The sequence below is a fragment of the Brevibacillus laterosporus genome (genome assembly GCA_007833815.1).
Classification (GTDB): domain Bacteria; phylum Bacillota; class Bacilli; order Brevibacillales; family Brevibacillaceae; genus Brevibacillus_B; species Brevibacillus_B laterosporus_D.
The window spans coordinates 4,620,830-4,736,172 of the sequence record CP033464.1 but is presented as its reverse complement, the minus strand read 5'-3'; the positions used below and the strand labels follow the sequence as shown (position 1 = coordinate 4,736,172).

Here is a 115,343-nt window from a genome sequence, read left to right as displayed (position 1 = left end):
TTATATTGAGTTGCAACCATTGGAACATTACAAACCATTATTGCGTAACGAGACGATTCCGCACACGGATGTCGTAAAGACGTATCATGAAACATTGATTCGAATTGGTAATCATTTGGAACGACCGGTTGTAGCTACTGGTGATGTCCATTTTCTGGACCCACAAGATCATACGTTCCGTGAAGTATTCTTGTTATCAAAGGGAGATCAAGATGCCAACGATCAACCTCCTCTTTACTTCATGACCACCGAGGAGATGTTAGAGGCATTCTCTTACTTGGGAGAACAAAAGGCTAAAGAAATTGTTATAGACAACACGAATGCTATTGCGGATATGATTGAGGAAGTTAGCCCGATCCCAGACCGTTTGTATACCCCTGTCATTGAAGGGGCAGATGAAGAGTTACGTGATATGTGTTATGACAAAGCAAAGCGTATCTATGGTGCCCCGTTACCAGAGATTGTTGAAAAACGTTTGGAAAAAGAACTGACAAGTATTATCAAGCACGGATTTGGCGTTATTTATCTCATCTCACAGCGCTTGGTAACAAAATCACTTAGTGATGGCTATCTAGTAGGTTCGAGGGGATCGGTAGGTTCTTCTTTTGTAGCAACCATGTCCGATATCACAGAGGTTAACCCGCTGCCACCGCATTATGTATGCCCAAACTGTCAGTATAGCGAGTTTATCATGGACGGTTCCATCGGTTCTGGATTTGACTTGAAAGATAAAAATTGCGATAGATGTGGCACCGGCTATATGAAGGATGGTCAGGATATTCCCTTCGAAACATTCCTTGGATTTAAAGGGGATAAGGTTCCCGATATCGATTTGAACTTCTCTGGTGACTATCAACCTCGGGCGCATAAATATACACAAGATCTATTTGGTGTCGATAACGTTTTTCGTGCCGGAACGATTGGTACGGTTGCGGAAAAGACAGCGTATGGTTATGTGCGTAAATGGGCGGAAGAACGTAAATTAATGCTGCGCGGAGCAGAAATTGCTCGATTGGTAAATGGATGTACAGGTGTCAAACGTACCACTGGACAGCATCCAGGGGGGATTATAGTTCTGCCTGACTATATGGATATGGAAGACTTTTGCCCTATTCAATTTCCGGCTGATGATGTTAAATCTGAATGGCGGACAACGCACTTTGATTTCCATTCCATTCATGACAATCTATTAAAACTAGATATTCTTGGACACGACGACCCGACCGTTATCCGTATGTTGCAGGATTTAACAGGACTAGATCCAAAACAGATTCCGTTGGACGATCCTAAAACGATGTCAATTTTTAGCTCAACAGAAGCTTTAGGTGTAACGGCTGATCAAATCCGCACGAAAATGGGGACGCTAGGAATTCCGGAGTTTGGTACCAAATTCGTTCGTCAGATGCTAGAAGATACCAAACCAACCACCTTTGCCGAATTGGTACAGATTTCTGGACTCTCTCACGGGACAGACGTTTGGCTGAACAACGCTCAGGAGCTGATTCGTAATGAGACATGTAAGCTTTCAGAAGTTATCGGTTGTCGGGACGATATCATGGTATATCTGATTTATAAAGGATTGGAACCATCTCAAGCCTTTAAAATAATGGAATCGGTACGTAAAGGTAAGGGTGTTAGCGAGGAAGATCAAGAAGAGATGCGTAAACATGACGTGCCTGAATGGTACTTAGGTTCCTGCCAACGGATTAAATATATGTTCCCAAAAGCACATGCGACTGCCTATGTTATGATGGCCGTTCGGATTGCTTATTGCAAGGTGCACCATCCATTGGAATTTTACGCAACGTATTTCACTGTACGTGCCGATGATTTTGAAATTCCGTTGATGGTACAAGGCTCTGTAGCTATTCGTCAAAGGATTGAGGAGATTGAAGAAAAAGGGCACGATGCCCAGCCAAAAGAAAAATCCTTACTGACTGTACTGGAAATGGCATTGGAAATGGTGGAGCGAGGCTTTGGCTTTACCAATGTGGATCTTTATCGTTCAGACGCTGAGAAATTCCTGATTGACGGTAATCAACTGATTGCACCGTTTAATGCGATTCCAGGCCTAGGAACCAATGCGGCAATCAGTATTGTAGAAGCACGTAAGAAAGGCGAATTTTTATCGAAAGAGGACTTACTTAGTCGTTCCAAGATTTCTAAAACGATTTTGGAGTATCTTGATGAACAAGGAGCCTTACAAGGTATGCCGGAATCAAACCAATTATCCTTGTTTTAACAACAATAAGGTAAATATCTTTTACCAACATATTCTTGAATCGGCAACTTTAAGGCTATATGCTTCTACCAATGAAAGGTATTTTTGGTAGAGTGTATTGTTGAGGTTGCCTTTCTAAGTAGAGTATTGCTAGGATATAATATTTTGGGAAGTTTGTTGATGGTCAGCAATACAGGTCAATAGCTAGAAGTAGGGGTGGAAGGAAATGCGACCGATTTGGATTGGAATTATAGCTTCTTTCTTTTTTGCGTTTACCTTTGTACTAAATCGTTCTATGGAATTAGCTGGAGGTAGTTGGATGTGGAGTGCAACACTTCGCTATTTTTTCATGCTACCGCCACTACTGTTACTTGTGTTCATGCGAGGAAATTTGGGAAAGCTATGGATAGAGCTCAGAAAGCACCCCAGAGAATGGATGTTGTGGAGCACGGTTGGCTTTGGGCTGTTCTACGCTCCGTTTTGTTTTGCTCAAGCGTATGGACCAGGGTGGCTAATTGCGGGTACATGGCAGATTACAATCATATCTGGTTCTTTGTTGGCTCCGTTCTTTTTTGAACAGAAGATGGGCTCGCAAGGCTTACAAGTAGTGAGAGGTACAATTTCTTTGCCTGGTTTATGGATGTCAGGCGTCATTCTATTAGGAATTGCTTTGATGCAGAGCGAACAAGCCAGTCTTTTGCAAACAAAAGAGGTATTACTAGGATTTTTGCCAGTTGTGCTTGCTTCCTTTGCTTACCCGTTAGGAAATCGAAAAATGATGCAAATTTGTGGAGATCGTGTAGATACTTATCAACGTGTACTTGGTATGACGATATGTAGTATGCCGTTTTGGATTGTTTTATCGGTGATTGCTCTGATAGTAGAAGGAGGTCCAAGCCAGAATCAAATTTTGCAAACATCCATGGTTGCGCTTTTCTCTGGGGTCTGTGCGACTGTTCTATTTTTCCGTGCCACTGAGATGGTGAAAGGGAGTATGCGTCAATTAGCTGCCGTGGAAGCAACACAGTCAATGGAAGTTTTATTCGCTACAGCAGGAGAGGTTATATGGTTATCAGCTAGCTTACCTACACCAATAGCTTCTGTGGGCCTCCTACTAATTATGGTGGGGATGGTTCTACATAGCTTAGTTTCGGGACGGAAAGAAAAGGAAACGCCCCCTGTCAATGTAGCAGGTTAACAAGGAAAGTCTTTGCTATGATTGGTTTGGTAGGGATTCAGCACGGTTCTGGTAAGTCTGATCAAAAGAGGCAGTGGTTGTCAAGACGAATGGTATTATGCTATAATTTTTTTGGAAATACTGGTTATACACGTACGAGAGTGGGGAAACCCACTCTTTCTTCTTGACCACGGAGGATTTCCTGATAGAAAGCTTCTTATGGCAAAGAATTTGACTTGTGACCACCCGGTGCCACCTTGGTAGCCGGTTACACATTTATAACAGTATGGATCTGCTTAAAGGAGGAACTTGCTTGAGCAAGGTAGTGCAAATTGTTGAGGAACTACTGACTCCTATCCTTGAAGAAACAGGATTGGAACTGGTGGATATCGAATACAAAAAGGAAGGTAGCAACTGGTTTTTGCGTATCTTTATCGACAATGATTCGTCTAACATCGATATTGAAGATTGTGGTACTGTAAGTGAAAAACTAGGGGCAAAGCTGGACGAACTGGACCCGATTCCAACCGCATATTTCTTGGAGGTTTCTTCGCCTGGAGCGGAACGTCCTTTACGTAAAGAAAAAGATTACCACAAGGCTGTAGGCAAACACGTACATATCACCACCAAAGAAGCGGTGGACGGTCACACGTTGTTTGAAGGAACACTAGAAGCGTTTGACGGTGAAACGTTAACGATTTCTGAACAAAAAAACAAATATACAATTAAAATGGAACAAATAAGCGAAGCCCGATTGGCTATCGTCTTTTAATTGAGGGGAGGACATAAGTACAATGAATGCAGAGTTTATTACAGCACTGCATGATCTGGAAAAGGAAAAAGGAATCGACAAAGAGGTTTTGATTGAAGCAATTGAGGCAGCGCTGATCTCAGGTTACAAGCGTAACTTTAATTCCGCACAAAACGTCCGTGTTGATGTAAACCGCCATTCAGGTCAAGTTCGCGTGTTTGCACGCAAAAATGTTGTAGAAGATGTGCTAGATGCACGTTTGGAGATTTCTTTGGAGGCAGCTAATGAAATCGATCCAAACTTCCGCATTGATGACATCGTAGAGATTGAGGTAACGCCACGTGATTTTGGACGCATTGCGGCTCAAACAGCGAAGCAAGTCGTTACTCAACGCATACGTGAAGCAGAACGTGGACTTATTTATAATGAATTTATTGATCGTGAAGAAGATATCGTAAATGGTATTGTTCAACGTCAAGATTCCCGGTCTTATTTTGTCGACTTGGGTAAAGTGGAAGCGGTAATGCCTCTTACTGAAAAAATGCCGACGGATGACTTTAAACCACAAGACCGCATCAAAGCATATATTATTAAAGTAGAAAAAACTACAAAAGGTCCACAAATCGTGATCTCTCGTACGCATCCAGGTCTGTTAAAACGTTTGTTTGAACTGGAAGTACCTGAAATTTATGACGGCGTAGTTGAAATTAAATCAGTAGCTCGTGAAGCAGGGGATCGCTCAAAAATTGCGGTTCACTCCACAAATGAGGAAGTCGATCCAGTTGGTGCCTGTGTAGGTCCAAAGGGTCTGCGCGTACAAACCATCGTAAATGAACTAAAGGGCGAAAAAATTGACATTGTTCGCTGGTCTGAGGACCCGGCTGAATATGTGGCGAATGCGCTAAGTCCTTCCAAAGTTGTTCATGTAGAAGTGAACGTAGAGGAGAAAATGACGCGTGTAATCGTACCTGACTATCAATTATCACTTGCTATCGGTAAACGTGGACAGAATGCACGTTTGGCAGCCAAACTTACTGGATGGAAAATCGATATTAAGAGTGAAAGTCAAGCAGAACAAGAGGGGATTTCCTATCCTAAGCCTTCCGATGAAGAAGCTAGCGATGTGGGGATGGAATGAAAGTAAAAAAAGTTCCGTTGCGTAAATGCATCGTTTGTCAGGAAATGTACCCGAAGAAGGAATTGCTACGCGTCGTTCGCACGCCGGATGAGCAAATTTTGATTGATCCAAGCGGAAGGGCGTCCGGACGCGGCACCTATGTTTGTCAAAAAGAAAGCTGCCGCACACCAGATACTTTCACTGCTGGGAAATGGAAAAAAGTTTTGGAACGTGCGCTAAACACCAGCATTTCACAGGAACAATACGATAACTTCCGCGAGAAATGGCTGGAGATGATGGGGAAATGAATCAAAAAGTAGCGCAATTGCTAGGGTTGGCCATGCGTGCAGGCAAAGTAATAACGGGTGAAGGTCTCGTGATCAATGGAGTTCGTAACGGACAGGCAAAGCTTGTCCTTCTGGCTACAGATGCATCAGCTAACACGACCAAGAAAGTGTCCGACAAATGCCTGTATTATAAGGTGCCTTGTTATTCGCTTTCGACCAGGTACGAACTTGGAAGTGCGATTGGTAAAGAAGCTCGAGTCTCGATCGCCATCACAGATAGTAGGATGGCAAAGAGCATGGAGAACCTTCTCACACCTAATCCATAACAAGGGGTGATTACATGAAGACACGCGTATACGAATACGCAAAGAAACATAACATGAGCAGTAAGGAAATTGTTACTCTCTTGAAGAGAATCAATATAGATGTCAGCAATCACATGAGTATTATGGACGAAGAAACGGTACAAAAATTGGAACAACATTTGGCAAATTTACGAGCAAATGCTTCCAGTGGTAACACCCAGGCAAAACAAGTGCAACAGCCAAAGCAAGAAAAGCCACAAACCAAATCAAGCAGCGAGGCGCGAGCCACATCCCAATCGGAAAACTCCCCCAAACAAGACGGCCAAAAACCGCAAATTGCAAATGCTGCTGGTAAAACCTCCGCTCAAGTACAAGGCAGAGGCACGCAAAACCAAAATCAGGGGAAGAATCAGGAGCGAAGAGCAAATACTATGACGCAAAACAAAAAACAAGATGCAAAACAAACAGAAGTAAAACCGCAAACTGCCAACGTTGACGCAGAACGCAAAGAAGAAACTTTAGCAGACAAAGCAAAAATTCCAGCTAAGGTTGGAATGGAAAAACGCGAAAAAATTAAGAAGGCTCCACAAGTTAAAAAAACCTTCGAAGATAACAGAAAAGGACCGCAGTTTAACAAAAACCAAAGACGCCAAAATAACGGACGTCAAGGTGGACACACTCCTGCACCGCGTCCTGTTTATGAATTGCCAAGCAAAATTACGTTTACAGAGTCACTTACTGCGAACGAATTGGGCAAAAAGCTAAGAAGAGAACCAGCAGAAATCATTAAAAAGCTGTTCGCTTTGGGTATTATGGCTACGATCAACCAAGATCTAGATAGAGATACCATTGAACTAATTTGTACTGACTACGGTGTAGAAGTAGAAGAAAAAATTATCATTGATGAAATTAACTTCGAAACACTCGCTGAGGTAGATACAGACGAAGAGCTAAGCGAACGCCCACCAGTTGTTACGATTATGGGTCACGTTGACCATGGTAAAACAACGTTACTAGATGCAATCCGCTCTACAAATGTAGTTGCTGGAGAAGCTGGTGGTATCACACAGCATATTGGTGCATACCAAGTTGAGATTAAAGGTAAGAAGATTACATTCTTGGATACGCCTGGTCACGCCGCTTTTACAACGATGCGTGCTCGTGGTGCTCAAGTTACGGATATCACGATCCTAGTTGTTGCTGCTGATGATGGTGTTAAACCACAAACGATTGAAGCAATTAGCCATGCGAAAGCGGCAAATGTTCCGATTATCGTTGCTGTCAACAAAATCGATAAAGTAGGCGCTGATCTAGATCGTGTTAAGCAAGAATTAATGAAATACGAATTAGTAGCTGAAGAGTGGGGCGGCGAAACAATTTTCTGCCCGCTATCTGCGAAACAACGTTCAGGTATTGAAGAGCTTCTAGAATACATTCTATTGGTATCTGAAGTACAAGAATTGAAAGCAAACCCTGACAAGCGTGCTCGTGGTACAGTTGTCGAGGCTGAATTGGATAAAGGACGCGGACCGGTTGCAACTGTATTGGTTCAACATGGTACGTTGCGTGTCGGAGATCCAATCGTTGTAGGTTCTGCTTTTGGTCGCATACGTGCGATGGTGAACGACAAAGGTCGTCGTATTAAAGAAGCACCACCGTCCATGCCAATTGAAATCACTGGTTTGAATGATGTACCTCAAGCTGGCGATCAGTTCATGGTATTTGAAGATGAAAAGAAAGCTCGTTCAATTGGTGAATCTCGTGCAGTTAAACAACGTGATTCTGAGCGTCGTGCAAGCGCTCGTGTCTCCTTGGATGATTTGTTCACTCAAATCCAGGAAGGCGATATTAAAGAATTGAACTTAATCATTAAAGCAGACGTTCAAGGTTCTGTAGAAGCCCTACGCGGTTCTCTTGAGAAAATTGAAGTCAATGGTACTCGTGTGAAGGTTATTCATACAGGTGCTGGTGCGATTACTGAGTCAGACGTTACTTTAGCGAATGCATCTAATGCGATCATTATTGGTTTCAATGTTCGTCCTGAGCCTAATGCACGTAGCATGGCTGAACAAGAGAAGATTGATATCCGTCTACACCGCGTTATTTACACAGTTATCGAAGAGATTGAATCCGCGTTGAAAGGGATGCTTGATCCTGTATACAAAGAGGAGATCATCGGCCAAGCGGAAGCTCGTCAAATCTTCAAAGTATCTAAAGTGGGTACAATCGCAGGTTGCTACGTAACGGAAGGTAAGTTAAGCCGTGATGCAGGTGCTCGTTTGATTCGTGAAGGCGTAGTTATTTATGAAGGTAAATTAGATACGCTAAAACGTTTCAAAGACGATGTGAAAGAAGTAGCAACGAACTATGAGTGCGGTGTTACTCTAGAGCGTTTCACTGACATTAAAGAGGGCGACATCATTGAAGCCTTCATTATGGTTGAAGTTAAAGCCTAGTGGTAGCTGTGACGCAGTTAGAACTGTTTATGCCCTATACAAGCTCTCTAAAGGAAAAACGTTCAATTATTAAAAGCGTCATGGGTCAAATTCGGCATAAGTACAATGTATCAATTGCCGAAATAGATTTTCACGAGCAATGGCAGCGTACCTTACTTGAGGTAGCTGCCGTTGCCAATGAATACTCCTTTTTGCAAAAGGAAATTACCACCATCGTGCGGTTTGTAGAAACATTTTCCGACGTAGAGTTAATTCGGGCGGATACGGAATACTACGACTAAGCTACGATTACGTTCGGAGGTGAACATAATGAGCATGAATAAAACCCGAATGAGTCGCGTAAGTGAAGAGATCAAAAAAGAATTGAGCGTTCTATTGCAACGTGAAATGAAAGATCCACGCATCGGTTTTGTAACAGTAACAGATGTGGAAGTAACTAGTGACCTTCAACAAGCAAAAGTGTTTATCAGTGTTTTTGGAGATGAAAGCAAACGTGAGGATACGCTGAGAGGTTTGCAAAAAGCAAAAGGCTTTCTTCGTACGGAAGTGGGACGTCGTATCAAGTTAAGACATGTACCTGAACTTCTATTTAAACTGGATGCTTCCATTGATTACGGAAATAAAATCGATAACCTTTTGCGTGAAATCTCCCCAAATGAAGGAGAGAAGTAGGATGAATATCGATCAAACTGTTTTCTTAGATGCCGCTCGTTTTGTTCGTGAAAACGAGCGTTTCTTAATTATTTCCCACGTAAACCCTGATGGTGACACGACGGGCTCTGCTCTTGCTATGGCTCTTTTATTAGAACAGCTGGGCAAGAGTTATGTGATTGTAAACCAAGGATCTACAACTGAGATGTTCTCCTTTTTGCCACGCTTTAACAACATCATCAATCTATCTGAACAAACTGTGGACGAGAAATTTTCTTGCGTTATCGCTGTAGACGCGGCAGATAGCAGTCGGATGGGAGAAGTTACTCATTTGTTTGCTCCAGACGCACAAATTCTAAATATTGACCATCATCCCACCAATGATGCATTTGGTACATTCAATATTATTATTCCTCATGCTGCTGCTACAGCAGAGATTATGTATGATTGGTGTGCTGCTGCCTCATTTTCATTAACAAAAGAGATTGCAACTTGCATCTATACTGGGTTACTTACGGACACAGGTGGATTTCGCTATTCCAATACGACACCGCATGTCATGGAGGTTGCTTCTCATCTTCTTACCTATGGTGTGGCTTCAGCTGAAATTGCAGAGCGTTGTCTAGAGAGCATTACGTTAAAGCACGTGCAGATTCTCAAGCGTGCCTTAGGATCTCTTGAGCTTACAAATAATGGACTCGTTGCTACTATACAGATATCGAAACAGGACTTTTTGGAAACAAATTCAACCAATGACGATACCGGTGGCATTGTCAATTATGGGCGTAATATTGAGGGTGTCGAGGTCGGTATCTTTTTAACCGAAGTAGAAGAAGGCATTATTAAAATTAGTTTCCGTTCTCGTGCGCAGGTAGATGTGGCTCAGCTAGCCAAGAGCATCGGTGGCGGTGGACATGCCCGCGCAGCAGGGTGCACCATGAAAGGTGTAACACTGGAACAGGCGAAGGAATCTGTTTGGCGATTGGTAGATCAAGTGCTTGGAGTGGAATGATATGAGTGAGCAACATGGTGTTCTCGTTTTACATAAACCGGCTGGAATGACTTCACATGATTGTGTTGCAAGAATTCGCCGGATTTTTCAAACGAAAAAAGTGGGGCATACTGGTACACTAGATCCAGATGTGACGGGTGTGTTACCTATATGTATAAACCACGCAACGCGAATTGTGGAGTATTTGCAGGAGCTGCCAAAAGCGTATGAAGTAATCATGCGTATCGGTTCAACTACAACTACCGAGGATGCCTCTGGCGACGTATTGGAGACAGCCAAGGTGGATGCTACGACCATTACTAGAGAACGCGTGGAAGCTGCATTGGAAGAAATGCTTGGAACAATAGAGCAAGTCCCTCCGATGTATTCTGCCATTAAGGTAAATGGACAACGATTATACGATTTAGCTCGTGAAGGTATTACCATTGAGCGAAAGGCTCGCGAGGTTACTCTTTATGAATTACAACTACATGAGATAGAATCTACCGAAGAGTACGTAGATGTCTCGTTTTATTGTCTTTGCTCCAAAGGGACGTATATGCGCACCTTATGTGTTGACCTCGGAGAGAAACTGGGGTATCCTGCGCATATGGCTAAGTTAATTCGTGTCAAAAGCGGACCATTTACGATGGAACAGGCTGTAACGTTTGAAGAATTGGAAGCAAGAATGAACAAGGAGCAGACTACGAAGAGCATTGAGCAACTTGTTATTCCGATTGGAGAAGCTTTATCTTATTTGCCTCGCTATGAAATTGCGGCAGATAGAGCTAAGGCTGTACTAAATGGTTTGGAAACAGGTTTGCCAGGTTGTCAAGTTGAGGAAGGAAAGCTCATTTGTTTGTATAGTAATGACCAGTTACTTGGTATTCACAAGGTATATAAGAGCCAACGCGGTCTATATGCCAAACCAGAAAAAGTTTTTCGCACATGAGGTGGGGACTTTGAACATAATACGACTATCCTATCCGCTTTCATCTGAGATCAAATTACAACCATGCGCGGTCGCCATGGGATACTTCGATGGTGTTCACATTGGGCATCGTCGCGTCATCCAGCGAGCGATTGATTATGCCCAAACTCACGGACTGAAAAGTGGTGTCTTGACCTTTGATCCACATCCGCGTGAAGTGCTAGGGAGAAGTGGTTATTCTCAATACATCACCCCGTTGGATGATAAGCTGGAGCAATTTGAAAAAATGGGAGTAGACATTGTCTTCGTCATGCAATTTGACATTGGCTTCTCCTCTATCTATCCTGAAGATTTCGTGGAAGAAGTAATTCTGCCTCTTCAGGTAAAGCATATTGTGGTAGGCTTTGACAATACGTTTGCTTATCGAGGCATGGGTACAACACAGACGTTATTAGAATTAAGCAAAGATCGATATTCGGTAGACGTCATTGGGCCTGTGAATCGTTTAGGTGAAAAGGTAAGTAGCACCATTATTCGGGAATATTTGCATCAAGGAGAAGTGGAGCAAGTGCGTCATCTTCTAGGGCGTCCTTATAAAGTAAAGGGAACGGTTATTCACGGAGATAAGCGTGGGCGAACCATTGGATTTCCTACTGCCAATGTCGGTGTGGACGAGCCTTATTTAATTGGGAAAAATGGTGTATATGGCGTTCGGATTACCGTAGACGGTCAAACGTATGATGGCGTAATGAATATCGGAATTAAACCGACTTTTGAGTTGGAAAAACGAGAAAAATCGCTGGAAGTTCATATTATGGGTTTTAAAGAGGAGATTTATGGGAAAAATGTAGAAGTAGAGCTACTCTTCATGATTCGAGATGAAATTAAATTCTCTGGCGTGGAAGCTCTTGTCGCACAAATCCAGCAAGATGTGAACTTTGCTAAAGAAAAATTTACTAAGTTGGTGTGATTCACTAGCTCAGTGAATGATTCCCTTTACTTTTTGAAAAAAAGTATGCTATAATCTGTACTGTTCTAAGCAGAACGACCCTCTAGCTTGGCTGTCCGATTCTCACCGACGGCATGCTCAGCTAATGGGAAATTTAATGGAGGTGAGTACGAATGGCACTTACTCAAGAGCGTAAAACTCAATTGATCAACGAATTCCGTACACATGATAACGATACTGGATCTCCTGAGGTTCAAATCGCGATTCTTACGGAAAACATCAACAATCTTAACGGACACCTACGCACACACAAGAAAGATCACCACAGCCGTCGTGGTCTATTGAAAATGGTAGGTCAACGCCGTAACCTTTTAGGCTACCTAAAAGACAACGACGTTGCTCGTTATCGTACATTGGTTGACAAACTTGGTCTTCGCCGTTAATCGGCACGTCTGAAAAAGCGGGTGAATTCCCGCTTTTTCTATTATCATATCTATTTTATTTCTGCCACAGCAGGAAATAATACATAGAGATAGAAAAGAATCATGTTAGACAATGGTCTATTTAAGGAGGACTGCTAAAAGAATGGAGCAACAATATCGTACTTTCGACTTTGATTTAGCAGGCCGAAAACTGACGCTTGAGTTTGGAAAAGTTGCAAAACAGGCGCATGGTTCGGTCTTAGTGCGTTACGGAGATACCACCATTCTATCTGCGGTTACCGTTTCTAAAGAACCAAAGGATTTGGATTTCTTTCCATTAACGGTAAACTACGAAGAACGCTTATATGCAGTAGGTAAAATTCCAGGTGGATTTATTAAGAGAGAGGGTCGCCCAAGTGAGAGAGCCATTTTGGCGAGCCGATTGATTGACCGTCCAATTCGTCCTTTATTCTTGGAAGGTTTCCGTAATGATGTACAAGTAGTAAATACTGTTCTTTCCGTTGATCAGGATTGCTCAACAGAAATCGCTGCGATGATTGGTACTTCTGCTGCATTAAGCACATCTGAAATTCCATTTAATGGGCCAATTGCAGGTGTTATTGTAGGTCGTGTAGATGGTAAATTGATTATCAACCCTACGATTGCTGAGCAAGAGAAGAGTGACATTCATCTAGTAGTAGCAGGTACGATGGACGCTATTAACATGGTGGAAGCTGGTGCGAAAGAAGTACCAGAAGAAATCATGTTAGAAGCGATCATGTTTGGTCACGATTGCATCAAAAAAATCGTTGCTTTCCAAAATGAAATCGTAGCTGAGATCGGCAAGCAAAAGATGGAAGTAAAATTGCACAATGTGGACGAAGAAATTGATCAAGCTGTTCGCGCTTTTGCTGATGCCAGCTTACGTGAAGCCGTTCGTGTAGAAGAGAAGCATGCTCGTGCAGAAGCGATTGATACTGTCAAGGCTCAAACACAAGCACATTTCGCTGAAGTGTATCCAGAAGGAGCAGGCGAGATTAGCGAAATTTTATACAACATGGTTAAAGAAGAAGTACGCCGTTTGATTACGCATGAAAAAGTACGTCCAGATGGTCGTGGACTAACTGAAATTCGTCCGTTGTCCAGCGAAGTTGGCATTTTGCCTAGAACGCATGGCTCTGGTTTATTTACACGGGGTCAAACACAAGCGCTTAGCGTTTGTACTTTAGGAGCACTTGGCGATGTACAAATCTTGGACGGACTTGGTCTTGAAGAAACAAAACGCTTCATGCACCATTACAATTTCCCTCCATACAGCGTAGGTGAAGCACGTCCACTTCGTCCTCCAGGTCGTCGTGAAATCGGTCACGGTGCATTAGGTGAAAGAGCGATTGAGCCAATCATTCCTAATGAAGTAGAATTCCCATACACGATTCGTCTAGTATCTGAAGTGATTGAATCCAATGGTTCTACCTCTCAAGCTTCCATCTGCGGTAGCGTACTTGCTTTGATGGATGCAGGGGTACCGATTAAAGCACCGGTTGCAGGTATTGCAATGGGCTTGATTATGGATACAAACGGGGAACAATTCTCCATCTTAACAGACATCCAAGGTATGGAAGATCATTTGGGTGATATGGACTTTAAAGTAGCAGGTACGGCTGAAGGTGTTACAGCTCTTCAAATGGATATCAAGATTGAGGGTATCAACCGTGAAATCCTAGAGCAAGCATTGACGCAAGCGAAGGAAGGCAGAATGCATATTCTTGAAAGCATGCTGGCTACGATCAATGGTCCTCGTGATCACTTGTCTCCTTACGCACCGAAAATCATGACAATGTCGATTAACCCAGATAAAATTCGTGATGTTATCGGGCCACAAGGTCGTATCATCAATAAGATCATTGAAGAAACAGGCGTTAAAATTGATATCGAGCAAGATGGCCGTATCTTTATCGCATCCACAAATGCGGAAGCGAACCTACGTGCAAAACAAATCATCGAAGACTTGGTGCGCGAAGTAGAAGTGGGTCAAACCTACTTGGGTACTGTTAAGCGTGTTGAAAAATACGGGGCTTTCATTGAGTTGTTTGCGGGTAAAGAAGGACTTTGCCACATTTCTCAATTGGCTGAAGAACGCGTAGCGAAAACAGAAGACGTAGTAGCTGTTGGCGATAAAATCTTAGTGAAAGTAACTGAGATTGACGACCAAGGCCGCGTTAATATTTCTCGTAAAGCCGTTTTGAAAGAACAAGCACAAGCTGCACCACCAGCAACTGAATAATAGATAAGCCAAAAAGCTTTGCCGATCATGGGAAACCATGTGGGTGCAAGCTTTTTTTGCTTCTATCGAGAACTTTCCCTACATAGATTGGACAAAGAGGATAGAGAATAAGGGATAGGAACTCGATAGATAAAAGCAAAGGTGATGAAAACGTGAAAAAACAACCCGAAAAAGCAAGAAAATACATGATGGTAGCTACTGCTTGTGGGGCGTTACTGTTCGCATTAGTAACCTCTTCCCCAGTTAGTACATATGTGACGCAATTAAAAGTGGGCGTAACTCCAGTACAAGGTAAGGTAGCGATTGAGGAACCATTTAGAGAAAAGATAGAGCAGTGGCAAAAAGAGCGAGAAGAAGCACCACAGGATGCATACCTTGATCCTGTTTGGAAAGCAATTCCCGGATATAACGGACGTGTGATCGATATTAACGCAACAATTGCCCAAATGAAGAAAACTGGCAAGCAGGATGAGAGCACGATTGTTTTTAAAGAACAGATGCCAAAAGTACAGGTAGAACAGCTTGGAGCCCACCCCATTTATCGGGGTAACCCCAAAAAAGAAGCGGTCAGCTTCATGGTTAACGTAGCGTGGGGTAACGAATATCTCGATAAAATTCTTGATACATTGGATAGGCATAAAGTAAAAACAACTTTTTTCCTAGATGGATCTTGGGTCAAACGAAATCCTGATCTAGCAAAGAAAATCTATGACAGAGGTCATGAAATAGGTAATCATGCGTATTCTCATCCAGATATGAGCAAGTTGGGTGAAGCGCGTATTCGCCAAGAGATTAGCAAAACTCAAGACATCATTACACAGACAATCGGCATTAAACCTAATTTATTTGCACCGCCGTCCGGTTCTTTTAACCAACGTGTCGTTGAGATTGCTCATCAGGATTATCAGATGAAGACGATTCTTTGGACAGCAGATACTGTAGATTGGAAAAACCCCCCGGTTGGAACAATGGTGGAACGCATTCGCAAGAAGCTGGATAGAGGTGTACTCATATTGATGCATCCAACTGCTTCTTCCGCTCAAGGATTGGAACAAATGTTGACACTGGCTGAGAAAAAAGGGCTAAGCCCAACGACAGTTTCAGAGGTAATTTCTAGCCGTCGCTTACCGTAGAATCCTGTGGAATATTGTACCGGACGCTATTTTTTGCTATAGTAAGACATGTTATTTTCTATTGAAAGCTGATAGCTTATTAGTAACATGTACAACAGGGAAGCGACTTTATGATCGCTTCCCTGTGTGGCATAAGCCAGAGATAGCAGATTGATAGAGGGGGATCAGATTTGATTCAAACATATACGTGTGCAAATGGTGTCCGGATTGTTACGGAAAAGATAGCGAGTGTTCGATCTGTTGCTTTAGGCATTTGGGTAGGAACTGGTTCCAAGTACGAAAATGAGCAAAATAACGGAATTTCTCATTTTTTGGAGCACATGTTTTTTAAAGGCACCACGAATCGCAGTGCAAAAGAGATTGCGGAAGCGTTTGATGAAATTGGTGGGAACGTAAATGCCTTCACATCCAAAGAATATACTTGCTATTATGCGCGTGTGCTTGATCAACACGCACCGCTTGCTCTCAATATTTTATCCGATATGTATTTTAACTCCGTGTTTGACGCAGAAGAACTGGAGAAAGAAAAGAACGTAGTGCTAGAAGAAATCAGCATGTATGAAGATACACCAGATGATTTGGTGCATGATCTGATAGCGCGTGCCTCCTATGCAGACCATTCGCTTGGTTATACCATTCTGGGAAAAGAAGACGTGCTAAAGGGCATGAAACGTGATGATTTATTGACATATATTGATCAGCGTTACCTACCTGAGAACACAGTTATTACCGTGGCAGGTAATTATGATGACGAGTTAATTACGTTAGTTAAATCATTATTTTCTACGTACCAGCGCACAGGCAGTAAGATGGATATCACTACGCCAACATTCACAGGTCAAAGCATCGTGCATCAAAAGCAGACCGAGCAGGCTCATCTTTGTCTGTCTATACCTGGTTATGCTGTTGGTCATGATGATGTTTATTCCTTGATTATTTTAAATAATATTTTGGGCGGTAGCATGAGTTCTCGTTTGTTCCAAGAGATTCGTGAAGAACGCGGTCTAGCTTATTCCGTTTATTCTTATCATTCCTCTTATAAGGAAGCTGGTACGTTTAATATTTATACGGGAACGGCCCCAGAACATGTAGGAAAAGTGTTTGACATCGTTTCTAACGTTTTACATGATGTTCGTACAAATGGAATTACACAAAAAGAATTAAACAAAGGAAAAGAACAGCTTAAAGGTAGCTTGATGCTAAGCTTAGAGAGCACCAGTAGCCGCATGAATCGTTTAGGTAAAAACGAATTGTTACATGGCAGACATCTTACACTAGACGAAATAATTGCTAAGGTAGAGCGTGTAAGTCAGGAATCTGTTTTAGCAGTGGCTAAAGAATTGTTCCACTCTAAAATGGCAATGGCGATTGTTAGTCCTTTGGAAGCATTCCCAGAAAACGTTGATGCAAATGTATTCTTAACTTAAAAATGAGGTGTCTTTTGTGTTTGTAAACATCAAGAAAATGTCTCCGATGATCGGGACAGATATCCCTTTACCGCACTACGCAACGGAAGGTTCTGCTGGACTCGATCTAGCAGCGTGCATTGAACAGGAAATTACGATTGCTCCGGGTGAACGTGCCAAGGTTCCTACAGGGATCGCTTTGCAAATGCCCGATGCGAGTATGGTAGGTTTGGTCTTCCCACGTAGCGGAAACGCTTTTAAATACGGGATATCGTTGACGAATGCCGTCGGTGTTATTGATAGTGATTATACTGGTGAAATTCAAGTGCTGTTGCAGAATTTGGATACAACTGAGCCCTTTGTTGTTAGAAAAGGCGACCGTGTTGCCCAATTACTCTTTATGCCTGTGACTCAAGCACGTTTAGCGATCGTGGACGAGTTGGAGAAGACAGAGCGTGGCGCAGGTGGATTTGGATCTACTGGTAAATAAGTGAAATAATGAGAGGCTTCTCCTAAGTCGTTGTACAAGGACTTAGGTAGAAGTCTCTTTTCGCTTTTATTTCCAAATAGTAGTTAGAAAGTTGTCTTTTTCTACTTTTTGGATGTATAAACCGGTCAACATTTTCGTATATCTGCTGTGAGTGGACAAACAAAGGGGGAAGCAAGATGCGATTAAGCGAGTTCAGTGGAAAAGAGATCATTGATGTTGATTTTGGTGAAAAACGTGGGGTAGTAGCCCAGTCCGATATGGAAATTAATCCAATAAATGGAGATATTACTGCTATTGTTGTTTCAAATAGCACCTTATTTGGAATAGGAAAGAAAAAGGCTGACGTCATCATTCCTTGGAAGTCTATAGTACAAATCGGTCCTGATATGATTATTGTACAGTTGCAACCTACATAAAACTAATTCTAGCAGTAAACTCCAGTAACGAAACGATGGGTATTCGAATAGGATGACGGTAGATTAACCAAGTGCACGAAACCTACCACGACGTGAGCGAAAACAACGATCCGTCAACTATTTTACATTTTCCAAAGGGCTTGGAAAAATTCTTTGCGTTTCCAGGTTTTCTTGCGTAAAATGTTTGGAAAGGGGAACACGGCATGCTAACGGGAAAACATGTTGCTTTTGTTGGCGGTGATGCTCGTCAACTGGAAGTCATCAAAAAGTGCATTCAGCTGGACGCCACAGTTACTCTTATCGGATTTGATAATCTGGAGAGTAGCTTTACAGGAGCAACGAAAAAACCATTAACATGCGATGTGTTAAAAGATGTAGATGCCCTGATCCTACCTATCGTCGGTACGGATGACAAAGGAATGATTGAAAGCATTTTTTCTACAAAAAGCATACAGCTCTCTGATGAGCATGTCGAAGCTTTACCAGAAAAATGCGTCGTCTATACCGGGATGGCGAAGCCTTATCTGAGAGAACTATTAAAAACGTACAGCGTTCCGCTAAAAGAGCTGTTGAATCGTGACGATGTGGCTATCTATAATTCCATTCCTACTGTGGAAGGTGCATTGATGGTAGCGATCCAAAACACTGATATTACGATTCACGGCTCTGAGGTGATTGTTCTCGGATTAGGTCGAGTAGGAATGTCATTAGCTAGAGCTTTGCATGCGTTGGGAGCACATGTTAAAGTGGGGGCAAAACGTCCGGAGCACATAGCACGTAGTAATGAGATGGGCATAGATGCCTTTGATCTCGATGATTTTAAGTTGTATGTATCAAAAGTGGACATTATTTTTAACACCATCCCGCATTTGATTATTACATCGGACATCATAGCACTGATGCCGCAGACTGCTTTTATCCTAGATATTGCTTCTAAGCCGGGTGGAACCGATTTTCGTTATGCAGAACGCCGCGGAATTAAAGCGATCCTTGCCCCAAGCCTTCCTGGAATTGTTGCACCGAAAACAGCCGGGCAAATTATAGCCAATACATTAGCACGACTACTATCGGAGCAAATTGACAACCAGGAGGGATCATCATGAGCGATCTGAAAGGGAAAACGGTCGGATTTGGGTTAACGGGTTCCCATTGCACATTGGAAGAAACCATGCCGCAAATTCAGAGTTTAGTAGATGCGGGAGCACGTGTTGTACCCGTAGCGAGCCATACCGTTATGACAACTGATACTCGGTTTGGAACGACTAACCATTGGCAGAACCAATTAAAACAGATCACAGGCGAAGAGATTATCACCACCGTTCCTGATGCAGAACCGCTTGGACCTTCCAAGCTGTTTGACGTTATGGTGATTGCTCCATGCACAGGTAACACCACGAGCCGATTGGCGAATGCACTCACAGACAGCCCTGTTTTAATGGCTGCAAAAGCAACATTACGTAACTTACACCCAGTCGTCTTGGCGATTTCAACCAACGATGGACTTGGTTTAAATGCAGCAAATATTGCTAAACTTCTAGCCACCAAAAATATTTATTTTGTTCCGTTTGGGCAGGATGCACCTGACAAAAAACCAAACTCGCTGGTAGCACGAATGGATCTCATTAAAGAAACGTGTGAGCTAGCTTTACAACATCGTCAGTTGCAGCCTTTGCTTATAGAAAGATTCCATTATTGATGCAGCTAACAGGCTCTTAGGAGGAGAAAAAGATGGGGAACCAACTGAAGGTAAATGTCGCAGTCGTGGGAGCGACAGGAGCAGTAGGACAGCAAATGATTCAACTTTTGGAGAAAAGAAATTTTCCAATCGATCAATTAAAGTTACTAGCTTCAAAAAGATCGGCTGGTCAAAAGGTGCTGTTTAAAGGTCAAGAAGTGACAATTGAAGAAGCAACACCTGAAAGCTTTGTCGGTGTACATTTTGCGCTTTTTAGTGCAGGCGGAGCAATAAGTAAGGAATTGGCTCCACACGCTGTACGTCACGGAGCAGTTGTCATTGATAATACCAGCGCTTATCGAATGGATCCAGAAGTCCCATTGGTTGTGCCTGAAGTGAACATGGATGCGGCACGTAAGCACAATGGAATCATTGCAAATCCTAATTGCTCTACCATTCAGATGGTTGCAGCATTGAAGCCTCTTTATGACCGTTATGGAATAGATCGAATTATTGTTTCTACTTATCAAGCCGTATCTGGTGCGGGTGCTCAAGCGATTAATGAGCTGTTGACTCAAACCAGGGACATTCTAGATGGAAAAGAGCCGGAAGCTAAAGTACTACCGGTATCCAAACTTCCTGTTCATCATCAGATTGCCTTTAATGCGATTCCGCAAATTGATGTTTTCACAGACAATGGATTTACGTATGAAGAGATGAAGATGATTAACGAAACAAAGAAAATATTGGGTGACGATCAAGTTTTAATTGCGGCTACTTGCGTGCGTATTCCGGTAGTAAAAGGTCACAGTGAGTCCGTTTATGTCGAGTTTAAAAATGACTATGAACTGGAAGAAGTGAAATCTTTACTAGCACATGCACCTGGTATTGTGCTTGTCGATTCCCCTGAAGAACAAAAATATCCATTGGCTACCGATTCTGCGGATAAGCTTGAAGTTTTTGTCGGTCGTGTTCGCCGAGATTTAACGCATCCACGAGGCATCCATATGTGGGTTGTATCTGACAATCTATTAAAGGGTGCTGCTTGGAACACCGTACAAATTGCCGAGGAGCTTATCAAGGCCAACAGCTAGGAGAGAGGTATCATGAAAATACTTGTCCAAAAGTTCGGCGGTTCATCCTTAACAACGGAGGATCATCGTAATCGGGCAATTGGCCACATTGAAAAAGCACTGGCGGAAGGCTTTTCCTTGGTAATAGTAGTGTCAGCGATGGGGCGTAAGGGTGATCCTTACGCCACTGACACGCTATTACAATTGATCCGTCAAAATGGGGACAGCCTACGGGCGCGCGAAAACGACCTGTTATTGCACACAGGAGAGATTATTTCCGCTTGCGTCATGTCCAGTATGCTAAATGAGCGAGGCATCGAGTCTACTATTTTAACGGGTGGGCAAGCTAATATCATTACGACTGACGATTTTAGTAATGCCCAAATTCTAACAATTGAACCTGATCGTATTCAACAAGAGCTTGAGCGTGGGCGTGTTGTTATTGTTCCGGGGTTCCAAGGCCGTACGGAAGATTGGCAGGTAACGACTTTGGGCCGTGGAGGTAGCGATACGACAGCAACAGCCCTTGGTGTTGCCCTACAAGCTGAAATGGTTGATATCTTTACAGATGTAAATGGCATTATGACGGCCGATCCACGGATTGTAGATGAGGCAAAATCACTTCATACCGTTACGTACACAGAGATTTGTAACATGGCGCACTTGGGGGCTAAGGTTATTCACCCACGCGCTGTGGAAATTGCTATGCAAACAAATATTCCAATTCGAGTACGTTCCACGTTCTCAGATGATCCAGGAACACTAGTTACCAGTCTGCATGAGTTAGGTCGTTTTAATGAATCATTTAGTGACCGACTCGTAGTGGGAATTGCCCATGTTCCCAATATTACACAGATCAAGGTGTTCTCTAAAGAAGGACAATATGATACACAGCTTCAGGTCTTTAAAGCGATGGCTCAAAATAATATTAGTGTCGATTTTATTAATGTAAATCCTCTAGGCGTAGCCTATACGGTACACGACCACATGGCTGAAAAAGCGGCTTCTATCTTAGCTGACATGGGATATGATCCTCAACTGATGGCTCACTGCGCAAAGGTATCAGTTATTGGTGCTGGTATTGCAGGAGTGCCTGGTGTCATGGCTCATATTGTAGAAGCACTTACTAATGAGGAAATACAGATTCTACAATCTGCAGACTCACATACCACTATTTGGGTGCTAGTAAATGACGAGGATATGGTTAGAGCTGTGCGCGCATTGCACCAGCAGTTTGACTTGTCTAATGCCCGCCTATAAATAGAAAAAAAGATATAGAGCCTAAAAGGAAAGTGGAAGATAGAGGAGAGATGAAACGTGGCCATTTTTGGACGTATTGTGACTGCGATGGTAACACCTTTTAATGATGAGGGGCAGATTGATTGGGATCGTACAGAAAAACTAATTGACTACCTAATTGCCACAGGCTCAGATGCACTAGTGGTAAGTGGTACAACTGGAGAATCACCAACACTCTCTAAACAGGAGAAGCTGGATTTATTTTCTTTTAGCGTAAAAAAAGCCAAAGGTAGGGTTAAAGTAATTGCTGGCACAGGTTGTAATGATACAGAAGCAAGCATTACCTTTACTAAAGAAGCGGCAAAAACGGGTGTAGATGCTATAATGCTGGTAGCGCCTTATTATAGTCGCACATCACAAGAGGGGTTATACCAACATTTCAAGGTGATTAGTGAAGCGGTAGAGTTGCCAATCATGTTGTACAATGTACCTGGACGAACAGGTGTTAACATGACGGCAGAGACAACATTGCGCCTTGCAGAGCTACCGAATGTTGTGTGCATCAAAGAAGCATCTGGTAACCTTACGCAGATGGCACAGATCATAGAGCATGCACCTCAAGGTTTTGAGCTATACAGTGGTGATGATGGATTGACTGTACCGGTGCTTTCTATCGGTGGCGTTGGTGTAGTAAGTGTAACAAGCCATGTGATTGGACTTGAGATGAAAGAGATGGTGGATGCATTCTATAATGGAGATGCTTCTAGAGCAGCGGCTCTTCATCGTAAGCTAGTTCCTATTTTTGAAGGAGCATTTAAATACCCAAATCCGACACCAATTAAAGCTGCATTGAACAGAAAAGGGATTGAGGTAGGCGGTGTTCGTTTACCGCTTGTGGATTTGACCGAAGAAGAAGCTGCCTATACAAATGAATGGTTATAGGTTGTTGATGCTACGTAATCACATCATCAAGTTGAATACTTCTGTTTATACGGTGTTATCTAAAATAAATCGTTGGGTACGTCACTTTCTGAGCGACTACCCAGCGATTTTCATTTTTATTAAAGAAAAAGTGATGTTGAGTTTATGGCCTTTTACTCGTTACATATCAGTTCTTTGAGGTAGCTCAGAACCCTTGTCGGATGTGCTTAGTTACGCCCTTTGTCCCATATCTTTACAAATATATGATGAGGGGAAATCTAAGAAAAACGTGCAAACCCTTGCCATTGCTGGGTCAATAACACTTAGATAAATTTCTATATATGCTTTTCTTACTTGTATTCCTGTTTTTAATTCGGATATAATAGGGATAAGCGATTTGGGGCGGTTTAATTTGAGGAGTAATTTGACAACTAAATATAGGAGGTACATTCATTGTCTAAGTTGAATCAAAATGTTCTTATTTTCGCCCTGGGCGGAGTTGGCGAAATCGGTAAGAACATGTACGTAGTAGAGACCGATGATGACATCGTCGTTATTGACGCTGGTCTTAAATTTCCAGAGGAGGAAATGTTGGGGATCGACATGGTAATTCCCGATATTACCTATCTGGAAGAAAATCGTGATAAAGTACGCGGAATTATCATTACACATGGACATGAAGATCATATTGGAGGACTAAGTTACGTATTGCGTCACCTTAATGTGCCGGTATATGCAACAAAGTTAACGTTAGGTCTGATTGATGTTAAATTGAAAGAAGCGGGCATTCTAAACACAACCACTCGTCATTTGATCCATAGTGATTCTGAAGTAAATCTCGGGAGCACATTAACAGCGACGTTTTTTCGAGTAAATCATAGTATTCCTGATTCAGTAGGTGTATGCTTAGCAACCCCTGAAGGTTATGTCGTCCATACCGGAGATTTTAAGTTTGATCAAACCCCCGTAAACAATCAAAGAGCTGATCTCGGAAAAATGGCGGAAATTGGGGAACGAGGAGTACTATGCCTGTTATCAGACAGTACGAACTCAGAACGTCCAGGCTTTACTGGATCTGAAAGTTCAGTAGGCAGAGCGTTAAAAGAAGTCTTCCATAAGGCAGAAGGTCGAATTATCGTTTCTACCTTTGCATCGAATGTTCATCGTATCCAGCAAGTTTTTGATGCTGCTGTTCAATACAACCGTAAAGTAACTCTAGTAGGACGCAGTATGATTAACGTAATTACCATAAGTATGGATCTAGGATATTTACACGTACCTGAAGGGGTTATTGTAGATATCGATGAAAGTAATAAACTACCATTGGAACAAGTAGTTATTTTGTCAACAGGAAGTCAGGGAGAGCCTATGTCAGCGCTTACCCGCATTGCCCGATCCGCCCATCGGAAAATTGACATGATGCCTGGTGACACAGTGATCATTGCAGCAACACCAATTCCAGGGAACGAAAAATACGTTTCCCGCACCATCGATCAATTATGTCGAGCAGGCGCAGAAGTCATTTACGGAGGACATGGGCCAAATGGTACCGTTCACGTATCTGGACATGGAAGTCAGGAAGAGCTACGTTTAATGCTTAACCTAATGAAACCTGAATACTTTATCCCAATTCACGGGGAGTATCGCATGCAGCGTATGCATGCAATACTTGCTGAACAGGTGGGCGTTCCATCTGAGAATATCTTCTTACTTGATAATGGAGATACCGTCGAGATTGCAAAGGGTAAGGCAAGATACGGTCCTAAAGTGCATGCAGGCAACGTTCTAATTGACGGACTTGGCGTAGGCGATGTAGGTAACATTGTTCTACGTGATCGCAAATTATTATCCCAAGATGGAATTCTGGTTGTTGTCGTTACCCTCAGTAAACAACACGGTACGATCGTGTCTGGACCCGATATCATCTCTCGAGGCTTCGTTTATGTACGTGAGTCAGAAGAATTGATGGAAGAGGCAAATCGTATTGTAGCCCAAACTCTGCAAAAATGTATGGATGAGAAAGTAAATGAATGGTCATCGCTTAAGAATAATGTAAAAGATACGCTCGGTCGTTATCTATACGAACAGACGCGCAGAAGACCAATGATTTTACCTATTATCATGGAAGTGTAATTCCAAACGTGGTTTTAGAGAGTCGGAAATCCTTGTATATCAAGGGTTTTCGGCTTTTCGTTTTTGGCTGAAAAGACGTTTTGACAGCTTTTTGACAGCCTTTATTATACTAAAGTGATGTTTTTTGGGATTTTCACCAATCTGTAGGAGTAGGGTAGCATGTGTGTGGCGGAGGTCATGAAAGCGAATAGCAGGAACTTCAGCAAACTGGCAGGCAACTTTAAAATGACATACCCTTGTTCCTGATACAAAAAGACGCGTTAATTCTAGGCGAAGAGTTAGCTCTTTTGAGACTCGACATCATCCAATTGAAAGAAGGCAGCCAATAGTGCGATTTTGGTCACTCGCGTATAGATGCAATTGGATTACTGCTGAAAAACTACGTGGAGCGGTAAAGACAGACGATTACCGATTTGGTGAGATAACGCCAGAGGAATACAAATAAATCACAGGAATAGATTTTTGGCGTCTTTTCCAATCGGAGAGGCGTTTTTTCATGGGGAGCTACGGCTCCCTATTTTATTTACCCCAAGGGGGTGAGGAGGAGAGGGGAAGCATGGAAGAAATGATTTACAAGGCAGTGGTATCCCAAGGACCGTTTGTGGCTTTGTTTGTATGGCTGCTGTTTTCTACGAAAAAAGAAGGAAGAGACCGCGAAACCCGATTGGTTAAACAAGCTCAGACACGCGAAGAAAAACTCATGGAACATAATGAACGGATGGTTATTCATTTGGAGCGTAATACAGCTACATTGCAACAGATTGAGCGCAGTTTAAATGGGCTAGAGAACGATATTCATGAACTAAAAGAAAAGGTGGGATAATGATGATAGAGATCGGTTTAGTGATTGCAGTAGTAATGGCGGCAGGAGCTTGGTTGAAAACGAGAAAATGGTATCCAAATGATTACATTCCACTGGCTATCGTCTTTATGGCGGTAGCTTTTAATTTGTGCAATGCGCTTCTATTCGGCGGAGATTATCTTGAGGCTGGCAAGTTAGCGTTCATTGAAGCAACGGCTGCTATTGGGATCCATTCAGGAATTAAAAATTCGTTTCAGAAGGGAGATGTGAAGTAATGAAACCACAGGATTTTAAAGATAAGATTGCACCTGGCGCTGTAGCTGACATGAAGAAAAAGGGATACCTGCATCTCTTACAATCGCTCAGGCTATTCTTGAATCAGCTTGGGGAGAATCTATTGCAGATCATTCTAAGCTAATTCTAAACGGCACGAGAGACAAGCCTACACGTTATCACGGCGTGCTAGGTGTTGATTATAAATACGGGATAATCTAGGTTTTTGGGGTAGAATTCATCCCAAGACAAAAAAGCATCGGTTTAACGTCATTGCCAATGATCGGCTCACTCCTAGAGACTATCAGCGGTTTACTTTCCAATGGCTCCGAGAAGCGTACAGGGTGCTCAAACCTGGTAGACACATTTATGTTTTCATAGATTGGAGCATGTATCCCCTCTTATATTTGTGGATGCAACGCGTAGGTTTTGTCATAAAAAACTGTGTGGTCTGGAACAAAGTACACATGGGAATGGGATATCAATATCGATATCAACACGAATTTATCGTATTTGCAGTTAAAGGGAAAAGCAAAGAACGTCGTATCCCTAATCGACGAATAACAGACATCTGGCCAATACCAAAAGTAGCAGGACAAAGAATGATTCATCCCACTGAGAAGCCAGCTAAGCTCATGGAGGATATTATTATAAACAGTAGCCAGGAAGGTGAAACGGTAGCGGATTTCTTCTTAGGTTCAGGTCCAGTGGTTGAAGCAGCATACAAGCTTGTCAGAAATGTAACTGGATTTGAAAGCGATGAAACCTACTTTAATTTAGCAAGACAAAGATAACGCGATATCCCTCTGACGGTTTTGATTCCGTTAGAAGGCTATTTTTGTTTCTGTGGAATTAATGGTAATCTGGCAATTCTATTCTTTTCTTTGTTCAACTATTAATTTAATAGTGAAAACCAAAATTAAAGTAATAACAAAAAAATTGTTTGCATTTTCCATCGATATTTGTTGCCAAACTAAAATTGAAACAAGAAGCAAAGAGAAAACAATGTATGCTATGTTTTTGGAAAACATAGATTTTAACAGGATTGAACCTCTCGTGGCTTTAGCCATGAGAGGTTCAATCAATTGCTCCCTTATTAACAAGTATTTCTATTAATTTCTGATCATTGTATCCTTTTGCAATTGTAAGGGGTGATCCTTCGTAATAGTCTTTTATATTTGGATCTGCATTGTTATCAAGTAATAAATTTCCTATTTCATAGTTCTTTTCAAGTGCAGCATAATAGAGAGCTGTTCTGCCATCAGTATTTGTAACATTCGGATTAATATTATGAACAATAAAAAATTCAACCTTAATTAGATCACCATCTCTTGCAGCTTTTAGAAACTCTTTTGGATTAAATACATCATCGTATTGGTCATTGTAAGTAATATGTTCTTTTGGAGAATTATCGATAATTAATGCACTCCCCGCGATTACAATGAGAAAAAGTATTAACCAAACTATCCTCTTCATTCTAAGACACCTCGGTTTAGTAGGACATATATAACTAAAGATATCATATCTGTTCACATTTTATCTAGTCGAGAAACTATTTTAAAAAACCTGTTACACCATTAAAAATGTAACAGGTTTTTCTTATGGGTTTGACCTAATAAATACGAATCAAAAAACAATTATTTCCACCAACCTCCATCATTACTTTTCTGTAATCTGAACTTGAAACTTTCTTCTCTGCTAAAATTAGGAAAGGTTTTGCTTGCTTAAATGCATCATCTTTATCCTTAATATATGAATAGTATCTACCAAACTCATTGTTATTCCAATCCATTACATTTGCATCATCAACATACCGTTTAAAGTCAGAAAACGAGCTTATTTTCTTTTTTTTCATTTTCGGAAGTTCGTTTAGAGTATCAGCAAAAGCCGCACTTATGGCAGCATTGCTACTCATGCCCATTTTTATTAACGTCGACAAACTTTCTCCGTAGTAATCTAGTGCATCATTTCGAAGGAGTAAACCCCATTCATGATTGGTTGTTGCTACCCGGGTTTTAACTTTTCCTAAACGGCTATCATTAACGGATAGATAATTCCACAGAAAATGTCTATATGCGTCCTCTAATTGAGAATCATTTTTGTAGTATTTTTTTGCAGTATCTTTTGCCTCGTCTCCATATTCTTTAATTCTTTTCATGTCTCTTAAGCCCAAACCTTCATCCTCATTTAGAAAAGCCTCAATTACATTACCTTGTCTTAATGCTATTTGATTATCATCATAACTTATCAAGGATAATATTTCTGGCTCTGCTTCATCTTCATTAAACACATCTTTATATTCTTCGTAGAATTCAAGGGCTTCCTTTTGCTCAGCTGTTAATTCAAAATTATTAACCACTTCTGATGATACGGCGTTTATGTTTTCCTCAGCATGAACTGGAATAGTTGTTGATCCAATTGCTAGGATTAGAGCTACGGCGCTTGATGTAAGTATTGTTTTGTTCATGATTCAAACTCTTTTTGGTATATATTTCTTATTTTAAAGAAATGTACCATAAATTACAAAATAATTATACTTTAATGATTCGACAAAATATCACAATCTCCACAAATATAATCTTTAGGAGGGCTTGCTCATGTTTGATAATGGCTATGTAATTTTACCCATTGCATAATCTCCTTATCATCAAACAAAATAAGAACGCGCATTCGTATTTAAGGAGATGTTTTGATGGCTAGTAAAATTCTTGATCCACTTGTAACGAAATTTATTTTGCCAGAGCATGCTGAGATGCTACGCCAGCTTCACGAGGATAAGAAACTGATCGAGAAGCCGATCATTGAAGAGGATGAGTTAGCCGAGTTTTGTTACCGGATATCTGACTCCCGACAGTATGATTATGCTCTTACAATCAATTGGTGGAAAGCAATCAAGGGAGATTGAGGAGTAATTGAAACGGCATGGGTATGGAATCCTAGCCCTAGCAGTACCTCTTAGATTACATACAGTGTATTGCCTGTGGGAACAGGGATACATAGACACCCCATCGATAAGATTTATGATGGGGTTGTTTATGTTATTGTTTAGTATCTTCAACTGAGTTTATTGCTATATTGAAAAACGTGACATTATTCTAACGAAAGAGCTTGTTATTGACTTAGAGTTAATTTATTTATTCCTTTGAATTTTAATATTGCTGAGACTAAATATAGAAAACAAAACAAAGCAAACCATATACCCGTACTAGAAAACATATAGTAGATGCTCAATGGTAGTGACCAAACGAAGGAAATAATTATTACTGGAGGAGAAACGAATGAGGTTACTAATCCAAAAATAGCAGGAAATAATATAAAAAACAGAAATACTAAGAATAGTCCTTTTATTGTTTGATCGCGAATTATTGCGGCATACCATAAATAAATGTTCATTATTGAAGAAATAAAGCCACATAAAAAGCCAAATAGTAAATAAGAATTTCTTTTCATGCTATTCACCTCTTGTAATTTTATAGACGATATATTGAAATGTTTGTTATAATACAAACAAATTAATTATATGTTTATAATTGTATGGTGATATCAGCTTTTTTTAATATGTCGTTGGCAAAATAATGTAAGGTTAAAAATAGCTGTTCTATTGTTGCACTGTTTATGATCATCATAGACAACTTTACTTTCTTTAATCAAAAAAACATATCGAACAATATTTATTGGAGGGAAAACAAATGGCACGAGCACTTTACATCAGTATGCTTGGGGAAGGTCATGTAAATCCAACGTTGGGGTTAGTTAGCGATTTAGTAAAACGTGGGGAACAGATTGTCTATTATTCATCAAATAAATTTCAGGAGAAAATTGAAAAAACAGGTGCTACGTTTCGCCCCATTAATCAAGAAGCACAGAGAAAGCTTCAAGAGAGCAGTCATCTTTTGAACTCACAGCCAGAAGAATATTTACTACAATTTCTGAGTGCATTGGAGATGATAACGGATTCTGTTTTGGATGAAATCTCCAAAGAAACGTATGATTATATTTTATATGATGCTCAATCGTTAACAGGACAATGGGTTGCTCATCAATGTAGGTTATTATCTATTGCCACTTGGACCACGTTTGCCTTCTCACAAGACCCACAAGTAAACATGGAACTTACAGGAACAAGTGATATGAAACGGAAACAAGAACGGTTGGCCATGATACAAGCGTTTTTACGATTGGAAGAAATAGAAAAACGCAAAAAACACTTAGAAAATAAGTATGAAGTTCCGTTACCCGGAAACTTTTTGCTCAGTCCAGGCTCAGGTGATCTAAATATTGTTTTCACTTCTTCTTATTTTCAGAGAAATAGCCAGAATTTCAAGGATAACTATATTTTTGTAGGTCCGTCAATTACTGAAAGTAGTAACCTAGGGGATTTTCCAATTGATTCACTAAAAGAAAAGTGTGTTATTTTCATCTCTATGGGAACAATCGTATCCAAACAATCTGATCTTTATCAAAAATGCTTCGAAGCTTTAAAAGACTTGGATGTTAAAGTGGTACTTAGTATAGGGCGGGAACTAACCGTGGAACAACTGGGAGATGTACCAGATAACTTTATTGTTCGCAATTATGTCCCTCAATTGGATGTACTCCGTCAAACGGATGTTTTTATAAGCCATTGTGGAATGAATAGTACAAGTGAATCACTTTATTTTGAAGTGCCTTTAGTTATGCTCCCAATGATAAATGATCAACCTATGGTGGCTCATCGAGTAAAAGAACTTGGTGCAGGGACTATGTTAAATATCAAGCAGCTATCTTGCGAGGATTTAAAACAAGCTGTTAACGAAGTTTTGCAAAATCCGGTTTATAAGGAAAAAGCAAAAATAATTAGTCAATCATTCCGTGATGCAGGAGGGTATGACAAAGCATCTGATGAAGTTTTGAAATTTACTCGTTTGATCCAAAACATTTGATCTATGTAAATATTTAAGGCATGAAGATAGTCCAGGCATTTCAACTTAGAGGGGCATAAAATATATTGCCTGTAGGAACAGGGATACAGCAAAAACGATCTGTCAATTAATCGTTGACGGGTCGTTTTGTATATCCATGGGATCTGAAGCAACAAAGGAGAAGAGAGAAAATGAAAATCCATATGATTTCTCTCTTGATTACAGCGTAACCTATAAATCAAAACGGTCTAATGAGCGTTGTCTTTGATCGTACACGTATACAGGTGGCACGCACGGTATGGTGGATCGGATTGCTTATACTATCGATATCAATAATTTCTCCTTTTCTTTATCTTCTTTTATAGATGAGCCATCGGCACTTAAACCATGATTTTTACCTGCTTATCTTACAAAAATGTAATATTGATGAAAGGCTATTCAATGTTACATTGGGTAAAACTCCCTTATACTGATAGTATGAGAATCAGAATAGAGGAGAATGAAAATGAAAAAGGTAATTATCGGGATTTTAGTCTTCTTATTAATTTTGGTTGGAATGTTCTTTCTTATGAAGGACAATCTTTTTAAAAAAATAGGGGCAGACATCTACTATGTGCAAATCATTGGAGAAGGTAAAAACTTGACAGGTACTCATCTGTACGAATATACACTAACCGGTTACGATAAAAATGGATTGGAAAAAAAGATTACATTTAATGGACTAAAACAATTACGACAAGAAGCGTATCTTGAAGTGTATGTTAAGAGTGGTGAGGCTGATGAAGTAGTTACCTATAACGAGGTACAAAAAGCAGATATCCCTGCAAAAGCAAATGAAAAGCTAAAATAATAACGTCTGGGAAATCCAATAAAAATCGATAAAACACTCCTTTCTTGTGGGAATTGGCAGATCTTCTTTACTTGCCAAAAGATCACGGATAGGAGTGTTTTTTTAAAATCATGGCTGGTATTTCCAACAATGCATGATTTCGGTATGGCTTACCCATACTAAAATTAGCATAAAGGAGGTCGTAAGCCAGATGAATTCTAAGGATTATTTACGTAAACCGCCATTTTCAATGAATAGTAATAAAAATGAGGAGAGTCCACAAACGCCCCAAATACAGCCAGAACGCTCCCGCGCGCAAGAACAACCAGAGATAACACCACCTCAGCAAGAACCTTCAGAGGAAGCTAAAAAACGCCTAATAGAAAATATTACACAACTGGGTCAGACTAACGTACCTCAATTGGAAAGCAATATATACTGCCTAACGATTATCGGGCAGGTAGAGGGTCATATTCAATTACCTCCTCAAAATAAAACAACCAAATATGAACATATCATTCCTCAATTGGTGGCCGCAGAACAAAACCAAAAGATTGAGGGAGTTATGGTTATCTTAAATACAGTGGGTGGGGATGTTGAAGCAGGTCTTGCTCTCGCAGAAATGATTTCTTCACTATCCAAGCCTGTAGTTACCCTTGTATTAGGTGGAGGGCATTCTATTGGTGTACCAATATCTGTTGCAGGTGATTACTCCTATATTGCTGAGACAGCGACGATGACTATCCATCCTATCCGATTAACGGGTCTTGTCATTGGTGTACCGCAAACCTTCGAGTATCTGGACAAAATGCAAGATCGTGTTGTCTCGTTTGTTGCTCGTAATTCTGACATTACAGAGGAACAATTCCGTGATCTTATGCTACGGACAGGTGAACTAACTCGTGATATCGGCACTAATGTAATTGGATCTGATGCAGTCAAATATGGTTTAATTAATGAAGTTGGTGGACTTGGTAAAGCGTTAAAGAAACTAAATGAGCTCATTGAGGAAAAACGTAACCAAGAAGGTGTTCTTCAATGATTATTTACTCTGCTATGCCAATGGAAATCATTTTTGCTAATCAGGATCAGGTGGAGAAACAGCAAATCCAAGAAATCCAAATGGGTGAGGCGGTCATGTTAGTAGAGCCCATTAGTGCATATGAGGGTAAAATTATACGACTAATCAGCCCTAATCCACATGACTATGTAAATCCTGCATATGCACCTGGTCAAACACTTAAATTTCGTCCTTTTTTTGAATAATAAAGGTTTTTTGTTAGTGGTTTTGTATTTGTAACAATTTCCTGTGGTATACTAATTTGAGATAGCAAAAACAGCCGGACGAATCAACTCCGGCTGTTTTTGTTCCCTTAATGCAGGGATTTTCGCTGATAAAAGGGAATGTAACAAGGGGACTGGAAAGATACAAGCATTTATATGTAAAGGAGGCAAGCGTGCCATGAGTCGAAGAAAGAGAAAAACATCCCCATCGGCATGGGCCTCGATCATTAAGCTGGAACTGATTGGTCTTATCATGATCTGTCTCAGTGTGATCGGTCTCTTGGAGAGTGGTTGGTTAGGTCAAAAGGTACTTTCCTTTTTATTCCGCATGTTTGCAGGATCATGGGATTTTCTGATTCCTGTTGCCCTTATTGTCATTTCTGTTTATATGATGTTTGTTCGCAAACTCCCAAGAATGAGTCCAAGAATGTTCGGGTTTTTCATCATTTTCATGGGAATCCTGTTGTGGGACCATTTACTATTATATGAGCTTTTGTCTGGGAATGGACGTTTTGACCAAAATATGGTCCAGCTAACATGGGAGCGTATTATGGAGGATCAGAAGCAGAAGGTATCGACAGTAAGCGTTGGTGGGGGAATGATAGGGGCTATTTTATTTACGGTAGCACATGCTCTCATTGGCAAAGTTGGGACAGGTCTTGTTGTTGGCCTTTTCTTTTTGATTGGTATCATGTTTATTTTCCAACTTTCCTATGTAGATTTATTCAATGTCATCCGGGGAAAGCTTTCTGCAGGCTATACAAGAACCAAAGAATCCGTCAAAGAATCCATTCAACTTTTACAGGAAGAAAAAGAAAAGAAGCGAATGGAAGTCAAGGATGGGAATGGATCAAACTTAGAGCATGCCAGTGCTATAGAGAGTCCATTACCATTAATTGTAGATAATAGTGTCCCTTGGAAAGAACAATTAGATAGTGAACAAGCAATCGTTTCTCCCGTGATAAGGGATTTTACAGAGCGAGTAGACGAATCTCTTCCAGAACAGGAAGCTGTAGCTCCCAATCAGAGAGCAGAAACATCCGCTAAGATAACGATTAAACCGAAGGCTAATTCGCAAACAGAAGAGATGCCGGACGTGACGGTGAACTTTCAGACAGAGAATAGCCAGCTTGAAAGTAATTATGTCATCCCAGACTTGTCTATGTTGTCGAGACCAAAAAACACGTCCCAACAGAAAGACGTAGATCATGCATCAAATGCAGCCAAGCTAGTGCAGACACTGAAAAGCTTTGGTGTAAACGCAATCGTCTCTGAAATCCATCGAGGTCCTGCAGTGACACGATATGAAGTACAACCAGCAACTGGGGTAAAAGTAAGCCGTATTGTAAGCTTGACGGATGATTTAGCACTAGCATTAGCAGCAAAAGATATTCGTATTGAAGCTCCGATACCTGGTAAATCTGCCATTGGTATTGAGGTACCTAATAATGAAATTTCACTGGTAACACTTAGAGAAGTTTTAGAAAGTCAGCAGTGCAAAGACTCAGAAGCTAAGTTAACTGTTGCTCTTGGACGTGATATTTCGGGTGAACCAATTTTAGCAGATTTATCAAAAATGCCCCATTTATTGGTAGCGGGGGCTACGGGCAGTGGTAAATCAGTATGTGTTAATGGGATTATCATGAGTATTTTATTGCGTGCAAAACCGAACGAAGTGAAATTAATGATGATAGATCCAAAAATGGTAGAGCTTAATGTATATAATGGTATACCACATTTACTAGCACCTGTTGTAACTGATCCAAAACGTGCTTCTGTGGCTTTGAAAAAAGTAGTGGTAGAAATGGAAAGACGCTACAATTTGTTTTCTAAATCTAATTGCCGCAACGTAGAGATGTACAACCAAATGGTTCAATCAGCAGAACAAGACCAAAAAACTGCTCCTTTGCCCTATATAGTTGTAATTGTAGATGAGTTAGCAGATTTGATGATGGTAGCACCAGGAGAAGTAGAAGATGCAATTTGTCGATTAGCTCAGATGGCTCGAGCAGCTGGAATTCATCTTTTAATTGCTACTCAGCGTCCATCTGTTGACGTTATTACGGGTGTGATAAAGGCGAACATTCCATCACGTATTGCCTTTGGAGTTTCGTCTATGGCTGATTCGCGAACTATTTTGGATATGGGAGGAGCGGAAAAACTACTTGGACGAGGAGACATGTTGTTTTTACCGATGGGAGCTTCCAAACCAACCCGTGTACAAGGCGCTTTTGTTGCAGATAAGGAAGTAGAAGAGGTTGTTTCGTTTGTGAAAGAACAACAGGAAGCAAAATACAGTGAAGAGATGATTCCCGAGGAAATAAGCGAGGAACCACAGATGGTCATGGACGACGAAATGTACGATCAAGCTGTGCAGGTTATTGCAGAAGCACAGACGGCATCAGCCTCTCTATTACAGAGAAGACTGCGTGTTGGCTATACGAGAGCAGCTCGCTTAATAGACATGATGGAGGCTCAGGGAATCGTTGGTCCGTACGAGGGTAGTAAGCCTCGTGAAGTACGAATTCCGCGCCCATCATCTGAAACACAAATCTCCTAAAAATGTTTTTTGTGTTAAATATTAAAAAAACTAACATATTCCGAATGATAGAATAAAAAATTCGCTTGCATATCGCTTCTTACATGGGGTAAAATTTCTACGGACTGGCGAAAATATTAGATTCATGTCGATAATGGGGGGTTTTTCCTTAAAAGGCAGTGGTAAGAGAACAGAATAAACAAGTTATCGTTTTTATTATTTACTTGTTCTCTCCTGTCAATTGGAGTAACACTCATGCTTGATAGTCTGATATTTTCTTGTCTACATAAAAACTGATCATTGGGGGTATCACAAGCATGAAAAAGATCCTATCTGTTCTTTCCGTGGCGACCCTAAGTCTTTCTCTGGTGCTAACTGGTTGCGGTAAAGCTCAACCTACTGAGCCTAGTAAAGAAAGCGCTTCTCCAGCGGCCGAAAAGAAACTTTCTGCAAAAGTTGGTATGGTTACTGATGTTGGTGGTGTAAACGACAACTCCTTTAACCAAAGCGCATGGGAAGGTCTGCAAAAGCTAAGCAAAGACACAGGCATTGAAACAAACTATGCCCAAAGTAATGGCGATGCTGACTATGTACCAAACTTGAACAACTTTGTTAAGGAAAAATGGGATCTGACATGGGGTATTGGTTTCTTGATGGCTGAACCAGTGAAAAAAATTGCTGACCAAAACCCAGATGCAAAATTGGCGATTATCGACGCTCAAGTTGATGCACCAAACGTAGCATCCGTATTATTTAAAGAGCAAGAAGGATCATTCTTGGCGGGGGTTGTTGCTGCTGAAATGTCGAAAACCAAAAAAGTTGGTTTCGTAGGCGGTATTAAAATCCCAGTTATTGAACGTTTTGAAGCTGGATTTATTGCTGGTGTAAAAGCAGTTAATCCGGAAATTAAAGTAGTATCTATCTACACAGGTGCGTTTGACAAACCTGACCAAGGTAAATCTACCGCTTCTGGTATGTATGCGCAAGGCGTAGACATCATTTTCCATGCTTCTGGTGCTACTGGAGACGGTGTATTCAACGAGGCTGCTGACCGTAAGAAAAAAGGCGAAAACGTTTGGGTTATCGGTGTAGACAAAGACCAATCTCTTAACTTTGGTAACGAAATTACGTTGACTTCTATGGTGAAAAAAGTAGACGAGGCTGTTTACAAAGTATCCAAAGACATGGCTGAAGGCAAATGGGACGGTGGAAAAGTTGTTAACCTAGGTATCGCTGAAGATGGCGTAGGTTTGGCTTCTACTTCTACTGCCAATGTACCGGCTGAAGTTCTGAAAAAAGTTGATGAATTTAAAGAGAAAATCGTTAGCGGTGAAATTAAAGTTCCAGAAAAAGCTGTTCAGTAATTTGATCTAGTTATTTATGTGTTGAAAAAAATATGCAACAGGGCTAGTTTCATAACTAGCCTTGTTGTTGCCTTGTGAAGAATTACTTTAGAATTATTACCCAGAAAAACGGGGTGAGTGAAATGAAAGATGTAAAAACTGTTGTAGAAATGCGTGGAATTACGAAGCGTTTTCCAGGAATTATTGCGAATGATAACATCCAGCTTAAAGTAAAGAAGGGCGAAATTCACGCGCTCTTAGGTGAAAATGGTGCGGGTAAATCAACTCTAATGAATATTCTATTCGGGTTGTATCAACCTGATGAAGGTGAAATTTTACTTGATGAAACACCGGTGAAAATTACCAGTCCAAACGTTGCCAACGAAATGGGTATAGGAATGGTTCACCAACACTTTATGCTTGTCGAACCGTTTACCGTTACGGAAAATATTATTCTAGGAAAAGAACCAAAGAATGGTTTGAAGATAGATATAGATTCAGCGGCAAAAAAGGTACAAGCACTTTCTGAACAGTATGGGCTGAAGGTTGATCCATATGCAAAAATCGAAGACATCTCTGTAGGAATGCAACAACGTGTTGAGATTCTTAAAACATTGTACCGTGGAGCAAATATCTTAATTTTTGACGAACCAACGGCTGTTCTTACACCGCAGGAAATTTCCGAGTTAATTGAGATTATGCGCAATCTAGTAAAAGAAGGCAAGACGATTATTTTGATTACACATAAATTAAAAGAGATTATGGCGATCTGCGATAGTGTAACCATTATCCGCCGTGGTAAGACCATCGACTCCCTAGCGATTAAAGATACTAATCCAGACGAATTGGCTTCCAAAATGGTGGGACGCGATGTAACGTTTGCGGTAGATAAAAAGCCTGCTAATCCTAAAGAGGCGATTTTCTCTGTGAAAAATGTAACAGCAATGGGGAATCGAGGAGTTAATGCCCTAAATAGCATCAGCTTTGATGTCAAAGCAGGGGAAATTCTTGGGATTGCTGGTGTAGATGGTAATGGTCAGTCAGAATTGATTGAAGTGTTAACTGGATTACGCAAGTGTCAAGAAGGTTCAGTTACTTTAAAAGGTAAGGATCTGACAAACAAAGCTCCTCGCCTTATATCCGAATCTGGACTGTCTAATATACCGGAAGATCGACATAAACACGGATTAATTCTTGATTTTAACATGGCTGAAAACATTGTTCTCGAGACGTATTTCCATCCTGAATTTAATAGGAATGGGTTCTTGAACTATGACGCTATCAACAAACATGCGGCAAAGCTAATTGAAGAGTTCGATGTACGTACACCAGGGATACATACCCTAGCACGCGCGCTGTCAGGTGGTAACCAACAGAAGGCGATTATTGCCCGTGAAGTGGACAAGGACCCTGATCTGTTAATTGCAGCTCAACCTACACGTGGTTTGGATGTAGGTGCGATTGAATTTATTCATAAACGTCTGATTGAGCAACGCGATAAAGGAAAAGCGGTTTTACTGATTTCGTTTGAGTTGGACGAAATCCGCAATGTTTCTGATCGTATCGCTGTTATTTATGAAGGTGAAATTGTTGGTATTGTTGATCCGAAAACAACGAATGAACAAGAGCTCGGTTTGATGATGTCTGGTGGAAAACGCATGCAAGGAGGCGAACAGGATGAATAATGTTTTTAAGGTTTTAACAAAGGATTCTTTCATCGTTCCTGTTGTTGCGATTCTGCTTGGACTCATCGTTGGGGCAATTGCGATGCTGGCAGGTGGATTTGATCCACTGTTAGCCTATGGCGCTTTGTTAAAGAAAGTATTTGGTGATGCTTATAATTTCGGTGAAACAATACGACAAATCACTCCTTTAATTTTTAGTGGTTTGGCAGTTGCCTTTGCTTTCCGTACAGGACTATTTAACATCGGGGTAGAGGGTCAATTCATGATGGGTATGGTTACAGCTGTTTACCTAGGTGTAAAGCTGGATTTACCTGCCTACATTCATGCTCCAATAACAATTATTGCTAGTACAATCGCAGGTGGACTATGGGCAGCTTTTGCAGGTTGGTTAAAAGCGGCACGTGGTGTCCATGAGGTTATCACAACGATCATGATGAACTGGATTGCTTTGTATCTGGTGAACTTTATCCTAGTTACTACATTGGTTCCGGAAGGTCAACAGCGTTCTCCAGAAATTAAGGATTCAGCTTCCATTGCAATTGGTTGGTTGTCTCAAATGTTTGAAAGTGCACGTATGCACTGGGGTACGTTACTTGCTCTTGTTTTAGCTGTTTTGTTCTTTGTTATTTTATGGAAAACCAAAACAGGATTTGAACTTCGTGCGACAGGGTTTAACCCGCATGCAGCACAGTATGCTGGTATGAACGTAAATAATAATGTAGTAAAAGCTATGTTTATTTCAGGATGTATGGCAGGTATGGGTGGAGCAGCCGAAATTCTTGGAGTGTTCCATTACCAAGCAATTATGGCCGCACAACCAGGGTATGGTTTTGATGGAATCGCGGTAGCTCTAATCGGTGGTAATACACCTATTGGGGTAGTATTAGGAGCCATTTTATTTGGAGTCTTGTCCTTTGGAGCGAATGGAATGAAGATGGGAGCAGGCGTACCAGTAGAATTAATTCGTGTGGTAATTGCTTCTGTTATCTTCTTCGTTGCAGCTCACGGAATTGTTAGATATATCTTAAAACCTGTTCTTTCTAAGAAGAATAAGAAGGAGGTGCTGTAAACATGCAATGGCTAACCATTGGTGGCGATCTTTTTCATGACACGATCGTATTCTCCACAGCCCTCATTTTCGCGGCACTAGGCGGCGTTATTTCTGAACGTTCCGGGGTAGTTAACATTGCGCTGGAAGGCCTCATGGTAATGGGAGCTTTCGTTGGGGCGGTTGTTACTTACTTTATGGAACCAGCACCTTATGCACCTTGGATTGGATTAATCGCAGCTGGTGTTGCCGGGATTATTTTTTCCCTGCCTCACGCAGCGGCTTCTATTACCTTTAAGTCTAATCAGGTAGTAAGCGGTGTTGCTCTTAACTTCTTGGCAACAGGTTTGGCTGTATATCTCACCAAAATCATCTTTGATGGTGCTGGGCAAACGAAAACGTTAAGTGTTGTATTTTCTAAATGGGATATACCGTATTTGAGTGATATTCCTTTCCTTGGTCGTGCTTTGTTCCAAGCATATCCAACAAGTTATTTGGCATTTATCACAGTAGCAATTGTATGGTTCATACTGTTTAAAACTCAGTTTGGTCTAAGACTTCGCTCTGTTGGGGAGCATCCACGTGCGGCTGATACAGCTGGTATTAATGTATTTCGTATTCGCTACATTGCTGTTATGTTGAGTGGGGCGTTAGCTGCGTTGGGTGGAGCAACTGTTGCTCTAACAACTACATCAAACTTCTCGCACAATACCATTTCTGGTCAAGGTTTTATCGCGCTTGCAGCGATGATCTTTGGTAAATGGCATCCAGTAGGCGCGATGGGAGCAGCTCTTTTCTTCGGGTTAGCCCAAGCTGTTAAGACGATTGTACAGGTGTTCGGGCTTACGAAGTACATTCCAGTTGAATTCATTTACATGTTGCCATATGTCTTGACGATTTTGGTACTTGCTGGTCTGGTAGGTAAATCACGTGCTCCAAAAGCTAGTGGTGAACCATACGAAACAGGTTCTCGTTAATAATCGTTACTCTTATATTTCTAACCAGAATATATTATTGTGAAGCTTACTTGTATCCTTATGTAACCACCTTTCCTATTGGAAGGGTGGTTTTTCATGTTAGGCTACTTTTTTCCAGTAATTTTGCATAGATAGCCGTTTGTAACCTATGGGATAATGGGCATGTTTGACTTTGATAAGGAGGCTACTTACATGACTAAATTACTGAGGAGTACGGGCAGTTGGATATTATGTAGCATGGTGGGTACTGCCTTGCTTTCAATGCTCTGGATTGCCCCTATGCAAGTACAGGCTACTTCTGTGCCCCGCATATTCTTAATGGTAGATGGAAAAGGAATAACAACAGACGTAACACCACAAATTGTGAATAACCGTATGTTGGTGCCAATTCGAGCTGTGTCAGAAGCTTCCAAAGCAGAGGTTACGTATGAGGCATCAACCAAGCAAGTACTTATTACGACGGAAACGGAACAAATTACTTATAAGGTAAATCAAAAAACAGCGTGGGGCAATGGAAAAAAGCATACGCTTGATGCTCATCCCATTGTAAAAGAAGGCCGTGTTTTAGTTCCTCTACGCTCGATAAGTGAGTTATTGGGCTATCAGGTAAAGTATGATGAAAAGACGAAGGTAGCGATGGTTTCAACGAATCCTACTACAGCAGCTTATACGGTACAAGCTGGGGACTCGCTTTGGTCCATCAGTCAAAAATTCGGTGTACCCATTTCATCGATAAAAAAAGAATCTAGTCTAACAAAGGATGAGGTATGGCAGGGAATGAAGCTAACCATTCCAGTTGTTAGCAAGTCTGAACAGACATGGAGCCCATTAGATAAAAAAGCGAAGCAACAGCATATAGAAAACATGGACCCATCGTTAGCTCCCAAACAAAGTGTTTTTCCATTAAAAAAAGGGACATGGTATGAACAAGTTTACGATACATATGGAGATGGACGAGTATGGGGAGCAGATGCACAAGGTAGAAATCATGAAGGCATTGATATTATGGCTTTTCATGGGATGCCTGTCTTCTCGTCGACTGATGGCACCATTAATCGCTTAGGATGGAATACTATGGGGGGATGGAGAGTAAATATTACGCACTCCTCTGGTAAGTATCGAATGTACTATGCTCATTTGAGTGCTTTTGCTCCTAATATAAAGGTGGGTAGTTCGGTTAAAGCGGGACAATTAATTGGTTTTGTAGGTGATACTGGCTACGGCCCAAGTGGAACGACGGGTATGTTTGCACCCCACTTGCATTTCGGACTTTATAGCAATCCGACAGGCGAAGCTGTTAATCCCTATTATTACCTTAAATATCTGGAAACGATCGAGATGGAATCGCTTAAGTAGCAATGAATATGTGTGAAAACTCATAATCTAACCATTTCCGGGCAAACTAATGTGAGAGATGGAGCATAAGGAGTGTATGAATATGTGGGAATGTCCATACTGTGGTTTTGATAACGGTCATGTTTTTTTGGACAGTCAATTACATGGCATTCTATGCTTAAATCCGGACTGTGGACGCTTCGATTCAAGCGATAACAGTTTAGAAATGCTAGGTGAATGGGATACAAGTGATTTTTAAACTAATGTCATAGACCGGAAAAAGACTGTTGAGATCAGCTCATCAGTCTTTTTTCGTTTCGTAGTTGTTATGTATAAGTGTACCCAGGAATGGCATACATTTGATGTAATCATTTTGCTGAAAGCTACCTGTTTTGGGTAAAATAGAAAATAGGTACGTTAACAAGGAGGGAGACAAATTAAATGGCAGAAAAAGCACAGGAAATTGCCTTTACCAAATCTCAGGTAAACGGAATGAATCTACATATCTTACAGACTGAAAAGTTTAAATCAATCACGATGATCGTAAATATTGAACAGGAACTAACAGAGGAGAATGCGTCGAAAACAGCTTTGCTTGCCATGGTGTTAAAGCGTGCAACGGCTCGTTTTCCGGAACCACAGAAGCTTCGTCAGCATCTTGATTATTTATATGGAGCTATTTTTGACGTAGATGTAGCAAAAAAGGGGGAACGCCAAGTCCTACAGGTATATATGGAGGTTCCTAATGAGAAGTATTTAAGTGGAAAACAGTCTCTTGTGGAAGACGCAATACAGTTCGTTGGCGATATCCTGACTCGTCCTTATCTGGTTCACGATCAGTTTGACAGTAATTATGTTGAAGCAGAAAAAAAATCTCTAACGAAGAAAATTGAAAGCATCGTTAATGATAAAATGAGATATGCAAATCAACGAATTACGGAAGAAATGTTTAAAGATGAAGCATATGCTATTTCTGCATTGGGTGATTTGCCTCATTTGGCAAAGGTAGATGTCGCTTCCCTTACCGATTATTATCATCAATTGATGGTTAATAACCCAATTGAAATATTCGTAGTGGGTGATGTGAAGGAAGATGAGATTCGTTCTTTATTTGAGAAGCACGTACAGCTATCCACACAACGTCAAAGTAGTCTAGATATTCAACGGTCTTCCAAAAAAGTTACGGAACAAAAAACGATTGTGGATCGAATGGATGTAAATCAGGCCAAATTAAACATAGGATGCCGTACAAATATTATTTACAAAGATGACGATTATCCTGCTTTATTAGTGTATAACGGGATTCTGGGTGGTTTTCCACACTCTAAACTGTTTTTGAATGTGCGCGAAAAGGCTAGCTTGGCTTATTATGCAGTATCCCGTTTAGAAAGTCATAAAGGCGTAGTTATGATGATGTCGGGTATTGATGCAAAGAACTATGAACAAGCTGTGACTATTATAAAGGAACAAATCGCTATGATGGAGCAGGGCGAGATCAGTCAAGAAGAGATGGATATGACTAAAGCCACGTTATATAACCAATTTAAAGAATTGCTTGATAGCGGAAAAATGATGGTAGAATATGCCTATAATGGAGTCATTAGTGGTAAAGCTCGTGATTTGCAAACCTTGCTTACTGAAATTGAGAAAGTTAGCGTGCAAGATGTCGTAAACGTTGCTAAAAAGGTTGAACTGGATACAATCTATCTATTGCGTGATAAGAAGGGAGGAGAATAGGGTGAAAACAGTAACATTTGATCAGCTTAATGAGACACTCTATCATGAAAAACTGCCAAACGGTTTGTCAGTCTATTTGTTGCCAAAAGAGGGCTTTAGTAAGACATATGCCGTTTTTACAACCCGTTATGGTTCAAATGATAGCCATTTTCGATTTAATAATCTGGAAACCATTAATGTACCTGATGGCATTGCTCATTTTTTGGAGCATAAGCTGTTTGAAAAAGAAGACCGTGATGTATTTCAGGATTTTTCAAGAAATGGTGCTTCTTATAATGCTTTTACCAGTTTTAACCGGACAGCCTATCTCTTTTCCTCTACGGATAAAGTAGAAGACAATTTGAAGATACTACTTGATTTTGTACAGGAACCTTATTTTGAGGAAGCAAGTGTTGAAAAAGAGAAAGGGATTATTGGTCAAGAAATTCAGATGTACGATGATAATCCGGATTGGAAAGTATACATCAATCTGTTAAAAGCGATGTATCAAAAATATCCGGTACGAATTGAGATTGCGGGAACAATTGAAACCATTACTCCCATAACAAAAGATATGTTATACCAGTGCTACGAGACATTCTATCATCCAAGTAATATGGTGTTATTTGTAGTGGGGGGATTTGATAAAGACCAGATTGGTGAATTGATTCGTAGTAATCAGCAAGCTAAAAATTTTCCACCAGCACCGATCATTGAACGTTTTTTTCCAGAGGAACCACCCGAAGTTGGTGAAAAGCTTGTAGAAGCCCATCTTTCCGTGGCAATTCCTAAAATCTACATCGGTTTTAAAGAGGCTACAAACAAGTTGTTTGGTGAAGAGCTGTTAAAACGTGAATTAACGACAAAACTGATGTTGGATTTACTGTTCGGCAACAGTTCTAGTTTTTACCAAAAATATTATGACAAAGGACTAATTACCGAAGCCTTTGATTTTGATTATAGCAACGAGATTGATTACGGCTATACCATTTTAGGCGGAGATACACCTGACCCAGAAAAGTTAGTTACTGTCATTACACAGGAAATTAAGGAAGCAAAATCGCGTGGAATTGATGAGGAATCATTCCAACGGCAAAAACGGAGAAGAATTGGTCTGTTCTTGCGCTCACTGAATTCCATTGAGTTTATTGCTAATCAGTTTACTAGCTATAAATTTAACGGGATTGATTTGTTTGAAATCGTACCTACTTTAGAAAAAATTACGTTAGAGGATGTACAACAACGCATGCATGACCATTTGCAAGAAAGTCAGATGGCTGTCTCTATCGTGCGTTCACAGTCTTAGGCATCGTTGGGAAGAGGAGAAATAGATGGAAGACAAGCAAGCATGGGCGTTAGTCACAGGAGCTTCCGGTGAGATTGGGCAAGCTATTGCCAAGAAGCTAGCAGACGAATCGATCCCGCTGTACCTTCATTACAACAAACAAGTAGAAAAAATAAATGTACTGCTATCTTATTGTCAAAAAAAAGATGTGCCTGCTATTGCTTTGCAAGCTGATTTATCTCAACCAGAGGCGGTTACATCGATGTTCACTCAGATGCCAATAAAGCCGCTTTATATAATTAATAATGCTTCGATTGATCATGTAGGCTTAGTAAACGATGTTACCCCGGCGTTGTTTGATGAATTGGTTCGAGTTAATATGGGCTCTTGTTTTTTTGTCTCACAGCAAGGACTTCCTGCGATGCTACAGGCGAGATTTGGGCGAATTGTTACCATCTCCTCTATCTGGGGAGAAACAGGAGCCGCGTGTGAAGTTCTGTATTCCATGACAAAAGGGGCCATCCTTAGCTTTACAAAAGCATTAGCCAAGGAGGTAGCTCTCAACCATATTACAGTCAATGCGGTATCACCAGGTGCTGTTTCAGGTGGGATGATGGATCGGTTTACTTCAGAAGAAAAAGAAGACTTATGCGAAGAAATTCCTATGGGACGATTGGGTCAGCCAGAGGAGGTAGCCGCAGCCGTTTCTTTCTTATTACAAAAAGAAGCAGGATATATCACGGGTCAAACCGTCTCCGTTAATGGAGGATGGCATATGTAAGCTGTAACAGTACATTCCTTTCCTTCTTGCATAAAAATCAAAACAAAAACGCATTCTAATTTTGAACGGACATGAGAAATGGTCCGAAGAGTGCTAAGGAGGGATTTGGATGTCAGTACTTGATAACTTTGGTGATTGGAAAGGTTTTTTGTCTGAACGCGTCCAACAAGCTACACAAGCTGGTATGAACTCCGATACCATCCAAAATGTAGCATATCAAATCGGTGGATACCTTGCAGATCAGGTTGATCCGAAAAACGAACAAGAACGTTTACTTAAACAATTGTGGGATGCTGGAGATGACGAGCAACGTCGTGCGATAGCTAGCGTAATGGTTAAAATTGTGAGCGATGGTCAAAAAGAATAAATGATGATTTTTTCGAAACAAGTAGCTCTTACGTATTAACAGCGTAAGGGCTGTTTTTTTGTACGATTAGAAGCAAATAAGATCCCAGTAAAGGTTTGATGGAAACAAGTTTTCTTATGATGGTATAAAAAGTGTAAGCTAGCATATAAATGATTATTGATAAATAAGGGGGATGTTATAAAGTGTAATAAAAGATTTTTTATTAGCATTGTTGGCATGTTTTCTGCATTTTTTCTTTGTCCTTCTACCTGCAAATGGTATACTATTGTTGAAAAGCCATCTATCACGGGGGAAGAACAATAGGATTGTTCTTACAGAAAAAGGGGATACATGATGCTCACGGAGGAGAAAGAATTTTTTGAGTGGTATCTAGAATATCGCTTGATTAAGGATCGTCCTGGTCTGCTTGGAGACTTAGCTTCTATTCTAGGGATGCTTAACATCAACATTCGTACAATCAATGGTGTTCAAACCAACACGCGAGGAATGTTATTATCCACAGATGACAATGATAAGATAGAAGCCTTACGTAGCTTGTTGTTAAAAGTAAGTAATATTGAAATTAACAAGCTGCGACCGCCTACTATGCTTGACCGTCTAGCTGTTCGTCATGGACGTTATATTGAACGTGATGCGGAAGACAAAAAAACATTTCGCTTTATTCGTGACGAATTGGGGATTCTGGTTGATTTTCTTGCAGAGTTATTTAAAAAAGAAGGCCATCAATTAATCGGGATTCGTGGAATGCCTCGAGTTGGTAAAACAGAGTCTATGATTGCAGCCAGTGTATCCTCCAATAAGCGTTGGACGTTTATTTCATCAACATTACTGCGACAAACAGTTCGCAGTTCCTTGACCGTTGATGAAATGACAGCCAATCATGTATATTTGATTGATGGGATTGTCTCAACCATGCGCTCTACGGAACGTCACCACAGCTTGTTGCGTGAAATTATGGCTTTCCCAGCTACTAAAGTCATTGAACACCCTGACATTTTTGCAAGAGAGACAGAGTACAAGCTGTCTGACTTCCACTACATTATTGAATTGAGACATCATCCTGATGAAGAGATTACATATGATTTAATCAACACGAGAAGTTTTAATGACTTCGAAATGACGTAAGGAGGCTACATTGTGTCTGAGCTCGGCCACGTATTGAAGAGAGCACGAGAAGAAAAAGGAATCTCGCTCAATGATATACAAAAAATGACCAAAATCCAAACCAGATATTTAGAAGCGATTGAGCGGGGAGATTTTCACATGTTGCCCGGCCACTTTTATGCCAAAGCTTTTATTAAAAGCTATGCGGAAGCGGTAGGATTGGATCCTAATCAGATCGTGGAGCATTACCAGGCCGACTTGCCATCCCAACCTTCGCAAGAACAGGTGGAACGACTACAACGACGCCATGTGGTTCAAAGGCGATCCCCTTTTCAAACTGGTAGGTGGGTAGCTCCTACTTTGTTAACTCTGTTTATCATCTTAGTTGTTGGTGTTGTTTACATGGCGTTAGTGAATCGGGATAATACACCACCTACTGTTCAAAGACCTCCTGAAGGTATTATTGATACCACCCAAGGTGGGGGAGGGGTTCCTACACCGAATCAAACACCAGGTCAGGGACAGGCTCCAACTACCCCTGGAACAGCTACACCGCCAGCAACTACCACGCCTCCGGATGGAACTATTCCCGAGACGAATCTTCCTGAGCCCGATGAGGGGACTAGTACACTTACCTTTGAATCACAACAAGGAAAGTATTACAATTATAAAGTTGGTAATACAGATAAAATCTCAGTAACGATTAAAGCAACCCATGGTGCTTGTTGGGTGCAGGTGCGGGATAAAGATTCTGGTAAAAAGCTGTTTGAAGCTACCCTGCAAAAAGGGGAAGAAAAAACCGTAGATGCTCAGGATACTGCCTTTTTACATCTTGGATATTCTCCTGCGGTTGAAGTGCTAGTTAATCAAGTGCCGATTACCATGAGTGACATTAAAGCGCAGACAGCTAAGTTTAATTTCACCTTGCAAAAGGAAGAAATTCCAGCGCCGTAAAGCTTGCTATAAGCTTCATCATCCCGTTTCACTTTCAAAAGTGGGACGGGATTTTTCTATGTAGGAGGAGCGTTTATTCCTTATCTTTATTGTGTGTACAACCAGGCTTGGATAGATGGGAAAATGTGCTTTGAACGCCTGAAAACAGTTGTTTTTAAGTGTTACCCTTTTTGACTACTCACCTTGCCTTATATTATACTGGTTAGGTGAATTTGGGCTGGAATATGCAATTGGAGGAAGAGAAATGACCGAAAAAACAACACCCCGTGAAAAGGTTGCCATTGTGACCTTGGGATGTGAGAAGAACTTGGTCGATTCAGATATGATGGCACATCTGATCGATGAAAAGGGTTACGAGTTAGTTGATAATCCGGATGATGCAACAGTCGTTATCGTGAATACCTGTGGATTCATCGATGCAGCAAAAGAAGAATCCGTTAACAAGATTTTGGACATGGCTGAGTTAAAAGAGAGCGGAAAGTTAAAGTCATTGGTAGTAGCTGGCTGTTTAACCCAACGCTATAAAGAAGACTTATTAAATGAGATCCCAGAAGTGGATGGTATTGTGGGAACCGGTGATTTCATGTCAATTATTAATGTGATTGAAGACACTCTCATTGGTAAGCGTACAAGTCTGATCGGAAATCCTGTATTTAACTACGAACAAGTTATTAAACGCAAGGTAAAAGAAGGAACCTACACGACATATACAAAGATTGCAGAGGGCTGCGATAACAACTGTACATTCTGTAGTATCCCACTCATGCGCGGTAAATTTCGAAGTCGTTCCATTGAATCTATCGTAGAGGAAGCGACATATCTGGCAACGAAAGGCATTGTGGAAATTTCGCTGATCGCCCAGGACTCAACCAACTACGGTATGGATTTATACGGCAAGCTAATGTTGCCTGAACTATTGAACAGACTTTCTGAAGTAGACGGTATTGAGTGGGTTCGACTACACTATGCATACCCAGGGTTCTTTACAGACGAGTTAATTGAAACGTTTGCTAAAAACCCAAAAGTTTGTAAATATATTGATATGCCTTTGCAACACTCAGAGGATGGTATCTTGAAACGGATGCGCCGTCCAGGACGTCAAACCGATATTCGTGAACTTGTTGCTAAAATCCGCGCTGAAGTACCGGATGTAGCTTTGAGAACCTCTTTAATTGTTGGTTTCCCAGGTGAAACGGAAGAAGATTTCCAGAAGTTGTGTGATTTCGTGAAAGACATTAAGTTTGATCGTCTAGGTGTGTTTACTTATTCAAATGAGGACGATACTCCTGCTACACGCCTGCCTGATCAGATTGATGAAGATGTCAAGGAAAAACGCGCTAACATATTGATGGAAATTCAACGCGAGATTGCCAACGAAAAGAATGGTCAACACGTGGGTAAAGTATTGGATGTCCTAGTAGAGAGATACGAAGGCAGAAACAATATTTACGTAGGCCGTACCCAATACGATGCTCCAGAGATCGATGGGGAAGTCTTTATTTCTAACTATCAAGGAGAATTAGGTAAGATCGTAAAGGTGAGTATTACCCACTCATACGATTATGATCTAGCTGGGGAGGTTATTTAGTTGAATCTTGCCAACCGCATCACGCTTGCCAGAATTTTTCTGGTTCCTGTCGTCATGTTTTTTCTACTAGTAGAATACAAATTTGGCACGTTTACCATCGGGACTCTAACTATGACGTACAATGAGCTGATAGCGGCTTTGGTATTCATCTTGGCAGCCAGCACAGATGGTCTAGATGGGTACATTGCCCGTAAGCGGAAGATTGTTACGAATCTGGGCAAGTTTTTAGATCCATTGGCGGACAAATTGTTGGTATCGGCTTCGCTTATTTCTCTTGTAGAGATGCAACGAATTGAAGCGTGGGTCGTTATTGTGATTATCAGTCGGGAATTTGCAGTGACGGGACTTCGAATGATTGCAGCGGCGGAAGGAAAAGTTATTGCCGCAAGCGCTTGGGGAAAAATTAAGACATGGGTGCAAATCATTGCGATTACTGTATTAATGATGAACAATTTCCCGTTTGGGTTTGTCGGTGTACCTTTTGACAAAATTGCGATCTGGGCAATGGTCTTGATCACCCTTTGGTCGGGTTATGACTATTTTGCCAAGAATCGTAATGTCATTCAATATTCGTAAAAGATTGGGATGAAGAGTGATGAAAGCGGAAATAATCGCGGTTGGGACTGAGTTGTTACTTGGACAAATTGCTAATACAAACGCACAATTTTTATCACAAAAGTTAGCAGAAGTAGGAATTAATGTTTATTATCACATTACAGTTGGCGATAATTATGAACGAATGCTTCAAGTGATAGAGCGTGCGAAATCGCGTTCCGATCTCATCATTTTTACCGGAGGGTTAGGCCCTACGCAGGACGATTTAACCAAAGACGTAGTGGCCGACCATCTGGGTCACAAGCTAGTCACGGATGAGAAAGCAATGGCGAACATTCGTGATTTTTTTGACCGACGCGGTATTGATATGACGGAAAACAATCGTAAGCAAGCCCTTGTGATTGAGGGATCGACGGTCTTTGACAATGATTATGGAATGGCACCAGGAATGGGGATTACCCAAGAGGGTGTAAACTATGTCTTGTTGCCAGGTCCTCCAAGCGAAATGTATCCGATGGTGGAAAATTATTTGATGCCATTTTTGGCTTCTCTAGGTAATGAGCATCAAATCTTTCATTCTCGTGTCTTTCGCTTTTTTGGTATAGGAGAATCTTTATTAGAAGCAAAGCTGATTGACCTAATTGAAGCGCAATCCAATCCGACAATTGCCCCGTATGCCAAGGAATTTGAGGTGACGTTGCGCGTTACAGCACGAGCTACTTCTGTGGAAGAAGCAGAGAGTTTAGTAAAACCTGTTGAAGAAGAGATTCGTAACCGTGTAGGCGAGTTTATATATGCAGTAGGAGAATCTCCCTTACATCAGGTGTTATATGAACAACTGCTTTTGAAGCAACAGACGATCTCCTTTGCCGAAAGCTGTACAGGAGGTGCTGTTTCTCAACTGCTTACCTCGATACCTGGTGCGTCGCAGGTATATCGGGGGGGATTGTTTGCTATAGTAATGAAATGAAACATCAGTGGCTGGATGTGCCTCTTAAAGTCCTTGAGACAGAAGGAGCTGTCAGCGAAACTACTGCTCGGCTTTTAGCTGAGAATATCCGTCAAAAGATGGGCACGACCTATGGCGTTTCTGTTACCGGTGTAGCAGGACCTGAATCTTCCGAGGGGAAACCTGTAGGACTGGTCTATATCGGAATCGCCAGTGAGAATCAGCCTACTTTGATAAAAAAGGTGCAAGTAGCGGGACAACGCAGAGCTATAATTGGACGTGTCGCCAAGTATGCTCTATATTACACGTTCCAGCAGCTTCACTGTAACGACTAAAAGAAAGGTGACTATCATGACGATTTTTTCAGATTTTGCTTTACATAAAAATGTGTTGCAAGCTATTCATGATATGGGCTTTGAAGAACCATCACCAATTCAAGCTGCTTGCATCCCGAAAATCTTAGAGGGTGGCGACCTAATCGGACAGGCTCAGACCGGAACAGGAAAGACAGCTGCGTTTGGGATTCCACTAGCTGAAGCGTTAAATCCAGCTAACAATCGCATACAGGCAATTGTTCTAACTCCAACACGCGAACTGGCTATACAGGTAGCAGGAGAATTGGTTCGAATTTGCAAACACAAAAAAATTCGCACCTTACCTATCTATGGAGGACAATTGATTAGCCATCAGATTCGTGCGCTTCGGCAAGGCGTGCATGTGATTATTGGTACGCCTGGACGTGTTTTGGATCATTTGCGTCGTAAAACCCTACAGCTTGAAAATGTAAAGATGCTTGTTCTTGATGAAGCGGATGAAATGCTGGATATGGGTTTTATTGAAGATATTGAGACGATTCTTAGTCACATGAAAGCAGAGCGTCAAACCTTGCTTTTCTCAGCGACGATGCCTCCTGAAATCAAGCGTTTAGCTCATCGATACATGAAAAACCCTGAAATTGTGGCTGTCAGTCGTGAAGAGGTTACAGCACCTTCTATTGAACAAGTGTATTATAAAGTATTTGAACGCAATAAACGGGAGAGTCTTTGCCGTATTCTGGATAGTCAGGATGTAGAGCTTGGAATCATCTTCTGTAGAACGAAGCGTGGTGTAGATGAATTGAGCGAAGCCTTGCAAGCACGTGGCTATTTGGCAGACGGCTTACATGGTGATTTATCTCAAGCACAACGCGACAAAGTGATGAAAGCTTTCCGTGAAGGCACCATCGAGTTCTTGATTGCTACAGATGTAGCGGCTCGTGGAATTGATGTAGGTAATGTGTCTCATGTTATCAATTATGATATTCCACAAGATCCTGAAAGCTACGTGCATCGAATTGGCCGCACGGGTCGGGCTGGGCGCAAGGGGATTGCCATGACGCTAGTCACTCCACGGGAGATGCGTCAACTGATGGTGATTCAGAAACAGACCAAGGCATCCATGGTTACCCGCACCGTGCCCACTTTGGAAGAGATTGCTGAGCGTAAACGTATACAGTTACGTGAACAGCTGCGCTCATTAATTGCAAGTGATTCTACGAATGCTATGTACCAAGAGATTGTTAGCGATTTAATGCAGGAGTACGATCCAGCTAAAGTTGCAGCCGCCGCTCTACACCTTGCGTTCCATAGTGATCCAAGTGGAAATGATGACGAAGAAGGGTATAACTTTGGTGAAACAGGTGCAGCAAAAGGAATGGTTAGGTTCTTCCTTAATGTCGGACGAAACGTTAACATGAAGCCTCAAGATCTTGTACGAGAGATTTCTGAATCAGTAGGCATACCAGGAAAATCAGTAGGACGGATTGATATTTTTGAAAACTTTACGTTTGTGGAAGTTCCAGAGGATGTTGCTCCGTTTGTGTATGAGGCGTTAAGACAGACGCGGATTAACGGCAAACGCATTAATCTGGAGCCTGCAAAACCACGAACACGTAAATCATAATTTACCTATATAGAAGGCATTTTCACCCAAAGGTTGAGTGAAAATGCCTTCTTTTTTCTACATAATTCCTATACGAATATTTGTTCGTAAAAAATACTTGGCAAACCCCTCTATCTCGATGTATGATACATACATAAGAAAAAGTTGAGTGGAACGAGAAAGGGAGTGTCACTATTGTCAGATCGTCGCGCTGCGTTAGAGAGTGCTTTAAGACAAATAGAAAAACAGTTCGGGAAAGGCTCTATCATGAAGATGGGGGAGATGGCAAATACACAAGTTTCTACAGTTTCAACAGGGGCTTTAGCTCTTGATATAGCACTTGGTGTTGGCGGTTTCCCACGTGGTCGTATTGTTGAAATTTATGGACCAGAATCCTCTGGTAAAACAACGGTTGCGCTTCATGCCATTGCAGAGGTACAAAAGCAAGGCGGACAAGCAGCTTTTATTGATGCCGAGCATGCCTTAGACCCTGTTTACGCTGCTAAATTAGGTGTTAACATAGAAGAATTACTTTTATCTCAACCAGATACGGGCGAACAAGCTTTAGAAATTGCGGAAGCTCTGGTACGCTCTGGTGCTGTAGATATTATCGTAGTAGACTCCGTAGCAGCTTTGGTTCCTAAAGCGGAGATCGAAGGGGAAATGGGAGACTCTCACGTTGGTCTACAAGCGCGTTTGATGTCTCAAGCGTTACGTAAGCTTTCTGGTGCTATCAATAAGTCGAAAACTATTACGATCTTTATTAACCAGTTGCGTGAAAAAGTCGGTGTTATGTTTGGTAACCCAGAAACTACTCCTGGTGGTCGTGCTTTGAAGTTCTACGCTAGTGTGCGTCTTGATGTACGTAAAGCAGAGGGCATTAAACAAGGTAACGATGTAGTAGGTACAAAAACGAAAATTAAAGTTGTGAAAAATAAAGTGGCTCCTCCGTTTAAAGTAGCCGAAGTAGATATTATGTATGGAGAAGGTATCTCTAAAGAAGGAAGTATTCTAGATATTGGAGCTGAGTTGGACATCGTTGCAAAAAGCGGTGCTTGGTATGCATTTAATGAAGAGCGGTTAGGTCAAGGTCGTGAAAATGCAAAACAGTTCTTGAAAGAGAACGCATCTATTGCAGCTCAGATTGACCAAAAAATTCGAGAATATTACAGCCTGAATCCTAATTCCATCCCAGAGGGTGAAGAGATTCACGATCCAGAGCAGGATGAAGAGCCAGCTTTTGATTTAGAGTAGAAGTGATGTAAGCCTGTCGTATTCTGTGCGACAGGCTTTTTATGTAAAGAAAAAGCAGTCTGGATTAGAGGAGGAGACATGAAAACCTCAGGGGTAATCACGGCGGTTCATAGGGATTCTAAACGAAAAAAAGTGTATTTGATTGATCTGGACAATGAATTTGCATTTGAAGTGCATGAGGAAGTCTTCATTAAGTATCACTTGATGAAGGGAACCGAGGTAGATAGTAACTTTTACGCAGAAGTGTTACGAGCGGACCAGGAGAACAGAGCCTATCTGGCTGCTATCAATTATCTAAGCTATCGTCCACGTAGTTCCATGGAAGTGGAAAGATACCTAGTGGGAAAAGAGTTTTCTTCAGAGCTAGCAGAAAGTATGGTGGAGAAGTGTACGCAAGAAGGATATCTAAATGATGAGCTCTTTGCTAAAAAGTGGGTAGAAGAGAGACTCCGTTTGAAACCTCGGGGTACTTATATGCTAAAGATGGAATTGAAGCAGAAGGGAATTGCCCCTAGCTTGATAGAGAAAGTATTGGGACGAATAGCGTATGAGCAGGAGCTGGATGTAGCTCGTTCCTTACTACGAGGAAAAGTAGCTAGAAAAACAGGTCCTATTGATCAAAAAACAGAGCACAAGCTTTTGCAATTTTTATTGAGGAAGGGGTTTTCTCATTCCCTCGTTCAGCAGGTAAGAAATGAATGGAGATTGGAAAACTGGACAGAGGAAGAAGAGGAACTTTGAGAGGGTGTACGGTATAATCCTTCCCTATTCGAAGCAATCCTACTCCCAGCAAGGTCTACTCCTTGACAAGGCTTGTTCGCAAATAATAAAATAGGTTTGTATTACTTGGTGTTTGATAACTTTTTGCTACTAGCAATCCATAACTGAACATCCATGAGACCTATGTCTATCATGATTGCAGTCGACCGAGTCGCATCGGTCTTGTTTTTTAGGCTATGGATGCCAAATGTTTCCTGTTTAGCTCTTCACTTGGTTTTCATTCGGTTTGCCAAGATACGAAGATGATGATAGGAATCACCAAGAAGAAAAATGATTTGTATGAGAAATGTAAAAGTCATAGACAAAGGAGGTGTAAGAGAACACGTATGGATCTATCTAACCCACTATTGTTAGTTTTGCTATTGTTGGTAGCACTAGCAATTGGTTTTGGGGTCGGATACTTCTTACGTAAATCCATTGCAGAAGCCAAAATTTCAAGCGCAGAAGAAGCGGCGAAGCAAATCGTCGAAGAAGCAAAACGCGATGCGGAGGCAGTGAAAAAGGAAAAAGTCTTAGAAGCCAAAGACGAAGTGTTTAAGCTGCGTACAGATGCTGATCATGAAATCAAAGAGCGTCGTAACGAAATTCAGCGTCAAGAAAGACGTATCCTTCAAAAAGAGGAGTCTCTTGACCGAAAGCTGGACCAATTGGAACGTAAAGAAGTAGAACAAAGCGACCGTGAAAAATCAATTACTGAGTTGCAAGCCAAGGTTGAGCAATTATATAAAGATCAAGTTGCTGAACTAGAACGCATTTCAGGACTAACTCAAGATGAAGCAAAAACGATTATTTTAACAAACGTAGAAAACGAAGTGCGCCATGACATGGCAATTATGATCAAGGATATTGAAACGCATGCTAAAGAGGACGCTGACAAGAAAGCTCGTGAGATCATCACAACAGCTATTCAACGCTGCGCGGCTGATCATGTGGCGGAGACGACCGTCTCAGTTGTTACTCTTCCCAATGATGAAATGAAAGGTCGAATTATCGGTCGTGAAGGTCGTAACATTCGTGCACTAGAGACGTTAACTGGTATTGATCTTATTATTGATGATACTCCTGAGGCAGTTATTCTTTCTGGCTTTGACCCGATTCGACGTGAAATTGCTAAAACAGCCCTCGATAAGCTGGTGGCAGACGGACGTATTCACCCGGCTCGCATTGAGGAAATGGTAGAGAAATCTCGACGTGAAGTAGATGAACGTATCCGTGAATATGGGGAACAAGCAACTTTTGAGACAGATGTACATGGTTTACACCCTGATTTGATAAAGATTTTGGGACGATTACGTTACCGTACAAGTTATGGACAAAACGTCTTGAAACACTCAATGGAAGTAGCTCATCTTGCTGGTCTCATGGCTGCGGAATTGAAGGAAGACGTGAAACTTGCAAAGAGAGCAGGTCTGTTGCACGATATTGGTAAAGCAATTGATCATGAAGTAGAAGGCTCTCACGTAGAGATTGGCGTGGAATTAGCCAAGAAGTACAATGAGCACCCTGTTGTTATCAACAGTATTGCTTCTCATCATGGTGATACAGAACCTACTTCTGTTATTGCGATGCTAGTAGCAGCAGCAGATGCCCTTTCTGCAGCTCGTCCAGGCGCTCGTCGTGAAACCTTGGAAACATATATTAAGCGCTTGGAGAAACTGGAGGAAATCTCCGAATCCTTCGATGGCGTAGAAAAATCATATGCAATCCAAGCAGGTCGAGAAGTACGCGTGATGGTACAACCAGAAAAAATTGATGATGCCGAAGCAATGAGATTAGCTCGGGAAATTACAAAACGTATTGAAAATGAGCTGGATTATCCAGGACATATACGCGTAACGGTGATTCGGGAAACCCGCGCTGTTGAATACGCGAAGTAAAAATAAAGTGGCGAGATGCCACTTTATTTTTTTGACGGATAGGAATTTATCAAAATTCTCATCTCTAATACGTGCAACTAAGGTTCCAGCCGGCGCCAGAGACTTGGCAACCACCAAGTTTTCTTGAGAAAGAATGAATAGTAGAGGTGACTTGAATGAAATTGTTGTTCATCGGGGATATTGTAGGATCTCCAGGAAGAGAAATTGTAAAAGAGTATGTACCACGGCTGAAACGTAAATATGCACCTGATCTGATTGTAGTCAACGGCGAAAATGCGGCACATGGTCGTGGTATTACTCGTAAAATTGCCAACGAATTTTTTCAAGTGGGTGTACAAGCGATTACAATGGGTAATCACACGTGGGATAATCGAGAAGTTTTTGATTTTATAGATGAAGAAGCTCGTATTGTTCGACCAGCGAATTTTCCTGAGGGAACACCAGGAAGAGGTCTCACCTATGTACAAACACATATGGGAGAGGTAGCTATCATTAATGTACAAGGCAGAACCTTTTTACCACCATTGTTGTGTCCGTTTGAAACAGCAGAGCAATTAGTAGAAGAAGCACGAAAACGTACCAAATTTATTTTTGTGGATGTGCATGCTGAGGCTACTTCAGAGAAACAGGCATTAGGCTGGTATCTCGATGGTAAAATCAGCGCAATGGTAGGAACACACACACATGTACAAACGGGAGACGAACGAATCTTACCTAATGGTACAGGCTATATTACCGATGCAGGGATGTGCGGACCAACAGATGGAATTCTGGGTATGGACCGTAGCGCAGTTATCATGAAATTTTTAACACAACTACCTGTTAGATTTGAAGTAGCAGAGGGCCCGACACAATTAAATGGTGTTCTGTTTACATTTGATAAAACAACTGGAAAAACTACAAAGATTGAACGAATTCGAATTGACGCGACTTGTCCTTTTATGGAATAATACAAAGTAGGTTCGAATTTTGCGAATATTAATCGTAAAAGGCAGGAATTTTTAGGGGTTATGCGAATATCATTCTAGAGATAAGAGTTATTTCTATCTGACGGGAGGTACAAAGGATGGACGTATTAAAAGTTTCAGCAAAGTCTAACCCCAACTCTGTTGCTGGTGCTCTTGCAGGCGTACTCCGTGAACGTGGGGCCGCCGAGATTCAAGCCATTGGAGCGGGGGCGCTCAATCAAGCTGTGAAGGCAGTAGCTATCGCACGTGGGTTCGTAGCGCCTAGTGGTGTTGATTTAATTTGTATCCCAGCCTTTACAGACATTATTATTGATGGAGAAGAACGTACAGCCATAAAATTAATTGTGGAACCCAGATGATAGAGATATAACCTACCTAATCACCTGTTTGTCCTCTTGGAATAAACAGGTTTTTTATTTGTCAGGATAAGAGACAAGCCTGCTGAACATAAAGAGTAGATGCCAAGCCTATCAGTCGATCGGCTTGGCTTTTTAATAGTTATACATGTAACCATCTTCTCAATTCAAACGTAAAAAAGATGTACAAGCGGTCAAATACAACTAAAAAAGTAAACATGGCTTGCTTTCATTGGCAAAATCAACGAAGATATAAAGAATAGCTAATAATTCAGCTTCAAAAGAAGGACAAAACCTTCTAAATTTTTTGTAAAAACAGTTGCGACTTTATGGGAACATGTTACAATTACTTCAGAAGATCATTAATATACCGAGTACATTTATTTACACAATGCAACCATCTTTAGTAAATGTACTTGCAATTTCAATAAGCTAGGTCTACAATTGGTCTTGCTTATACACAAATTCTTCACATTTTGTCTGGGAAATTATCTAGACAAATGCTGAATGAATAAAAGTGTGCAGTTCGGATTGAATGATGATTGTAGATTTTCTCACAGTCGCTGAAGGGGTGGAATTTCATGATTAGTCAACTTTCTTGGAAAGTTGGAGGACAACAAGGGGAAGGTATTGAAAGCACGGGTGAAATCTTTTCTATTGCCATGAACCGCATGGGTTATTATCTGTATGGTTACCGTCATTTCTCCTCGCGTATTAAAGGAGGACATACCAATAATAAGATTCGTGTAAGCACGAAGCCTGTTCAAGCCATTTCGGATGTGCTAGACATGTTGGTAGCGTTTGACCAGGAAACGATTGATGTAAACGCTCCAGAGTTACGTGAAGGCGGAGTCATCATAGCGGATGCTAAGTTTAACCCAGTGTTGCCAGAAGGATTGCAGCCTGTTCGCCTATTAGCTGTTCCACTAACTGAAATTGCAGAAGAATTGGGTACTTCCTTAATGAAAAACATGGTGTCTATTGGGGCAACCAGTGCGATTTTGGGTATTCCGGTTGAGGGATACCGAAACATTGTAGAGGACATGTTCTTGCGTAAAGGCGAAAAAGTAGTCGAATTAAACATGCAAGCGATTTCTCGTGGAGCACAATTTGTAAATGAACTAACAGGTGGACAACTTCCAGAGTTCCAACTAGAGCCGGCAGATGGTAACAAACGTCTTTTCATGATCGGAAATGATGCGATAGCTCTAGGCTGTTTGACGGCTGGAGTCCGCTTTATGCCTGCTTACCCAATCACACCAGCGTCCGAGATCATGGAATATCTTATTAAAAAATTACCGAAATTTGGCGGTACAGTTATACAAACAGAGGACGAAATTGCTGCAATCACAATGGCAATTGGAGCAAGCTACGGTGGTGTGCGTACATTGACAGCATCAGCCGGTCCTGGTCTATCTCTTATGATGGAAGCTATCGGTTTAGCTGGTATGACAGAGATGCCTGTCGTTATTGTAGACACACAACGTGGAGGTCCTTCTACAGGTCTGCCTACAAAGCAGGAGCAATCAGATGTTAATGCGATGATTAATGGTACACATGGCGAAATTCCTAAAGTAGTGATGGCGCCTACAACAGTTGAAGAGTGCTTCTATGATGCAGTAGAGGCTTTTAATATTGCAGAAGAATACCAAGTACCAGTTATATTAATTACGGATTTGGCGTTGTCACTCGGTAAACAAACCGTTGATCCGCTTGATTATAATCGTGCTGAGATTCGTCGAGGCAAATTACTTGCTGGTCAAGAGCTTCCAGAAACAGAAGCTGGTGCGATGTTCAAGCGCTATGAGGTAACAGAAGATGGCGTTTCTCCACGCGTCATTCCAGGTCAAAAACATGGTCTTCACCACGTAACAGGGGTAGAGCACGACCAAACAGGTAAACCATCTGAAAGTCCGACAAACCGCAAAGCGCAAATGGATAAACGTCTGCGTAAGTTAGACGTACTTCCTGCTAAATTCCCAACTCCGGTTCGCATTAATGGTGGAGGCATAGAGTCTGATGTATTATTGGTCTCAATCAATTCTGTTGGGGGTACAGTGGAAGAAGCACGTATTCGTTTAGAAGAAGAGGGATTAAAGGTAAATCATGCCCAAATTCGTTTGCTCCATCCATTCCCTGTGGATGCAATCAAACCTTACGTGGATCAAGCTAAAAAAATAGTTGTGGTAGAAAACAATGCGACTGGTCAAATCGCCAACCTAGTAAAATTGAATGTGGGCTGTGCTGACAAACTGGAGAACGTGTTAAAATACGATGGGAATCCATTCTTACCGAACGAAATTTATACACAAGTCAAGGGGCTGATAAAAGATGGCGACGTTCAAAGAGTTTCGCAATAGTACCAAGCCAAACTGGTGTCCAGGGTGTGGTGACTTCTCCGTTCAAGCTGCAATTCAACGCGCAGCAGCAAACGTGGGATTGGAACCAGAAAACTTGGCCGTCGTGTCTGGTATTGGTTGTTCAGGACGTATTTCTGGTTATATTAATTGTTATGGCTTCCATGGAGTACACGGTCGAGCTTTGCCAATCGCACAAGGTCTAAAAATGGCTAACCGTGAGTTAACTGTAATTGCATCTGGCGGAGACGGAGACGGTTTCGCCATTGGTATGGGTCATACTGTACATGCGATTCGTCGTAATATGGATATTACGTATATTGTTATGGATAACCAAATCTATGGACTTACAAAAGGTCAAACATCGCCGCGCTCTGCAGCAGGCTTTGTGACCAAATCTACGCCTGCTGGTGCGATTGAACAAGCTATTTCTCCAATTGAATTAGCTTTGTCAGCGGGAGCTACTTTCGTGGCCCAATCCGTATCCAGTGATTTAAAGGGATTGACAGATGTTATTGAAAAAGGGTTGCAACATAAAGGCTTCTCGTTAATTAACGTATTTAGCCCCTGTGTAACCTTTAATAAAGTGAATACGTATGACTGGTTCAAACAGAATATCGTACCGGTTGATAGCATTGAAGGCTACGACAAACATGATAAAATTATGGCGATGTCCCACTCGATGGCGAACAAGGGTTTGCTCACAGGGATTGTGTACCAAAATACCGAGCAACAGCGTTACGAGGATTTGGTCAAAGGATTTGGTCAAGAAGGTCTTGTTAAAAAAGATCTGCAACTTGGTGAAGAGCTCTTTAATCAATTGCAAGCAGAATTTGCGTAGTATAAACGCTAGAATAGCTATTGTAAAAACCTAACAAAACATCCCTTCATCTACACTTGGTAGCAAAAGAGTATTTCTTTGCTAAGCTAGTGTTTATGAAGGGATGCTTTTTTGTTGGCGAATCAGCAGATAACGAAAAGCAAGCAGAGTTTAGAGAATACCAGAATCAGCTTGTTTTTTACCTACTAACTGTCAATTCCATTGCTTGGACTTATCCATCACTTGACGATAAAATAGCATCACCAAAAAGAAGACGACAATCTGTCCAAAAAGCGGGTACAATATAGTAAGTAAAGAACTAAACCCTACAAAACTCACCCCATAGCAAATTAATAGTATGATGCATAGGAGTAGCGAAAAATGAATGTCGAAATAACTTCTTACCTGTTCAACCAGACCGAACAAATTGGCAACAAGCGAGGAGAACACCTCTGCATAGACCAATAAAGCGAATAGAAAAGTAATCGTTTTGCCCAATCCAGACAAAATGAAAATAGTAGGAGTATCTACAAATTGAACATGCGGCATATTATCGAGAAGCGATGTATACGCGAGAAACAGAAGGAAGCCAATTCCTAACCCACCAGCTAATCCTCCATAAAATAAAGTTCGCCTAGAAGAGCACTCTCGCCCAATTGGGATTAGGACAGCTTGTGCTAATGCAACATTAAGCGATACATAATATATGGGTGATTGGAGCCATCCTTCGCTATCTAGTTCATCAAGAGGCAAGCCAGTTACGGACGCTGTGGTGTCCCAAGGCTTCGTGTAAAAAAAGACGAGAAGAGTAAACCCAATAAGGATTGGAACAAAAATACTATTTACTTTGTGGATGGCGTCCATACCTCTAGCCGTAACCAAGAAAATTAGTATCATACTAGTCCAAATTCCTATCTGAGCTGGCAAATGGAAGGATTCTTGAAAAAGTGAGCCAGTAAAGGCAAGCATGACCGAAGTTGTCCCAATTAGGACAAGAAGTAATATTGTATTAAAAAAAGTGCCGACTGTTTTGCCAAATAGATAGAAGCTAACCTCCTGATAGGATTGGGCCTGTATGCGCTGTGCTACCAGCATTACCTGTATACCAGACCAGATAAATAGCACACTAGCAATACTAATGCCAAGCAAGCCGTAGGGTCCAAATCGCACAAAGAATTCAAGAATCTCTCTACCTGAAGCAAATCCGGCACCTACAACCGTTCCAATATAAGTAAACGCGATCTGCAAAATAGTTCTCCACGACTTTTGCATCTAGTACCTCCTGTCCACCATACTACATCCTATGAAATGGAGAGTGAAAACATGCGTATCACTGTGCTAGGCTTTCAATCACCGTATCCAGGACCTGGAGGAGCAACCCCTGGTTATTTACTGCAAACTGAATCATTGAATTTATTAGTGGACTGTGGCAGTGGAGTAGTCAGTCAATTAACCAAATACATACCGATTTACCAGTTAGATGCGATATTCTTATCACATTATCATCAAGATCATATTGCTGATGTTGGGGTTTTGCAGTATGGTTTGCATGTGCATAACAGAGTGGAAGGAATACGTGCTAATCAACCTTTACCTATTTATGCCCCGACAGAGCCAGCAGAGTATAGTAGTAAAATGGTATATAAAGACGCAACGATTTTTAAGCCCGTTTTCGAGGTTGATGAAGTGACTGTAGGAGACATAACCGTTCGTTTTATTAGAACAGATCATCCCATTTTATGTTACGCTATGGTTTTTACATATAATGGTAAAAAGGTCTTGTATGGTGCTGATACAGGAATGCAGATGAAGTGGGAAGAGTTTCCGGAGCCCGATTTATTCATATGTGAGGGTACGTATCTGGATGGCTTTGAGCCAAACAAGCCAAGTGGTCATCTATCTGTGCGCCAAGCTGCTCAGATTGCGGCAGATATAAAAGCAAAATCGTTATTGATTACGCACCTATTCCAAAACACGAAATCAGAGGATGTCTACGAGCAAGCTAGTTCATATCGGGGATTATGTTATGTAGCAGAGATAGGATTACAGATAGAGATATAAAAAGGAGAGAATGAGTGTGTTTCCAAACGTATTAGAAGTCGTACGCCAATATATTAGAGAACGAGTAACCGAGGGAGAGACTGTAGTAGACGCGACCATGGGTAATGGGAATGATACGTTGTTTCTCGCTCAATTAGTTGGGGAAAGGGGAAAAGTGTATGCCTATGATGTTCAAACAGAAGCCATTGAGAAGACTAGAGCACGTCTAGAACGTGAGCACATGTTAGAACGGGTGAATCTGTTATTAACCAGCCACGAACAGATTAAAGAGATCCCTGTAAACGTAGGGGCTGTAATGTTTAATTTAGGATATTTACCGGGCGGAAATAAGGATATTACCACACAAGCTAATAGCACCATTCATGCTATTGAAGCAGGCTTGGATAAGCTTCGAACTGCTGGGATTATGACTATCATTATTTATTGGGGCCACGAGGCGGGTGCTATTGAAAAAGATGCAGTAGTTGCTTATTGTGAAAAATTATCGCAATCAGAATACCTTGTGCTCCGCTACCAATATATGAATCAACAAAACCAAGCCCCTTTTATTATTGCAATTGAAAAACGTTAAATAACCAAACAGATATAATTAACCTTACCCGAGTAATGGACATGTAGTAGAGTCCTTTGCTCGTTTTTTTTGTTTGAAATGAACTACATAAAAAAATAGGCAACCCATCTGTCTACAGCCTACATAGAGTGGTAAAGAGATAAATGTGCCGAAGAACAGTGTAGGAAGGGATGAATGTGGAAAAAATCGGAATCATGCTCGACTGGAAAGTCATTTATATGAATAAACAGCGGCAACACACCTATGAGCGACTCGGCTTTTATGTCGAAATTGGCGATAGGCTTGGTTTAAAGCCTGTATTCTTTCATCCAGGCCAAATTGATTTTGCCACGAATAAAATAAAAGGCTACGTGTGGAGAAATGAGAAGCTGGTATCATCCACTTTTTTTATCCCAAAAGTCATTCACAATCGAGTGCTTTCTGGTAATAATGATACAAATGTTCGTATAAAGAAATTAGAAAAAATAAGCCGGGTGTATAACGGAATTGTAACGCGCAATAAATGGAAAGTGCACAAGAGCCTCTGGAGACAAGATGACTTGCGTTATTATCTGCCGGAAACTAAGCTATTTCATAAAAAAGCCTTTTTTGACATGCTGAATCAGTACGATATTTTATACGTAAAACCAGCAATTGGATCCGTAGGTGTTGGTGTAGCTCGCATTGAACGTGAGGCGGAGGGATATGCTTTTTACTCGTCGCGTACACGAAAAATCTTTCAACGCCCAAAAGCTCTCCTACAGTTTGTGGAAAAATGGATCGGAAAAAAGCCATTTATTATTCAACAGGGTATTTCACTTTGTAAGTACGAGGATCGGACTTTTGATGTGCGTGTCTCCATTCAAAAAAATCAACAACATGAATGGGAGATATCGGGAATGGTTGCTAAGATAGCTAATCCTGAAAATAAATTAAGCAATTTAGCACAAGGAGGCAGTGCAGAACAGCTGGAAACTGTTCTAAGCTCTCTTTTTTCTATTCAGAGCATCCCCATTATTATAAGGCGTTTGCAGACTGCCTGTTTTGCTATTGTAGAACAGTTAGAACGTCATGAACCATCACTTGTTGATCTGGGGTTAGATATGGGCATTGATCGGTCAGGATTACCTTATTTCATCGAGGCGAATGTGAGAGATCAACGGTATTCGTTTTTTAAAGCAGATGAGAAAGCTATGTTTTATCGCTCCTATGAAGCTCCCCTAGAATATGGAGCTACTCTATACAAGAAAAAGAAATAACCATGTAGAAGAGCTTTAATTGCATGAACATGGAATCGCTTGTGTATAAACAGGGAATATGTGTTGACCGTTTCGTGCTACGGGCTAAGGATGCTTGAGGAGAAGCGTTATACGTAATAAAAGGCCAGCTCCAAATTGGATGCGGGCCTTTTCGTACATTCATAGCATGAAGTGTAGTCTAGGGCTGTTATTGTTCGGTACGGAAATGGTGATACACGAGGGCAAGAACCGCTTTACGAGTCAAAATTCCCTCAAAGACGCCCTCCTCATCTTCAACGCATACAAATGGATGATTAATGGACAACTCCAGAGCGCGCTGAAAAGAGTCCGTAGGGTGCAGACGCGGGATATTGCGATCCATAACTTCTTCTACATGATGTTCATGCAACGTTTCATACTCCACTCGCTCTAGACCCAAAATTGATTCCAATATCATTGTTTTACTAATTTGTCCCATCACTTTATAGGAAGAATCCAATACAGGAATGGCGGAATATCTACTTTTCACCAGTACCAGCAAAGCGTGTTCCAATGAATTGCCCAGTTGAACATGAGCTACTTTTGAGGCGGGCAATATTAAATCCATAATCGGGTAATTGAAAATATGTTTAGCTTGAGGATTAATCAATGCAAGATCCTCCTTACCTTTCATTGTTAATGGACATTCTTCTTTTATTGTATAAAAAATTAAGCAAAAATGCATTTATTTCTCTATTTGAAATGAGATGAATCACAAGTATATTTGTAATACTTGTGATTTCAGGTACAGTTTGAGGGTTATCATCCTATTTTTTGTCAAGTTTTGTTCATCTATCGTACATATTGAGTTGCTAAATTACTTTACATAGCTCGAGTCAGATTGAGGTGGACTAGGTAGTGGGATCATCATGACAGTTACATTACCTGGGGCAGGAGAAAAAGAAAAAACCTGAGCAAATGGTACTCAGGTTTTTCAAGTGAAAAGATGTCTTTATATAGATATGCGATTGCTCTCATAAGTTATGTTGCTTATTTTAGTAACTGCCAATCAGATTGTTTAATCTCTGCTGCTGTATGGGAGAAGAGACCAAGACGCCCAGTTAAATGCTGGATAGCTACTTGCTTATCTGCTTCTGTCAAAGGCAAGGTTCCTTTAGGAGCTGTCCATTTTTTAGTTATAGCGGCATAAAGTTGTTCCTTTACTTCCTCAACGGTGATGGCACGTCCCATATGTTCAGAGATACTGCCAATTGTCTCTTTTCGGACGGCAGGAATGGGGCGTTGAGCTATTTCCATTTCATATAAACCTGCTTGAGCATAGAAGTCTTCCATGAGGGCCCCGCGCTCTAATCCACTTCCTTCAATGTTGATACAGAGTTGCAAGATGGAACCATAGCGGGTACGGCGTTGGGCCATCCCACCAATCTTTTTACCAACAAGTGCAAAATCATAATCACCTACACAATAGGAATCTACGACTTCTCCCAGCTCAATTTTTCCGTAATCCGCAAGTCCTACCGATAGGATTTCCGCAGCTAGCTTATAAAAATCATCAATTGTCAAATTGCATTGGGGGAACAAAATAGCCATGTTTAATACGCCACTATCGAGTGGGACACATGCACCACCAGATGAACGGAGAAGTGCCGAGTATCCTTTATGGCTGTATGCTTTCAATGTTTGTTCTAAGTGTGGGAGCTTGGCGTCACGCCGTCCCAACCAAAAAGCTTTATCATAAATCCATAGATGGATAATCGGTTTAGCATTAGGCTCTTTCATAGCAGTAGCCAATGCTTCATCCAACGCAATCGGTTCTACTGGTGATTGGCGATAGGTGCCAGAATCAATCCAGGTAAATGGAGAGTGCAGTAGATCAGAATACACAATAAAACCCCTTCCCAAATACCCTCCTGTAAGAGAGGTGTCTCTCTTCATTATACACATGTCTTGAAAATCTCTGCTAGTAAAAGGAGTATTCAGAAAAGATGGATTTTTTGGTACGATTTGTTTAATATATGAGAGAAGTCTAGAAGTCCATGTAAGAGAGGAAGAGAGATTTGTCAGAGAAGGTAACTGTAGTCCTTGTACCCATGGAAGAACGAGATAAGGGTGAATATGATCGATTGTTGTTAGAGGCTGATGAATCTGAAGAAATGATTGCGCGTTATAAGCACCGCGGTGATATGTATGCTGCATTTATGGAGGAACGCTTGCTTGGCATAGCAATTTTGCTACCGTGTACCGAGGAAATGGTAGAAATTAAAAACATTGCGGTATGTGGGGACGAACAAGGAAAAGGCTATGGCAAACAATTCATTTCTTGCTTAGAAGAGAAGGCGAAGGAAGCCAACTACAAGGTAATGGTTGTGGGAACAGCTAATTCTAGCTTGGATAACTTAGCGTTTTATCAAAAAGTGGGATTTCGAATTTCTGGAGTGAAAGCTGATTTCTTTTTGCAGTATCCTTATCCAATTTGGGAAAATGGGATTCGTGCTTTAGATATGGTGATATTGAAAAAAAATCTGTAAAAAAAGAGCTGGCTCCTAAGAACGTTTCGTAAAGGTACCAGAGTTTCATCATTGTACCTGTTACATATAACGAAATGTTCAAAGAAGACCAGCTTTTCTCTTATTTTTTAGTAGCTGTAAATGTGAAATTGTCAAACCAAGTAGTCTTGGATGGAATCTGTATAGACGCATCTTTGTTCATGTACAATCCTATTTCAGAATTGTCCCATTTCACATTTTGTAGATTATAGACATTTGTCCCGTTTACATAAATAGACAAGGTATTATCTTTTGCTTTTATTTTTAGTTTGTTGTTTGCTTTTAGTTTGGTGGCAATGCTGGCAATTGCTTTGGTTTCTTTCTCCTCTGGATCAGTAAGATGGCGAACTTGCAAGGAGTCCTTCGTCAAATAAACGATATTAGCCTCTCCATTACCTCCATTAAAGAATAAACCCGCTTCAACATCTGTTTTTACTGGAATAATATCTACTGTTACTTCCCATTCCTTATCATTTTTGTTTACTTTTTCTTGTAAAGGTAGTAGATAGTGTTTTAGATCTTTGTCATTGCTATAAGCGGTTACACGTTTATCGTAAACCACCCATGATCCAGTTCCTTGCGCATTGTTCCACTTTTTTAATTGGTTATCAGAAAAATCATCTTTCACTTCTGTTGTTTTTTGATCCGGCTTAGGCTGTGGCACAGGAGTTGTTGGATCAGTTGGGAATACCACTTTTTGTTCATCCAATTTAGCACGGTACAATAGAGATGCGGCTTCAGCGCGAGTGATGGCATCTTGTGGACGGAAAGTACCGTCGTTGAAGCCTTTAATTAGATCATTATCTAAGGCGATCGCGATAAAGGAACGAAGATTGTAGGAAATTCTTTCTTTATCTTTAAATTGATTCAACAAAGACTCTTTTGCAGATTTAGATTGGTCATAACCTAGTAAGCGAACCAAAGCCACGGCAATATCTTCACGTACAGCATTTTGGTCCGGCTTGTAGTTGTACGTAGAGCCTGATTTGTAGCCTGTTAGGTAAGGCTTTGCATTCTCGACATACGTAAATGCCCAATGACTTCGTGGCACATCTTTAAAGGTCTGAGAAATACTCCATTTATCCCCCAATTGGACCCCAGAAGCGGCAATCATAATTTTAGCAAACTCGGCACGGGTAACTTTTGAGTTAGGACGAAACGATCCATCGCTATAGCCGTCAATAACCCCCTTGTTGGCCATATCCGTGATTGCTTCATACGCCCAATGATCTCGTGGAACGTCCCAGAAATTTGTACTTTTTGCTTGTGCTAGCAGGGGCATCATGGAAAACAGTAATAGGAACGACAACAGTAAAGCAGAAATTTTTTTCATGGTTTCCTCCTCAGTTTCTTTTTGCTGTGTGATGTTTTGTCAAATTTCTTGACGTAGAAATAGATACGTTAGTTTCAGTGTTTGTCAGAAAAAATAAAAAATAGGGCGGATTGAGCAGGTCTAATCTCCTTGTCGCTGATTGAAATTGGCTAAATAGGCTTGTTTTTAGTGGCAAAGGAGAAAATAAGCTATGAAAAAAGATAGAAAAAACTAGCACGATAGTAGATGGATGGTTACGGGTAAAGATATGTTGTATATATACATTTGACAATGGTGTTATGATTTTTTGAGAATACAAGTAACTGGTGAAAAGAAGAAAGGTGGAATGATGTGGGTATTGTAGATGATTTGTTAAAAACGGTGGTAAATGCGAGTTATCGAGTCGAGATTGAGGGACTCTCGAAACTTGATTTTTCCAAACCGGTTATTTTAGCGCCAAATCATGTCTCGATAGTAGATGCGGTATTGCTGGCTTGCAATCTTCCGAAAGAGGTATGCTATGTAGTCAATACAGATATTGCAAAGAAGTATGCAAGCTTCTTGTCGCAACGAAAGTTTATAACCGTGGATCCCTTTAACTCCTATTCAATTCGCAAAATTGTACGTGAAGTAAAGACTGGCGTACCTCTAGTGTTGTTTCCTGAGGGTAGGATTACAACGACTGGAGGATTAATGAAAATATACAGTGGGCTAGGTTACATCGCGCTCCGTACAGGTGCCACTATCTACCCCATTACACTGGTGGGACCCGAACGAACACCGTTTTCTTACATTACGAATAAGTGGAAAACGCACCTGTTTCCCAAAGTGCGTATCCGTATTGGAGAGGCCTATACGATCCCAGTAAAAGAGGGGGTATCTAAGCGCATCCAAAAAGAAAAAGCAAGTAATCTAGTGCTAAGAACGATGCAAAGGGAATTATTTTACACCAAAGAAAAGCAGCATGTGCAATTATTTAACGAGATGCTGGATGCATGTCGTCTTAATGGTCCAAACCGAATGATTGGTGAAGAATTAACACAGTCCATTACTTACAAGAAGTTGGCTATAAGTTCATACGCCTTAGGTGATAAATTAAAAGGTCTGGTTCGTAATGAGCAACGCATTGGGACGTTATTACCAACATCACTTGGTCATACAGTAGCTTTATTTTCTTTGTTTTATTTGGATAAGACAGCAGCCCTGCTCAACTTTAGTATGGGAGTTCAAATGGTGTTGGAGGCATGTGAAACAGCTAGCATTACCATCATAGTAACCTCCCGAGAATTTATTCAGAAGGCTAACTTGCAGCCCATGGCTGACGCGCTCGCAGAACATGTCCAGCTCATTTACTTAGAAGATGTAAAAGCATCCATTAGCACAAATGACAAAGTAAAAGCCTTGTTTGCTTATATAGGCAATCAGCGTGCTTTCAAAGTGGCATCTCAACAGGAAAGTGAACTTATTTTATTTACATCTGGAAGCGAGAGTAAACCTAAAGGGGTGGTGCTGACACATAGCAACATCTATAACAATATTCAACAAGTCTTGACCATGATGGATATGACATCCAAAGACAAGTTTTTAAATACCTTGCCGATGTTTCATAGTTTTGGACTAACGGTAGGTACTATTTTGCCAATAGTGACGGGAATACCTGTATTCTTTTACCCTTCACCACTTCATTACAAGGTGATTCCTGAGATTGCGTATGATCGCAATTGCACGGTGTTATTTGGAACCTCCACATTTTTGGCAGGATATGCCCGTACTGCCAAACCATACGATTTTTACTCGATGCGTCATGTAGTGGCAGGTGCCGAAAAATTAAAGGATGAGGTACGCCAACTATGGATGGACAAATTTGGCATAAGGGTGATGGAAGGGTATGGTACGACTGAGGCTTCCCCTATTCTTTCGTTAAACACACAGTTGCTACATAAAAAAGGGACAGTAGGTCAATTCCTTCCAGGAATTCGCTATGAATTAGAGCCGATTGAAGGCATTTCTGAAGGCGGTAACCTTTGGGTAGATGGAGCGAATGTAATGAAAGGCTATTTGTTTCATGGTAAGGGATTTGAACCTAGAGAAGGCTACTATGATTGTGGAGATATCGTAACGGTGGATGATGAGGGTTTTATTTCCATTGTAGCACGTAAAAAACGTTTCGCAAAAATTGCTGGTGAAATGGTTTCTCTACATTTAGTGGAGCAATTGGTTACCGAAATGGTGGAAGATACTAGACTGGCTGCTGTAACGGCAGGTGATCCACGTAAAGGAGAACGGATCTATCTATTTACTTCTATTCCCATCACATTGCGTGAGGTTAAGGAATATGTGATAGCAAAAGGCTTCTCTGCATTATTGGTTCCTTCCAAAATTGTAGAAATTGCGGAACTTCCTTTGTTAGGAAGTGGCAAGGTGGACTATGTAACGTTAAAACAATGGGCAGAACAAGAAAATCCATCCAACCGATAGCGAGAGGAGAGCGGCATTTGTGAATCATCAGGCCTTGAAATTTCTATATATTACTCAATTTTTATCCGCATTTGCTGATAACATGGCACTATTTGTGATTGCTAATTTGCTAAGACAAAATGGATTTTCTCCTGTTGCTCTTGCCCTGGTTTCCATGGCATTTTTCTTGCCATTTATTTTGATGGCACCTGTGGTGGGACCCATAGCTGATAAGTATTCGAAAACAACCATTTTACTCGCGGGTAATCTGTTGAAACTACTTGGCATCGTGTTATTAATGGTGGTAGATCACCAGAGTATTGTGGCGTTGATGGTCAGTTACTTTACCGTAGGCATAGGAGCTGTCGTTTATTCACCCGCCAAGTATGGCATATTAGTGGAGCTTACTGGGAATGAAATGGAGTTATTTGAAGCTAATTCACGGATTGAAGCCTATACGATACTTGCGATTCTGCTGGGTATTGGTGGAGGAGGCGCAATTGCAGCAATTACTAGCGCGGGCGTTTCTTCTAGCATCTGTTTGCTTCTCTTTGCAGCTTCAATCGCTATGACCTTTTTCATTCCCATGCAGCGAGGCAACCCCCACATTAAAATCGGCGAAGAAATTCGATTGTTTTTTGATAATTTTCGTTTGCTTTATCGCCATCCGGCTACGCATTACGCACTGGTAGGAACAGGGGCATTCTGGATGAGCTCAGCGGTGCTACGTATTGCTGTCCTTGCCTGGATTCCCCTTACATTAGGCTTTGCAGAGGATGACTTTCGGGTATCGCTCATCCTAGCTACGACTTCAATTGGTATTATTGGTGGAGCTTTCTTTGCCCCTAAGGTTATTCCATTATCCAGATTTACCAAAGCGATTCTCTATGGGTTTCTTATGACGGGCTGTATCATGGTGTTTCCTTGGATTCAATCGACATTCATTGCTATCTTGATGTTGCTTGCTGTTGGTTTTATGGGTGGTGTATTTATCGTTCCTATGAACACCGTGATTCAGGAACAAGGACTTCAAATAATTGGATCAGGTAAGACCATTGCTGTCCAAAATTTTGTGGAGAATGGTTTGATGTTAGGAGGAACTGCTATTTACTATGCGGTGGCCTATATGGGAGGATCTGTTTCCTTTGCTATTTTATTTCAAGGAATTCTACTCGCAGTTTTTCTCGGTTATTTGGTAATAAAAATTCCAGAAGTAGATCGGGCTCGGACGAAACGGATATAAATGTCACAAAAATGATCCATGGATGAATAGATATAAATATGAGATGATGGAAAATGAAAGAGTTTTCATAATTCAAACGTCAGTTAAAAATCGGCACAAGGTGATGAAATGAAACGCATAGAGCTGATTATGCAACAGATCGTATCCATATCACGAGAAGGTAGGGCAAGTAGCGCTCAAGAGTTGGCTGAAATTTTATCGTTAAGTCGAGCTAATGTAAGCTCTGATTTAAACCAGCTATGGAAAGAAGGCCGAATTGAGAAAGGTACAACCCGCCCCGTGCGATTCTCTTTACCTGGTACTCAGCCTGAAGCTTTATTGAATAAGGAGAAAGTGCGAGGGTATCTGTCTGAGAGGGGGCAAGCTGAAGCAAAAGTGGCTTGGGATCGTAATATACCTCAGAGCGTCAATCAGCTACAAGCTAGTGTGATGGACCAGTTGGCTAAAGATTGTCAGAGTTTAACGGCACTCATTGAACAAGCTAAAGCAGCCTTGCTCTATCCACCTCATGGCATGCATACACTCCTATTTGGTGAGACAGGTGTAGGAAAAACCATGTTTGCTGGACTCATGCACGAATATGCTGTGGAAAAAGGAATTTTAACGGCCTCTGCTCCGTTTATCACATTCAACTGTGCAGACTATGCTCACAATGCTCAGTTATTGGTGAGTCAATTATTTGGCGTAAAAAAAGGTGCATACACTGGTGCAGATAGTGACCGTCCAGGGTTAATGGAAACGGCTAATAGGGGTATTTTGTTTTTAGATGAGGTTCATCGCTTGCCATCAGAAGGACAAGAGATGCTATTTACTTTCATCGATAAGGGCTTTTACAGGCGTGTAGGCGAAACGGATGGAGTGCGTCAGGCCAATGTAAGATTAATTGCGGCAACAACTGAAAATCCTACCTCTGCACTACTCGCTACTTTTACCAGACGTATTCCTATGATGATTTCTCTGCCTTCCTTAAAAGAACGAGGACTGGAAGAGCGTTTGCAGTTAAGTAAGCAATTTTTTCAAGAAGAGTCTTATCGATTAGGAAAAGATATCCATGTTTCAGGGAATTCTATCCGTGCTCTTCTACTGTATCACTGTCCGAATAACATCGGTCAATTGAAGACGGATATTCGGCTTTCCTGCGCAAAAGCATATGCCGATTTTATCTCTTTACGAAAGACAGAAATGCAGATTACTACAGCAGATCTTCCTCCTCATGTAAAAGAAGGCGTGTTACACGTGGAACAAAACAGACAAAATATGGAGAAGCTTATCGGAGAAAGAAAATATTTTCTATTTCATCCAGACCAAGAGCCATATTTATTAGAAGATTCGTCTGTTATTGATAGTAATATTTATGAGCGGATGGAACAAAAGATCGTTAAACTACGGGCTACAGGTGCATCTGATACAGAATTATATACAGTCTTAAATAGTGAAATCGAGAAATATTTTACTAATTATCTGACTAATGTACGAAAAAGCTTTAATCAGGAGGATGTACTGAAAATCGTTCACCCTGAGATTGTCCATTTAGTCGAAGACATTGTAGGATATGCCGAGACTATTTTGAGTAGAAAATTAACACGCAATGTCCTACTGGGAATGTCCTTGCACATTCAGACATTGATTGATCGTATTGGAAGGGGTAAAACGATTTCTAATCCGCAGTTAAATCAGATTAGCAAACTGCATAAAGCTGAATTCATGGTGGCTCTTGAATGTGTGAGCAAAATAGAAGAGGCGTTTGATCTTGAAATACCGTTAGATGAAGCAGGTTTTCTCTGCATGTTCTTTGTACTTGATGAAGCACAGCCTGAAGAGATCAAAAATTATGTAGGTATTCTCGTCATGATGCATGGAAATTCTAGTGCTACTTCTATGGTAGAGGTAACAAACCGCCTCTTGGGCACCAATCATGCTGTCTCATTGGACATGCCTTTAGAAAAACCACCACATGAATTATTAGAGCAGGCTAGGGAAATTGCCAGAACGATCGGAAATGAAGAAGGATTACTATTTTTAGTAGATATGGGCTCCTTACTTACCTTTGGTGAAATCATTCAAAAAGAATTAGGGATACCAGTAAAAGTTATTCCATTGGTGAGCACCACCCATGTTCTAGAAGCTACGCGCAAAGCAATATCAGGCTCTTCTTTAGATGAGATTTATCAAAGTGTGCTAGCTGTATCCAGCCACGAAATTCAAGAGCAGTCAGTTAAACGGGAACGAAAAAAACTCCCTAAACAAGTAATTGTAACGGCGTGTCTGACAGGAGAAGGAAGCGCACTTGTAATTAAAAATCTGTTGAAAAATTATCTCCGTTTTCATAACGAATCACTACAAATTATTCCGATTACCTGTGTAGATCAACATAAGGCCAAACAGGAGTTAGAAGCACTAAAAGAGAAGCGACAAGTTTTGTGTACAGTTAGTAATTTCCGGCTGGATATAGAGGTTCCTCAATATAATATTGAGCAAGTTTTAAGCTTACAGGCCATTCCAGAGATTCAGCAGATTATCGATCAAGAAGAAATTTACCAAAAAATGGGAGAAACACTTGAATCCCATTTAAAATATCTCTCAGGCGAACAAGTTTTGTCAGATGTACGTGCTTCTATAAAGCGAATGGAGAAGGAGCTTCAACAGGACTTATATCAGGATGAATTAATGGGAATTACATTGCATATGTGCTGTATGATAGATAGGTTAAAAGGTAGAGAAGAAGTAGCGGTATTTAAAGAAAGGGAAGCGTACAAGCAAAATTATAAAGAGATGTTTACTGCGATACAACGGCATATACAGCCGATTGAAATGACATATGGCATCATGGTGGAAGAAAATGAAATCTGTTATCTTGTAAAATTTTTTCTCATGAGTGAAGCAAATCAGTCTCAAATATAATCAAACACTACTTGTTCTTAAAACGAAACACTACCACATTAGTGTTTCGTTTTTCTGTGGATGAGCAATACACTATGCAAAAACAAAGAGATACCTGCCTACATGTATAATCATTAGTGTTTTGGCATAGCACTTGCATAATTAAGAAAATGTAAACACTTACATGACTAGAAGGGGGCATATAAAGATGAATATCGTACTATGTTGTTCAGCAGGAATGTCAACTAGCCTACTTGTAACTCGAATGGAGCAGGCAGCAAAGGATTTGGGAATAGAGGCAACCATTTGGGCTATATCTGCAGATGACATGCGTGATAACTGGGATAAAGCAGAAGTCGTGCTACTTGGTCCACAAATCCGCTATAAATTAGCAGAATTAAAAAAAGAAGGCGATGCGAGAAATATCCCAGTTGATGTGATTAACCCTGTAGACTACGGTATGGTAAATGGTCAAAAGGTTCTCGAATCAGCACTAAACATGAAGAAATAGATAGGAGTGATATCGATGGACAGACTCGTTCAATTTTTCGAGAGAGCTCTGATGCCCATTGCGGGTAAAGTCGCCGGGCAGAAGCATTTACAAGCTATTCGTGACGGTATCGTATTAACAACTCCCCTGCTAATTGTCGGGTCCTTATGCTTAGTTATTGGTTTTATTCCAATTGAAGGCTATGATGATTTTATGAAGGGAATTTTTGGTGAATTATGGCGTACTAAGCTGCTTTACCCGGTAGGAGCTACTTTTGATATTATGGCACTCATTGCTAGTTTTGGTGTAGCGTATCGGTTAGCAGAAAAGTATAAGGTCGACCCTTTATCTGCGGCCGCCATATCTGTTGCCTCCTTCTTATTGGTAACGCCATACAATACGATGTTTACACCGCCTGGTACAGAAACAGCCTTACAGGTTAGTGGTGTCATCCCTGTAACATTAATGGGTAGCCAAGGTTTGTTTGTTGCCATGATTATAGCTCTTATTTCAACTGAAATTTTCCGTATTGTTATTCAAAAGGATATTGTTGTAAAAATGCCTCCAGGTGTGCCACCAGCGGTTGCGAAATCTTTCGTTGCTCTTATTCCAGCTTTTATAGTGCTGGGAACGTGCTGGATTATTCGATTAATTATGGAAGTGACCACTTTTGAAAGCGTACACAATATTGTTAAAACCCTGTTGGGTGTTCCATTACAAGCATTAGGTTCTAGCTTTGCAGGTGCTTTAATTGCCGTTATTCTTATTCACCTTTTATGGGCTTGCGGTCTACATGGAGCTAATTTGGTTGGTAGTGTAATGAGTCCAATTTGGTTAACTCTGATGGATGCGAACCGAGCTGTATATATGAGCAACCCAAATGCAGAATTACCAAATGTTATTACAAGTCAATTCTTTGATCTCTGGCTTTATATCGGTGGATCAGGTACAACGCTCGCCATGGTTGTTGCAATGGCCTTTATGGCGAAGAGTCAACAGATGAAGAGTTTAGGTAGGCTTTCTCTTGCTCCAGGGTTATTTAACATAAACGAGCCGGTGATCTTCGGGATGCCGATCGTAATGAACCCTCTTTTAATTATACCGTTCGTAATAACTCCAGTTGTTTTATTGTGCGTCTCTTATTTTGCAATGTCCACGGGACTTGTAGCGAGACCAAGTGGTATATCCGTACCTTGGACTACGCCATTGTTAATCAGCGGTTATCTAGCGACTGGTGCTAAAATGTCTGGATTGTATCTCCAATTAATTAACTTTATATTGGCATTTACGATTTACTATCCATTCTTCCGTCTGTGGGATCGTCAAAAATACAGAGAAGAGCAAGAGGCAACAAAAAATCAAGCTGCTAACACATTACAAGCATAAGAAGGACGTGTTGAGCAGGTACAGAAAGGGGTAATCGTTACGAAACTGATCATAAATGCAGACGATTTTGGTTACTCAAGAGGAGTCAACTATGGAATTATTACTTCTCATGAACGTGGGGTTGTTACTTCAACTACTATGATGATGAATATGCCTGAGGTGGCGCATGCCTTCCAACTGGCAGAACAACATCCAGCGCTAGGAGTAGGAATTCACTTGGTTCTGACTTGTGGGAAACCAATCAGTGACGATGTACCTTCTTTGGTAGATGAATCAAGTCGCTTTCACTCGTTACGGGATGTATTTGACAAAATGAATACAGAAGATGTTGAGAAAGAGTTTACACGTCAGTTGGAAGCATTCCTCTCATACGGGAAGAAACCAACCCATATCGATAGCCATCACCATGTACATGGGCATGAAAAGGTATTGCCTATTGTGCTGAAATTGGCGGAGCGGTATCATTTACCGCTTCGTCTCTTCCACACACATGATGAAGCGAACATGCTACAAGCAGGCGTACGGAGCACTGTAGCTTTTGATCATAATTTCTATGGAGATGATCTTTCCCTTGAGTCTTTGGAAAAAATCCTGGACAAACATGTTGGAGTGGAGTCGCTAGAAATCATGACACATCCCGCTTATATCGACCAACCTCTTTACCAAGGAAGTAGCTATGCACTTCAACGTATGAACGAATTGGTGATTCTGACTGACCCGCACGTTAAAGAGCGGCTGAATTCCCGAGATATAAAATTGATTACATTTGAACAACTTGGCTGACAGTGGGTCATGGGATAGGAGGCTAACCATATGGAAATTACAGATGTAGCTTTTCACATTATATTACATGGTGGCAACGCAAAGAGCTTTGCGATGGAGGCAATTGCGGCAGCAAAGCGAGGAGAGATAGAGGAAGCACGCAAATTAATGGACGAGGCCACCGCAGAGCTACGCGAGGCTCATCATATACAGACTTCTTTAATTCAGGAAGAGGCTGGTGGACGTAAAACTGAATTAACGTTATTAATGATCCATGCGCAAGACCATTTGATGAATGCGATCACGGTTAAAGACCTAGCAAATGAATTCATTGATCTTTATGCAAAAATGAACATCGAAGGGGGACATACAGTTGAGCGGAATTAAAATTGTTACCATTGGCGGTGGCTCCAGCTATACACCAGAGTTGGTTGAAGGCTTCATTAAGCGTTATGAGGAATTACCTGTGCGTGAACTCTGGCTAGTCGATATTCCTGAAGGAAAAGAAAAGTTAGAAATCGTAGGAAATTTAGCAAAACGCATGGTGGAGAAGGCTGGCGTTCCGATGCAAATTCATTTGTCATTGGATCGTAGAGAAGCGTTGCCTGGGGCAGATTTTGTTACGACTCAATTACGTGTAGGTCTGCTAAAGGCACGTGGATTGGATGAAAGTATACCATTAAAACACGGTTGCATTGGTCAGGAGACAAACGGTGCTGGTGGTTTATTTAAAGCGTTGCGTACAATCCCAGTTATTTTAGGCATTAGCAAGGATATGGAAGAGCTTTGCCCGGATGCGTGGCTCATTAATTTCACGAATCCGGCTGGAATGGTGACAGAGGCGGTTCTACGCCACAGCAATATTAAAAAAGTAGTCGGTCTTTGCAATGTACCTGTTGGCATGAAAATGGCTGTTGCTAAAATGCTAGATGTAGATGGTAGCCGTGTGCACATTGATTTTGCAGGATTAAATCACATGGTCTTCGGGACAAATGTCTATGTGGATGGCAAGAAAGTTACGGATCAAGTAATCGAAAAGCTGACAAGTGACGAAGAAAATGGACCATCCGTGAAAAATATTGTAGATATGGGCTGGGAAAAAGAGTTCATTCGTGCACTTGGTTTATTGCCTTGCCCGTATCATCGTTATTACTATCAGACAGGACCAATGCTTGAGTATGAATTAGAAGCGGCAAAAAAAGAAGGAACCAGAGCCGAAGTGGTTCAACAAGTGGAAGCGGAATTGTTTGAACTGTATAAAGATCCAGAGTTGGCCATCAAGCCACCGCAACTGGAGAAACGGGGCGGCGCTTACTACAGTGACGCGGCATGTAACTTAATATACTCTATTTATAACGATGTGCGTGATATTCAGCCAGTTAACGTTCGGAACAACGGAGCGATTGCAGGCATTTCACCTGATTCAGCTGTAGAAGTGAACTGCGTAATTACGAAAGAAGGACCTGTGCCAATCTCAGTCGGCGAGCTACCTATTGCCGTAAACGGATTGGTTCAACAAATTAAATCCTTTGAACGAGTATCTATTGAGGCAGCAGTGACGGGTGATTACCATAAGGCGTTGCTAGCGATGAGCATTAATCCACTAATTCCATCTGATAGCATCGCCAAAACTATTTTAGACGAAATGCTGGAAGCGCATAAGCCTTATCTACCGCAGTTTTTTAAAGAAGAAACAGCGAAAGAGACAGCAGAAGCTGGTAAAGCATAAGTTTGAACCAATAATCTAGAAACTAGCTAGTAGTTTGTTTACAAAAAAGCACAGGGGGTTGTCAAAGCGGAATGTTGGTCATTCTCGCAATATCAACCTTCTGTGCTTTTTTGAATCATTTCAATGAAGATTTGTACATGTATTGTTATGAAATCATTTTCAAACCAATTGCAGCGGATACGATCATCAGAATAAAAAGAACTCGTCGCCATTCTTTAGGCTCTTTGTAAACCAGCATTCCCAGTAACGCGCTCCCAACTGTACCGATACCAGTCCAGATCGCGTAAGCTGTACCCATTGAAATACTTTTCATGGATAAGGTCAAAAAGGTGAAACTAAGACCGAATCCACCAATCAAAATGAGATAGGAAGACAAGCTGTGTTTCATCGAGACTTTTTTTAATCCCAGCACACCAATTATTTCAAAAAAACCTGCAAAAATTAAGAAAGCCCAACCCATGATTAGCTCGCTCCTTTCATTTTTGTTTCTTTGGTTCCAGAATCATCGGATGTAATTAATTTTAGTCCAATGACACCAGCTAGTAATAAGGCAACAAAGCCTAATTTAGCAAGGTGGAAAGGTTCACCAAACAACAACATCTCTGTCAAAACGGTACCTGTAGTGCCGATTCCTGTAAAGACGGCATAGACGGTCCCGATTGGTAAATTTTTGGTTGCGCGGATAAGAACGTCAAAACTAAGGGTAATAATAATCAACGTTCCAGCCCATTCATACCAATGAGAGGAGTATTTAATCCCCGCGATCCAAATAATTTCTAATAATCCGCCGATTAGTACGTATGTCCAGTTCCGGTTCATAATATGTTTCCTCCAAACCTTTTACTTGTGTAAGTGAAGCTCAATCCCTTTAGCGAAAATTTTCCATGAAGCAGACCAACGTTTTTCATATCGTTCTGATCCACCAAACAATAACTCTGCAAACAGACCATCCATCAAACAAAGAAACGCAATCGCGGCATCTTGTGGCTCATCAACCTGTATTTCTCCCAATTGGTTTGCACGCTCAAACAAGGGGACTAGCATAGTCTCCAGTTCATCGAAAAACTGATTGGTCACTTCACTAACGGGTTCCACCATGCTAGATGGGGGAAAGAAAGCCATCCGTAGCCAAAAGGTAAAGGTGCCGTCTTGATCAAAATTTGCTTTGTAATTGTTTAGCATGTGGGGTAACAGGACAGATAGGTGTTGATCTTGATTGACAAGAAAGAAATGCTGAATATAGGCTGTCTCTTTTGCAAACACATCATGTATCAAATGTAAGAAAAGGTCTTCTTTTGCCTTGAAGTGGGCATAAATGGAAGGTTTTTTTATCCCTACCTCATCTGCAATTTGAGCAAGCGATGTTCCTTCATAGCCATGTAGAGCAAAACACTGCAATGCAGCTTCTTTAATTTTGTTTGCAGTCATATCGCAACCTCCTACCTAACGTTCGTTAGGCAAAGCATCTCACATGACTTTACTCTTGTCAAATGTAAAATTCTCCAAAGTAGGGCATCAGCAAGATCAGAAGAGGAGGAATGATACTTTCTAAATAAAAGTGTTGACAAAATCTCTATTAAAAAGTACCATACTAATATAAGGTAAGTAAATATATATTAATGTATTGCATGCAACAGGTCTAACTAGGCAAATAATAAGCTACATACATCAGAAGGGATGATTACAAACATGGCAACAGTATTGTATATTACAGCAAATCCGAAATCTGTAGAGGAATCTTTTGGGCTAAGTGTGGGAGAATCTTTCTTGGAGGCCTATCGTCAAGAAAACCCGCAAGATGAGGTAGTCCGTGTTGATCTATTTAAAGAAGATATTCCAATGATTGATGGTACAGTGTTGGACGCATGGAACCAATTGCGTCAAGGTACTGCATTTGGTGACTTGTCTCCAGAAGCTCAAGCTAAAGTTGGCCGCATGGGAGAAGTATTGGAGCAGTTCTTACAAGCAGATCGTTATGTATTCGTAACACCAATGTGGAACCTAAGCTTCCCTCCAGTTGTAAAAGCATATGTTGACAACCTATTGATTGCTGGCAAAACATTTAAATATACAGAAGCTGGCCCAGCTGGTTTACTAGATGGCAAACAAGTTCTTCACATCCAAGCCCGTGGTGGTATGTACTCAGAAGGTCCTGCTGCTGACTTCGAATTCGGTGATAAATATTTAAAAGCAACAATGAACTTCATCGGTATCACTGAATATGAAACATTGGCAGTAGAAGGTATGAACGCACTTCCTACTGAAGCAGAGAATATCAAAGCGAAAGCGAAAGAACGTGCTACTGAAATCGCTAAAACGTTTGGTAAATAAAGAGAAATAAGCTACACGGAAAAGACCAGTTTTTGCAAAGTTAGTAAGCTTTTCATAACAAAATCATTCAGCGAAGCATAAAAAAACGCCATGGCTTATAAAAGCTGTGGCGTTTTTCAATGCTTCCTGATAATCAATAATCCCTGTACGAGACAGCGTGTTAAGGGCAATGATTGTAAATTCGGCTTTTGGATAAAGCTGTCTCCATTTTTCGCGAGTCCAGTTACTATTACGGACCATACTGCGATAATGCTCGCCAAAACCAATGGAATCTGTGTTTAGCTTCTGTGTTCGAGCAATCAGTTTCTCACCCGCACGATGGGCATCAATTTCTTGTGTTTGCCAAGAGTAATAAGGAAGAGAAGACAAGGTTTTATCGTTCACATTTTGGAGCAGTACCTGTCTCCTTTTTTGTGTTATTTTTTGTATGATATTGCTAGTAAATTCTTGATATAGCAAGGGTTTACATGCTTCGCGTCGAGATTTTATGAAAGTATAGAATACGAAAATAATCCATGCTATAATAGCGAGGTAAAATAGAAGCGGCTTCTTAAGATATGATCAGCACACTCTCTTTTACCCAATAGGGAAGGAGGTGAGTACATAAAGGTACATAGAGGTATATCAGACGTTGTCTCTGATGTTCATGTTTGGCATGTTCTTTTTAGCCTTGATTATTACTTATCTAAAATAAAAAACCTCTCTTGAGCTGATTAGGCGAGGAGATCATTTTTCACCAAGAAGTTATGAGCGAGCTACACTCTTTAAGGGATAGTCTATTGTATGGTCGTGAATACAGAGCACCTACATCGTTTTGATCTTGGCTAAATAGGGGATATATTATGAAAAGCTTTTTGTATGTATTGTTTGGATTTATTGATTCATTCTCCATTTTATTTTTAACGTTTAAAGCATTTAGATTGCCAGTCAGTATGTATTTGAGAGATTTCACAATTATGGCTACAGCACTATCCATAACATCATTTGTAAATAGGGTGTTATTAGAAGTGGATCAGATTGATGTTGGAGCACAATTTTTTTTGATTGTAGTGTTTTTTAGACTCCTGTTTAAGATAAGACTTTATGAATCAGCTTTAATTACAGCTATTGGGTATCTAAGTTACCTAGGAATACAATTTGTCATATACCCTGTTCTCTTATCTTTTGGTTGGGTGACACTAAGTGATGGTAAGAGTCTTGTAGAGTGGGGAACCTTCTTGATTCAACTTATCACCGATGTGACTGTCTTGTTGATAGGTTGGCTCATTGGTATGTTTAATTTTGGATTCTCTTTCATTATGCAACCACCCCATGACTTATATCAAAAAGGAAAACTGGATGCCTTAAAGATAAGGATCATTTGTGGATTGGTTTTAGGGATTATTACTATTTCTTTTGATACATATTGGATTTTTATTTTTAAAGGCGACATATGGGTGTTGATACTGCCTATTTTGGCCCCTCTATTTCTTTTACTTCGGTGGTTAAATAGGAGGGACAAGATTATTGATTGAAAAACTGTCGGAAGTTATGTCTCTGAAAATAAAAAACGCAAGTCCAGAGCGTACGAATAGCGTAGCTGTATTATCATACGCTCTTTCTATTTTGCTCAATTTCTTGTTCATTTGTTTCTTTTTGTTTCTTATTGGGGTTTGGACAGGTAGGTTACAGGATACTTTCATTGCGTTGATGTCTTTTGTGATATTACGTTTTTTTTCTGGGGGATATCACCTAAAATCATTAGATCAATGCGTCATTGTTACGACAGCGATTATTGCAGTGATTCCGCATATTCCTGTAAACTACATTCTTGTATATATACTAACGGTTATCAGCGTAATTTTAGTACTCTTTCATGCACCTAATAGTACATATGAAAATCTGACCGTACCTCGAAAAGTGCTGGTATTAAAATTATTCGCTGTTTTGCTTGTAAGCATAAATTTCGTTATCGGTTCTCCCATAGTAGCATTATCTTTCTTTGTTCAATCCTTGTTATTGATTCCTGAAGGGAGGTGAGTGTCAAATGAAAAAACTTATAGCAGAAACTACTTCGGCTATACTTACCACTGTAGCTAGAGCTTTTGCTGTTTCTTACAAAGCTAGCATCGGTAGTCCAATTGTTCCAGAAGAATTAAAAAAGCAAAGTGAAGCAAAATGAGACCTAGGTTAACAGGAATTAGAGTCGAAAGAAAGTACGATGAGTCAGATTTTGTAGAATTTGGAGTGGAAGAGGTTAATTATGTAGATCTCTTTAGACCAAAAAAGAATTCGGATAGCATTTTACGCTTTCATACTAACAAAGGTGTGTTTCTTGCCGTGACTACATTAGAAGGAATTCGTGCTTCTTGGGGGAAATACGGATTTGTTTCATTAGATGCTGTAAATGTTGTCAATCTCGAAAACATTACTTATGTAGTTGAGAATGCATTATTCATCAGGGCTTACTTCGGTGACGGTTCTTATACAACAGTTTCTAGGTCTAAATACGAATTAGTTAAACATCTGAAAAAAAAGAACCATCCAGATTGACTGGGTGGTTCTTTTTTTGGCATAAAATTATACAGTTATTTTTATGGAATGTAAAGAAAAATTGAAGGGGGTACAACAGGGTGACTTTTTCTTCATTTTTCGACAAAAAATTCTATAATTTAATGATAAATTTTTATAAGCAAAAGAATTTTAAAGTAGGTGAAAAAAATGGAGATAAACACGGTAAAACTTACAGATTATACAAAAATGAAAGCCGTTGAATTAGCCGAACTCTATTTGATAGAAAATAAAGACTACAGTATAAATTCCATTATTTGTTTTATAGAAAAAATCATTGAAGATGCAAAAAAGCGCCATAATCAGTTTGATTACTGATTAGGACGGTTTTTGTTTTTTACGATTTCAACAGCTGCGTCAATCATTGTGCCGATGTTCATTTGTATATCCTCGGGTAAAGATAGAAAATCGTTAATTTTTTGCATTTGCTTCGAAGTTAGTTTTTCTAATTTTTCTTTTGGTAGGTATGCATCCACTAAAGAAAGATCGTGCCCCGATTGTTCGCTGGCTCGTCCGAGAAGATAATCTACAGTAACAAAATAGAGATCAGCTAGTGTTATAAGAGTATCATTATCGGGTTGTGAGTGATCATTCTCATATTTGGAGATAGTGGAGTAATCAAGTCCGAGTTTATTGGCAACTTGTTCTTGTGTTAGTTTTGCTTTTTTTCTAGATTTTTGTAAACGTTGACCAAATGATGACATATACTCACCCCATTTTTATAACAATTATACGACAGTTGAATTATCTTCAAAAGAAACATGAAGATAATTCAAGTAACGCAAGTATATAATTTGAATTTTTTTCAAGTTTTTTCTCGGAAAATAATCATGGACATATACAACATGACTAGTTATCCCTACTATCAATGTCAAAAATACTAGCTATTTAACCTCATTATAATGGTTTTTAAATAGATTTTGTTCGCCTTTAACTTGAAAAAACTTCAAGTTTTATGGTGGACAAGAGTAAACAAGCATCAAGGAATTTATGAAGCGTAATATTACAACAAATGATACATAGGATAGCTATTCAACGTCATGTGAGAACGTTTGGTTAGCCTTTTTGAGTTGAATGCTCGTTTCATTTCCTTTACAATAATAACTATATTAATGATAATCATTCTCAAATAATGAAGGCGTGTTAAGATTGATAACTATGATAAGAAAAGGGGAAATAAATTGAAAAAGATATATGTCGACCTGCTAGATGAAATGTTTAATATTCATTTACTAGAGCCTAAGGGAGCTTATTGTTCAATACCTGCCACTGACTTACTTAACGAGAGCCAAATGCGAAAATTTCTTGATCAATATGCCCCAATCATAAAAGCATTAGATGATACCGCTACAGCAGCGTATATTGCTAGTTGGTTTCTTACGATGGCTACGGGGCTTCAGTATATGGTGTCCGTGCAAAACAAGGCTCTGGATTTGTCACTTACCAATTTGATCATACATATGAGTCCAAAAAAAGAGGGATCATACACCCGTATCTCCTTTCAACTACGGTCTTGGACGGAAACGGAGGCTCCTTGGGATGGGGTAGAGAGACAGGAATGGAGAAGAGAGGTTCTTTCCTATTTATACGGTAAGACATTGCGTCCCCTTTTGGAGTGTATGTCTGCCGTTACTGGATTTAACGTTGGTCAGATGTGGGGGCAATTGCCAACGAAATTCCATTACTTTATAGAAGATCTTGTGGAAAAAACAACTGAATCTGAAGGAAAGCAGCGTGTGATTGACGATTTCGATTTTTTAAAGCAAGAGTTGAGTTCAAGTGTCTTTGGTCGTAATAAGAATCCGTTTGATGTCAAAGTACGGTTGATTGAACACTTGGAGGACCCAACGAAGCAACTACGTATGAAAAACGTATGTTGCAGATATTTTATGACCGAGGGAGCCGATTATTGCTACACCTGTCCTCGTATGAGAGAAGAGGACAGAGAGGCAAGAAGAATTAGGCATCGGTCCGAAATAAAAAAGGCGAATGCATAATTTTGCTACAATACAAATTACTTATAACAAGCGAAAACGTACGTTGTTTTGTGTGAGACAATCGTTTGGCGTGCTACACCTACTTTGATAGAGAGCTCTTCTTGCGCCCAACCAAGAAGGGTTCTTTTTTCACGTATACCATTTTTCATAGTACTTCTCCATGTAAAGTTATTTTACGTACAGGTCAATGGAATGTGGATTTCATCTAAATTGTTACTGGAGAACTTTTTCCTTTTATTCTCAATGTACAAATATGCTATAATGTCTGGATGGTAGCAGAAAAAAACAGCGTATTATGAGGTGAATATAGAAGATGATCGATAAAAAAGAGGCGACAACGGACTTAAAATCCGGAAAGTCTAGCAAATCAACAGCAGATTTTTCAAAATATTTTCAGGCACCAAGCTTAAAAGATGCCAAGAAACGTGGAAAAGAAGATATTGAAGTGCATTACGATTTCAGCATTCCCGAGGAAATGAAACAAATTGGGAAGGGCCATCACTATATGATTCGTACTTACGGCTGTCAAATGAACGAACATGACACCGAAACTATGGCTGGAATTTTTGAAGCAATGGGTTACACAGCGACAGAAGATACGATGGAAGCTGATGTCATTCTGTTTAATACCTGTGCAATCCGAGAAGGGGCTGAGGATAAGGTATTCGGAGAGCTTGGTCACATGAAGCATCTGAAACGTAACAATCCGAATCTCGTTCTCGGTTTATGTGGCTGTATGTCACAAGAGGAAAAGGTAGTAAATAAAGTGTTGCGTTCCTATTCCGAAGTAGACATGATTTTTGGTACGCACAATATCCATCGTCTGCCTGTATTATTACGAGATGCGATGTTCAGTAAAGAAATGGTGATTGAGGTATGGTCCAAAGAGGGCGATATCATTGAAAATATGCCGAAAACTCGTACCGGTGATATCAAAGCCTGGGTAAACATTATGTACGGTTGTGACAAGTTCTGTACCTACTGTATTGTGCCATATACACGTGGAAAAGAACGTAGTCGTCGCCCAGAAGACGTCATTGCCGAGGTACGTGAGTTGGCGCGTCAAGGTTTTAAAGAGGTTATGGTACTAGGACAAAATGTAAATGCCTATGGTAAAGATTTTGAAGATCAGGAATACGGACTAGGGAATTTGTTGGACGAACTTCGTAAGATTGATATCCCGCGTATTCGTTTTACAACTAGTCATCCGCGCGATTTTGATGACTATCTAATTGAAGTGTTAGCAAAAGGCGGAAATCTTGTGGAGCAAATCCATTTACCTGCGCAATCTGGTAGTTCTGAAGTCTTGAAAAAAATGGCGCGTAAATATACAAGAGAACATTATATGGAGTTGGTCCGTAAAATTAAGGCAGCTATTCCAAACGTCTCGCTAAGCACTGATATCATTGTAGGATTCCCAGGTGAAACAGAGGAACAATTCCTGGAAACGTTGTCTATGATGAAAGAAGTGGAGTACGACTCTGCCTATACTTTCATTTATTCACCACGTGAGGGTACCCCAGCAGCTTCTATGGTGGATAATGTACCAGAAGCAGAGAAAAAGGATCGTCTACAGAGACTGATGGCGGTACAAAATGAGATTTCATTGCGTAAAAATCAACAAATGATTGGAAAAACCTACGAACTGTTGATCGAGGGAGAGAGTCGAAAAAACCCAGAAGTATTAACAGGTCGTACACGAACTGGAAAATTAGTGCATGTAAAAGCTGATAATTCTTTAATTGGTACACTAGTACATGTTACAATTACAGATGCAAAAACATTTACCACGTATGGAGAATTAGTGACTAAAGTTGAGGTGTAATTGGAGATGGCAGAAACACCGGTTTACACAGATCAAGAAATTTTGGCAAAAGCGCGTGAATTAGCTAACATGATCTCCCGTACGAAAGAAGTAGATTTTTTCAAACGAGCTGAATCCCAAGTCAAGCAGAATGAACGCGTTCAAGAATTGATTTCCAGTCTGAAAGCAAAACAAAAGCAAATAGTCATGTATGAAAGTATGAGCAATGCGAAGCTTGTAGAAAAAGTGCAAACGGAATTCGATACCCTTCAAGAGGAATTAGACGCAATTCCACTGGTAACTGAATTCAAGCAATCCCAAACTGATGTAAACGATTTATTGCAAATGGTTACGCATGTTATTACCAATACTGTTTCAGATAGAATTATCCTAGATACAGGTGGTAACCCTCTTACTGGTAAAACAGGTGGTCCCGAAGCAGGTCATCATGATGATGAAGGCTGTGGTTGTGGTCACTAAATAAAGAATGATAATTCTTGCCACAACGGTTCTCTCGATCTTGCACCCTAGACTAATAACCTGCATACAAATGTACAGAAACGTTGTATGGAGGAGGTTACAAAATGTCTGGTACGGATAAAGACTTGCAATGTCGAGAATTGATTGCCAAAGCTGTCTGCGGTAGAGGACATAAATTCTCTCAATCGACACATACGATCGCACCTGCTCATACGCCAACTACCATTTTGGGATGCTGGATTATTAATAATAATTTTTCAGCAGAAAAAGTGGCAGAGTCGGTCGTTATCAGTGGAACGTATGATGTAAATCTCTGGTATTCCTATGAGGATAATACCCAAACAGAGGTCAAAAAAGAAGAAGTACATTACACTTTAGATGTTCCGTTTTCTTATTTTGACAAACATTGCCGTGGTGATTTAGAAATAATTTGCCAATGCATTGAACAACCAAAATGTGTTAGAGCAGAAATTAGCGGTAGTACGGTGAATGTACGAGTGGAACAGGAGTACTCTGTGGAAGTCGTTGGAGAAACCAAGGTGTGCGTTGTTGTTTGCCATAGCTGCGATGACAAAGATTCCTTCTCACATGACTTTGATGATTCAACCGACGAGTACGATCAATTCGACTCGGCGAGCCTGCTAGATGATCTAGATTAAGTACTTGGAAGTAAGGCTGTCGGCGTATCCGATGGCCTTTTTTGTTTTTTAATAACAGAAAAATTACGTGAATTAGTTAAAAATGTTACATATGTTAGATTACGCACCACCTTTTTGTAAAGTGCATAGCTTGTAGGAAGGAAGCAAGGGAGGTAGGCGTATGTCTAACATGGTAATGAGTAAAGTCGCCACTTTTTCCATGGAAAAGTGGAATAGGGAGAGCGCCATAAAACATACGCATCAACGAGAGAGAATGATGGCCATTTTGAAGTTACACGGGGTGCCTATTCAGACGTACGCTGGTGTAATCCCAATGCAAACGTATGAAGTACATTTGTTTCAACATCAGATCGCCGCTATTTATCGAATAGAGAATCGGACTGTCTGGATTTTACAGGCAGCGCGGACGGTTGGCAAAACTCAAAAAGAAGAAGTTAGCCAACAGTTAGATGAAACAGAAAAAAATCGGATCGTTTCCTTGGCAATTCGTACCGTTTATGCTCTAGGGCTGGATTATGGGATAGTAACAGTTGGGGTTCATTCCCCAATAAGGATGCGGGTAATAGATTGTCATGCTCAACTGTCGGTAGATGTTTCGCTTCTGGAACGAGTGCAGTTGTTTATGAAGCAACGTGAACAGCAGATTCTTCTGGATCAAGTAGCTACTCCACAGGTGATGCTGGGAGCTGACCCTGAATTTGCTCTGCGTGACCAGTCAGGAAAAATGGCAATTGCTTCTGAGTATTTGCAAAAATATGGCGCTGTTGGATACGATGGAGTCCGATTAAAAACAGAGCTTCCATCTAATCAGCATCCGTTGGTTGAAGTTCGACCAGACCCCTCAACAGAACCGGAAATCGTTATGAAAAATATTTATAAAGCTCTTCATTTGGCTCAACGTAAGATCGCTGATGATTCGATTAGTTGGCTGGCAGGGGGAATGCCCTTTGACGGTTATCCAATCGGAGGCCATGTTCATGTTAGTGGGACTGCTCTTCATTTCGATTTAATTCGCAAATTAGATACTTATTTGGCATTGCCGCTGTGTTTGTTAGAAGATCGTGGATGTATCAAAAGACGACCACGTTACGGTTTTCTAGGAGATGTACGTGAACAACCGCATGGAGGATTTGAATACAGGACGTTACCTAGTTGGCTGGTTTCACCACGAATGACCAAGGGTGTTTTGACTCTGACCAAAGTGATTGTTGAATCCCAATATCTTCTCAAGCGAGATGTGAGTACAGATGTAGCCATGCAGCTTGCTTACTATCGAGGAGAGAAAGAGAAACTCACTTCCTTAGTCAAGGAGTTGTATGCCGAGCTAAAGGTTCTTCCTTTGTATCAAACGTATCGAAAATATCTAACTCCCTTTTTTCATAGTATTTTTACGGAGGGGGAGTGGCAAAGCAATCATGATATCAAGTTGGCTTGGAAGTTACCCCCATTTCAACTCAACAACCATCAGGAACCATGTTATAATAGATGAAATGATTATGGGTATTAGGAGTAGAAAAGATGGCACAATACACCCCAATGATTCAACAGTATTTAGAGATAAAGCGCCAATATACGGATGCTTTTTTGTTTTTCCGTTTAGGCGACTTTTATGAACTCTTTTTTGAAGATGCAATTCTAGCCTCACGTGAACTGGAAATTACGTTAACAGGACGTGGAGGAGGAACAGAAGAGCGCATTCCAATGTGTGGAGTGCCTCATCACGCAGCTGAGACCTATATTGCGGAATTGTTAAAAAAGGGATACAAAGTAGCGATTTGCGAGCAAGTAGAAGATCCCAAAGAGTCAAAAGGTGTTGTAAAGCGTGAAGTAACACGAATGATTACACCTGGAACCATGATTGAAGGAAAATGGTTAAACGATAAAGAGAACAATTATCTGGTTGCTATCGCCGCATTGTCAGGAAAAGCGGCGGTAGCAGCATGTGATTTAAGTACCGGTGAAATGTATACAACTTCTTTGTCAACGATGTATGCAGCAGTAGAAGAAGCGATGCAGTATCGCCCAAGTGAGCTGTTGCTATGTGATATTGCTGAGGATGAACTTAGAGGTAAAGGTTTATCACCTCATATGTCTATTACTTGCCTAGCGACCAATGTAGTCTCACAAACGGCCGTAGATGAGTTATACCCAACGGAAGCTACTCAGCTAGAGGATGCTGTTCGTCAAGCGATGAACGGACTCTTGCATTATGTCAGAACTACGCAAAAGCGGGCGTTGACACATATGCGTTCCTTGCAACATTATGTGGCACATGAATTTTTGCAAATGGACCATTTCTCACGGAGAAATTTAGAGCTGACGGAAACCATCCGGGACAAGTCCAAAAAAGGCTCTTTGCTATGGTTGCTGGATAAAACGGAGACAGCGATGGGCGGACGTTTGTTGCGTCGTTGGATTGAACGCCCACTATTACATCCGGATGAAATTGGTAAACGATACGATACGGTAGAAGCATTCCGCCACGATTTATTATTGCGTTCTGATGTGCGTGAGGGGCTTGATCGTGTATATGATCTGGAGCGTTTAGCGGGACGTATTTCTTATGGCAATGCAAATGCAAAAGATTTAGTCCAACTGCGCCATTCTCTCGAAGCCATTCCTGATATAAAGCACCTATTGGTTAACAGCGGAGAAGAAGCTTTACAAACAATTGCTTCCGACATGGATGACTGTAGTGATATCGCACAATTTTTAGCAGAAACCCTAGTGGAAGAGCCGCCTGTGAGTGTCCGTGAGGGAAATTTGATTCAAGATGGCTATGATGAATACTTGGACAAGCTCAGATTGGCTAGTCGCCAAGGTAAGAGCTGGATTGCTCAATTAGAAAAAAGCGAGCGGGAACTGACAGGAATTCGTTCGTTAAAAGTAGGCTTTAATAAAGTATTTGGTTACTATATCGAAATTTCAAAGGCGAACCTTGCCCATATACCAGAGGGGCGTTACGAACGTAAGCAAACGTTAACGAATGCGGAGCGCTATGTGACTCCAGAGTTAAAAGAGAAAGAAGCACTGATTCTAGAAGCGGAAGAGAAGTTAGTTGAGCTAGAGTATCAGTTATTTACCCAAATTCGTTTGGAAGTGGCCAAGCATATCCCTCGCATCCAAACATTAGCAGAACGAATTGCTCGCATTGACGTGTTGCAAGCCTTTGCTACAGTTAGTGATGAACGTGGATTTATCCGTCCAATATTAACAACGGATGGTGAAGTGTACGTAAAGGATGGTCGTCACGCGGTAGTTGAAGCCGTATTAAATCAAGAGAAGTATGTTGCAAATGACGTGATGATGAATCAAAAAGACCGTAATATTTTGCTCATCACAGGGCCTAATATGGCGGGTAAGAGTACGTATATGCGACAAATGGCGTTGATTACGGTTATGGCCCAGATCGGTTGCTTTGTTCCAGCTAGCGAAGCGCGAATTAGCTTAGTGGATCAAATTTTTACGCGAATTGGAGCTGCGGATGATTTGGTAGGAGGATTCTCTACCTTTATGGTTGAGATGCTAGAAACGCGTAATGCGCTAGTAAAGGCAACTCCACGTAGCTTGATATTGCTAGATGAGATTGGTCGAGGAACGTCTACCTATGATGGAATGGCTTTAGCGCAAGCGGTGATTGAATATATCCATGAACATATAGGAGCAAAAACCTTATTCTCCACGCACTATCATGAACTAACCGATCTGGAGGAGAAAATCCCAGGAGTGGTGAATGTTCATGCTCGTTGTGAAGAGCGGGATGGCAAGCTCTTATTCTTGCATAAGATTGAGGAAGGCCGTGCTGATAAAAGCTACGGGATTCATGTTGCGGAATTAGCTGAGATGCCATTTGAGGTGATCAGTCGTGCACGCGAAATCTTACAGGGATTAGAAGGCAAGGATCGAGAAGCACCGTTAGAGCAACTGTCGCTAGATATGTTGTGGGGTCAAGCTCCCTCACAGCAAGTCTCTTCGGGTCAAGCTATGACTACTCATAAGAAAAAGAGCAAAGGTAGCGATACTACCAAATCAAACGTAGAAACAGAATCCAAAACGGACATGACTGATGTGATAGAAGTCGCAAAAGTGGAGCACCCCTCAGCTATTTCTAGTAGAACAACAGAAAATGCTAGATTGGAAACTGCTTCTACTGTTCTTGAACCTGTTGTAAATCCATTCGAAACAGAAGTTCTATCAGAATTACGTGACTTAGATTTAAATCAAATGACGCCGCTACAAGCACTCATTCAGTTATCTGAATGGAATGCACGTTTGCGTAAACATAAGTAAGCTTGCTTCACACAGAAAGGGGAGGAACATGGGGAAAATTCAAGTGCTAACGGAACAGGTAAGCAATATGATTGCCGCTGGTGAAGTGGTGGAACGCCCAGCCTCTGTGGTGAAGGAGCTGGTGGAAAATTCAATTGATGCAGGTACCTCTCAGATAGAAATTCACATTGAGGAAGGTGGTTTACAGCTCATACGCATTGTCGATAATGGGGCAGGAATGGATCGTGATGATTGCTTACGTGCTTTTGAGCGGCATGCTACGAGCAAGATTCGTTCGGCGCGCGATTTGTTCCATATTCGCTCTCTTGGCTTTCGTGGTGAAGCATTGGCATCTATCGCCTCGGTATCTCGAATTGAATTGATGAGTGCTGAAGATAGTGGACAAGTGGGAACCAAGGTCGTAATTGACGGTGGAGACATGAAGGTCGTAGAGGATTACGCTAGAGTCAAAGGAACAGAGATTGTCGTGCGTGACCTATTTTTTAATACACCGGCGCGTTTAAAATATATGCGTTCCATTTCCACGGAGGTAGGACATGTCTCAGATTATGTAAATCGGTTAGCGATTACCTATCCGACGATTGCTTTTACGTTGACTCATAATGGGAGAAGTTTGTTGCAAACATCGGGTGATGGCAAGCTGTTACATGTAATGGCAGCCATTTATGGAGTTCAGGTTGCTAAGTTATTGCTGCCGTTTGAAGGAGAGACATTAGATTTTCGCTGGAGTGGTTTATTATCTAAAACAGAGGTAACGAGAGCTAATCGTACATACATCTCTACGCTGGTTAATGGGCGTTATGTACGTAATTACCCACTGTCTCAAGCGATAATGCGAGGGTATCATACCTTTTTACCGATCGGTCGCTTTCCGATTGTTGCTATGCATATTGAAATGGACCCTATTTTAGTTGATGTGAATGTTCATCCAGCTAAACTAGAGGTACGTTTTAGTAAAGAGCAAGAATTGTGTGCAGCGGTCGAACAATCAGTAAAAGAGGCACTGCAAACAGGCTTACGAATCGTGCAACCAATGCAGACAAGCAGTCGTCCTAAAATTAAGATGGAAAAGCCATACCAGCCGCAGTTTGACCTAGGTGAGCGGCATTCGGCTGAACAGCAACAACAAATGAATCGTTTGCTTACGGCTTTTGATGTGCCTATCAGAGAGCGGCGACCAACGTACGCAGAACAGATGTCTGGGTCTACATCTGAATTGACGGCAAAACAACAATTGAGCCAACAGATAGACCAGCAGGTGGTTGATAAACCAGAAGTCGATATACACGTAGAAGCAGATCAACCACATGAAAGCAAATGGATGTATGCGGGTAACAGCATGACCAGCTATCTTGCTAGCGACTTGAGCCAACAGCGAGTTGAAAGCCCAACTAGTAATTTAGTTCAGCATTCAGATGTAAGTGTGCCCCAGGAACTTGAACGTTCGTCAACGGAACATGATGGAACTGAGTGTAAGAAAAGCTCTGAAATGGAAGAGGCTCGATGGGACGATTCTATTGAAAATGACGAAAACGTAAAAGACGAAGTAGATAGTAATGAATCTCAATCATATATAGTAGAACAGTCACAAGCAGAGAGCGATCTTGATGACTCAGCGAACTTAGAAGAGCTTGAATCTGCTGTACCTGTCTTTTATCCAGTAGGCCAGGTTCATGGGACCTACATCATTGCTCAGAACGACTCTGGCATGTACTTAATTGATCAGCATGCTGCTCAGGAACGGATCTTTTACGAGTACTTTATGCAAAGATTGCAAGATGAGACGATATCTAGTCAAATGCTTTTATTCCCGCATACGGTGGAATGTACGATGCAGGAAGAGGCGAAATTACTGGAACGACTTGATTTGCTACAATCTTTTGGATTGGATATGGAATGGTTTGGTAACCGGACATTTCTTGTTAGGGCTCACCCTCAGTGGTTCCCGCAAGGAAGTGAAGTGGAAATCATTAATGAACTGATCCAATTTGTACAAGAAGCAAGTGAAAGCGAGCGGGTCGAAGTGAGTAAGATGCGGGAAAAAGCTGCCATTATGATGTCATGCAAGGCTTCAATTAAAGCCAATCGTTATTTGATGCATGCAGAGATGGAGGCCCTATTGGCCCGTCTTCGTCAAACGACAAGTCCTTTCACCTGCCCGCATGGTCGACCAATTGCTATTCACTTTTCTACCTATGATTTAGAAAAAATGTTTAAGCGAGTCATGTAAAAGATCGTATATCTATGTGCGTAAAAGAACATCTCGAACGTTGGATTACGAGACGAGCGGGTGTTCTTTCTAGCAACAAATACAAGAGCATATACAGAAATCTAATAGAACGGACTTAGTATGAGTAGGAAACGAGTGATGATATGATTGTAACAACAGGAAGTGAGCCTAAATCAGTTGTTTTGGCTCATGCGCACGAACTGGCTACTATCTTTGACGCTCCACTAGTGTCACGTGGGGAGGATTCTATCGAAAAGCTCCGGGGTAAATACCAGACGGATGATATCTTAATCGTAACCGCCAAGGGAGCTAGGCTGGAACGGAAAGGTCAACAAGCTTTCTTTTTTCATCCAAATACGGCCTCGTTCCGTATAAAGAGGCTAGAACGCGGCGATAATGATACTATGCTTTCCGCTTGCCAAATTTCACCAGGTGACAAGGTGCTCGATGCCACGATAGGTTTGGCTGCAGATGCGATCGTATTTGCCTATGCCACGGGTGAAGCTGGGCAAGTGGTGGGAATTGAATCGGAGCCTGTGATTGCTAGATTAGTGCGAGACGGTCTTGCTCACTGGGACACGGGAACACAAGCTTTAATTGAAGCAATGAGACGCGTACAGGTGGAAGAATCAGACCATCTTCAAATGCTACAAAGTATGCCTGATAACTCATTTGACGTGGTTTATTTTGATCCTATGTTCCAACAAGCTGTCTCAGAGTCACATGGTATTTCTACCTTGCGCCAATTGGCTAATAATAAGGTGCTGACTGAGGAAACGATTGCTCAAGCTCGACGGGTAGCTAAGCGACGAGTCGTTTTAAAAGAGGGTACAACAGGTATCCTACATGAGCAATTGGGTTTTACACCTTACCGAAAACGTGAGCACCAAGTGATTTATAGTTATATCGAAGCATTGGAGGGGAGTGAGAGATGAAGGAAAAAGAAAACTTAGTGGTAATTGTAGGCCCTACTGCGGTAGGTAAAACAGCTCTAAGCCTACAATTAGCCCAACAATTCAACGGAGAGATCATCTCTGGAGATTCCATGCAGGTATATCGTGGCATGGATATAGGTACAGCTAAAGCTTCTGATGAAGAGCGTGCTATTGTTCCCCATCATCTGATTGATATCATGAACCCAGATGAGGAATATTCTGTAGCTATCTTTCAACAGCAGGCGCGGAGGCTAATCACCCAAATAAATCAGCGTAATCATCTACCCATCATCGTGGGTGGAACAGGACTTTACATACAGTCAGTTACTCATGATTATCAATTCTCTGAGGCGGATCAGGACGCGGAAATGCGAGATCGGTTGCAAAAATATGCTGACGTAGAAGGAGTAGAAGCCCTACACCGACGCTTACGTGAACATGATCCTATTACAGCAGATCGTTTGCATCCTAATGATGTGCGCAGAGTTATTCGAGCGATAGAAATTTACGAGTTGACTGGAAAACGTATGTCTGATTTTCAGAATCAGGCGGCCTATTCTCCTTACAATTTAAAAATTATTGGCTTGACGATGGATCGGGCGAAGCTCTATGAACGAGTAAATCAACGAGTAGATGTAATGATTGAGGCTGGTTTAGTAGAAGAGGTTCGTATTCTGCTTGACCAAGGGTATTCAGCCGATTTAGTAGCTATGCAAGGCTTGGGTTACAAGGAGCTTATCCCTTATCTTTATGGAGAGATTACTCTGGACAAAGCTATTTCTGATATCAAGCAACGAACACGCCATTTTGCTAAGCGTCAGCTAACCTGGTTTAGACGCATGCCTCAGTTGGAATGGTACGATATGACCAATCCCGATTCTTATGAACAAGTGGTTGAAACAATTACCAGTGCGTTGGAAGGAAAGTTCCATTCAACGCCGAATATATAACTTACAAGTCCTTTTAGGGGGTATTGTCCATGAAACAGACGATCAATATTCAAGATACGTTCTTAAACCATCTACGAAAAGAAAATATCGCAGTTACCATATATTTGGTAAACGGATTCCAATTGCGAGGCTATATCAAAGCGTTTGATAACTTCACAATCGTTATTGATACAGAAGGCAAGCAACAATTGGTTTATAAACATGCGATTTCTACGTTTACTCCACAACGTCCTGTATCTTTGATGTCGGAAAGCCAAGCACAACAATCGTAAAAGTAGGCAAGAAAATCAGGGTTTCTTCGGGAATCCTGATTTTTTTGCTCAAAAAGGCATAAAGCAGAATAATTTAGCAGGTAAATATTGACTTTTTTGCGTATAACGGAATAAAATGGAAGTATAACATGGTGAAGGCAGGCGATGAGATGTTTGCTGAAGAGAGAAGAGGAAAGATTCTGGAGATCCTACATGAAGCGCAGCGTGTGTTGGTGAAGGAATTAGCGGAACAATTTCACGTTTCTATTGATTCCATTCGGAGAGATTTGTCCATTATGGAAGAGCAGGGACTTTTGAAAAAAACGCACGGTGGGGCTATCCCTGTATCAGCAGTGCGTAAGCCTGTTGCACCGTCAGCAATACGCTTCAAGGATGGACCCAGTCATATTACTGCCATTTCTAAAACAGCAGTATCCTACATTCAAGAGCACGATACGATATTTTTAAGTGGAACAAGCTTACATTTTCATATGTTAAAATTTTTACCTCAACATATGCCTATAACAGTGGTGACCAATTCGATTAAAATTGCCGAACAGTTACGTGAATCTGAAAAAACCGACGTTTATCTGATAGGAGGACAAGTCAAGAAAACTGGTACGATTTCCGATATTATCGCAAATGAAATGGTGAAACAATTCACGATTGATCTTTGTTTCTTAACGGCTGGAGCGATTAGTTTACAAGGCGTTAGCACTGCAACACCAGAAGTGGCAAGCTTTAGCCGTGCTGTCCTGGAAGTTTCGCGTCGGCGTTTTATTTTAGCTTCTCACGAAGAGATGGGGCATGACGCTTTTTCTAAAATAGGTCCCCTCAACAGTTTTCATTTACTTATCACCGATGAGGGAACCCCAAAAGAGTTGCGAGATCAAATGGAAAAGCAAGGTCTAGAGGTAACAGTAGCAAAAGGAAGTTATCCAATCGCGGTTCCAGATTATTCGTAAGTTTTTATTTTACTGTTTTCCTGGTCACCTATCTCTTTATGTGAAATGTGAAACAGGCTACTAAGTTGCGAAGTGGCCAGGATATAATAATCATTTGCAGTTACCTCCTTAAAACCACAACTGTTATACAGTTTAAGGGCATTTTTGTTCCTCACTTCTACCTCCAAGACGATTGATGGTGACTGTTTTTTTATTAATTCACAAACCACTCTTGTCAAAATTTCTCTCCCATAACCTCTTCCCTGAAAGGACGGCATGACAGCAAAGCCATAAATAAAATCCATATCATCTATGCGTTGATAACTAAGTTTACCTATGAATTCATTTCCAAGAAAGGCAACGATAGGATGCCGATCAGGTTCTTGAATTCCTTCTAATGCGTGTCTGATTGAATCTTCTTTAGACGATCCAAAGGACTCTATATCTACTTGTACGAATAAGGAAATGTCTTCTTCCGTTGCTTCCCTTAGAAAAAGAGAGGTTGTTTTTGGATCAGAAGGGGGGAGTCCATTTCCATCCAGTATTCAGAGAAGGAATAGGTGCTTCCCAGTGCTTCCAAAAAGGCTTTACCAGAAGCAGATTTTTCCTGAGACATGAAAATAAGTTTTGGTAACTGGCGACGTTCAATTTCCGGGTAAGCTAGCTGTAGCAAGGAATAGAAAATACCATTGCGTCGATGAGCAGGATCAACCATACCGCTGATTTCTACCTCCCGATTATTAAAAATATATAGGGCGAGATAGCCAATCATTCGGTCATCTTTTGCGAAATAAAAATCTTGAATTTGATCAGTGGGTCTGCAACTAATCATATCTAGATTTAATTTGATTTGGATTTGATCATATTCATTGCAAACTTGTAAAAGGTCTTTCACTTGAGTTAGTTCTGCTTCTGTAAGTCCTGCGGCGGCGTAAGCACCGTTTGGTTGTCTAAGCACATCTATTCACACCTTTCGTAAACGACTATTCTACATACAAATTAGTCTTGAAGCTAATGTATAATAGTAAGTATAAAAGAATTCAAAAAATACGCATATTAAAAATTGCGTGTTAGGTAGCATAAATTGCGTTGGGGGAAATATGTACAGATGGATATGCTTCTAGAATGGAAAAACAGCGGTTTTCGGCTGTTTACATTACAACAAGGTCAAAGTGACGAATTACACGATCATGGTGATTATTTGCAAGTAAGCATGCCAATAGACAATGAGATAGAGATTCAATGGAATAAAAGCTACCAAAGGGTTGCTGCTAAGCAGAGGCTGTTGGTACAGCCAGATGATCAACATCGTCATCTTGCTACCTATGGCCCAGCTACTATTATGTTGGTTGGCTTCCAGCATGATTTTTTACAAGAAGTATGGGAAAATGAACAGTCTGTTAGAAAGAGACCTGCACTGGAATACACAAGTTTGTCTACAGAGGTTGTACCACTTTTTCAGCAAACGGTACAACGGGCTTTTCAACGATCATTATTTGAACCAATGGACGAGCTACATCAAATGGAACTGGAGTGGGAGGTAGCCAGATTATTCCTTACCCTTCATTCAAAAAAGAATACAGATAGTGAGCTAGAAGTGACATGCTTGCATGAACATCCGGGTGTCAAAAGAGCGATCGATTATATGCATCAAGAATTTAAACACCCCTTAACACTTGAAGAGATAGCAGGTATTGCTGGTAGTAGCAAATTTCATTTTATCCATCAGTTTAAAAGAAATAAAAGAATGACACCTGGACAATATCTGCAACAATTACGGATAAAAGAGGCAGCTTATTTACTACGTTCCACAGATTGGGAGATCACCCGTATTGCATATGAAGCTGGTTTTGGGAGCCTCAGTTCATTTCAACGCGTGTGGAAGCAACAGTATGGCGCCTCAGCCAGCAATTTTAGAAAAAATGTTTGAGTCCTGTATAAAAATCTTCATTCTGGCTACACTATAATCATCGAGCTCGGTGGTCACCAGTTAGAAACGCGCAACAGTCTTTATAGGAGGTTGATGTGCCGTGGACAATGAAATGATTACCCAGATTGTGGTATCCGGTTCGCTTTGATGATCTAACTCTATAATGGAGGTAGATGTGTTAAAGAAAAGTACCGCTAGTGCCCCAAAAGACTGAGCTCGATGTGAACCGCTCTCCTATGAGGGCGGTTTTTCGTGTTGTTAGAATGTATAACTAATTCTATGGAAAAAATTGTCACAAAAATCGTCCAGCGGAATCTAATTCTATGGAAAGCAAAAAAGAATATATAAAGCAGGTGAACTCATTGGAAAAAGCGGAAATCGCTTTAACGATGTCTAAAGAGCTTAGTTTAGAGTCTCTTATGCATGAGTATGGTCAGAAGATTTTAAATATGGTGTATCTCATGTTAAAGGACCAAAAGATTGCGGAAGATATTACACAAGAAACGTTCATGAAAGCGTATATGAATTGGGATTAGCTATCAATGAAACGAAAAAGTATGTTCGTTCCTGGTCATTTCGGACGATTTTTTCAAAGCTTACTTTGCAGAGTCAACAGCAAGCGGAGAGCAAATTAACTGATGATACAGAAAGTGTATTTTTAAAGCAAGACCGAGCAACTGAATTAAAAAATCTGGTGATGTCTCTATCCCCAGATTATCGCCAAGTTGTGTAATGGAAATTACTAAGATTACTCCCAATGCAAAAGGGAAGATTTCTAAAGAACAAGCTCAGGAGAAAGCCTTTCGTTTTTTGGAAAAATACCTTGATCCCTGGGACAAGGAAGTACAACTCACATACAGTAATAATGATGAAAACTCATATAGATTCCGTTTCTTTAAAAGTTATCAAGGCATTCTGGTTTTACCAACGGTGGATTCGTATGTAAGTTATTTGGTTGAAATAGATTCAGTTACAGGAGAAGGGATCAGATTTACGAAACAGTCCATTAAAGAACCTTTTTTAACTAATAATCAAGTCAAGCTCCCGGATCGAAATGCAATTATGTCACCAGAGGTAGGTGCTAGAGAATGGCTTCGTTATCATCCATTAGAACTGGGATATGAAATTAAAAGCGGGGAAAAGACACCTAGATTGGTTTATGAACTTGCTGAAGACAGATTGAATAAAGATGTTTTTATCGATGCTACTACAGGTAGAGCCATTTTTGTTGACAGATAGAAAGCATCCCGTGTCACTGTAACAGGTGAGACGGGATTTTTTTATAAATCAAGCTATTTATTTTATATTTTCTGTACAGGATTTCAAAGCATACTGCGTATACTGTAGAGACGATTATGGAAAGCAGGTGATGGGACATGAAACAGGCTGCGACCATGACCAAGACGGTCGTTACGGAATCACCGGAATCACCACATCGAATTCAATTTGTGTTTCATCATCCGGTGGTCCAGCCGCTAAAGGAGCCAGAACCGCTGGCAGATACGGTACGCTCTACTGCTAACGATCATATTAAATCTGTTATTAATGAGCTGGAAAAAATGATTGGATTAGAGGAAGCAAAACTTGTCATGTACGAAATTTATGCCCTACTTAGAACGAACCGTGAACGAGCAAAATATCAATTAAAGACAGAGCAACAGGTCTATCATATGGTATTCAAAGGTAGCCCAGGAACAGGAAAGACTACGGTGGCACGGATTTTTGGGAAGGTACTAAAAGAGATGGGAATTTTGAGCAAGGGTCACTTAATTGAAGTGGAACGTGCTGATCTGGTTGGAGAGTTTATTGGGCATACAGCGCAGAAGACAAGGGATTTAATTAAAAAAGCTTTGGGGGGTATCCTGTTTGTAGATGAAGCTTATTCGTTAGCCCGTGGGGGAGAAAAGGATTTTGGTAAGGAAGCAGTTGATTGTCTAACAAAGGCGATGGAAGATCATAAAAACGATTTTATTTGCATATTGGCGGGTTACACAGAGGAAATGGATGAATTCCTACAGATTAATCCAGGCTTACCTTCTCGTTTCCCCATTCAGATTCATTTTACCGATTATGAGGTGGAGGAGCTGATGGAGATTGCATCTATCATGGTCGAGGAAAAACAATATGTTCTCTCCTCTACGGCGAAAGAAAAAATGAAACAACACCTGATCCACTTGCTTTCCGATCCTTTTTTGGAGTCATTTAGCAATGCTCGCTACATACGTAATTTATTGGAGAAAGCAATCCGTGCTCAAGCTATGCGTTTGCTAAAGAATGCTAAACCAAGCAAAGAAGAATTAATGAATATACGAGCAGAAGACTTGCATATAAGTCATTTTTTAAACTGAGAACCTATCGCTTGCAGTAGCAGGTTTTGTGACACAATCTAGAGGAATAAGCCCTCAGCCATCTAGATTTTAGTATCAGAAGGATGAAAAGGATGACAAATGGGTAAAAAAGAAGGTATATTGATTACTAGCTAGTAAAAGAATGACACAGGGCAGACGTTTGCTAAACAAGTGGGCGGATGCCGTTCTTTTCGTCTGGGGATTTGGGAAGGAAGGATACATATATGAGTGAATGGAATAAACAACAAACAGCTTTGGTAGTGGGTTGTCTATTAGATCAACGCAATGAGGAACGCATGCGACTATCCATGGACGAGTTGGGAGAACTTGCACGTACGGCTGGTGTTGAGGTGCTAGAAGTTATCACCCAAAATCGTGATCGTGTAGATTCAGCTTGGTATCTAGGAACGGGTAAAATTCAGGAAATAGCTGAATTAGCTGTGAGTCTGGATGTAGATGTCGTGATTTTTAACGATGAATTGTCTTCTAGCCAAAATCGTAATCTAGAAGCTTTATTTGAATGCCGGGTGATTGACCGTACACAGTTGATTCTAGATATATTTGCGAGTCGAGCTAATTCACGAGAAGGTAAAATTCAAGTAGAGTTAGCCCAATACAGCTATTTATTGCCACGACTTGCCGGACAAGGAAATCAGATGTCTCGATTGGGTGGAGGAATCGGTACGCGTGGGCCGGGTGAAACCAAATTGGAGACAGACCGCCGCCATATTCGTCGCCGAATTAGTGAATTGAAGCAACAGTTAGATGATATCGTTCGTACACGCCATCTTCACCGTGAACGTCGTAAGAAAAACCATGTGTATCAGATCGCATTGGTTGGCTATACGAACGCAGGTAAATCTACCTTACTAAACAATTTAACAAAAGCAGATACATTACAAGAAGATAAATTATTTGCTACGCTTGACCCCACCACACGTCAGTTGAGCCTGCCTAGTGGAAAGGAAGTGCTGTTGACGGATACGGTTGGTTTTATTCAAGATCTCCCGACTGCTCTCATTGCAGCTTTCCGTTCTACTTTGGAAGGTGTTCAGGAGGCAGATTTAATTTTACATGTGGTAGATTGCTCCCATCCTGACTTTGAAGTTCATATGGAGGTTGTGGACAAAGTCTTGAAGGATTTAGAAGCTGAAAGCATCCCCCAATTAGTTGTTTATAATAAGGCTGACTTACTTGATTCAGACAGATATTTGCCACGAGTAGAAGATTCCATTCAAATATCGGCATTGTCTGAACAAGATTTACAGCGTTTGCTCAACAGGATCGAAGGGATCGTGCTGACGGGGTATGAAAATGTCGAGCTAATTATTCCGATGGAGCGTGGAGATGTGATTTCTATGATGCATCGAGCTGGATTAGAAATGGAGCAGGAATTTTCCGAGGATGGAACTGCTTATCATATAACGATACGTATTAAGTCAGATGAGCCGATGTATGGGCGTTTGATTCCGTATATGGTAAATCCACCTGTTGTGAACGAAGAGGAATGGTAAGAGAAAGGTGAGAGAAAAAACATGTTTCAACTGTTTGCGCACGGAGAGCAATTACGCCCGCTCGTGGAAGATGTAGAAGAAATGATTGCCAAGCGTCATCAAGAAGTATCTCGCTTGGTTGATTATAATCAATTCAAAGTATTACGTTCGTTTCAAAAGCATGAAGTGAATGAATTTCATTTTTCACCGTCTACAGGATACGGCTATGATGATAGTGGTCGAGCTACATTAGAATCCATTTATGCTGAGGTGTTTGGTGGAGAAGCTGCCTTGGTACGACCGCATATCATATCAGGTACGCATGCCATTGCCATTAGTTTATTTGGAATGTTGCGCCCAGGGGATCATTTATTATATATCACAGGCAAACCATATGATACGTTAGAAGAAGTAGTAGGTGTGCGTGGGGAAGGTCAAGGCTCCCTGAAGGATTACGGAATTAGCTATGACTACGTACCGCTATTGGAGAATGGAAGTATTGATTTTACTGCTGTAAAGGCAGCGATTCGTCCAGAAACGAAAGTGATTGGTATTCAACGTTCACGTGGATATGCCGATCGTCCCTCGTTTACGATTGCCAAGTTAGAGGAAATGATTTCTTTTGTTAAAGAAATAAATCCTGGCGTAAACGTGTTCGTAGACAATTGTTATGGCGAATTTACGGAAGAAAAAGAACCACTTCAGGTTGGCGCTGATATTATGGCAGGCTCGCTGATTAAAAATCCAGGCGGTGGTTTAGTCAAAACAGGTGGATATATTGTGGGGCGCGAAGATCTGGTCACAATGGCATCTTATCGTATGGCAGCCCCTGGGATTGGAGCGGAGGGAGGAGCGTCGTTATACTCCTTGTTGGAGATGTTCCAAGGATTTTTCTTAGCTCCACATGTGGTGGGTGAAGCGTTAAAAGGGGCTATTTTTTCCTCTGCCATGTTGGAAAAACTGGGATTCCGCACCGATCCATTGTGGCATGAACCACGTACGGATTTAATTCAATCTGTAGAATTTGGCAACGCTGAGCGTTTGATAACTTTCTGCCAAGGTATTCAGAAGTCAGCACCTGTCGACTCACATGTAACACCATATCCTAGTCCCATGCCAGGTTATGCGGATGAGGTTATCATGGCAGCAGGGACCTTTATTCAGGGTGCTAGCATTGAGTTTTCTGCTGATGGTCCCCTACGTGCGCCTTATTTGGGATTTGTACAGGGTGGACTCACTTACTCGCATGTAAAAGTGGGAATTTTAACAGCTTTAGATGGTATGATAGCAAAAGGCTTGCTTGATATATAAAATGTTAAATTATCCTTACGCAATTATACAGACAGCTATGAATGAATATCATTTGTAGCTGTTTTTTTGTGCCTTCTAAATGATCCATTCGTCAAACTATAGGGCTGGACAATTGCCGATTTTACCAACGTACAATTTGCGTGGAATATATGGAATCTTCTGGTATATTAATAAGAGAGGATATATGACAAGGATTGCGGTGAGGACCATGCAAATTGAACCTGAGCAACAGCGAAAAAAAGACCCGGAATTATCACTCCGGATTAATATTATGTTTCTAGCAGTTTTTATCTGCTTTGTAGTCGTCATCTTACGACTGGCATACGTTCAAGTTGTCCAAGGAGAGCTATTTGTACAAGAATTGGAGAAATACAGTCTAAAAGAACTTCCTATTCCTGCGCCAAGAGGTCATATTTTAGATAGGAATGGTGTTGTGTTAGTTGATAACAAACCAGTTTTTACTGTGAAATTTATGGACAAACCAGAAGAGAAAATAAACAAGGAGAAAGTAGCTGAAGATTTGGCTACATTGCTGAATTGGAAGCAAGAAGAGCGTGGGGATGATAAGAAGCTTGCGGACTTGGGGATTCAGTTACAGGCGGGCTTTCCCATCTTGTTGTCTCACGAGGAACGTCAGGGCTTGCGAACACGAATACAGATAAAATTAGATGCGTTACCCTCCCGTGAGAGAATCAATCAGTTACAACCTGTTGATTTATTACGCATAGCAAAAGAAGTGCATGTACCTATCAAATATGCCTTCACCGATTTAGAACGAATTCAGGCTTTTGAAATGTTGAAAAAAAAGACAGGAAAGCCCTTTCCGCAAGACCAAGGATTAAACGATCGAGCATTGCTTATAGAACTGATTACACAGCAGATTTCTTTTCCTTATAAATTAGAGAAAAAACAGTCAGAAGACCTGATAAGTAAAATAAAAAGCTCCATTACGACCTTATATGAAACGCCCGTGGCCAAACAAAGTGATCGACAATTAATTGAGAATGCACGCTTCTTTTTTCTTGATGTGAAGCTAGGTCTTTCTGTGATACAGCGTGAACGGACATGGCGAAAATTGCTTGTTTTGGAACGAATGGTAGGAGTAGGAGTACCAGCATTTATGCCAAGGCAGGTAAAGCGTAATATTACAGCGGCTGAAGATGCCCGGATTGAGGAACGGTTAATCGAATTACCTGGTGTTTATGTAGAGGTGGAGCCGCTTAGGAAAGTGAAGAAAGATGACGAAGGAGGCCCATTAGCGACACATATCCTAGGGTATATTAACTCGATTGATCCACGATTTGTCAAAGAGTATAAAGCCAAGCAATATGCTGATAATGAGTTAGTCGGTGTAGCAGGCTTGGAAAAATATTATGAGTCCCAGCTGCGTGGGAAGAGTGGTGCCATGGCTGTGCAGGTAAACAGGAACTCGGAGTTTGTCAACGAAACCATAAAACGAGTAGCAGAGCCTGGAAATGATCTCGTTCTCAGTTTGGACTGGAGGTTTCAAGATAAAGTAGAAGAAATCTTGCACAAATCTCTTTCGCAGAAAAATATGAAAGTAGGACATGCAATAGTCATGGTACCGAGTACGGGAGAAATATTGGCCTTGGCAAATTATCCAGATTACGATTTGAATTTATATTATGATCGGGAGACATTTAGTAAGGTGTATGCAACCGATATTTGGCCCTTTGAGGATAATAAAATTATTCGAGGAGCTTATGCACCGGGCTCTACTGTAAAACCTCTATCTGTCATGCTTGCGTTACAAGAAGGCTTGGTAACTCCTGCCGAGACGATCTTCGACAGAGGCGGTATCTATGTTGGTAATCGATTTAAAAATAACTGGTTACGCTCTGGACATGGTGCGGTAGATGCGAGAAGGGCATTGCAGGTATCTAATAATACCTACATGTATGAGATGGGGCTTCGTCTAGCAAGAAAGGGGAATCGGGAAGGCAAGCATTATAGCGAACAATTTGCCGTGTTAGATTACTATAATAGTCAGTTTGGGCTGGGTGTAAAAACGGGAATCGATCTTCCGGGCGAGAAGCCAGGATACCGAGCGAAAGACAAATATTTAGGGAATTTAGTAGATGCTTTTATAGGTCAATATAATAATTTCACGCCTATACAACTCTGCCAGTATGTAAGCACAATAGCCAATGGGGGTTACCGAATCAAGCCCCACTTAGTCAAAGAGATTCGTAAGGGAACAAGTAACCCGGCAGAGCAAAAAACGTTGACTAAAGTGGAGCCATACGTTCTAAATAAGGTCGACATTGATCCTGAGTGGATAAAGGTAGCGCAGGAGGGTATGGCCAAGGTAACAAAGCCGAATGGTACTGCGTATAGGAACTTTAAAGATTTCCCTTTTCCAGTGGCAGCTAAAACAGGTACAGCACAAACTGGTGGAGACGCAGACAATGCGCTGATTGTTGGATATGCGCCTGTTAAGAATCCACAGATGGCTTTTGTTGTGGTTGTACCAGGTGGTGGACATGGTGCCGATATGTCTGGTCCAATTGCAAAGCAGATTTTGGAAGAATACGTAAAAATGTATGGTATAGAGCAGTAAGTAAAATAGTTATATTGATAAGGAAGTCACGTGAAAAATGAGCATGTTTTCTAGAATGACCTGGTTGTTCTACCATGTAGGTAGTCAAGAGGCAGTCTGAAAATGTGTTTTTTTCTTATATATAAGTTCTGTACAAAAAATAAATATAGTCCAGTAGCCGGTTGTTTACGATTAAGATGAATAAACAAAACCTATCCTAACCCTTTACATTTAGAGGAATGATGGATGTCTTTGAGGACATCCTGGGGCTGGTTTTCTTTTTTTTTAAAATACATGTCAGGTTTTCTAACACGTATTGACAGGTAAGCTGCTATCAGTTAGAATTTGAACATAATAAATTTGAATCATTGGAATGGCAGGAAGGGGAAGCAAAATGAGTGATGAAATTCGTCGCAACATGGCCCTTTTTCCCATAGGCATCGTGATGAAGTTAACCGACCTGACTGCACGACAGATTCGGTATTATGAACAACACGGGTTAGTTACGCCAGTTCGTACAGAAGGGAAACAGCGGTTATTTTCGTTTAATGATGTCGATCGTCTTTTAGAAATTAAAGAATTGATTGACAAGGGCTTAAATATCGCCGGAATTAAACAGGTGATTCAGTTGAAAGAACCTGTCGTGGAAGCGCCGATCTTACCAGAAAAAACGGCAGCTCGTCCACAAATGTCGGAGAAGGAATTATTGCAATTATTAAAACAACAAATTATTCACCCCGGTGCTAATCGCTTAGGCGAATCGGCATTGATTCGTGGAGAACTTTCCCGGTTCTTCCACTAGATAAATGGGTACAAAAAATTCATGGATTTGGTCGAGGAGGAAGAGAGAATGAGCCGTTTTACCAAAGAAGACATTATGCGTTTTGCCGATGAAGAGAATGTGAAGTATATCCGTTTGCAATTTACTGACCTAATGGGTATCAGTAAAAATGTTGAGATTCCGGTTTCTCAATTGCCAAAAGCGTTAGACAACAAGATGATGTTTGACGGATCTTCCATTGAGGGTTTCGTGCGCATTGAAGAATCTGACATGTATCTTTTCCCAGACCTTGACACATGGGTGGTATTCCCGTGGGGTACTGAATTCGGAAAAGTGGCTCGTTTGATCTGTGATGTGTATATGCCTGATGGTAAGCCATTTGAAGGTGATCCTCGCTATATTTTGAAAAAGGTAATGAAAGAAGCAGAAGAGCTTGGCTATACGGATTTCAACGTTGGCCCAGAACCTGAATTCTTCTTGTTCAAAATTGATGAAAAAGGGGAACCTACCCTTAATTTAAATGACCAAGGTGGATACTTTGACTTTGCACCACTAGACATGGGTGAAAACTGTCGTCGTGATATCGTGTTAACTTTGGAGAAAATGGGCTTTGAAATCGAAGCTTCTCACCATGAAGTGGCTCCAGGACAACATGAAATTGATTTTAAATATGCAAATGCCTTGCAAGCAGCTGATCAAATTCTAACGTTCAAACTGGTTGTTAAAACCATTGCTCGAGAACATGGTCTGCACGCAACCTTTATGCCAAAGCCAATGTTTGGTGTAAGTGGTTCTGGTATGCATGCTCATCAATCTCTGTTCATTGGCACAGAAAATGCATTCTATGATGAATCTGATGAGCTAGGTTTAAGTCAAACTGCAAAATACTACCTAGCTGGTCTTTTGAAGCATGCAAGAGGGTTTGCTGCAATCACGAACCCACTAGTTAACTCTTACAAGCGTCTCGTTCCAGGCTATGAAGCGCCTTGTTACGTGGCATGGTCTGCGAAAAACCGTTCTCCATTAGTTCGTATCCCTGCTTCACGTGGAATGGGGACTCGTTTAGAAGTGCGCAATCCTGATCCAGCAGCGAACCCATACTTGGCACTAGCCGTTATGCTAAAAGCAGGTTTGGATGGAATTAAGAACAAATTAGAATTGCAACCTGCTGTTGACCGTAACATCTACGTAATGAACGAAGCTGATCGCGAAGCAAATGGCATTGATAGCCTACCATCTACGTTAAAAGAGGCAATTGAGTGCCTGAAGGCGGATCGTGTTATCTGTGAAGCACTTGGTGAGCATGCGTCGTTACACTTCATTGAAGCGAAAGAAATCGAATGGGATATGTTCCGCACACGTGTACACGAGTGGGAGCGTAGCCAATACATGAATACGTATTAATCGTCAGAACCCTTGCGCCTCTAAGCGTGAGGGTTTTTGTTGTTTGTGGGCAGAAATCAATTATTTTAAGTTTTCAAATCATTGCCCACAATTTGCCCACATTTTTTTCGATTAATCATAAATATTCTTCATGTAGTTTTCAAACGTACCCATGTTATCTGATTCAATCTTTTTCGAGATATGGGCGTATACATCTGATGTGATTTGTATGCTACCGTGCCCAAGGCGTTCCTGAACGTATTTCATGTCTGTTCCTGTCTCTAATAGTAAAACCGCGTGGGTATGTCGTAGGGAATGGATAGGGAGTGAAGGAATATTGGCTTTATGTAATATTCTCGAAAAAGCATTAAACAGAGAGGATTTAGGAATAAAATTACCATCGTTTCTACACAGAACTAGATTTAGGTCGTGGTGATATTTCTCATTCCAAGCAAGTTTATTCTGATTCTGATATTTTACATGATTTTTTAAGTCGTTTATTAAAGATTGACTTATGCGGATAGTTCTGGCGGAGCTGTACGTTTTTGTGTCTCCGAACAGTTCGTTTTTATTTTTCGCAGAAAAGTCGAGAGTCTTGTTGGTGTTGATTGTGCTGTTTTTGGTATCCATATCCGACCACTGTAAGGCAGCTGCTTCACCTTTGCGCATACCTGTCTCAATCAGAGTTTTGAAGAAGATCCAATAGATATAATCATATTGATAAGCAGTTTGCAAAAAAAGAGGTATGTCATTTGATTCCATAAATGTAACGCCTTTAGTCTTCTTTTGGCCTTTAATTGTGACACCAGTGCAAGGGTTCTTTTCAGTTTTATTTAGTGTTACGGCTTTTTCCATCGCATTATTCATAGTAGTGTGTACTATCTCTATAGAACGTTTGCTGTAGTTTTTTTCTGATAGTTGATTTAAAAACCTCTGATACATGATTGGTTTAACATCACGTCACTTTATGTTCTTAAAGAAAGGAATGATGTGGTTTGCAATATTCCTCTTGTGCAACTCAAATGTGTTTTTACGGATGGTGTCCTTTTTATACTCATTTAGCCAAATCATTAGATAGTTATTTAGAGAAACATCTTCTTGTTCATAGCCCTCCAGTAATTTTTTCTCATCTTCTGAAGCGGCAAGTTGGGCTTCTTTTTTTGTTGTAAACCCCCCTTTTGTTTTTTCTTTAAATCCCTGTGTGAAAGGGTCTTTATATCGTACCCGGTATTCCCGCTTTGAGCCGCGCTTTCTGTAAGATGCCATGTGTATTCCTCCTTTTACTCGTTACAATTACTCATCCTTGTCAGGGACGTGTTCAACAATACCTTCAAGGTTAACCCCAAAATGATTACAAAGCTTGTCCAATACCTCCATTGAAACATATTCATCTTTGCCCATTTTTGCAACGGTTATAGAGTGTAGACCTAGGTTTTCCCTTAGGTCTTTTTTCTTCATGTCTTTGTCGATCAGCATCTTCCACAGCGGCTTATAGGTAAACCCCATTTCTAACATCACCTTTTTATTTTTATAGGTAATTATATCTGCTAAAACATACAAATACAAATATAAAATACACAAAAGTGACTTTATGTGTTGACCATGTGATTTTAAATAGGTATTATAAGTATATAAATATGATTTTTAAATTATACAAAAGTGTACTTGTGGTGATTTAAATGGATACTTCAACTGTAGATGTAATGAAAAAATTCAGTAATTTCTTAAAGAAAGAGCATCTTAGACTTTCTATAGATATCCATTTGAAGAGGAGCAGCGAAAGTGACTCCTGCAACCATGATAGTGCTGGATGCACTAAGATTGCGAGCAATGAAAGTAATCGGGGTGGCGTACTTAAAAATCGAAACCATAATGAAGATGGTAAAGGTTAGTAGGGCGAGTGTTGAGAGAGCAATAAGAAAACTTGAGCAGGTGGGTATCATCAAGCGCATTACTACGGCTAGAAAAACGGGCTTGCAGGGTGCTAACATGTTTGCTTTTTTACACTCAAATGACGGGGTTAAGGTTGAAGGGGTTGGATGGTGGAGAAAACGCAATAGCACCAAGCTCTGAGGCTAAGAAAGGCGAGTCCAATACAAGCGTTTTTAATACTCCAAAAAATCAAAAAGAAAACAATAAAGATAACGTTAAAGTAACAAGGCTAGAAAAGGATTCCACAGTTATACCGAACTACATCCCGAAGGAATTTGTTAAGGCAATCCGACCAGCGTTCTCATGTGGGACAGTTATTAAGCAGTTCTGGAGTAGGGTCGTAATGTTCAAAAGAGTAACTGGGTGGGAGAGAAACGAGAACGTTATTCCTATAGCCTTAGATGCTTGGGGGTATATACCAAGAATGAGTATAAGCGGGATCAGAAGGAGTGGGGATTAGATAGGTTCCTAAGATGCTTCTACGGTACGATGAAGAGAATCGAGGAGAAGAGAACCCAAGAGCTGGTTGCTCAGTGGGTATAAAAAAACTGTATACCAAAGATTCCATTTACTGCTATAATTCACCTTAATACAATAGTTCGGCTCTCAAGGGTGGTCGGCTCACTCTCTTTTATCCCGATAGGGAAGGGGGTGAGAGTATGACGGTATACGAGGCAATTTCATTAATGATAGCATTTGGATTATTGATCGTTGCCATACTGTCTTTCCACAAAAGGAAATAGACCTCCCTTGACCTGACAAGTAGGGGAAGTCTATTCTTCTGAAAGTCTTTGAGCCGACCCTTTGCAGGGACAAACTTTTGTACCGACCGTTAGGTGTTACCAGCACCTGCGGTCTTTTTAGTGTATGCAAATTAATTTAAAAATATTCAGTTGATAGTCAAAACGTATCATATTTATATTATAACTGTAATGACGGAAACCACAAGGGGGAGATGCGATTTATTAAATGGGAGCATTCCCTGGTCTTTTGATAGTTGATAAAAGCAGTAGCTAATATATAGGCAAAATATTGGATTTGTAACATTACATAAAAAAACAAATTGGTAGATTTATACAGTGGTCTCATAGTATTATGAGAATAATAGATTCCTCTCTCGATGGCGTTTAAAAGCTCATCCCTATGTCATAGATGTAGGGGGTGAGGCCCATGTCAGTATACCAATCACTGATGGTGATGTTTGGATTTGGAATGTTTATCATCGCTTTGATTACACTGATTATTATGATTTTAAAATAACAAAGAGTAAAACCGTCTTGACTCTGCTAAAGTTCAACGATTTTACTCTATAGGGCTTGAGCCAATTCCATTGAGGAATCGTCTATTGTATAGACTGTAGGTGCTACAACACCTGCGGTCTTTTTAGTTTATACGTTTCTAGTAACTATATAATACCACATTATAGCTTCAATTATACGAAAAAATTTCGTGAAATACGAAATAATACGAAATCTATAACTGTTGAGAAGTCAGGTTCAATCTAGATTTTGGATGTCATATGTCAAATTATTTTTTGGTTTTACCTTGCGTACTAGCCCACTCAACAAATAGTCCTACTGATGCGGAGCCTAATAGCACAGCAAAAAACGGTGACCATAAACTGCTTTTTTCACTTGGCACAATATTAAATACTCCAATTAAGAAAATTATAAAAAAGACAATTATACTTGGTCTGAATACCCTCTTCAAATCGCATCTCTCCTAATGTTCATAAATAGGTACCCAAATAAGACTATGGATTATGTTGGAAACTCATAGTATTATGAGAATAATAGATTACTTTCTCAATGGCGTTTTTTAAAGCTCATCCCTGTGTTATAGATGTAGGGGGTGA

General features: G+C 40.8%; 107 protein-coding genes and 9 pseudogenes (1 of these 116 cut by a window edge). 98 read left to right on the top strand and 18 right to left on the bottom strand.

What is annotated here, in order from left to right; genetic code table 11:
• From EEL30_23330 to EEL30_23190, 29 genes and pseudogenes are all read left to right on the top strand, one after another.
• Nucleotides 1-2,242: the 3' portion of a PolC-type DNA polymerase III gene (locus EEL30_23330; protein QDX94960.1), read on the top strand. The gene continues 2,075 nt to the left of window position 1, outside the view; the window shows 2,242 of its 4,317 coding nt (coding positions 2,076-4,317); its start codon lies off the left edge, out of view; it ends in the stop codon at nucleotides 2,240-2,242.
• 205 nt (nucleotides 2,243-2,447) lie between these two features.
• Nucleotides 2,448-3,419: a multidrug resistance efflux transporter family protein gene (locus tag EEL30_23325; protein QDX94959.1), complete on the top strand. Its 972-nt coding sequence runs from the start codon at nucleotides 2,448-2,450 to the stop codon at nucleotides 3,417-3,419.
• A 292-nt stretch (nucleotides 3,420-3,711) separates the two neighbouring features.
• Nucleotides 3,712-4,170: a ribosome maturation factor RimP gene (rimP, locus tag EEL30_23320; GenBank protein ID QDX94958.1), complete on the top strand. Its 459-nt coding sequence runs from the start codon at nucleotides 3,712-3,714 to the stop codon at nucleotides 4,168-4,170.
• Nucleotides 4,171-4,192: 22 nt separating this feature from the next.
• A complete protein-coding gene (gene nusA, locus EEL30_23315) occupies nucleotides 4,193-5,287 on the top strand; it encodes a transcription termination/antitermination protein NusA (protein ID QDX94957.1) in 1,095 nt (364 codons plus the stop codon).
• On the top strand, nucleotides 5,284-5,574 hold the full coding sequence (locus EEL30_23310; GenBank protein ID QDX94956.1) for a YlxR family protein: 291 nt from the start codon (nucleotides 5,284-5,286) through the stop codon (nucleotides 5,572-5,574). The genes nusA and EEL30_23310 overlap by 4 nt, the downstream gene beginning before the upstream one ends.
• Nucleotides 5,571-5,879 (top strand): YlxQ family RNA-binding protein, encoded by a 309-nt coding sequence (locus EEL30_23305; GenBank protein ID QDX94955.1) that lies wholly within the window; start codon nucleotides 5,571-5,573, stop codon nucleotides 5,877-5,879. Before EEL30_23310 ends, EEL30_23305 begins: the two co-directional genes overlap by 4 nt.
• A gap of 14 nt (nucleotides 5,880-5,893) precedes the next feature.
• On the top strand, nucleotides 5,894-8,314 hold the full coding sequence (locus tag EEL30_23300; protein QDX94954.1) for a translation initiation factor IF-2: 2,421 nt from the start codon (nucleotides 5,894-5,896) through the stop codon (nucleotides 8,312-8,314).
• Nucleotides 8,314-8,595, top strand: coding sequence for a DUF503 domain-containing protein (locus EEL30_23295; GenBank protein ID QDX94953.1), 282 nt, complete (start codon nucleotides 8,314-8,316; stop codon nucleotides 8,593-8,595). The genes EEL30_23300 and EEL30_23295 overlap by 1 nt, the downstream gene beginning before the upstream one ends.
• Before the next feature lie 28 nt (nucleotides 8,596-8,623).
• Complete coding sequence (rbfA, locus tag EEL30_23290) at nucleotides 8,624-8,986, top strand: 30S ribosome-binding factor RbfA (GenBank protein ID QDX94952.1); 363 nt, start codon at nucleotides 8,624-8,626, stop codon at nucleotides 8,984-8,986.
• A gap of 1 nt (nucleotide 8,987) precedes the next feature.
• The gene (locus EEL30_23285; protein ID QDX94951.1) at nucleotides 8,988-9,977 is read left to right on the top strand and encodes a bifunctional oligoribonuclease/PAP phosphatase NrnA; all 990 of its coding nucleotides are present in this window, start codon (nucleotides 8,988-8,990) and stop codon (nucleotides 9,975-9,977) included.
• Between the two features lies 1 nt (nucleotide 9,978).
• A complete protein-coding gene (gene truB / locus EEL30_23280; protein QDX94950.1) occupies nucleotides 9,979-10,908 on the top strand; it encodes a tRNA pseudouridine(55) synthase TruB in 930 nt (309 codons plus the stop codon).
• A 10-nt stretch (nucleotides 10,909-10,918) separates the two neighbouring features.
• Entirely contained in the window at nucleotides 10,919-11,857 is a 939-nt protein-coding gene (locus EEL30_23275; GenBank protein ID QDX94949.1) for a bifunctional riboflavin kinase/FAD synthetase, read from the top strand.
• A 152-nt stretch (nucleotides 11,858-12,009) separates the two neighbouring features.
• Nucleotides 12,010-12,279 carry a 30S ribosomal protein S15 gene (locus EEL30_23270; protein ID QDX94948.1) on the top strand — a complete coding sequence of 90 codons (270 nt, stop codon included), beginning with the start codon at nucleotides 12,010-12,012 and terminating at the stop codon, nucleotides 12,277-12,279.
• 142 nt (nucleotides 12,280-12,421) lie between these two features.
• Nucleotides 12,422-14,542, top strand: a complete 2,121-nt coding sequence (locus tag EEL30_23265; protein ID QDX94947.1) for a polyribonucleotide nucleotidyltransferase — start codon at nucleotides 12,422-12,424, stop codon at nucleotides 14,540-14,542.
• 152 nt (nucleotides 14,543-14,694) lie between these two features.
• Nucleotides 14,695-15,675 carry a hypothetical protein gene (locus EEL30_23260; protein ID QDX94946.1) on the top strand — a complete coding sequence of 327 codons (981 nt, stop codon included), beginning with the start codon at nucleotides 14,695-14,697 and terminating at the stop codon, nucleotides 15,673-15,675.
• 170 nt (nucleotides 15,676-15,845) lie between these two features.
• Complete coding sequence (locus EEL30_23255; protein ID QDX94945.1) at nucleotides 15,846-17,102, top strand: insulinase family protein; 1,257 nt, start codon at nucleotides 15,846-15,848, stop codon at nucleotides 17,100-17,102.
• A gap of 16 nt (nucleotides 17,103-17,118) precedes the next feature.
• On the top strand, nucleotides 17,119-17,571 hold the full coding sequence (locus tag EEL30_23250) for a dUTP diphosphatase (GenBank protein ID QDX94944.1): 453 nt from the start codon (nucleotides 17,119-17,121) through the stop codon (nucleotides 17,569-17,571).
• A 176-nt stretch (nucleotides 17,572-17,747) separates the two neighbouring features.
• Nucleotides 17,748-17,987, top strand: a complete 240-nt coding sequence (locus EEL30_23245) for a YlmC/YmxH family sporulation protein (protein ID QDX94943.1) — start codon at nucleotides 17,748-17,750, stop codon at nucleotides 17,985-17,987.
• A 203-nt stretch (nucleotides 17,988-18,190) separates the two neighbouring features.
• Complete coding sequence (gene dpsA, locus EEL30_23240) at nucleotides 18,191-19,090, top strand: dipicolinate synthase subunit DpsA (GenBank protein ID QDX94942.1); 900 nt, start codon at nucleotides 18,191-18,193, stop codon at nucleotides 19,088-19,090.
• Complete coding sequence (locus tag EEL30_23235) at nucleotides 19,087-19,683, top strand: dipicolinate synthase subunit B (GenBank protein QDX94941.1); 597 nt, start codon at nucleotides 19,087-19,089, stop codon at nucleotides 19,681-19,683. Before dpsA ends, EEL30_23235 begins: the two co-directional genes overlap by 4 nt.
• Before the next feature lie 32 nt (nucleotides 19,684-19,715).
• Nucleotides 19,716-20,756 (top strand): aspartate-semialdehyde dehydrogenase, encoded by a 1,041-nt coding sequence (locus EEL30_23230; GenBank protein ID QDX94940.1) that lies wholly within the window; start codon nucleotides 19,716-19,718, stop codon nucleotides 20,754-20,756.
• Between the two features lie 12 nt (nucleotides 20,757-20,768).
• The gene (gene dapG, locus EEL30_23225; protein QDX94939.1) at nucleotides 20,769-21,995 is read left to right on the top strand and encodes an aspartate kinase; all 1,227 of its coding nucleotides are present in this window, start codon (nucleotides 20,769-20,771) and stop codon (nucleotides 21,993-21,995) included.
• A gap of 57 nt (nucleotides 21,996-22,052) precedes the next feature.
• Nucleotides 22,053-22,916 carry a 4-hydroxy-tetrahydrodipicolinate synthase gene (gene dapA / locus EEL30_23220; GenBank protein QDX94938.1) on the top strand — a complete coding sequence of 288 codons (864 nt, stop codon included), beginning with the start codon at nucleotides 22,053-22,055 and terminating at the stop codon, nucleotides 22,914-22,916.
• 432 nt (nucleotides 22,917-23,348) lie between these two features.
• Nucleotides 23,349-25,028 carry a ribonuclease J gene (locus EEL30_23215; protein ID QDX94937.1) on the top strand — a complete coding sequence of 560 codons (1,680 nt, stop codon included), beginning with the start codon at nucleotides 23,349-23,351 and terminating at the stop codon, nucleotides 25,026-25,028.
• A gap of 328 nt (nucleotides 25,029-25,356) precedes the next feature.
• Complete coding sequence (locus EEL30_23210) at nucleotides 25,357-25,473, top strand: XkdX family protein (protein ID QDX94936.1); 117 nt, start codon at nucleotides 25,357-25,359, stop codon at nucleotides 25,471-25,473.
• A gap of 111 nt (nucleotides 25,474-25,584) precedes the next feature.
• The gene (locus tag EEL30_23205; protein ID QDX94935.1) at nucleotides 25,585-25,851 is read left to right on the top strand and encodes a bacteriocin uviB; all 267 of its coding nucleotides are present in this window, start codon (nucleotides 25,585-25,587) and stop codon (nucleotides 25,849-25,851) included.
• A 2-nt stretch (nucleotides 25,852-25,853) separates the two neighbouring features.
• Nucleotides 25,854-26,105, top strand: a complete 252-nt coding sequence (locus tag EEL30_23200) for a hypothetical protein (protein ID QDX94934.1) — start codon at nucleotides 25,854-25,856, stop codon at nucleotides 26,103-26,105.
• A pseudogene (locus EEL30_23195) lies at nucleotides 26,105-26,310 on the top strand (mannosyl-glycoprotein endo-beta-N-acetylglucosamidase). The gene EEL30_23200 and the pseudogene EEL30_23195 overlap by 1 nt, the downstream one beginning before the upstream one ends.
• Nucleotides 26,311-26,318: 8 nt before the next feature.
• Nucleotides 26,319-26,897, top strand: a pseudogene (locus EEL30_23190) (site-specific DNA-methyltransferase).
• Between the two features lie 78 nt (nucleotides 26,898-26,975).
• Here EEL30_23190 and EEL30_23185 read toward each other — a convergent pair.
• The 3 genes and pseudogenes from EEL30_23185 to EEL30_23175 all read right to left on the bottom strand — a co-directional run bounded on the left by EEL30_23185 (nucleotide 26,976) and on the right by EEL30_23175 (nucleotide 28,570).
• Nucleotides 26,976-27,188, bottom strand: a complete 213-nt coding sequence (locus EEL30_23185; protein ID QDX94933.1) for a hypothetical protein — start codon at nucleotides 27,186-27,188, stop codon at nucleotides 26,976-26,978.
• Nucleotides 27,181-27,579: an ankyrin repeat domain-containing protein gene (locus tag EEL30_23180; GenBank protein QDX94932.1), complete on the bottom strand. Its 399-nt coding sequence runs from the start codon at nucleotides 27,577-27,579 to the stop codon at nucleotides 27,181-27,183. The genes EEL30_23185 and EEL30_23180 overlap by 8 nt, the downstream gene beginning before the upstream one ends.
• 161 nt (nucleotides 27,580-27,740) lie before the next feature.
• Nucleotides 27,741-28,570 (bottom strand): annotated as a pseudogene (locus EEL30_23175) (hypothetical protein).
• 225 nt (nucleotides 28,571-28,795) lie between these two features.
• Between EEL30_23175 and EEL30_23170 the strand changes: the two are divergent.
• Nucleotides 28,796-29,008 (top strand): hypothetical protein, encoded by a 213-nt coding sequence (locus EEL30_23170; GenBank protein QDX94931.1) that lies wholly within the window; start codon nucleotides 28,796-28,798, stop codon nucleotides 29,006-29,008.
• Nucleotides 29,009-29,214: 206 nt separating this feature from the next.
• On the opposite strand, the gene EEL30_23165 is transcribed toward EEL30_23170, so the two are convergent.
• Nucleotides 29,215-29,553 (bottom strand): hypothetical protein, encoded by a 339-nt coding sequence (locus EEL30_23165; GenBank protein QDX94930.1) that lies wholly within the window; start codon nucleotides 29,551-29,553, stop codon nucleotides 29,215-29,217.
• A gap of 239 nt (nucleotides 29,554-29,792) precedes the next feature.
• Here EEL30_23165 and EEL30_23160 point away from each other — a divergent pair, with 239 nt between their 5' ends.
• The 5 genes and pseudogenes from EEL30_23160 (at nucleotide 29,793) to EEL30_23140 (ending at nucleotide 33,099) form a co-directional block, all read left to right on the top strand.
• The gene (locus tag EEL30_23160; GenBank protein ID QDX94929.1) at nucleotides 29,793-31,025 is read left to right on the top strand and encodes a glycosyl transferase; all 1,233 of its coding nucleotides are present in this window, start codon (nucleotides 29,793-29,795) and stop codon (nucleotides 31,023-31,025) included.
• A 136-nt stretch (nucleotides 31,026-31,161) separates the two neighbouring features.
• Nucleotides 31,162-31,335: pseudogene (locus EEL30_23155) on the top strand (DUF4163 domain-containing protein).
• Nucleotides 31,336-31,509: 174 nt separating this feature from the next.
• Nucleotides 31,510-31,854: a YxeA family protein gene (locus EEL30_23150; GenBank protein ID QDX94928.1), complete on the top strand. Its 345-nt coding sequence runs from the start codon at nucleotides 31,510-31,512 to the stop codon at nucleotides 31,852-31,854.
• 190 nt (nucleotides 31,855-32,044) lie between these two features.
• Nucleotides 32,045-32,875 (top strand): ClpP family protease, encoded by an 831-nt coding sequence (locus tag EEL30_23145; protein QDX94927.1) that lies wholly within the window; start codon nucleotides 32,045-32,047, stop codon nucleotides 32,873-32,875.
• Nucleotides 32,872-33,099, top strand: coding sequence for a hypothetical protein (locus tag EEL30_23140; GenBank protein ID QDX94926.1), 228 nt, complete (start codon nucleotides 32,872-32,874; stop codon nucleotides 33,097-33,099). The genes EEL30_23145 and EEL30_23140 overlap by 4 nt, the downstream gene beginning before the upstream one ends.
• On the opposite strand, the pseudogene EEL30_23135 reads toward EEL30_23140, so the two are convergent.
• A pseudogene (locus EEL30_23135) lies at nucleotides 33,066-33,246 on the bottom strand (hypothetical protein). The gene EEL30_23140 and the pseudogene EEL30_23135 sit on opposite strands and share 34 nt — an antisense overlap.
• A gap of 49 nt (nucleotides 33,247-33,295) precedes the next feature.
• On the opposite strand from EEL30_23135, the gene EEL30_23130 reads away from it, so the two are divergent.
• From EEL30_23130 to EEL30_23020, 23 genes and pseudogenes are all read left to right on the top strand, one after another.
• Nucleotides 33,296-35,677, top strand: coding sequence for a DNA translocase FtsK (locus EEL30_23130; protein ID QDX94925.1), 2,382 nt, complete (start codon nucleotides 33,296-33,298; stop codon nucleotides 35,675-35,677).
• 296 nt (nucleotides 35,678-35,973) lie between these two features.
• Nucleotides 35,974-37,020 carry a BMP family ABC transporter substrate-binding protein gene (locus EEL30_23125; GenBank protein QDX94924.1) on the top strand — a complete coding sequence of 349 codons (1,047 nt, stop codon included), beginning with the start codon at nucleotides 35,974-35,976 and terminating at the stop codon, nucleotides 37,018-37,020.
• A gap of 122 nt (nucleotides 37,021-37,142) precedes the next feature.
• Nucleotides 37,143-38,684: an ABC transporter ATP-binding protein gene (locus tag EEL30_23120; protein ID QDX94923.1), complete on the top strand. Its 1,542-nt coding sequence runs from the start codon at nucleotides 37,143-37,145 to the stop codon at nucleotides 38,682-38,684.
• On the top strand, nucleotides 38,677-39,753 hold the full coding sequence (locus tag EEL30_23115; protein ID QDX94922.1) for an ABC transporter permease: 1,077 nt from the start codon (nucleotides 38,677-38,679) through the stop codon (nucleotides 39,751-39,753). The genes EEL30_23120 and EEL30_23115 overlap by 8 nt, the downstream gene beginning before the upstream one ends.
• Nucleotides 39,754-39,755: 2 nt before the next feature.
• A complete protein-coding gene (locus tag EEL30_23110) occupies nucleotides 39,756-40,709 on the top strand; it encodes an ABC transporter permease (protein ID QDX94921.1) in 954 nt (317 codons plus the stop codon).
• 192 nt (nucleotides 40,710-40,901) lie between these two features.
• The gene (locus tag EEL30_23105; GenBank protein QDX94920.1) at nucleotides 40,902-42,065 is read left to right on the top strand and encodes a LysM peptidoglycan-binding domain-containing protein; all 1,164 of its coding nucleotides are present in this window, start codon (nucleotides 40,902-40,904) and stop codon (nucleotides 42,063-42,065) included.
• A 420-nt stretch (nucleotides 42,066-42,485) separates the two neighbouring features.
• Nucleotides 42,486-43,781, top strand: coding sequence for an insulinase family protein (locus EEL30_23100; protein ID QDX94919.1), 1,296 nt, complete (start codon nucleotides 42,486-42,488; stop codon nucleotides 43,779-43,781).
• Between the two features lies 1 nt (nucleotide 43,782).
• Nucleotides 43,783-45,066, top strand: a complete 1,284-nt coding sequence (locus EEL30_23095) for an insulinase family protein (protein ID QDX94918.1) — start codon at nucleotides 43,783-43,785, stop codon at nucleotides 45,064-45,066.
• Between the two features lie 25 nt (nucleotides 45,067-45,091).
• Nucleotides 45,092-45,826, top strand: coding sequence for an SDR family oxidoreductase (locus EEL30_23090; protein QDX94917.1), 735 nt, complete (start codon nucleotides 45,092-45,094; stop codon nucleotides 45,824-45,826).
• A 109-nt stretch (nucleotides 45,827-45,935) separates the two neighbouring features.
• Nucleotides 45,936-46,193, top strand: a complete 258-nt coding sequence (locus tag EEL30_23085) for a DUF3243 domain-containing protein (protein ID QDX94916.1) — start codon at nucleotides 45,936-45,938, stop codon at nucleotides 46,191-46,193.
• Between the two features lie 333 nt (nucleotides 46,194-46,526).
• Entirely contained in the window at nucleotides 46,527-47,318 is a 792-nt protein-coding gene (locus EEL30_23080) for a DUF3388 domain-containing protein (protein QDX94915.1), read from the top strand.
• 12 nt (nucleotides 47,319-47,330) lie between these two features.
• Nucleotides 47,331-48,251: a helix-turn-helix domain-containing protein gene (locus tag EEL30_23075; protein ID QDX94914.1), complete on the top strand. Its 921-nt coding sequence runs from the start codon at nucleotides 47,331-47,333 to the stop codon at nucleotides 48,249-48,251.
• Nucleotides 48,252-48,495: 244 nt separating this feature from the next.
• On the top strand, nucleotides 48,496-49,839 hold the full coding sequence (gene rimO, locus EEL30_23070) for a 30S ribosomal protein S12 methylthiotransferase RimO (protein ID QDX94913.1): 1,344 nt from the start codon (nucleotides 48,496-48,498) through the stop codon (nucleotides 49,837-49,839).
• A complete protein-coding gene (gene pgsA / locus EEL30_23065) occupies nucleotides 49,840-50,415 on the top strand; it encodes a CDP-diacylglycerol--glycerol-3-phosphate 3-phosphatidyltransferase (GenBank protein QDX94912.1) in 576 nt (191 codons plus the stop codon).
• A gap of 19 nt (nucleotides 50,416-50,434) precedes the next feature.
• Nucleotides 50,435-51,678, top strand: a pseudogene (locus EEL30_23060) (competence/damage-inducible protein A).
• Between the two features lie 16 nt (nucleotides 51,679-51,694).
• A complete protein-coding gene (locus EEL30_23055) occupies nucleotides 51,695-53,284 on the top strand; it encodes a DEAD/DEAH box helicase (protein ID QDX94911.1) in 1,590 nt (529 codons plus the stop codon).
• Between the two features lie 174 nt (nucleotides 53,285-53,458).
• On the top strand, nucleotides 53,459-54,517 hold the full coding sequence (recA, locus tag EEL30_23050; protein ID QDX94910.1) for a recombinase RecA: 1,059 nt from the start codon (nucleotides 53,459-53,461) through the stop codon (nucleotides 54,515-54,517).
• Nucleotides 54,518-54,595: 78 nt separating this feature from the next.
• Entirely contained in the window at nucleotides 54,596-55,258 is a 663-nt protein-coding gene (locus EEL30_23045; protein QDX94909.1) for a RecX family transcriptional regulator, read from the top strand.
• Between the two features lie 365 nt (nucleotides 55,259-55,623).
• Nucleotides 55,624-57,174, top strand: coding sequence for a ribonuclease Y (gene rny, locus EEL30_23040; protein ID QDX94908.1), 1,551 nt, complete (start codon nucleotides 55,624-55,626; stop codon nucleotides 57,172-57,174).
• Between the two features lie 155 nt (nucleotides 57,175-57,329).
• Nucleotides 57,330-58,124, top strand: a complete 795-nt coding sequence (locus tag EEL30_23035; GenBank protein ID QDX94907.1) for a TIGR00282 family metallophosphoesterase — start codon at nucleotides 57,330-57,332, stop codon at nucleotides 58,122-58,124.
• Between the two features lie 116 nt (nucleotides 58,125-58,240).
• Entirely contained in the window at nucleotides 58,241-58,501 is a 261-nt protein-coding gene (locus EEL30_23030) for a stage V sporulation protein S (GenBank protein ID QDX94906.1), read from the top strand.
• A gap of 578 nt (nucleotides 58,502-59,079) precedes the next feature.
• Nucleotides 59,080-60,858: a 2-oxoacid:acceptor oxidoreductase subunit alpha gene (locus tag EEL30_23025; GenBank protein ID QDX94905.1), complete on the top strand. Its 1,779-nt coding sequence runs from the start codon at nucleotides 59,080-59,082 to the stop codon at nucleotides 60,856-60,858.
• Nucleotides 60,830-61,696: a 2-oxoacid:ferredoxin oxidoreductase subunit beta gene (locus tag EEL30_23020; protein ID QDX94904.1), complete on the top strand. Its 867-nt coding sequence runs from the start codon at nucleotides 60,830-60,832 to the stop codon at nucleotides 61,694-61,696. Before EEL30_23025 ends, EEL30_23020 begins: the two co-directional genes overlap by 29 nt.
• Before the next feature lie 192 nt (nucleotides 61,697-61,888).
• Here the strand turns inward: EEL30_23020 and EEL30_23015 are convergent, their stop codons facing one another.
• Nucleotides 61,889-62,947 (bottom strand): hypothetical protein, encoded by a 1,059-nt coding sequence (locus tag EEL30_23015; protein ID QDX94903.1) that lies wholly within the window; start codon nucleotides 62,945-62,947, stop codon nucleotides 61,889-61,891.
• A gap of 51 nt (nucleotides 62,948-62,998) precedes the next feature.
• Between EEL30_23015 and EEL30_23010 the strand changes: the two genes are divergently transcribed.
• The 3 genes from EEL30_23010 (at nucleotide 62,999) to EEL30_23000 (ending at nucleotide 65,545) form a co-directional block, all read left to right on the top strand.
• Nucleotides 62,999-63,736: an MBL fold metallo-hydrolase gene (locus EEL30_23010; GenBank protein ID QDX94902.1), complete on the top strand. Its 738-nt coding sequence runs from the start codon at nucleotides 62,999-63,001 to the stop codon at nucleotides 63,734-63,736.
• 16 nt (nucleotides 63,737-63,752) lie between these two features.
• On the top strand, nucleotides 63,753-64,307 hold the full coding sequence (locus EEL30_23005; GenBank protein ID QDX94901.1) for a methyltransferase domain-containing protein: 555 nt from the start codon (nucleotides 63,753-63,755) through the stop codon (nucleotides 64,305-64,307).
• 176 nt (nucleotides 64,308-64,483) lie between these two features.
• Complete coding sequence (locus EEL30_23000) at nucleotides 64,484-65,545, top strand: YheC/YheD family protein (GenBank protein ID QDX94900.1); 1,062 nt, start codon at nucleotides 64,484-64,486, stop codon at nucleotides 65,543-65,545.
• Between the two features lie 187 nt (nucleotides 65,546-65,732).
• Here the strand turns inward: EEL30_23000 and EEL30_22995 are convergent, their stop codons facing one another.
• The gene (locus EEL30_22995; protein ID QDX95865.1) at nucleotides 65,733-66,173 is read right to left on the bottom strand and encodes a CBS domain-containing protein; all 441 of its coding nucleotides are present in this window, start codon (nucleotides 66,171-66,173) and stop codon (nucleotides 65,733-65,735) included.
• 380 nt (nucleotides 66,174-66,553) lie between these two features.
• Nucleotides 66,554-67,426 (bottom strand): lipoate--protein ligase family protein, encoded by an 873-nt coding sequence (locus EEL30_22990; GenBank protein QDX94899.1) that lies wholly within the window; start codon nucleotides 67,424-67,426, stop codon nucleotides 66,554-66,556.
• A gap of 155 nt (nucleotides 67,427-67,581) precedes the next feature.
• Here EEL30_22990 and EEL30_22985 point away from each other — a divergent pair, with 155 nt between their 5' ends.
• Nucleotides 67,582-68,052 (top strand): N-acetyltransferase, encoded by a 471-nt coding sequence (locus EEL30_22985; protein QDX94898.1) that lies wholly within the window; start codon nucleotides 67,582-67,584, stop codon nucleotides 68,050-68,052.
• 100 nt (nucleotides 68,053-68,152) lie between these two features.
• On the opposite strand, the gene EEL30_22980 is transcribed toward EEL30_22985, so the two are convergent.
• Entirely contained in the window at nucleotides 68,153-69,403 is a 1,251-nt protein-coding gene (locus EEL30_22980) for an S-layer homology domain-containing protein (protein QDX94897.1), read from the bottom strand.
• 330 nt (nucleotides 69,404-69,733) lie between these two features.
• Here EEL30_22980 and EEL30_22975 point away from each other — a divergent pair, with 330 nt between their 5' ends.
• The 8 genes from EEL30_22975 to EEL30_22940 all read left to right on the top strand — a co-directional run bounded on the left by EEL30_22975 (nucleotide 69,734) and on the right by EEL30_22940 (nucleotide 80,329).
• Complete coding sequence (locus EEL30_22975; GenBank protein QDX94896.1) at nucleotides 69,734-71,860, top strand: 2-acyl-glycerophospho-ethanolamine acyltransferase; 2,127 nt, start codon at nucleotides 69,734-69,736, stop codon at nucleotides 71,858-71,860.
• Between the two features lie 19 nt (nucleotides 71,861-71,879).
• The gene (lplT, locus tag EEL30_22970) at nucleotides 71,880-73,082 is read left to right on the top strand and encodes a lysophospholipid transporter LplT (GenBank protein ID QDX94895.1); all 1,203 of its coding nucleotides are present in this window, start codon (nucleotides 71,880-71,882) and stop codon (nucleotides 73,080-73,082) included.
• Between the two features lie 108 nt (nucleotides 73,083-73,190).
• Nucleotides 73,191-75,983, top strand: coding sequence for a sigma-54-dependent transcriptional regulator (locus EEL30_22965; GenBank protein QDX94894.1), 2,793 nt, complete (start codon nucleotides 73,191-73,193; stop codon nucleotides 75,981-75,983).
• 187 nt (nucleotides 75,984-76,170) lie between these two features.
• Nucleotides 76,171-76,473, top strand: a complete 303-nt coding sequence (locus tag EEL30_22960) for a PTS sugar transporter subunit IIB (GenBank protein QDX94893.1) — start codon at nucleotides 76,171-76,173, stop codon at nucleotides 76,471-76,473.
• A gap of 15 nt (nucleotides 76,474-76,488) precedes the next feature.
• A complete protein-coding gene (celB, locus tag EEL30_22955; protein QDX94892.1) occupies nucleotides 76,489-77,838 on the top strand; it encodes a PTS cellobiose transporter subunit IIC in 1,350 nt (449 codons plus the stop codon).
• Nucleotides 77,839-77,871: 33 nt separating this feature from the next.
• Entirely contained in the window at nucleotides 77,872-78,621 is a 750-nt protein-coding gene (locus EEL30_22950; GenBank protein QDX94891.1) for a chitin disaccharide deacetylase, read from the top strand.
• A 30-nt stretch (nucleotides 78,622-78,651) separates the two neighbouring features.
• A complete protein-coding gene (locus EEL30_22945) occupies nucleotides 78,652-78,987 on the top strand; it encodes a PTS lactose/cellobiose transporter subunit IIA (protein QDX94890.1) in 336 nt (111 codons plus the stop codon).
• The gene (locus EEL30_22940) at nucleotides 78,974-80,329 is read left to right on the top strand and encodes a 6-phospho-beta-glucosidase (GenBank protein QDX94889.1); all 1,356 of its coding nucleotides are present in this window, start codon (nucleotides 78,974-78,976) and stop codon (nucleotides 80,327-80,329) included. Before EEL30_22945 ends, EEL30_22940 begins: the two co-directional genes overlap by 14 nt.
• A 145-nt stretch (nucleotides 80,330-80,474) precedes the next feature.
• Here the strand turns inward: EEL30_22940 and EEL30_22935 are convergent, their stop codons facing one another.
• The 3 genes from EEL30_22935 to EEL30_22925 are packed head-to-tail and all read right to left on the bottom strand — an operon-like array spanning nucleotide 80,475 to nucleotide 81,757.
• Nucleotides 80,475-80,789 (bottom strand): QacE family quaternary ammonium compound efflux SMR transporter, encoded by a 315-nt coding sequence (locus EEL30_22935; protein QDX94888.1) that lies wholly within the window; start codon nucleotides 80,787-80,789, stop codon nucleotides 80,475-80,477.
• A 2-nt stretch (nucleotides 80,790-80,791) separates the two neighbouring features.
• The gene (locus tag EEL30_22930; GenBank protein QDX94887.1) at nucleotides 80,792-81,151 is read right to left on the bottom strand and encodes a multidrug efflux SMR transporter; all 360 of its coding nucleotides are present in this window, start codon (nucleotides 81,149-81,151) and stop codon (nucleotides 80,792-80,794) included.
• Nucleotides 81,152-81,169: 18 nt separating this feature from the next.
• The gene (locus EEL30_22925; GenBank protein ID QDX94886.1) at nucleotides 81,170-81,757 is read right to left on the bottom strand and encodes a TetR/AcrR family transcriptional regulator; all 588 of its coding nucleotides are present in this window, start codon (nucleotides 81,755-81,757) and stop codon (nucleotides 81,170-81,172) included.
• A gap of 249 nt (nucleotides 81,758-82,006) precedes the next feature.
• Here EEL30_22925 and EEL30_22920 point away from each other — a divergent pair, with 249 nt between their 5' ends.
• Nucleotides 82,007-82,660 carry an FMN-dependent NADH-azoreductase gene (locus EEL30_22920; protein QDX94885.1) on the top strand — a complete coding sequence of 218 codons (654 nt, stop codon included), beginning with the start codon at nucleotides 82,007-82,009 and terminating at the stop codon, nucleotides 82,658-82,660.
• Between the two features lie 63 nt (nucleotides 82,661-82,723).
• Here the strand turns inward: EEL30_22920 and EEL30_22915 are convergent, their stop codons facing one another.
• Nucleotides 82,724-83,185, bottom strand: a complete 462-nt coding sequence (locus EEL30_22915) for a hypothetical protein (GenBank protein ID QDX94884.1) — start codon at nucleotides 83,183-83,185, stop codon at nucleotides 82,724-82,726.
• A gap of 317 nt (nucleotides 83,186-83,502) precedes the next feature.
• On the opposite strand from EEL30_22915, the gene EEL30_22910 reads away from it, so the two are divergent.
• From EEL30_22910 to EEL30_22900, 3 genes are all read left to right on the top strand, one after another.
• On the top strand, nucleotides 83,503-84,174 hold the full coding sequence (locus EEL30_22910; GenBank protein ID QDX94883.1) for a hypothetical protein: 672 nt from the start codon (nucleotides 83,503-83,505) through the stop codon (nucleotides 84,172-84,174).
• On the top strand, nucleotides 84,167-84,679 hold the full coding sequence (locus tag EEL30_22905; GenBank protein QDX94882.1) for an accessory regulator AgrB: 513 nt from the start codon (nucleotides 84,167-84,169) through the stop codon (nucleotides 84,677-84,679). Before EEL30_22910 ends, EEL30_22905 begins: the two co-directional genes overlap by 8 nt.
• A gap of 138 nt (nucleotides 84,680-84,817) precedes the next feature.
• Complete coding sequence (locus tag EEL30_22900; GenBank protein ID QDX94881.1) at nucleotides 84,818-85,192, top strand: hypothetical protein; 375 nt, start codon at nucleotides 84,818-84,820, stop codon at nucleotides 85,190-85,192.
• A 329-nt stretch (nucleotides 85,193-85,521) separates the two neighbouring features.
• On the opposite strand, the gene EEL30_22895 is transcribed toward EEL30_22900, so the two are convergent.
• The gene (locus tag EEL30_22895) at nucleotides 85,522-85,914 is read right to left on the bottom strand and encodes a helix-turn-helix domain-containing protein (GenBank protein QDX94880.1); all 393 of its coding nucleotides are present in this window, start codon (nucleotides 85,912-85,914) and stop codon (nucleotides 85,522-85,524) included.
• Between the two features lie 477 nt (nucleotides 85,915-86,391).
• Here EEL30_22895 and EEL30_22890 point away from each other — a divergent pair, with 477 nt between their 5' ends.
• The 11 genes from EEL30_22890 to EEL30_22840 all read left to right on the top strand — a co-directional run bounded on the left by EEL30_22890 (nucleotide 86,392) and on the right by EEL30_22840 (nucleotide 99,771).
• Nucleotides 86,392-87,207: a (2Fe-2S)-binding protein gene (locus EEL30_22890; protein ID QDX94879.1), complete on the top strand. Its 816-nt coding sequence runs from the start codon at nucleotides 86,392-86,394 to the stop codon at nucleotides 87,205-87,207.
• Nucleotides 87,208-87,520: 313 nt separating this feature from the next.
• Nucleotides 87,521-89,032, top strand: a complete 1,512-nt coding sequence (gene miaB / locus EEL30_22885; protein QDX94878.1) for a tRNA (N6-isopentenyl adenosine(37)-C2)-methylthiotransferase MiaB — start codon at nucleotides 87,521-87,523, stop codon at nucleotides 89,030-89,032.
• Nucleotides 89,033-89,038: 6 nt separating this feature from the next.
• Entirely contained in the window at nucleotides 89,039-89,491 is a 453-nt protein-coding gene (locus EEL30_22880) for a master regulator for biofilm formation (GenBank protein QDX94877.1), read from the top strand.
• A gap of 104 nt (nucleotides 89,492-89,595) precedes the next feature.
• Nucleotides 89,596-90,150: an outer spore coat protein CotE gene (cotE, locus tag EEL30_22875; GenBank protein ID QDX94876.1), complete on the top strand. Its 555-nt coding sequence runs from the start codon at nucleotides 89,596-89,598 to the stop codon at nucleotides 90,148-90,150.
• Nucleotides 90,151-90,310: 160 nt separating this feature from the next.
• The gene (locus EEL30_22870; protein ID QDX94875.1) at nucleotides 90,311-91,639 is read left to right on the top strand and encodes a hypothetical protein; all 1,329 of its coding nucleotides are present in this window, start codon (nucleotides 90,311-90,313) and stop codon (nucleotides 91,637-91,639) included.
• Between the two features lie 29 nt (nucleotides 91,640-91,668).
• Entirely contained in the window at nucleotides 91,669-94,440 is a 2,772-nt protein-coding gene (gene mutS / locus EEL30_22865) for a DNA mismatch repair protein MutS (GenBank protein ID QDX94874.1), read from the top strand.
• Nucleotides 94,441-94,468: 28 nt separating this feature from the next.
• Complete coding sequence (mutL, locus tag EEL30_22860) at nucleotides 94,469-96,670, top strand: DNA mismatch repair endonuclease MutL (GenBank protein ID QDX94873.1); 2,202 nt, start codon at nucleotides 94,469-94,471, stop codon at nucleotides 96,668-96,670.
• Nucleotides 96,671-96,813: 143 nt separating this feature from the next.
• Nucleotides 96,814-97,605 (top strand): hypothetical protein, encoded by a 792-nt coding sequence (locus tag EEL30_22855; GenBank protein QDX94872.1) that lies wholly within the window; start codon nucleotides 96,814-96,816, stop codon nucleotides 97,603-97,605.
• On the top strand, nucleotides 97,602-98,555 hold the full coding sequence (gene miaA, locus EEL30_22850; GenBank protein ID QDX94871.1) for a tRNA (adenosine(37)-N6)-dimethylallyltransferase MiaA: 954 nt from the start codon (nucleotides 97,602-97,604) through the stop codon (nucleotides 98,553-98,555). The genes EEL30_22855 and miaA overlap by 4 nt, the downstream gene beginning before the upstream one ends.
• Nucleotides 98,556-98,584: 29 nt before the next feature.
• Complete coding sequence (locus EEL30_22845) at nucleotides 98,585-98,827, top strand: RNA chaperone Hfq (GenBank protein ID QDX94870.1); 243 nt, start codon at nucleotides 98,585-98,587, stop codon at nucleotides 98,825-98,827.
• A 128-nt stretch (nucleotides 98,828-98,955) separates the two neighbouring features.
• Complete coding sequence (locus EEL30_22840) at nucleotides 98,956-99,771, top strand: DeoR/GlpR transcriptional regulator (GenBank protein QDX94869.1); 816 nt, start codon at nucleotides 98,956-98,958, stop codon at nucleotides 99,769-99,771.
• Here EEL30_22840 and EEL30_22835 read toward each other — a convergent pair.
• Nucleotides 99,762-100,708, bottom strand: a pseudogene (locus tag EEL30_22835) (GNAT family N-acetyltransferase). The gene EEL30_22840 and the pseudogene EEL30_22835 sit on opposite strands and share 10 nt — an antisense overlap.
• A 150-nt stretch (nucleotides 100,709-100,858) precedes the next feature.
• Between EEL30_22835 and EEL30_22830 the strand changes: the two are divergent.
• From EEL30_22830 to glnA, 9 genes and pseudogenes are all read left to right on the top strand, one after another.
• Complete coding sequence (locus tag EEL30_22830; protein QDX94868.1) at nucleotides 100,859-101,680, top strand: AraC family transcriptional regulator; 822 nt, start codon at nucleotides 100,859-100,861, stop codon at nucleotides 101,678-101,680.
• 362 nt (nucleotides 101,681-102,042) lie between these two features.
• Nucleotides 102,043-102,413: pseudogene (locus EEL30_22825) on the top strand (hypothetical protein).
• Nucleotides 102,413-102,919: a hypothetical protein gene (locus EEL30_22820; GenBank protein ID QDX94867.1), complete on the top strand. Its 507-nt coding sequence runs from the start codon at nucleotides 102,413-102,415 to the stop codon at nucleotides 102,917-102,919. The pseudogene EEL30_22825 and the gene EEL30_22820 overlap by 1 nt, the downstream one beginning before the upstream one ends.
• A 137-nt stretch (nucleotides 102,920-103,056) precedes the next feature.
• Nucleotides 103,057-104,028: an AAA family ATPase gene (locus tag EEL30_22815; protein ID QDX94866.1), complete on the top strand. Its 972-nt coding sequence runs from the start codon at nucleotides 103,057-103,059 to the stop codon at nucleotides 104,026-104,028.
• Between the two features lie 224 nt (nucleotides 104,029-104,252).
• Nucleotides 104,253-105,542, top strand: a complete 1,290-nt coding sequence (hflX, locus tag EEL30_22810) for a GTPase HflX (GenBank protein ID QDX94865.1) — start codon at nucleotides 104,253-104,255, stop codon at nucleotides 105,540-105,542.
• Nucleotides 105,543-105,563: 21 nt separating this feature from the next.
• Nucleotides 105,564-106,832, top strand: coding sequence for a methionine gamma-lyase family protein (locus tag EEL30_22805; GenBank protein QDX94864.1), 1,269 nt, complete (start codon nucleotides 105,564-105,566; stop codon nucleotides 106,830-106,832).
• A 208-nt stretch (nucleotides 106,833-107,040) separates the two neighbouring features.
• Nucleotides 107,041-109,413 (top strand): penicillin-binding protein, encoded by a 2,373-nt coding sequence (locus tag EEL30_22800; GenBank protein QDX95864.1) that lies wholly within the window; start codon nucleotides 107,041-107,043, stop codon nucleotides 109,411-109,413.
• A gap of 373 nt (nucleotides 109,414-109,786) precedes the next feature.
• A complete protein-coding gene (locus EEL30_22795) occupies nucleotides 109,787-110,194 on the top strand; it encodes a MerR family transcriptional regulator (GenBank protein ID QDX94863.1) in 408 nt (135 codons plus the stop codon).
• A gap of 48 nt (nucleotides 110,195-110,242) precedes the next feature.
• Nucleotides 110,243-111,577: a type I glutamate--ammonia ligase gene (gene glnA / locus EEL30_22790; GenBank protein QDX94862.1), complete on the top strand. Its 1,335-nt coding sequence runs from the start codon at nucleotides 110,243-110,245 to the stop codon at nucleotides 111,575-111,577.
• Nucleotides 111,578-111,688: 111 nt separating this feature from the next.
• Here the strand turns inward: glnA and EEL30_22785 are convergent.
• Together EEL30_22785 and EEL30_22780 are read right to left on the bottom strand one after the other, a co-directional pair.
• Nucleotides 111,689-112,822, bottom strand: a pseudogene (locus EEL30_22785) (site-specific integrase).
• Nucleotides 112,823-112,849: 27 nt separating this feature from the next.
• Entirely contained in the window at nucleotides 112,850-113,062 is a 213-nt protein-coding gene (locus tag EEL30_22780) for an XRE family transcriptional regulator (protein ID QDX94861.1), read from the bottom strand.
• A 276-nt stretch (nucleotides 113,063-113,338) separates the two neighbouring features.
• On the opposite strand from EEL30_22780, the gene EEL30_22775 reads away from it, so the two are divergent.
• From EEL30_22775 to EEL30_22760, 4 genes are all read left to right on the top strand, one after another.
• Entirely contained in the window at nucleotides 113,339-113,629 is a 291-nt protein-coding gene (locus EEL30_22775; GenBank protein ID QDX94860.1) for a hypothetical protein, read from the top strand.
• Nucleotides 113,592-113,948, top strand: a complete 357-nt coding sequence (locus EEL30_22770; GenBank protein QDX94859.1) for a hypothetical protein — start codon at nucleotides 113,592-113,594, stop codon at nucleotides 113,946-113,948. The genes EEL30_22775 and EEL30_22770 overlap by 38 nt, the downstream gene beginning before the upstream one ends.
• Nucleotides 113,949-114,147: 199 nt before the next feature.
• Nucleotides 114,148-114,231 (top strand): hypothetical protein, encoded by an 84-nt coding sequence (locus EEL30_22765; protein ID QDX94858.1) that lies wholly within the window; start codon nucleotides 114,148-114,150, stop codon nucleotides 114,229-114,231.
• A gap of 427 nt (nucleotides 114,232-114,658) precedes the next feature.
• Nucleotides 114,659-114,748, top strand: a complete 90-nt coding sequence (locus EEL30_22760; GenBank protein QDX94857.1) for a putative holin-like toxin — start codon at nucleotides 114,659-114,661, stop codon at nucleotides 114,746-114,748.
• 267 nt (nucleotides 114,749-115,015) lie between these two features.
• Here the strand turns inward: EEL30_22760 and EEL30_22755 are convergent, their stop codons facing one another.
• Nucleotides 115,016-115,198, bottom strand: coding sequence for a hypothetical protein (locus tag EEL30_22755; protein ID QDX94856.1), 183 nt, complete (start codon nucleotides 115,196-115,198; stop codon nucleotides 115,016-115,018).
• Between the last annotated feature and the right edge of the window lie 145 nt (nucleotides 115,199-115,343).

Coding starts and splice junctions, on each gene's coding strand:
- EEL30_23325 (QDX94959.1), top strand. CDS start 2,448: ATGCGACCGATTTGGATTGGAATTATAGCTTCTTTCTTTTTTGCGTTT.
- nusA (QDX94957.1), top strand. CDS start 4,193: ATGAATGCAGAGTTTATTACAGCACTGCATGATCTGGAAAAGGAAAAA.
- EEL30_23310 (QDX94956.1), top strand. CDS start 5,284: ATGAAAGTAAAAAAAGTTCCGTTGCGTAAATGCATCGTTTGTCAGGAA.
- EEL30_23305 (QDX94955.1), top strand. CDS start 5,571: ATGAATCAAAAAGTAGCGCAATTGCTAGGGTTGGCCATGCGTGCAGGC.
- EEL30_23300 (QDX94954.1), top strand. CDS start 5,894: ATGAAGACACGCGTATACGAATACGCAAAGAAACATAACATGAGCAGT.
- rbfA (QDX94952.1), top strand. CDS start 8,624: ATGAGCATGAATAAAACCCGAATGAGTCGCGTAAGTGAAGAGATCAAA.
- EEL30_23285 (QDX94951.1), top strand. CDS start 8,988: ATGAATATCGATCAAACTGTTTTCTTAGATGCCGCTCGTTTTGTTCGT.
- truB (QDX94950.1), top strand. CDS start 9,979: ATGAGTGAGCAACATGGTGTTCTCGTTTTACATAAACCGGCTGGAATG.
- EEL30_23270 (QDX94948.1), top strand. CDS start 12,010: ATGGCACTTACTCAAGAGCGTAAAACTCAATTGATCAACGAATTCCGT.
- EEL30_23265 (QDX94947.1), top strand. CDS start 12,422: ATGGAGCAACAATATCGTACTTTCGACTTTGATTTAGCAGGCCGAAAA.
- EEL30_23245 (QDX94943.1), top strand. CDS start 17,748: ATGCGATTAAGCGAGTTCAGTGGAAAAGAGATCATTGATGTTGATTTT.
- dpsA (QDX94942.1), top strand. CDS start 18,191: ATGCTAACGGGAAAACATGTTGCTTTTGTTGGCGGTGATGCTCGTCAA.
- EEL30_23235 (QDX94941.1), top strand. CDS start 19,087: ATGAGCGATCTGAAAGGGAAAACGGTCGGATTTGGGTTAACGGGTTCC.
- EEL30_23230 (QDX94940.1), top strand. CDS start 19,716: ATGGGGAACCAACTGAAGGTAAATGTCGCAGTCGTGGGAGCGACAGGA.
- dapG (QDX94939.1), top strand. CDS start 20,769: ATGAAAATACTTGTCCAAAAGTTCGGCGGTTCATCCTTAACAACGGAG.
- EEL30_23205 (QDX94935.1), top strand. CDS start 25,585: ATGGAAGAAATGATTTACAAGGCAGTGGTATCCCAAGGACCGTTTGTG.
- EEL30_23200 (QDX94934.1), top strand. CDS start 25,854: ATGATAGAGATCGGTTTAGTGATTGCAGTAGTAATGGCGGCAGGAGCT.
- EEL30_23180 (QDX94932.1), bottom strand. CDS start 27,579: ATGAAGAGGATAGTTTGGTTAATACTTTTTCTCATTGTAATCGCGGGG.
- EEL30_23170 (QDX94931.1), top strand. CDS start 28,796: ATGGCTAGTAAAATTCTTGATCCACTTGTAACGAAATTTATTTTGCCA.
- EEL30_23165 (QDX94930.1), bottom strand. CDS start 29,553: ATGAAAAGAAATTCTTATTTACTATTTGGCTTTTTATGTGGCTTTATT.
- EEL30_23160 (QDX94929.1), top strand. CDS start 29,793: ATGGCACGAGCACTTTACATCAGTATGCTTGGGGAAGGTCATGTAAAT.
- EEL30_23150 (QDX94928.1), top strand. CDS start 31,510: ATGAAAAAGGTAATTATCGGGATTTTAGTCTTCTTATTAATTTTGGTT.
- EEL30_23145 (QDX94927.1), top strand. CDS start 32,045: ATGAATTCTAAGGATTATTTACGTAAACCGCCATTTTCAATGAATAGT.
- EEL30_23140 (QDX94926.1), top strand. CDS start 32,872: ATGATTATTTACTCTGCTATGCCAATGGAAATCATTTTTGCTAATCAG.
- EEL30_23130 (QDX94925.1), top strand. CDS start 33,296: ATGAGTCGAAGAAAGAGAAAAACATCCCCATCGGCATGGGCCTCGATC.
- EEL30_23125 (QDX94924.1), top strand. CDS start 35,974: ATGAAAAAGATCCTATCTGTTCTTTCCGTGGCGACCCTAAGTCTTTCT.
- EEL30_23120 (QDX94923.1), top strand. CDS start 37,143: ATGAAAGATGTAAAAACTGTTGTAGAAATGCGTGGAATTACGAAGCGT.
- EEL30_23115 (QDX94922.1), top strand. CDS start 38,677: ATGAATAATGTTTTTAAGGTTTTAACAAAGGATTCTTTCATCGTTCCT.
- EEL30_23110 (QDX94921.1), top strand. CDS start 39,756: ATGCAATGGCTAACCATTGGTGGCGATCTTTTTCATGACACGATCGTA.
- EEL30_23105 (QDX94920.1), top strand. CDS start 40,902: ATGACTAAATTACTGAGGAGTACGGGCAGTTGGATATTATGTAGCATG.
- EEL30_23100 (QDX94919.1), top strand. CDS start 42,486: ATGGCAGAAAAAGCACAGGAAATTGCCTTTACCAAATCTCAGGTAAAC.
- EEL30_23090 (QDX94917.1), top strand. CDS start 45,092: ATGGAAGACAAGCAAGCATGGGCGTTAGTCACAGGAGCTTCCGGTGAG.
- EEL30_23085 (QDX94916.1), top strand. CDS start 45,936: ATGTCAGTACTTGATAACTTTGGTGATTGGAAAGGTTTTTTGTCTGAA.
- EEL30_23080 (QDX94915.1), top strand. CDS start 46,527: ATGCTCACGGAGGAGAAAGAATTTTTTGAGTGGTATCTAGAATATCGC.
- rimO (QDX94913.1), top strand. CDS start 48,496: ATGACCGAAAAAACAACACCCCGTGAAAAGGTTGCCATTGTGACCTTG.
- EEL30_23055 (QDX94911.1), top strand. CDS start 51,695: ATGACGATTTTTTCAGATTTTGCTTTACATAAAAATGTGTTGCAAGCT.
- EEL30_23045 (QDX94909.1), top strand. CDS start 54,596: ATGAAAACCTCAGGGGTAATCACGGCGGTTCATAGGGATTCTAAACGA.
- rny (QDX94908.1), top strand. CDS start 55,624: ATGGATCTATCTAACCCACTATTGTTAGTTTTGCTATTGTTGGTAGCA.
- EEL30_23035 (QDX94907.1), top strand. CDS start 57,330: ATGAAATTGTTGTTCATCGGGGATATTGTAGGATCTCCAGGAAGAGAA.
- EEL30_23030 (QDX94906.1), top strand. CDS start 58,241: ATGGACGTATTAAAAGTTTCAGCAAAGTCTAACCCCAACTCTGTTGCT.
- EEL30_23025 (QDX94905.1), top strand. CDS start 59,080: ATGATTAGTCAACTTTCTTGGAAAGTTGGAGGACAACAAGGGGAAGGT.
- EEL30_23020 (QDX94904.1), top strand. CDS start 60,830: ATGGCGACGTTCAAAGAGTTTCGCAATAGTACCAAGCCAAACTGGTGT.
- EEL30_23015 (QDX94903.1), bottom strand. CDS start 62,947: ATGCAAAAGTCGTGGAGAACTATTTTGCAGATCGCGTTTACTTATATT.
- EEL30_23010 (QDX94902.1), top strand. CDS start 62,999: ATGCGTATCACTGTGCTAGGCTTTCAATCACCGTATCCAGGACCTGGA.
- EEL30_22980 (QDX94897.1), bottom strand. CDS start 69,403: ATGAAAAAAATTTCTGCTTTACTGTTGTCGTTCCTATTACTGTTTTCC.
- EEL30_22965 (QDX94894.1), top strand. CDS start 73,191: ATGAAACGCATAGAGCTGATTATGCAACAGATCGTATCCATATCACGA.
- EEL30_22960 (QDX94893.1), top strand. CDS start 76,171: ATGAATATCGTACTATGTTGTTCAGCAGGAATGTCAACTAGCCTACTT.
- celB (QDX94892.1), top strand. CDS start 76,489: ATGGACAGACTCGTTCAATTTTTCGAGAGAGCTCTGATGCCCATTGCG.
- EEL30_22945 (QDX94890.1), top strand. CDS start 78,652: ATGGAAATTACAGATGTAGCTTTTCACATTATATTACATGGTGGCAAC.
- EEL30_22935 (QDX94888.1), bottom strand. CDS start 80,789: ATGGGTTGGGCTTTCTTAATTTTTGCAGGTTTTTTTGAAATAATTGGT.
- EEL30_22925 (QDX94886.1), bottom strand. CDS start 81,757: ATGACTGCAAACAAAATTAAAGAAGCTGCATTGCAGTGTTTTGCTCTA.
- EEL30_22920 (QDX94885.1), top strand. CDS start 82,007: ATGATTACAAACATGGCAACAGTATTGTATATTACAGCAAATCCGAAA.
- EEL30_22910 (QDX94883.1), top strand. CDS start 83,503: ATGAAAAGCTTTTTGTATGTATTGTTTGGATTTATTGATTCATTCTCC.
- EEL30_22900 (QDX94881.1), top strand. CDS start 84,818: ATGAGACCTAGGTTAACAGGAATTAGAGTCGAAAGAAAGTACGATGAG.
- EEL30_22895 (QDX94880.1), bottom strand. CDS start 85,914: ATGTCATCATTTGGTCAACGTTTACAAAAATCTAGAAAAAAAGCAAAA.
- miaB (QDX94878.1), top strand. CDS start 87,521: ATGATCGATAAAAAAGAGGCGACAACGGACTTAAAATCCGGAAAGTCT.
- EEL30_22880 (QDX94877.1), top strand. CDS start 89,039: ATGGCAGAAACACCGGTTTACACAGATCAAGAAATTTTGGCAAAAGCG.
- cotE (QDX94876.1), top strand. CDS start 89,596: ATGTCTGGTACGGATAAAGACTTGCAATGTCGAGAATTGATTGCCAAA.
- EEL30_22870 (QDX94875.1), top strand. CDS start 90,311: ATGTCTAACATGGTAATGAGTAAAGTCGCCACTTTTTCCATGGAAAAG.
- mutS (QDX94874.1), top strand. CDS start 91,669: ATGGCACAATACACCCCAATGATTCAACAGTATTTAGAGATAAAGCGC.
- mutL (QDX94873.1), top strand. CDS start 94,469: ATGGGGAAAATTCAAGTGCTAACGGAACAGGTAAGCAATATGATTGCC.
- EEL30_22855 (QDX94872.1), top strand. CDS start 96,814: ATGATTGTAACAACAGGAAGTGAGCCTAAATCAGTTGTTTTGGCTCAT.
- miaA (QDX94871.1), top strand. CDS start 97,602: ATGAAGGAAAAAGAAAACTTAGTGGTAATTGTAGGCCCTACTGCGGTA.
- EEL30_22845 (QDX94870.1), top strand. CDS start 98,585: ATGAAACAGACGATCAATATTCAAGATACGTTCTTAAACCATCTACGA.
- EEL30_22840 (QDX94869.1), top strand. CDS start 98,956: ATGGTGAAGGCAGGCGATGAGATGTTTGCTGAAGAGAGAAGAGGAAAG.
- EEL30_22830 (QDX94868.1), top strand. CDS start 100,859: ATGGATATGCTTCTAGAATGGAAAAACAGCGGTTTTCGGCTGTTTACA.
- EEL30_22820 (QDX94867.1), top strand. CDS start 102,413: ATGGAAATTACTAAGATTACTCCCAATGCAAAAGGGAAGATTTCTAAA.
- EEL30_22815 (QDX94866.1), top strand. CDS start 103,057: ATGAAACAGGCTGCGACCATGACCAAGACGGTCGTTACGGAATCACCG.
- hflX (QDX94865.1), top strand. CDS start 104,253: ATGAGTGAATGGAATAAACAACAAACAGCTTTGGTAGTGGGTTGTCTA.
- EEL30_22805 (QDX94864.1), top strand. CDS start 105,564: ATGTTTCAACTGTTTGCGCACGGAGAGCAATTACGCCCGCTCGTGGAA.
- EEL30_22800 (QDX95864.1), top strand. CDS start 107,041: ATGCAAATTGAACCTGAGCAACAGCGAAAAAAAGACCCGGAATTATCA.
- EEL30_22795 (QDX94863.1), top strand. CDS start 109,787: ATGAGTGATGAAATTCGTCGCAACATGGCCCTTTTTCCCATAGGCATC.
- glnA (QDX94862.1), top strand. CDS start 110,243: ATGAGCCGTTTTACCAAAGAAGACATTATGCGTTTTGCCGATGAAGAG.
- EEL30_22780 (QDX94861.1), bottom strand. CDS start 113,062: ATGGGGTTTACCTATAAGCCGCTGTGGAAGATGCTGATCGACAAAGAC.
- EEL30_22765 (QDX94858.1), top strand. CDS start 114,148: ATGACGGTATACGAGGCAATTTCATTAATGATAGCATTTGGATTATTG.
- EEL30_22760 (QDX94857.1), top strand. CDS start 114,659: ATGTCAGTATACCAATCACTGATGGTGATGTTTGGATTTGGAATGTTT.